This window comes from Paenibacillus thermotolerans (assembly GCF_028745515.1).
Classification (GTDB): Bacteria; Bacillota; Bacilli; order Paenibacillales; family YIM-B00363; genus Paenibacillus_AE; species Paenibacillus_AE thermotolerans.
Genome location: NZ_JAQZSG010000002.1, coordinates 57672 through 173014, shown reverse-complemented (window position 1 = coordinate 173014; position 115343 = coordinate 57672). Strand labels below are relative to the sequence as shown.

At 52.7% G+C, this 115343-nt stretch carries 116 protein-coding genes, 1 pseudogene and 4 riboswitches (1 of these 121 only partly in view); of the genes and pseudogenes, 34 read left to right on the top strand and 83 right to left on the bottom strand.

The features are described 5' to 3' along the window. Together PT964_RS02750 and PT964_RS02745 are read right to left on the bottom strand one after the other, a co-directional pair. Positions 1-357 carry the 5' portion of an MFS transporter gene (locus tag PT964_RS02750; RefSeq protein ID WP_274361784.1) on the bottom strand. The gene continues 909 nt to the left of window position 1, outside the view, so only the first 357 of its 1266 coding nucleotides appear in the window; the start codon lies at positions 355-357; the stop codon falls past the left edge of the window. Positions 358-428: 71 nt separating this feature from the next. Beyond that, a complete protein-coding gene (locus PT964_RS02745) occupies positions 429-1565 on the bottom strand; it encodes a winged helix-turn-helix domain-containing protein (RefSeq protein WP_274361783.1) in 1137 nt (378 codons plus the stop codon). A gap of 86 nt (positions 1566-1651) precedes the next feature. Then, positions 1652-1761, top strand: a riboswitch (TPP riboswitch). 121 nt (positions 1762-1882) lie between these two features. Here PT964_RS02745 and PT964_RS02740 point away from each other — a divergent pair. The 3 genes from PT964_RS02740 to PT964_RS02730 all read left to right on the top strand — a co-directional run bounded on the left by PT964_RS02740 (position 1883) and on the right by PT964_RS02730 (position 4708). After that, a complete protein-coding gene (locus PT964_RS02740; protein ID WP_274361782.1) occupies positions 1883-2479 on the top strand; it encodes an ECF transporter S component in 597 nt (198 codons plus the stop codon). A gap of 67 nt (positions 2480-2546) precedes the next feature. After that, entirely contained in the window at positions 2547-3923 is a 1377-nt protein-coding gene (locus tag PT964_RS02735) for an ABC transporter ATP-binding protein (protein ID WP_337995003.1), read from the top strand. Then, the gene (locus tag PT964_RS02730; protein ID WP_274361780.1) at positions 3914-4708 is read left to right on the top strand and encodes an energy-coupling factor transporter transmembrane component T family protein; all 795 of its coding nucleotides are present in this window, start codon (positions 3914-3916) and stop codon (positions 4706-4708) included. Before PT964_RS02735 ends, PT964_RS02730 begins: the two co-directional genes overlap by 10 nt. 42 nt (positions 4709-4750) lie before the next feature. On the opposite strand, the gene thiE is transcribed toward PT964_RS02730, so the two are convergent. The 3 genes from thiE to thiM are packed head-to-tail and all read right to left on the bottom strand — an operon-like array spanning position 4751 to position 7046. Beyond that, complete coding sequence (thiE, locus tag PT964_RS02725) at positions 4751-5404, bottom strand: thiamine phosphate synthase (RefSeq protein WP_425262665.1); 654 nt, start codon at positions 5402-5404, stop codon at positions 4751-4753. Between the two features lie 5 nt (positions 5405-5409). Then, a complete protein-coding gene (gene thiD, locus PT964_RS02720; RefSeq protein ID WP_274361778.1) occupies positions 5410-6234 on the bottom strand; it encodes a bifunctional hydroxymethylpyrimidine kinase/phosphomethylpyrimidine kinase in 825 nt (274 codons plus the stop codon). Continuing rightward, positions 6231-7046: a hydroxyethylthiazole kinase gene (gene thiM / locus PT964_RS02715; protein WP_274361777.1), complete on the bottom strand. Its 816-nt coding sequence runs from the start codon at positions 7044-7046 to the stop codon at positions 6231-6233. Before thiM ends, thiD begins: the two co-directional genes overlap by 4 nt. 101 nt (positions 7047-7147) lie before the next feature. After that, positions 7148-7248: riboswitch (TPP riboswitch) on the bottom strand. Positions 7249-7367: 119 nt separating this feature from the next. On the opposite strand from thiM, the gene PT964_RS02710 reads away from it, so the two are divergent. Further along, the gene (locus tag PT964_RS02710) at positions 7368-7991 is read left to right on the top strand and encodes a nitroreductase family protein (protein ID WP_274361776.1); all 624 of its coding nucleotides are present in this window, start codon (positions 7368-7370) and stop codon (positions 7989-7991) included. On the opposite strand, the gene PT964_RS02705 is transcribed toward PT964_RS02710, so the two are convergent. The 12 genes from PT964_RS02705 to proV form a co-directional block, all read right to left on the bottom strand. After that, the gene (locus tag PT964_RS02705; RefSeq protein ID WP_274361775.1) at positions 7982-8563 is read right to left on the bottom strand and encodes a nitroreductase family protein; all 582 of its coding nucleotides are present in this window, start codon (positions 8561-8563) and stop codon (positions 7982-7984) included. The genes PT964_RS02710 and PT964_RS02705 overlap by 10 nt on opposite strands. A gap of 26 nt (positions 8564-8589) precedes the next feature. After that, complete coding sequence (locus PT964_RS02700; protein WP_274361774.1) at positions 8590-9030, bottom strand: Dps family protein; 441 nt, start codon at positions 9028-9030, stop codon at positions 8590-8592. Between the two features lie 85 nt (positions 9031-9115). Beyond that, a complete protein-coding gene (locus PT964_RS02695; protein ID WP_274361773.1) occupies positions 9116-9508 on the bottom strand; it encodes a Fur family transcriptional regulator in 393 nt (130 codons plus the stop codon). A gap of 110 nt (positions 9509-9618) precedes the next feature. Continuing rightward, the gene (locus tag PT964_RS02690) at positions 9619-10527 is read right to left on the bottom strand and encodes an aminoglycoside phosphotransferase family protein (protein ID WP_274361772.1); all 909 of its coding nucleotides are present in this window, start codon (positions 10525-10527) and stop codon (positions 9619-9621) included. Further along, the gene (locus PT964_RS02685) at positions 10527-11552 is read right to left on the bottom strand and encodes a phosphotransferase (RefSeq protein ID WP_274361771.1); all 1026 of its coding nucleotides are present in this window, start codon (positions 11550-11552) and stop codon (positions 10527-10529) included. The genes PT964_RS02690 and PT964_RS02685 overlap by 1 nt, the downstream gene beginning before the upstream one ends. A 112-nt stretch (positions 11553-11664) precedes the next feature. After that, positions 11665-12342, bottom strand: coding sequence for an ABC transporter ATP-binding protein (locus tag PT964_RS02680; protein ID WP_274361770.1), 678 nt, complete (start codon positions 12340-12342; stop codon positions 11665-11667). Further along, positions 12339-13991, bottom strand: coding sequence for an ABC transporter permease (locus PT964_RS02675; protein ID WP_274361769.1), 1653 nt, complete (start codon positions 13989-13991; stop codon positions 12339-12341). Before PT964_RS02675 ends, PT964_RS02680 begins: the two co-directional genes overlap by 4 nt. Positions 13992-13995: 4 nt before the next feature. After that, complete coding sequence (locus PT964_RS02670) at positions 13996-15033, bottom strand: Fe(3+) ABC transporter substrate-binding protein (protein WP_274361946.1); 1038 nt, start codon at positions 15031-15033, stop codon at positions 13996-13998. 283 nt (positions 15034-15316) lie between these two features. Next, the gene (gene cspD, locus PT964_RS02665; RefSeq protein WP_110044167.1) at positions 15317-15517 is read right to left on the bottom strand and encodes a cold-shock protein CspD; all 201 of its coding nucleotides are present in this window, start codon (positions 15515-15517) and stop codon (positions 15317-15319) included. Positions 15518-15818: 301 nt separating this feature from the next. Then, entirely contained in the window at positions 15819-16703 is an 885-nt protein-coding gene (locus PT964_RS02660; protein WP_274361768.1) for a glycine betaine ABC transporter substrate-binding protein, read from the bottom strand. Beyond that, positions 16696-17541, bottom strand: a complete 846-nt coding sequence (locus tag PT964_RS02655) for an ABC transporter permease (protein WP_274361767.1) — start codon at positions 17539-17541, stop codon at positions 16696-16698. Before PT964_RS02655 ends, PT964_RS02660 begins: the two co-directional genes overlap by 8 nt. After that, positions 17513-18736 carry a glycine betaine/L-proline ABC transporter ATP-binding protein ProV gene (gene proV / locus PT964_RS02650; protein ID WP_274361766.1) on the bottom strand — a complete coding sequence of 408 codons (1224 nt, stop codon included), beginning with the start codon at positions 18734-18736 and terminating at the stop codon, positions 17513-17515. The genes PT964_RS02655 and proV overlap by 29 nt, the downstream gene beginning before the upstream one ends. Positions 18737-18994: 258 nt before the next feature. On the opposite strand from proV, the gene PT964_RS02645 reads away from it, so the two are divergent. Then, on the top strand, positions 18995-19558 hold the full coding sequence (locus PT964_RS02645) for a GbsR/MarR family transcriptional regulator (protein ID WP_274361765.1): 564 nt from the start codon (positions 18995-18997) through the stop codon (positions 19556-19558). 50 nt (positions 19559-19608) lie between these two features. Here the strand turns inward: PT964_RS02645 and PT964_RS02640 are convergent, their stop codons facing one another. The 3 genes from PT964_RS02640 to PT964_RS02630 form a co-directional block, all read right to left on the bottom strand. Then, the gene (locus PT964_RS02640) at positions 19609-21162 is read right to left on the bottom strand and encodes a glycine betaine uptake BCCT transporter (RefSeq protein ID WP_274361764.1); all 1554 of its coding nucleotides are present in this window, start codon (positions 21160-21162) and stop codon (positions 19609-19611) included. A 61-nt stretch (positions 21163-21223) separates the two neighbouring features. Further along, the gene (locus PT964_RS02635) at positions 21224-22387 is read right to left on the bottom strand and encodes a KamA family radical SAM protein (RefSeq protein ID WP_274361763.1); all 1164 of its coding nucleotides are present in this window, start codon (positions 22385-22387) and stop codon (positions 21224-21226) included. A gap of 140 nt (positions 22388-22527) precedes the next feature. Continuing rightward, positions 22528-22672: riboswitch (cyclic di-AMP (ydaO/yuaA leader) on the bottom strand. Then, complete coding sequence (locus tag PT964_RS02630) at positions 22671-23243, bottom strand: GNAT family N-acetyltransferase (RefSeq protein WP_274361762.1); 573 nt, start codon at positions 23241-23243, stop codon at positions 22671-22673. Its footprint overlaps the riboswitch before it by 2 nt. A 177-nt stretch (positions 23244-23420) precedes the next feature. Between PT964_RS02630 and PT964_RS02625 the strand changes: the two genes are divergently transcribed. Continuing rightward, the gene (locus PT964_RS02625; RefSeq protein ID WP_274361761.1) at positions 23421-23705 is read left to right on the top strand and encodes a ferritin family protein; all 285 of its coding nucleotides are present in this window, start codon (positions 23421-23423) and stop codon (positions 23703-23705) included. Between the two features lie 26 nt (positions 23706-23731). Beyond that, entirely contained in the window at positions 23732-24115 is a 384-nt protein-coding gene (locus tag PT964_RS02620) for a spore coat protein (RefSeq protein WP_425262664.1), read from the top strand. Positions 24116-24176: 61 nt separating this feature from the next. Here PT964_RS02620 and PT964_RS02615 read toward each other — a convergent pair whose 3' ends face one another. The 3 genes from PT964_RS02615 to PT964_RS02605 all read right to left on the bottom strand — a co-directional run bounded on the left by PT964_RS02615 (position 24177) and on the right by PT964_RS02605 (position 25089). Next, a complete protein-coding gene (locus PT964_RS02615; protein WP_274361759.1) occupies positions 24177-24458 on the bottom strand; it encodes a hypothetical protein in 282 nt (93 codons plus the stop codon). A 74-nt stretch (positions 24459-24532) separates the two neighbouring features. Next, positions 24533-24724, bottom strand: a complete 192-nt coding sequence (locus tag PT964_RS02610; RefSeq protein ID WP_274361758.1) for a DUF5957 family protein — start codon at positions 24722-24724, stop codon at positions 24533-24535. Then, a complete protein-coding gene (locus PT964_RS02605; RefSeq protein ID WP_274361757.1) occupies positions 24721-25089 on the bottom strand; it encodes a DUF6220 domain-containing protein in 369 nt (122 codons plus the stop codon). Before PT964_RS02605 ends, PT964_RS02610 begins: the two co-directional genes overlap by 4 nt. A gap of 319 nt (positions 25090-25408) precedes the next feature. Here PT964_RS02605 and PT964_RS02600 point away from each other — a divergent pair, with 319 nt between their 5' ends. Together PT964_RS02600 and PT964_RS02595 are read left to right on the top strand one after the other, a co-directional pair. Beyond that, positions 25409-26104, top strand: coding sequence for a response regulator transcription factor (locus PT964_RS02600; protein WP_274361945.1), 696 nt, complete (start codon positions 25409-25411; stop codon positions 26102-26104). Next, on the top strand, positions 26101-27474 hold the full coding sequence (locus PT964_RS02595; RefSeq protein ID WP_274361756.1) for a sensor histidine kinase: 1374 nt from the start codon (positions 26101-26103) through the stop codon (positions 27472-27474). The genes PT964_RS02600 and PT964_RS02595 overlap by 4 nt, the downstream gene beginning before the upstream one ends. Here the strand turns inward: PT964_RS02595 and PT964_RS02590 are convergent. The 4 genes from PT964_RS02590 to PT964_RS02575 form a co-directional block, all read right to left on the bottom strand. After that, positions 27471-28691 (bottom strand): MFS transporter, encoded by a 1221-nt coding sequence (locus PT964_RS02590; protein ID WP_274361755.1) that lies wholly within the window; start codon positions 28689-28691, stop codon positions 27471-27473. The genes PT964_RS02595 and PT964_RS02590 overlap by 4 nt on opposite strands. A 34-nt stretch (positions 28692-28725) precedes the next feature. Continuing rightward, positions 28726-29190 carry a MarR family winged helix-turn-helix transcriptional regulator gene (locus PT964_RS02585; RefSeq protein ID WP_274361754.1) on the bottom strand — a complete coding sequence of 155 codons (465 nt, stop codon included), beginning with the start codon at positions 29188-29190 and terminating at the stop codon, positions 28726-28728. 126 nt (positions 29191-29316) lie between these two features. Next, complete coding sequence (locus PT964_RS02580; RefSeq protein ID WP_274361753.1) at positions 29317-29817, bottom strand: hypothetical protein; 501 nt, start codon at positions 29815-29817, stop codon at positions 29317-29319. Continuing rightward, on the bottom strand, positions 29814-30317 hold the full coding sequence (locus PT964_RS02575; RefSeq protein WP_274361752.1) for a hypothetical protein: 504 nt from the start codon (positions 30315-30317) through the stop codon (positions 29814-29816). The genes PT964_RS02580 and PT964_RS02575 overlap by 4 nt, the downstream gene beginning before the upstream one ends. Positions 30318-30670: 353 nt before the next feature. Here PT964_RS02575 and PT964_RS02570 point away from each other — a divergent pair, with 353 nt between their 5' ends. Continuing rightward, the gene (locus PT964_RS02570; RefSeq protein WP_274361751.1) at positions 30671-30937 is read left to right on the top strand and encodes a CD3324 family protein; all 267 of its coding nucleotides are present in this window, start codon (positions 30671-30673) and stop codon (positions 30935-30937) included. Positions 30938-30996: 59 nt separating this feature from the next. On the opposite strand, the gene PT964_RS02565 is transcribed toward PT964_RS02570, so the two are convergent. The 4 genes from PT964_RS02565 to PT964_RS02550 form a co-directional block, all read right to left on the bottom strand. Then, on the bottom strand, positions 30997-32175 hold the full coding sequence (locus tag PT964_RS02565) for an NAD(P)/FAD-dependent oxidoreductase (RefSeq protein ID WP_274361750.1): 1179 nt from the start codon (positions 32173-32175) through the stop codon (positions 30997-30999). 44 nt (positions 32176-32219) lie between these two features. Next, complete coding sequence (locus PT964_RS02560; protein WP_274361749.1) at positions 32220-32642, bottom strand: DUF1641 domain-containing protein; 423 nt, start codon at positions 32640-32642, stop codon at positions 32220-32222. A gap of 342 nt (positions 32643-32984) precedes the next feature. Beyond that, the gene (locus tag PT964_RS02555) at positions 32985-33656 is read right to left on the bottom strand and encodes a PspA/IM30 family protein (RefSeq protein WP_274361748.1); all 672 of its coding nucleotides are present in this window, start codon (positions 33654-33656) and stop codon (positions 32985-32987) included. Positions 33657-33690: 34 nt separating this feature from the next. Next, the gene (locus tag PT964_RS02550; RefSeq protein WP_274361747.1) at positions 33691-33894 is read right to left on the bottom strand and encodes a PspC domain-containing protein; all 204 of its coding nucleotides are present in this window, start codon (positions 33892-33894) and stop codon (positions 33691-33693) included. A gap of 232 nt (positions 33895-34126) precedes the next feature. On the opposite strand from PT964_RS02550, the gene PT964_RS02545 reads away from it, so the two are divergent. Beyond that, positions 34127-34699 (top strand): TetR/AcrR family transcriptional regulator, encoded by a 573-nt coding sequence (locus tag PT964_RS02545; protein ID WP_274361746.1) that lies wholly within the window; start codon positions 34127-34129, stop codon positions 34697-34699. Between the two features lie 75 nt (positions 34700-34774). Further along, entirely contained in the window at positions 34775-37003 is a 2229-nt protein-coding gene (locus PT964_RS02540; protein ID WP_274361745.1) for a YhgE/Pip domain-containing protein, read from the top strand. Between the two features lie 343 nt (positions 37004-37346). Here the strand turns inward: PT964_RS02540 and PT964_RS02535 are convergent, their stop codons facing one another. The 5 genes from PT964_RS02535 to PT964_RS02515 all read right to left on the bottom strand — a co-directional run bounded on the left by PT964_RS02535 (position 37347) and on the right by PT964_RS02515 (position 41764). Next, positions 37347-38345, bottom strand: coding sequence for an inorganic phosphate transporter (locus PT964_RS02535; protein ID WP_274361744.1), 999 nt, complete (start codon positions 38343-38345; stop codon positions 37347-37349). A gap of 78 nt (positions 38346-38423) precedes the next feature. Then, positions 38424-39047 carry a DUF47 domain-containing protein gene (locus tag PT964_RS02530; protein ID WP_274361743.1) on the bottom strand — a complete coding sequence of 208 codons (624 nt, stop codon included), beginning with the start codon at positions 39045-39047 and terminating at the stop codon, positions 38424-38426. Positions 39048-39168: 121 nt separating this feature from the next. Then, on the bottom strand, positions 39169-39801 hold the full coding sequence (gene udk / locus PT964_RS02525) for a uridine kinase (protein WP_274361944.1): 633 nt from the start codon (positions 39799-39801) through the stop codon (positions 39169-39171). Between the two features lie 186 nt (positions 39802-39987). Then, positions 39988-40746, bottom strand: coding sequence for a YheC/YheD family protein (locus PT964_RS02520; RefSeq protein ID WP_274361742.1), 759 nt, complete (start codon positions 40744-40746; stop codon positions 39988-39990). A 409-nt stretch (positions 40747-41155) separates the two neighbouring features. Beyond that, positions 41156-41764: a sigma-70 family RNA polymerase sigma factor gene (locus PT964_RS02515; protein WP_274361741.1), complete on the bottom strand. Its 609-nt coding sequence runs from the start codon at positions 41762-41764 to the stop codon at positions 41156-41158. 86 nt (positions 41765-41850) lie between these two features. Then, a riboswitch (cyclic di-GMP riboswitch) is annotated at positions 41851-41943 on the bottom strand. Between the two features lie 307 nt (positions 41944-42250). Between PT964_RS02515 and PT964_RS02510 the strand changes: the two genes are divergently transcribed. Next, positions 42251-42409, top strand: a complete 159-nt coding sequence (locus PT964_RS02510; RefSeq protein ID WP_274361740.1) for a hypothetical protein — start codon at positions 42251-42253, stop codon at positions 42407-42409. Between the two features lie 243 nt (positions 42410-42652). On the opposite strand, the gene PT964_RS02505 is transcribed toward PT964_RS02510, so the two are convergent. The 4 genes from PT964_RS02505 to PT964_RS02490 are packed head-to-tail and all read right to left on the bottom strand — an operon-like array spanning position 42653 to position 46005. Next, on the bottom strand, positions 42653-43624 hold the full coding sequence (locus PT964_RS02505) for an SPFH domain-containing protein (RefSeq protein ID WP_274361739.1): 972 nt from the start codon (positions 43622-43624) through the stop codon (positions 42653-42655). 24 nt (positions 43625-43648) lie between these two features. Beyond that, a complete protein-coding gene (locus PT964_RS02500; RefSeq protein WP_274361738.1) occupies positions 43649-44449 on the bottom strand; it encodes a TPM domain-containing protein in 801 nt (266 codons plus the stop codon). Further along, positions 44446-45477, bottom strand: coding sequence for a TFIIB-type zinc ribbon-containing protein (locus PT964_RS02495; RefSeq protein WP_274361737.1), 1032 nt, complete (start codon positions 45475-45477; stop codon positions 44446-44448). Before PT964_RS02495 ends, PT964_RS02500 begins: the two co-directional genes overlap by 4 nt. Before the next feature lie 6 nt (positions 45478-45483). After that, on the bottom strand, positions 45484-46005 hold the full coding sequence (locus PT964_RS02490) for a PspA/IM30 family protein (protein WP_274361736.1): 522 nt from the start codon (positions 46003-46005) through the stop codon (positions 45484-45486). A 186-nt stretch (positions 46006-46191) separates the two neighbouring features. On the opposite strand from PT964_RS02490, the gene PT964_RS02485 reads away from it, so the two are divergent. Continuing rightward, positions 46192-46857 carry a hypothetical protein gene (locus PT964_RS02485; protein ID WP_274361735.1) on the top strand — a complete coding sequence of 222 codons (666 nt, stop codon included), beginning with the start codon at positions 46192-46194 and terminating at the stop codon, positions 46855-46857. A gap of 14 nt (positions 46858-46871) precedes the next feature. Here PT964_RS02485 and PT964_RS02480 read toward each other — a convergent pair whose 3' ends face one another. Beyond that, entirely contained in the window at positions 46872-48092 is a 1221-nt protein-coding gene (locus tag PT964_RS02480) for an MFS transporter (RefSeq protein ID WP_274361734.1), read from the bottom strand. A 6-nt stretch (positions 48093-48098) separates the two neighbouring features. Continuing rightward, positions 48099-48527 (bottom strand): MerR family transcriptional regulator, encoded by a 429-nt coding sequence (locus tag PT964_RS02475; protein WP_274361733.1) that lies wholly within the window; start codon positions 48525-48527, stop codon positions 48099-48101. Between the two features lie 325 nt (positions 48528-48852). On the opposite strand from PT964_RS02475, the gene PT964_RS02470 reads away from it, so the two are divergent. Both PT964_RS02470 and PT964_RS02465 read left to right on the top strand, forming a co-directional pair. Then, on the top strand, positions 48853-49128 hold the full coding sequence (locus PT964_RS02470; protein ID WP_274361732.1) for a zinc ribbon domain-containing protein: 276 nt from the start codon (positions 48853-48855) through the stop codon (positions 49126-49128). Positions 49129-49233: 105 nt separating this feature from the next. Continuing rightward, on the top strand, positions 49234-50244 hold the full coding sequence (locus tag PT964_RS02465; RefSeq protein ID WP_274361731.1) for a YeiH family protein: 1011 nt from the start codon (positions 49234-49236) through the stop codon (positions 50242-50244). A 491-nt stretch (positions 50245-50735) separates the two neighbouring features. Here the strand turns inward: PT964_RS02465 and PT964_RS02460 are convergent, their stop codons facing one another. Both PT964_RS02460 and PT964_RS02455 read right to left on the bottom strand, forming a co-directional pair. Further along, positions 50736-51683 carry a sulfite oxidase gene (locus PT964_RS02460; protein ID WP_274361730.1) on the bottom strand — a complete coding sequence of 316 codons (948 nt, stop codon included), beginning with the start codon at positions 51681-51683 and terminating at the stop codon, positions 50736-50738. Between the two features lie 522 nt (positions 51684-52205). Beyond that, positions 52206-52763 (bottom strand): GbsR/MarR family transcriptional regulator, encoded by a 558-nt coding sequence (locus PT964_RS02455; protein ID WP_274361729.1) that lies wholly within the window; start codon positions 52761-52763, stop codon positions 52206-52208. A gap of 236 nt (positions 52764-52999) precedes the next feature. Here PT964_RS02455 and PT964_RS02450 point away from each other — a divergent pair, with 236 nt between their 5' ends. The 6 genes from PT964_RS02450 to PT964_RS02425 all read left to right on the top strand — a co-directional run bounded on the left by PT964_RS02450 (position 53000) and on the right by PT964_RS02425 (position 58896). Beyond that, the gene (locus tag PT964_RS02450; protein ID WP_274361728.1) at positions 53000-53884 is read left to right on the top strand and encodes a carbohydrate ABC transporter permease; all 885 of its coding nucleotides are present in this window, start codon (positions 53000-53002) and stop codon (positions 53882-53884) included. 16 nt (positions 53885-53900) lie between these two features. Beyond that, positions 53901-54743 carry a carbohydrate ABC transporter permease gene (locus PT964_RS02445; RefSeq protein WP_274361727.1) on the top strand — a complete coding sequence of 281 codons (843 nt, stop codon included), beginning with the start codon at positions 53901-53903 and terminating at the stop codon, positions 54741-54743. Between the two features lie 75 nt (positions 54744-54818). After that, on the top strand, positions 54819-56204 hold the full coding sequence (locus PT964_RS02440; protein WP_274361726.1) for an ABC transporter substrate-binding protein: 1386 nt from the start codon (positions 54819-54821) through the stop codon (positions 56202-56204). Between the two features lies 1 nt (position 56205). Then, entirely contained in the window at positions 56206-57765 is a 1560-nt protein-coding gene (locus tag PT964_RS02435; RefSeq protein ID WP_274361725.1) for a CehA/McbA family metallohydrolase, read from the top strand. Then, positions 57758-58525 carry an HAD family hydrolase gene (locus PT964_RS02430; RefSeq protein WP_274361724.1) on the top strand — a complete coding sequence of 256 codons (768 nt, stop codon included), beginning with the start codon at positions 57758-57760 and terminating at the stop codon, positions 58523-58525. Before PT964_RS02435 ends, PT964_RS02430 begins: the two co-directional genes overlap by 8 nt. Positions 58526-58566: 41 nt before the next feature. Next, positions 58567-58896, top strand: coding sequence for a DMT family transporter (locus PT964_RS02425; RefSeq protein WP_274361723.1), 330 nt, complete (start codon positions 58567-58569; stop codon positions 58894-58896). A 50-nt stretch (positions 58897-58946) separates the two neighbouring features. Here the strand turns inward: PT964_RS02425 and PT964_RS26480 are convergent. The 11 genes and pseudogenes from PT964_RS26480 to PT964_RS02370 all read right to left on the bottom strand — a co-directional run. Beyond that, positions 58947-59054, bottom strand: a pseudogene (locus tag PT964_RS26480) (alpha-amylase family glycosyl hydrolase); the annotation flags it as partial. 6 nt (positions 59055-59060) lie between these two features. Next, on the bottom strand, positions 59061-61160 hold the full coding sequence (locus PT964_RS02415) for an amylo-alpha-1,6-glucosidase (RefSeq protein ID WP_274361943.1): 2100 nt from the start codon (positions 61158-61160) through the stop codon (positions 59061-59063). Positions 61161-61196: 36 nt separating this feature from the next. After that, entirely contained in the window at positions 61197-62033 is an 837-nt protein-coding gene (locus PT964_RS02410) for a carbohydrate ABC transporter permease (protein WP_274361722.1), read from the bottom strand. Continuing rightward, positions 62033-62908: a carbohydrate ABC transporter permease gene (locus tag PT964_RS02405; RefSeq protein WP_274361721.1), complete on the bottom strand. Its 876-nt coding sequence runs from the start codon at positions 62906-62908 to the stop codon at positions 62033-62035. The genes PT964_RS02410 and PT964_RS02405 overlap by 1 nt, the downstream gene beginning before the upstream one ends. Positions 62909-63018: 110 nt before the next feature. After that, a complete protein-coding gene (locus PT964_RS02400) occupies positions 63019-64281 on the bottom strand; it encodes a sugar ABC transporter substrate-binding protein (protein ID WP_274361720.1) in 1263 nt (420 codons plus the stop codon). A 223-nt stretch (positions 64282-64504) separates the two neighbouring features. After that, positions 64505-65896 carry an MATE family efflux transporter gene (locus PT964_RS02395; RefSeq protein ID WP_274361719.1) on the bottom strand — a complete coding sequence of 464 codons (1392 nt, stop codon included), beginning with the start codon at positions 65894-65896 and terminating at the stop codon, positions 64505-64507. Positions 65897-66084: 188 nt separating this feature from the next. Further along, complete coding sequence (locus PT964_RS02390; protein WP_274361718.1) at positions 66085-66237, bottom strand: hypothetical protein; 153 nt, start codon at positions 66235-66237, stop codon at positions 66085-66087. A gap of 602 nt (positions 66238-66839) precedes the next feature. Further along, on the bottom strand, positions 66840-68474 hold the full coding sequence (locus PT964_RS02385; protein WP_274361717.1) for an alpha-glucosidase: 1635 nt from the start codon (positions 68472-68474) through the stop codon (positions 66840-66842). 50 nt (positions 68475-68524) lie between these two features. After that, positions 68525-69361, bottom strand: a complete 837-nt coding sequence (locus PT964_RS02380) for a carbohydrate ABC transporter permease (RefSeq protein WP_274361716.1) — start codon at positions 69359-69361, stop codon at positions 68525-68527. Then, positions 69361-70236, bottom strand: a complete 876-nt coding sequence (locus PT964_RS02375) for a carbohydrate ABC transporter permease (protein ID WP_274361715.1) — start codon at positions 70234-70236, stop codon at positions 69361-69363. The genes PT964_RS02380 and PT964_RS02375 overlap by 1 nt, the downstream gene beginning before the upstream one ends. 120 nt (positions 70237-70356) lie before the next feature. Continuing rightward, positions 70357-71625 carry a sugar ABC transporter substrate-binding protein gene (locus PT964_RS02370; protein ID WP_274361714.1) on the bottom strand — a complete coding sequence of 423 codons (1269 nt, stop codon included), beginning with the start codon at positions 71623-71625 and terminating at the stop codon, positions 70357-70359. Between the two features lie 216 nt (positions 71626-71841). On the opposite strand from PT964_RS02370, the gene PT964_RS02365 reads away from it, so the two are divergent. Next, complete coding sequence (locus PT964_RS02365) at positions 71842-72807, top strand: LacI family DNA-binding transcriptional regulator (protein ID WP_274361713.1); 966 nt, start codon at positions 71842-71844, stop codon at positions 72805-72807. Positions 72808-72907: 100 nt separating this feature from the next. Here the strand turns inward: PT964_RS02365 and PT964_RS02360 are convergent, their stop codons facing one another. The 4 genes from PT964_RS02360 to PT964_RS02345 all read right to left on the bottom strand — a co-directional run bounded on the left by PT964_RS02360 (position 72908) and on the right by PT964_RS02345 (position 75323). Beyond that, positions 72908-73342, bottom strand: a complete 435-nt coding sequence (locus tag PT964_RS02360) for an exosporium protein C (RefSeq protein ID WP_274361942.1) — start codon at positions 73340-73342, stop codon at positions 72908-72910. A 249-nt stretch (positions 73343-73591) separates the two neighbouring features. After that, on the bottom strand, positions 73592-74104 hold the full coding sequence (locus PT964_RS02355; RefSeq protein ID WP_274361941.1) for an acyl-CoA thioesterase: 513 nt from the start codon (positions 74102-74104) through the stop codon (positions 73592-73594). Positions 74105-74218: 114 nt separating this feature from the next. Beyond that, positions 74219-74893 carry a TerC family protein gene (locus tag PT964_RS02350; protein ID WP_425262658.1) on the bottom strand — a complete coding sequence of 225 codons (675 nt, stop codon included), beginning with the start codon at positions 74891-74893 and terminating at the stop codon, positions 74219-74221. Between the two features lie 67 nt (positions 74894-74960). Further along, complete coding sequence (locus tag PT964_RS02345) at positions 74961-75323, bottom strand: MerR family transcriptional regulator (RefSeq protein ID WP_274361940.1); 363 nt, start codon at positions 75321-75323, stop codon at positions 74961-74963. A 121-nt stretch (positions 75324-75444) separates the two neighbouring features. Here PT964_RS02345 and PT964_RS02340 point away from each other — a divergent pair, with 121 nt between their 5' ends. After that, complete coding sequence (locus PT964_RS02340) at positions 75445-75825, top strand: carboxymuconolactone decarboxylase family protein (protein WP_274361711.1); 381 nt, start codon at positions 75445-75447, stop codon at positions 75823-75825. Positions 75826-75888: 63 nt separating this feature from the next. Here PT964_RS02340 and PT964_RS02335 read toward each other — a convergent pair whose 3' ends face one another. The 21 genes from PT964_RS02335 to PT964_RS02235 all read right to left on the bottom strand — a co-directional run bounded on the left by PT964_RS02335 (position 75889) and on the right by PT964_RS02235 (position 103779). Further along, the gene (locus PT964_RS02335) at positions 75889-77391 is read right to left on the bottom strand and encodes a DHA2 family efflux MFS transporter permease subunit (protein ID WP_274361710.1); all 1503 of its coding nucleotides are present in this window, start codon (positions 77389-77391) and stop codon (positions 75889-75891) included. A 1-nt stretch (position 77392) separates the two neighbouring features. Next, the gene (locus PT964_RS02330) at positions 77393-77797 is read right to left on the bottom strand and encodes a MarR family winged helix-turn-helix transcriptional regulator (protein ID WP_274361709.1); all 405 of its coding nucleotides are present in this window, start codon (positions 77795-77797) and stop codon (positions 77393-77395) included. Between the two features lie 216 nt (positions 77798-78013). Next, positions 78014-78763, bottom strand: coding sequence for an amino acid ABC transporter ATP-binding protein (locus tag PT964_RS02325; protein ID WP_274361708.1), 750 nt, complete (start codon positions 78761-78763; stop codon positions 78014-78016). Positions 78764-78802: 39 nt separating this feature from the next. Then, the gene (locus tag PT964_RS02320) at positions 78803-79483 is read right to left on the bottom strand and encodes an amino acid ABC transporter permease (protein ID WP_274361707.1); all 681 of its coding nucleotides are present in this window, start codon (positions 79481-79483) and stop codon (positions 78803-78805) included. Positions 79484-79498: 15 nt separating this feature from the next. Then, positions 79499-80290 (bottom strand): amino acid ABC transporter substrate-binding protein, encoded by a 792-nt coding sequence (locus PT964_RS02315; protein ID WP_274361706.1) that lies wholly within the window; start codon positions 80288-80290, stop codon positions 79499-79501. Between the two features lie 61 nt (positions 80291-80351). After that, positions 80352-80966, bottom strand: coding sequence for an NAD(P)H:quinone oxidoreductase type IV (gene wrbA / locus PT964_RS02310; RefSeq protein ID WP_274361705.1), 615 nt, complete (start codon positions 80964-80966; stop codon positions 80352-80354). 410 nt (positions 80967-81376) lie between these two features. After that, a complete protein-coding gene (locus tag PT964_RS02305; RefSeq protein WP_425262663.1) occupies positions 81377-82252 on the bottom strand; it encodes a CPBP family glutamic-type intramembrane protease in 876 nt (291 codons plus the stop codon). A gap of 10 nt (positions 82253-82262) precedes the next feature. Next, a complete protein-coding gene (locus PT964_RS02300; RefSeq protein WP_274361703.1) occupies positions 82263-82835 on the bottom strand; it encodes a TetR/AcrR family transcriptional regulator in 573 nt (190 codons plus the stop codon). A 240-nt stretch (positions 82836-83075) separates the two neighbouring features. After that, positions 83076-85280, bottom strand: coding sequence for a beta-glucosidase BglX (gene bglX / locus PT964_RS02295; RefSeq protein WP_274361702.1), 2205 nt, complete (start codon positions 85278-85280; stop codon positions 83076-83078). Between the two features lie 13 nt (positions 85281-85293). Next, positions 85294-87708, bottom strand: coding sequence for a beta-galactosidase (locus PT964_RS02290; RefSeq protein ID WP_274361701.1), 2415 nt, complete (start codon positions 87706-87708; stop codon positions 85294-85296). A gap of 104 nt (positions 87709-87812) precedes the next feature. Then, positions 87813-89084, bottom strand: coding sequence for a hypothetical protein (locus PT964_RS02285; RefSeq protein WP_274361700.1), 1272 nt, complete (start codon positions 89082-89084; stop codon positions 87813-87815). Between the two features lie 31 nt (positions 89085-89115). Beyond that, positions 89116-90378 (bottom strand): glucoamylase family protein, encoded by a 1263-nt coding sequence (locus tag PT964_RS02280; RefSeq protein ID WP_274361699.1) that lies wholly within the window; start codon positions 90376-90378, stop codon positions 89116-89118. A gap of 16 nt (positions 90379-90394) precedes the next feature. Then, a complete protein-coding gene (locus tag PT964_RS02275) occupies positions 90395-91333 on the bottom strand; it encodes a carbohydrate ABC transporter permease (RefSeq protein ID WP_274361698.1) in 939 nt (312 codons plus the stop codon). Between the two features lie 13 nt (positions 91334-91346). Then, on the bottom strand, positions 91347-92204 hold the full coding sequence (locus tag PT964_RS02270; protein WP_274361697.1) for a carbohydrate ABC transporter permease: 858 nt from the start codon (positions 92202-92204) through the stop codon (positions 91347-91349). Continuing rightward, entirely contained in the window at positions 92201-94408 is a 2208-nt protein-coding gene (locus PT964_RS02265) for a DUF5696 domain-containing protein (RefSeq protein WP_274361696.1), read from the bottom strand. The genes PT964_RS02270 and PT964_RS02265 overlap by 4 nt, the downstream gene beginning before the upstream one ends. Further along, a complete protein-coding gene (locus tag PT964_RS02260) occupies positions 94401-96434 on the bottom strand; it encodes a YIP1 family protein (RefSeq protein ID WP_274361939.1) in 2034 nt (677 codons plus the stop codon). The genes PT964_RS02265 and PT964_RS02260 overlap by 8 nt, the downstream gene beginning before the upstream one ends. Before the next feature lie 11 nt (positions 96435-96445). Next, positions 96446-97318: a carbohydrate ABC transporter permease gene (locus PT964_RS02255; RefSeq protein WP_274361695.1), complete on the bottom strand. Its 873-nt coding sequence runs from the start codon at positions 97316-97318 to the stop codon at positions 96446-96448. A gap of 12 nt (positions 97319-97330) precedes the next feature. Next, complete coding sequence (locus tag PT964_RS02250; protein WP_274361694.1) at positions 97331-98290, bottom strand: carbohydrate ABC transporter permease; 960 nt, start codon at positions 98288-98290, stop codon at positions 97331-97333. Further along, positions 98280-101228, bottom strand: coding sequence for an extracellular solute-binding protein (locus tag PT964_RS02245; RefSeq protein WP_274361693.1), 2949 nt, complete (start codon positions 101226-101228; stop codon positions 98280-98282). The genes PT964_RS02250 and PT964_RS02245 overlap by 11 nt, the downstream gene beginning before the upstream one ends. Before the next feature lie 32 nt (positions 101229-101260). Further along, positions 101261-102685, bottom strand: a complete 1425-nt coding sequence (locus PT964_RS02240) for an ABC transporter substrate-binding protein (RefSeq protein WP_274361692.1) — start codon at positions 102683-102685, stop codon at positions 101261-101263. A gap of 101 nt (positions 102686-102786) precedes the next feature. Then, a complete protein-coding gene (locus PT964_RS02235) occupies positions 102787-103779 on the bottom strand; it encodes a LacI family DNA-binding transcriptional regulator (RefSeq protein WP_274361691.1) in 993 nt (330 codons plus the stop codon). A gap of 355 nt (positions 103780-104134) precedes the next feature. Here PT964_RS02235 and PT964_RS02230 point away from each other — a divergent pair, with 355 nt between their 5' ends. Together PT964_RS02230 and PT964_RS02225 are read left to right on the top strand one after the other, a co-directional pair. Beyond that, positions 104135-105544: an MBOAT family O-acyltransferase gene (locus tag PT964_RS02230; protein ID WP_274361690.1), complete on the top strand. Its 1410-nt coding sequence runs from the start codon at positions 104135-104137 to the stop codon at positions 105542-105544. Between the two features lie 22 nt (positions 105545-105566). Beyond that, positions 105567-106931 carry a DHHW family protein gene (locus tag PT964_RS02225; protein WP_274361689.1) on the top strand — a complete coding sequence of 455 codons (1365 nt, stop codon included), beginning with the start codon at positions 105567-105569 and terminating at the stop codon, positions 106929-106931. Between the two features lie 388 nt (positions 106932-107319). Here the strand turns inward: PT964_RS02225 and PT964_RS02220 are convergent, their stop codons facing one another. After that, positions 107320-107685 carry an SRPBCC family protein gene (locus PT964_RS02220; protein WP_274361688.1) on the bottom strand — a complete coding sequence of 122 codons (366 nt, stop codon included), beginning with the start codon at positions 107683-107685 and terminating at the stop codon, positions 107320-107322. A 45-nt stretch (positions 107686-107730) separates the two neighbouring features. Continuing rightward, the gene (locus PT964_RS02215; RefSeq protein WP_274361687.1) at positions 107731-108099 is read right to left on the bottom strand and encodes a TfoX/Sxy family protein; all 369 of its coding nucleotides are present in this window, start codon (positions 108097-108099) and stop codon (positions 107731-107733) included. A gap of 118 nt (positions 108100-108217) precedes the next feature. On the opposite strand from PT964_RS02215, the gene PT964_RS02210 reads away from it, so the two are divergent. From PT964_RS02210 to PT964_RS02200, 3 genes are read left to right on the top strand one after another with little or no spacing between them, the layout of a single operon-like run. Then, entirely contained in the window at positions 108218-108547 is a 330-nt protein-coding gene (locus PT964_RS02210) for an ArsR/SmtB family transcription factor (RefSeq protein ID WP_274361686.1), read from the top strand. Then, positions 108525-108983, top strand: a complete 459-nt coding sequence (locus PT964_RS02205; protein WP_274361685.1) for an SRPBCC family protein — start codon at positions 108525-108527, stop codon at positions 108981-108983. The genes PT964_RS02210 and PT964_RS02205 overlap by 23 nt, the downstream gene beginning before the upstream one ends. A gap of 34 nt (positions 108984-109017) precedes the next feature. Next, entirely contained in the window at positions 109018-109191 is a 174-nt protein-coding gene (locus PT964_RS02200; RefSeq protein ID WP_274361684.1) for a hypothetical protein, read from the top strand. A gap of 93 nt (positions 109192-109284) precedes the next feature. Here the strand turns inward: PT964_RS02200 and PT964_RS02195 are convergent, their stop codons facing one another. After that, on the bottom strand, positions 109285-110421 hold the full coding sequence (locus PT964_RS02195) for a cyclic nucleotide-binding domain-containing protein (RefSeq protein ID WP_274361683.1): 1137 nt from the start codon (positions 110419-110421) through the stop codon (positions 109285-109287). A 201-nt stretch (positions 110422-110622) separates the two neighbouring features. Here PT964_RS02195 and PT964_RS02190 point away from each other — a divergent pair, with 201 nt between their 5' ends. From PT964_RS02190 to PT964_RS02170, 5 genes are all read left to right on the top strand, one after another. After that, positions 110623-111801, top strand: coding sequence for a lysophospholipid acyltransferase family protein (locus tag PT964_RS02190; RefSeq protein ID WP_274361682.1), 1179 nt, complete (start codon positions 110623-110625; stop codon positions 111799-111801). Between the two features lie 79 nt (positions 111802-111880). Then, positions 111881-112909: an ABC transporter ATP-binding protein gene (locus tag PT964_RS02185; RefSeq protein WP_274361681.1), complete on the top strand. Its 1029-nt coding sequence runs from the start codon at positions 111881-111883 to the stop codon at positions 112907-112909. Further along, positions 112906-113559 carry an ABC transporter permease gene (locus tag PT964_RS02180; RefSeq protein WP_274361680.1) on the top strand — a complete coding sequence of 218 codons (654 nt, stop codon included), beginning with the start codon at positions 112906-112908 and terminating at the stop codon, positions 113557-113559. Before PT964_RS02185 ends, PT964_RS02180 begins: the two co-directional genes overlap by 4 nt. Beyond that, positions 113556-114161, top strand: a complete 606-nt coding sequence (locus PT964_RS02175; protein ID WP_274361679.1) for an ABC transporter permease — start codon at positions 113556-113558, stop codon at positions 114159-114161. Before PT964_RS02180 ends, PT964_RS02175 begins: the two co-directional genes overlap by 4 nt. Positions 114162-114184: 23 nt before the next feature. Beyond that, positions 114185-115096 carry an ABC transporter substrate-binding protein gene (locus PT964_RS02170; protein ID WP_274361678.1) on the top strand — a complete coding sequence of 304 codons (912 nt, stop codon included), beginning with the start codon at positions 114185-114187 and terminating at the stop codon, positions 115094-115096. The last annotated feature ends 247 nt before the right edge of the window (positions 115097-115343 follow it).

The following is a 115343-nucleotide window of genomic DNA, read 5'->3' as shown; positions in this document are numbered from 1 at the left end:
ACTGACGCACATTTTCAGAAACACAAGGATCAGTAAGAGCGTTAAAGAGCTCGCCCAAATAAACGAAAAAACGATAGCGGCGCGAAGCAGGTCGCATACGATCAGCACGGTTCGGCCCGGAAGCCTTCCGATTCGGGCGCCGGCCAGCGGACCGATGACAACCCACGGAAGCCCGATCGCAATCGATAAGGCGGATAACGCCCATGCTCCGTAGCCGAATGCATATACGACGATGGAGGAGAGTGCCAAAAAATCGAGCCAGTTCGCAAAATCGGACAGCACCTGGCCGGCGAACAGCTTTCGATAATGAACATCCTTGAGCGGCGAAAAAACGGCGTTTTGTTTACGAGCTTGCATAGGAAATAAACCTCCCGACTTGTTCTCTGCTGTCAGCTTAACCCGCTTTTATCAGAGAAATATCAGAAGGTTCATCCTAAATTGATTTGCAGTTGGTATTCTATTTCAGGAAGCAGCTCAAGCAGCCCTGTTTCGGCTAACTTGCGCTCCCACTCGGGAGCATATCTCTCCTTCAAAGGCTTCCACGGCTCCGATTCGGAAAACCGGAATATCGCATACAGTCCGTCCAGCAGGTGCGGAATGAAGCGCGAGTCTCTCAGCACGGAAAGCCCTTGTTCGATGCGCTCGATGCCTTCTTTCGGGCTGCTGCGGTACCGGGCGATCCCCTTGAAAATATAATAACCGCCTTGCTCCCGTTGATACGGATACTCGGACAACCGCGCCTCAATGCGTTCCATTGTCCGTTCGGCCATCTCCCATACGCCCGTCCGCATCCAATATTCCAGCTCCCGGATCAGCAAATACGGGACGATGCCTTCCATGCCGGGTTCCTCTAAGGCTTGCTTCATTGCCGCATCCAGCTTTTCCTTCGCACGGCCGAACTCGCCCCAATCCATGCACATGAAGATCATATTCCACTGCTCCAGCTCCCGATGCCAATGCTCCGGCATGATTCGGCGGCGGAGCGCTTCTTCCACGAACCGGCGGCTCTTGTCCGGCTTGAAGCGGTGATAGAAGTGAAGCAAGTACAGCGCTTTTTGCCCGAAGGGCACATCAAGCTGAAGCAAGGCGCGAGTGTCCCCTCCCATAAACAGAGCGTACAAACGAAAAAACGCATCGGACTCCAGTCCGAACACGTCCCGCTGATTTGAAAGTGCCTGCAGCGCGTCGCCTCTGCCGTAGCGGATATACGTTTGGACGAGCGTATTCATATGCTCCGCATAGTCCGGAAGCAGGGCCAGCGGATTCGGTTTGGCATCCCGCGCTTTGTCGGCGAGGCGGTATCCGACGCCGCGTACGGTTTCCAGCTCGAACGCCCCGTCCCAATCGCTCAGCTTCTTCCGCAGCCGGTACACGTGGTCGTCCACCGTACGGTCCGTCGGCGTTTCGAGCGGCCACACCGCATCCAGCAGCTGCTCGCGCGACAACGTTTGCCCGATATGCCGATATAAGTGCTCCAGAAGCATAAATTCCTTCGGCAGGAGCTCGATGCTTCGCCCCTTATACGACGCCGTGCGGGCGCTGCGGTCAAACGCCACGTATCCCACGTTCATTCCCTCCTCTTTATTTGTAACTAATCATATAATTTTTTGATTGCCAATGGAATGCGCTTGGTATACAGTAGAGTCAGTTGAATAGCATGTGCGGGGGCTTGATGAAGTCAGGCTGAGATAGCGGCCGTATGCCGCTGACCGTGAATCTGATCTGGGTAATGCCAGCGTAGAGAACACAAGGTGCAGCTTTTTTTTGCGCACTTTCTTTACCCGCCGCTTCCCGGCGGGTTTTTCTGTTCGCGGATCCGGAGCGTATTGCATGCTATGCAAACGACCTAATAAACCTTCATAAAGAAAGGGAGTATGCAGCAATGGCGGCAACGCAGCATCAATCGAAAGGTCTGAAGCTCACGGACATTCTCGTGACGATCGTCATCTCGGTCGTATTCGGGATCGTCTACAAAATTTGGGGGCCGATGTACGATGTGTTTAAACCGCTCGGCTTCGGGATGGAGCAATTAAGCTACGGCATGTGGTTTATCGCCGCAACGGTCGCATTCCTCATAATCCGCAAACCGGGCGTGGCTATTCTCGCGGAAGTCGCGGCTTCCAGCGTGGAGACGTTCTTCGGCGGAGAATGGGGCGCTTCGACGCTCATTTACGGATTTCTGCAAGGTTTTGGCGCGGAAATATTTTTCGCGGCGTTCCGTTACCGTGTCGCGAACGTATGGGTAACCTCCTTGGCGGCCATCGGCTCCGCTGTCGCGTCTTTATTCGTCGATTCCTACTACGGCTATATCGAGTCGCTCTCCTTCTGGAACTATTGCTTGTATATCGGGCTTAGGCTGCTCGGAAGCATTGTCATTGCGGGCATTTTCGCTTATTTCATCGCGAAGGCGCTCGAGAAAACAGGCGTCCTAAATCTGCTCCGGCCGGTGTCCAAACAAGATTACGAAGCGCTGGGCTGAGCCGATGGGTACAGGTACGGCTGCTTCCGTCACCAATCTAAAATTGAAGTACCCGGGAGAAGGCCCCTTGATATTCAAGGGGTTGTCTCTTTCTTTCCGCCGCGGCGAAAAGACGCTGCTGCTCGGGCCGAGCGGCTGCGGAAAATCGACCCTGCTTCAAGTGCTGAGCGGCATCGTCCCGCATACGGTCGAGCTTCCGATGAAGGCGGACGATCTCGTCGCGCCCGAGAAATTCGGATACGTATTTCAAGACCCGGACGCGCAATTTTGCATGCCTTACGTCGATGAAGAGCTCGCGTTCGTGCTTGAAAATTTGCAGGTTACCCGAGAACGCATGCCGGAGCTGATCCGCCGATACATCGAGCTTGTCGGCTTGCAGCTTAAAGATATTCATACGCCGATTCGGCAGCTGTCGCAGGGAATGAAGCAGCGGCTTGCCGTGGCGTGCATCCTGGCGCTCGAACCGGACGTTATTTTTCTGGACGAACCGACGGCGCTGCTCGATCCCGAAGGCACCGAGCAGGTGTGGGAGACGATCCGAAATATCGCGGAAGACAAAACGTTGATCGTCGTGGAGCACAAAATCGACGGCATCATCGGCTTCGTCGACCGCGTTGTCGTCTTCACACCCGACGGAGATGTTTTGGCCGACGGGCAGCCGGACGAAGTATTCCGCCGGTACCGCAAGGAGCTTACCGAATACGGCATATGGCATCCCGGCGTCTGGGACGATGCCGGTCCGCCGCTGCGAACGAAGCCGGCGCCTTCCGAGCGGACGGCGCCCGAGCCGGATGCGGATCGGCCGGTGCTGTCGCTGCGCGATTTCCGCGGCTTTCGCGGCGGCCGTCCCGCCGTTGCCGTGAGCCGCGCCGACGTGCAAGCCGGCGATTGGATCGCCGTCGTCGGCCCGAACGGCGCCGGGAAGAGCTCCTTGCTGCTGGCGATCATGCGGCTGATCCGCTCGGAAGGAAGCTGCCTCCTTCAAGGGACCGTCTGCCGCAAGCCGGAGCAGGCGGCGCTAGAGGCCGCGTTCGTGTTTCAAAACCCGGAGCTCCAATTCGTGACCGACTCGGTGGAGGCCGAGCTTGCCTTTTCGCTCGATCCGTCCGACCCCGCGGTTATCGAATCGGCGCTTGCAGCTTACGGCCTGCTGCCGCTTCGCGAGCGCCACCCGTATCAGCTGTCGATGGGGCAAAAGCGCAGGCTGAGCGTGGCAAGCGCTTTGATCCGAGGACAGCGGCTGCTGCTGCTCGATGAACCGACGTTCGGACTCGATGCGCGCAGCACCTTCCGGCTGCTCGTGCAGCTGGAGCGGCTGCGCGCCGAAGGAACGGCCATCCTTATGGTTACGCACGATCCGCACATCGTGCGCCGCTGCTGCAACCGAATATGGCGCGTTTCCGAAGGCAAGCTTACGGAAAGCGAGGCGATCGTATGGAGCTGACGTTCCCCCATCGGGAAACATGGCTGCACCGGGTGAACCCGGGGGTCAAGCTAATTGTCGCCGTCGGTATGTTCGTTGCGGTCGTTTTAATTCATAACATCAATATTATGATCAACCTGTGCATCGCTTCCTTGGCGTTATTGCTCGCATGCTCCGGTCATCCGTGGAAACGCATGCTGCTTTACCTTACCCCGTTCTTATTTCTCTTCGTCTCTTCCTCGACAGGGATGATGATGTTCGGTCAAGGGACGACGACCTGGTTCCGGTACGGGCTTGTTCATATTACGGAGGAAAGCTTCTATCGCGGGCTTCATCTCGGATTTCGCGCGCTGAATGTCGCTTCGGCGGGTTTGCTGTTCGGACTGACCACGAAGCCGGCCGCCTTGTTTTATGCGCTGATGCAGCAGTGGAAGCTTCCGCCGAAGTACGCGTACAGCTTCCTTGCCGCCCTCCGCATGGTGCCGACGATGCTCGACGAGTTCCAGGCGCTCCGGCACGCGCTGAAAATACGGGGCAAACGGAGACGCCGCGGCGCTGCCGGCTTCTACGACACGCTTCGCATGTATTCGATCCCGCTCTTGGCGCAAAGCATCCGCCGCGCGCACCGGACGGCGGTGGCGATGGAGGCGAAGCGGTTTACCGGAAGCGGCCGGCGCACCTACTATTATCAGGTGTCCTACTCAAGCTGGGACGCCGTTTATCTCGTTTGCACCGCGCTGCTTCTCGGCGCTTCGATATACGCCGGCACCGAGTGGCCCTACGTCGGAATAACGGATGTTCGGTAAACGCAAAGCCGCAGCGGATATACTTCTCCGCTGCGGCTTTCTTCAATTGCCGTAAACCGCTGCCTTTAAAGCGGCGGCGCTTGCCCTGATATCCGGCGCCGCGCTGATCGCGGTAATGACCGCGACGCCGTCCGCACCGGCGCGGATCACCTCGCCCGCGTTCGCCGCGGTAATCCCCCCAATCCCGACGATCGGCGTATCGCAGCCCTTTTCGCGCAGCGCGCGAATCAATGCCGTTCCCGATGCGGCCTTGGCGTCTTCCTTCGTCGTTGTCGGGAAAATCGGACCGATCCCGAAATAATCCGCTCCCTGCTCAAGCGCTGCCGCCGCCTCCTCCGGAGTATGAACGGATACGCCCAATATTTTGTCGCGGCCGAATTTGCTTCGGACCGATTGCGCCGTCTCATCCTCTTGCCCTACATGCACGCCGTCCGCATCGACGGCAAGCGCCAGCTCGATATCGTCGTTCACGAGGAACGGAATGCCTCTCTCGCGGCATAACCGCCTCATATCCGCCGCAAGCCGCAGCTTCGCTTCCCCCGTAAGCGCGCCCGCCCCTTTTTCGCGGAACTGAAACATCGTGATGCCTCCCGCAATGGCATCCTGCAATACATCAAGGGGCGGCTTCGAACTGTTGACGCTCCCCATCACAAAGTAAACCTTTAATTGGCCGCGAAGCGGCTCGTCCCGGTTCATCGCGCTCATTCGATACCTCCCCCTGTGCGCATTGCGGTCCTATTGCGATACGCCCAGTGGTTCGTCGGCCCGTGCCCGTTTCCGATCTCAATCCCGTTCTCGATCGCGGCCTGAATGAAAGCTTTGGCGGTCTTCACGGCCTCAGCCACCGGTCTGCCTTTGGCAAGCTCCGCGGCGATCGCCGCCGCGAACGTGCATCCGGTGCCGTGCGTACGTTTCGTCGCAACCTTCCTGCCCTCAAAATAGTGAAACTGCTTTCCGTCATACAGCAAATCGACGGCGCCCCCTTCTTCTCCGTGCCCGCCTTTAATCACGACATGCCTTGCGCCCAGCTCCGCCAAGCAGCGTGCGGCCAGCTTCCGGTCGTCCATCGTTCGAATGGCGATGCCGGTCAGCGCCTCGGCCTCCGGGATATTCGGCGTAATCGCTTCGGCCAGGGGGATCAGCTTCGTTCTTAAGGCGTCGACCGCATCCTCCCGCAATAACGGCGCGCCGCCTTTGGCAATCATGACCGGGTCGATGACCAGCTTGCTCCATCCGAACCGGGCGATTTGCTCGGCTACGGCGGCGATGATTTCGCCGCTGAACAGCATGCCCGTTTTCACCGCGTCGGCGCCGATATCCTCGCCGACGGACCGGATTTGGCTTACGACCGCTTCCACCGGCAACGGGTAGACGCCTTGGACGCCGAGCGTATTTTGTGCGGTTACGGCGGTAATCGCCGACATCCCGAATGCGCGCAGCTCTTGGAACGTCTTCAAATCCGCCTGGATTCCCGCCCCGCCGCCGCTGTCGGAACCGGCGATCGTTAAAACCCGGCAAGTTTTCATGACAGCACCGGCTCCTCGACGGCTCCCCGCTCGATGATGTGCTCTGCCGTCACCTTCGCAAGCTGGTTCAGCAGCTGCATTTGGAAGCTTCCGGGACCTTCTTCGCCGGCTATTTCCGCGGCGCGTTCCGCAGCCACCCCGTAGTAGACAAGCGCAGCCGCAGCCGCAGCGGGCAAAGCCTTCTCAACGGCGGCGAACGCGCCGATGACCGAGGTCAGCAAACAACCGGCTCCCGTCACTTTCGTCAGCATCGGATGACCGTTTCGTACGATATACGTCGTATTTCCGTCCGTGACGACGTCTTCCTTTCCCGTGATCACTACGGTCGTTTGGAGCTGCGCGGCTGCCGAGCGGGCAAGCTCGAGTACGCTGCCGTTCCCTTCCCCCGCATCGACCCCTTTGATCGTCCATTGCTGTCCGATTACATTCGCCACCTCGGCGCTGTTTCCGCGCAGTATGGAAACGCGCGCCCCGCTCATGATTATTCTTGCCGTTTCCGTGCGGTAAGGCGTCGCGCCGGCGCCGACCGGGTCGAAAATGACGGGTACGCCCGCTTCATTCGCCGCGCGTGCCGCGATCAGCATCGCCTCGACCTCGTCCTCGCTAAGCGTCCCTATATTGAGTACCAAAGCGCCTGCGATTTTCGCCATATCGGCGACTTCTTCTTTTGCATAAGCCATGACGGGCGAAGCGCCGAGCGCCAGCAATCCGTTCGCCGTAAAATTCGTTACGACGACGTTCGTAATGTTGTGCACGAGCGGGTTTTCTTCCCGCACCTTTTGGAGTAGTGCGGAAGCGTGCTGAAGGAACATGAATGATATCATCCTTTCGCGAAGTATTGGAAGTGCGGCCGAACAACAAAAAAAGCCGCTTTTCCGTAGAAAAGTGGCTTCATTCCGCAAAATGATATGTAAGCGAAACTGCTTCACTTCCCTACGCCGGTACAAACCGGATCAGGTTCGGAGGGTTCGGAAGCGATTCCGTCTCAGCCTTGCGGCACCCCTAGTGAATGAACATGATTTATTCCTTTATAGCACGTTTCTATGTATGTTTCAATCCGTCCCGGGATGGATTCCCGCCGGCCGAGCCATGCTAAATCCGTGCACCCATTTTATCGACAGGAGCGTAAACATATGACGGCAACCATCGATTTTACGAGCGTTCTTCTCGAAAGGCACTCCATCAAGCAGTACGACCCTAACGTCAAAATGTCCAAAAAAGAGATCAAATCGCTGGTCGAACTCGCCCAAAGGGCTCCCTCCGCTTGGAACCTGCAGCCTTGGAAGTTTTTGATCGTCGAATCGGACGAGCATAAACAAAGGCTGCTCCCCATTGCCAACGGGCAGCAGCAGGTTGTCCAAGCGTCGATCGTCGTTGCCGTGCTGGGCGATTTACAAGGCGACGAGAATGCCGAGCCCGTCTATCAACAAGCTGTAACCGCCGGATTTATTACGGAGGATATTAAGAACAGGCTCGTCGGGCAAATCCGCGATGCGTATAAAAATCCGAGCGTGGCTCACGACCAGGCCGTATTGAATGCTTCGCTCGCCGCGATGCAGCTCATGCTGGCCGCGAAGGAGCTCGGTTACGATTCCTGCCCGATGGGCGGCTTCGATCCGGACGGACTCGTCAAGGAGTTCCGCATTCCGGATCGGTACATCCCCTTATTGCTCATCTCTGTCGGCAAAGCGGCGAAGCCGCCGTACCCGAGCTCGCGCTTTCCCGCGGAGGACGTAATCGTCTGGAATCAATTTTGAACGCGGCCGAATTCGCCGAAATATAGCGATTCCTTCAGCTCCCGGCGGCCGTTCGGCTGCTCCCGGTCGCGGAGATTTTCGGGCAGGTCGTCTATTCCGCCCTGATAACCGATGGCTACGACGATGTGGAGCTGGTACTCCGGCGGAATGTTCAGCACGCTGCGCGCCTTCTCGCGGTCAAAGCCTCCCATCGGGTGCGTAACGAGGCCCTTGTTTACGGCTTCCAGCGCGAGGTACCCCCAGGCCGCCCCCGTGTCGAAGGCGTGCGTGCGCAGCGGCTTGTCTTCGTGATTGGTCGTTTTCGAAATAACTAAAGTTAATGCCGGCGCTTTTTCGCACCATACAAGGTTACTGGGGTTAATAAACGAATGAAACCGCTCAAGAGACTCCTTCGTATTGGCGATGACGAACCTCCACGGCTGATGGTTGTTCCCCGACGGAGCCCAGCGTGCCGCCTCGAACAAGCTTAACAGCACTTCCTCGGGGATTGTTTTGTCCGAAAACGATCTTGGGGACCAACGGTCGATAAAGACCCGATCGATCTCGTAGGTCGGTTTGCGCGGTTGACTCATAACTTCCACCCTTTCATGTTGTTTGCTTATTTACCCAAGAACGAATTCAGCATCCACACGTGCTTCTCAAGACCGGAATAGATGCCTAGCAACAAGTCGCCCGTCGTCTCGTCGCCTGCCGCATCGGCAAGCTCCATACCAAGCTTTAGCTCGCCCAGCAGCATGCGGAAATCGTCCGCCACCGCGCTCACCATCCCTTCGGCACTCTCTTCTCCGGACGCCTCTTGCACCGAAGCGAGCTTCAAGCTGCCCGCCATCGTCGCCACCGGCTTGCCGCCCAGCGCAAGCAACCGCTCCGCGAGCTCATCGATGTGCAGCGCCGCTTCGTTATACAGCTCCTCGAACTTCGCATGCAGCGTAAAAAATTGCTGCCCTTTCACATACCAGTGATAGCTATGGAGCTTTGTATAAAGTACGGTCCAATTGGCGATTTGTTTGTTTAATACGGCAAATAATTGGTCTCTCATGTTCATTCTCCTCCGTTATTATATAATATTTATAATTAGACTTAATCTAATTATCTGGGATAAGAAAACCGCAGGCGGCCCTGCTCTAATGAGCTTGGGCTCTGCATGCGGAGCAAACGCCTCTAAACACAATCTCGGAATGGTCGACCAAATAACCGGTCTCCGCTTCCACCGAACGAATCCAATCCGAGGGCGCTTCGGCCTGCACCTCGTCCAATCTTCCGCATCTTTGGCACACGATATGATGGTGATCGTCCAGCCGGGCGTCGTAACGGCTCGCCGCCTCGTCGAGCTTCAACTCGCGGATCACGCCCATTTCCGTCAAATAGCGCAGCGAATTGTAAATGGTGCCGTATGCGAAATTATGGCCCTTGCTTCTCAGCCGTTCGATAATTTCCGAGGCAGTCGGATGATCGTCGGATTGCCGAAGGAGCTCAAGTACGGCTTTTCGTTGGGTCGTCAAGTTCAGCTTGTTCATCGTCACCATTCCTGCCGTTGGATTTAGATTAAGTATAAATATAAATTAACAAAAAGTCAATTCCTCCTTACCTCCAATGATTCCACCGCTTCGTTTCCGTAATTTCTTCTCTACACCAGCTCCCTCAAACCTCTTCTATAGCTGCGGATTTGCTCCCTGGACGGCATAATCCTTTCAGCGGCGCGCACTGACTTGAAGATCCGCAGGTTCCGAACGACCGGATAAGGAACGAGCAGCAGCGCACGCAGCAAGCTTCTATCTTCGGCGCTTAGCGGCCTTTTCCGGTCGTAATACTCGATCCACTGCAGCATCCTATCGCTCTGCCATGGGAAATTGCGGTACAAAATATGGGCGAAATCTTGCATTCTCGAGCTGAGCGACGTATTTTCAAAATCGATCAGATGAATTTTTCCCGCTCCGTCCAACACTAGGTTCGGATAATTAAAATCGCCATGCGTAAACGCTCCGGCCGCCCGCTCCTGCTCGATGGCCTTCAAAACCGGCTCGGCCTTCAAACGCGCCGCCGCTTCATCGCAAAGCTCCGTAAGCCGGCCGAATCGGGAATGGCGCTTTAGCGTGTCTCGGTAAGAAGCAATGTTGTCCGGTATGCCGCCGTATCGGATTCTCGATTCCGGAGCCTCCGAGGAAGGATAGCCTTGAGCCGCCTTGTGAAACGAAGCAAGCCGCCGAATCGCTTTCTTATATTCGGACGATGCGCTGCCGCTAAAATCCGGCTGCCTTCCCCTCACCCAATTGGTGAGCATGTAGTGTACTTCCCGTCTGGTCACCCATTCCGTATTCCGGCGCGTCCGCAGCACCTTCGGCCCGTAATCGAAGCCCTGCTCCTCCAGATGAGCGAACGCTCGGGCTATAAACCGGACTTCCGCCTCGGGAATCGGATACGGCTTCAAGCAAAGATGACCGTGCTTCTTCGTTACGATCCGGTACACATCGCGAACCTTCATCGGCTTTACAATCGAGATCCCGTACTCCCGCTCCAGCTCGGTCCAAATCGTCATTACGCATCTCCTCCCGCATATCCGGTTGACCGTGCCCAATCGTCAAGCCAACGGACCGCTTCCATACGCTGCTCCCAAGAATCGGACACGATCCGAAACAGCGAATCCCCTTGCCCTTGCAGCTTCTTCTTGGCGCTGTACCACGCTTCGCGGGGCAAGCGAAACAATGCGCTGATCAGCAGCCGTTCCGCAGGCTTCAGCGGCTTCTCGCTTTCGTATCCCCTAAGCAACGCAGCCATAAATGCAGGCATACAGTGCGTCACGTTTGATAACGCTTTAGATATATCGTAATATGCCGAGTCCACGCGAAGCGTGTCCCAATCGATCAGAACCAGGCGCTCGTCATCGATCAGGACGTTAGGGATCGTCACGTCGCCGTGAATTAACGAAGGCCGGCTTGCTTCGTGCTCGATGATTTCCCGTACCTCCGGCCGCTTTACAATGTCCCACGCCTGTTTCGCCAGCTCCTTGCACCGCTCGCCGTTTTCTTTAAACCATCGGCCCGACGATGTTTTTTGTTTGCGGATTTTGGCCAGCACGGCAAGGAACTGTTTTTCCTGCCCCTGCAGCTTTTCGATTTGCCGGCGCGTATATCTCGATTTTTCCGATAATCGCCGCCTGCAAATCGAATGCAGCCTCCCAAGCGCCCTTCCGAGCTTCTCGTAATCGCCTTCATCGTCTGCCAAAGGTCTGCCCTTGATCCATTCCGTCATATAAAATATCGTTCCGCCATAGTCGACCCAGAGCTTCCCCGAACGGGTACGAAGCCAATCCGGCATATTCGGGTAGCCCTTTCTTTGCAGCTTCTTAATATGCGAGGCGATCCTGCGGATTTCCGAAGCGGCGGTGCGTTCGGATAAGGAGCTTTTGTGATACGGCTTTACAAGGAACCTCCCCTTATCGGTAGACACCCGGAAGGCGGCATCATGCCTGTAGATGGAGTCGTACGCTTTGATGCGCTCCGCTCTAAGCCCATACTTTTTGACAATATCTCGGATGCTCTCTTGACGGATCGGTTTGTTCAATGGGATGACCTCCGCGCCGCGCGCTTTTTCCGATAGTTTATTCCGCATTCCCCCATGCCGTTACGGACGACCGCCCTGCCGGCGCATAAAAAAAGGAGCCGTTCGGCTCCCGCTATCGGATATCGATAATACCTTCATCGTGCGCTTGCTTCCCGATCTTGACGGTCCGGTCGCAGATCGCGTCCACGTCCTGCTGATCGTGGGTGACGAACAGGCAGGTCATCTCCGCCCGCTTCAATATATCGCGCAGCTCGCTGCGGATCGCAGCCTTCAGCCCGGCGTCGAGGTTGCTGAACGGCTCGTCCATAAGGAGCAGTGCCGGCTTAGGCGCCAGCGCGCGCGCCAAGGCGACGCGCTGCTGCTGTCCGCCGCTCAGCTCGTGCGGATACCGCCGTTCGAAGCCGGTCAGCTGGACCAGCTCCAGCATCTCCTTCAGACGCTTGGCCCTTTCGGCTTTGCTCATCCGGTGCAGTCCGAATTCAATATTTTTCGCCACGTTCAGGTGCGGGAACAGCGCGTAATCTTGAAACACCATCCCTACGCCCCGATCCTCGGGAGGGATAAACTCCGTTTCATCCACCACCGTGCGGTCCGCTATGCCGATCCTGCCCCCGGCAGGCGCTTCCAAGCCGGCAATCAAGCGAAGCAGCGTGCTCTTGCCGCTGCCGCTCTCGCCGATAATCCCGACAATCTCTCCCCGATCCATCGCGAAGGAGAACCGGTCGATGACTGCGGCTTTGGACTTCGTATAAGTGAACGAAAGCTTGTGAACCTCTACGAAGCGGCTCATTGTTCCTCTCTCCTTCCGAGCTGATGAAATACAATTATGGAAATAAAGCTTACGCCGATAATGAATAAGGAAGGAACGGCCGCGGCGAAAATGCGCTCATCCCCTGCATACTGGTATGCCTTCGTCGCGAGCGTGTCGAAATTGAACGGCCGCAGCAGCAGCGCCAGCGGCAGCTCCTTGACGATTTCCACGAACGTTAAGATGACCCCGCTCAGCAGCGCCCCTTTCAGCAAGGGCAGATCGACCTTAAAGAACGTTCTTGTAATTCCCGCCCCCAGCATGCGGGCCGCCTCGAAATATTTCGGTCCCGTTCGTTCGAAGCCCGCCTCGACGGCGTTGTAGCCGGTCGCCATAAAGCGGACGACATATGCGGCTGCAAGCATGACCAACGATAAGCTCAGCACCAGCGGGTTTTCCCCTAAGCCCATTCGGAAGTATAACGGCGCGAGCAATCGGTCCAGCCAAATAAAGACCGCCAGCATGCCGATCGCGATAATGGCCCCGGGGACCGAATAGCCTGCGGTAATCGACTTGCCCAGCACGGCGACGAACCCGTTGTTCAGCATGCGGCTCGTATTGGCCACCAGCACGGCAATAACCATGATCAAGGCGGTTGACGTCACGGCGACGGTAATTGTATTGCGCGTCAGCTCCCAGAAATCCGAGGTAAGCAGCACGTCGGCATACGTCCAATGCGCCCACTGAAGCAGCTGCAGCACCGGAATGACGAAGGATACGCAGAAGATGGCGAGACATAGCGCCGTCGCTCCCCATGCTGCGGCGCCCTTCAGCTTGATCGGTACGAGCGGACTGCCGCGGCCCGTCGTCGAGCTGAATCTTTGACCGCCGCGCAGCACGCGCTCGAGCACAATGACGAACAAAATACCGATCATAAACCATGCCGCCAGCCGCGTTGCCGACTCAATGTCGTACATGCCGAACCAAGTTTGAAATATGGCGGTGGTGAACGTCTGAACGCCGTAATAATTGACTACCCCGTAATCGCTGAGCACCTCGAAGGCGACAAGCACGACGCCGCCGACAATCGCCGGCCTCGATATCGGGAGCGCGACGCGAAGGAAGATCGACAGCGGTTTCCTCCCAAGCAGCCTCGCATTCTCGATATAAGAGCCGCTCTGCCTCTCCAGGAACGACCGGGTAATCATGAACACGTACGGATAAAGGAACATGGTGAAAATAAAAATCGCGCCTCGGATCGACATCATATCAAACCATCCGGGCTGCACGGCAACCCCCAGTTCGCGCAGCGTCTTCTGGACATTCCCGGTATAGCTCAGCATGTTGCTGTACGTATAAGCGGCTATATAAGGAGGAACGGCCAGCGGCAAAATAAGCGCCCAGCGGAAAAAAGCTTTAAGCGGGAAATCGTAGACCGCAATCAGCCAGGCAAGCAACGTACCGATCACTACGGTAAAAAAGCCCGTAAACACGACAAGCCAAACGGATTGGAGCGCATAATCCAGCAGCATAAATTGCCGGATATGCGCCCAATTTTCGTTCGGCGGTCCGAATACGGAGACGAGAACAGCAGCAATCGGCAGCAATAGGATTGCTGCCGACGGAAGACTGATACATAGCCAGCCGTTTATATGCTTTTTCATGCTGCGCTGGATTGTACCGGTTTGCATACTGTTATTTCCAACCTACTTTGTTCATAATTTCAACTGCTGTTTTGTTATATTCGCCAAGCTTCCCAAAATCAATGTCCTGCGCTTTAAATTCGCCCCACGATGCGAGCAGCTCGGGAACTTTAGCCTGCTTATTCACCGGATATTCGAAGTTTTCAGCCGATACGGTCTCTTGCGCTTCCACTCCGGTCAAAAATTCAATTAATATGATCGCATTTTCCTTGTTTTTGCTGTTTTTGATCAAGCCGGCGCCGCTGATGTTCTGATGCGTGCCGGTCGTTTGCTGATTCGGGAAGAAGACGCCCACTTGCTCGGCTACTTTCACTTCCTCCGGATCTTCGGAATGGTACAATTGGCCGACGTAGTACGTATTCATAATCGCTACGTCGCCGATGCCCGCAACGACCGCCTTCGCCTGGTCGCGGTCGCCGCCTTCGGGATCGCGGGCCATGTTCGCCGCGATGCCTCTCGCCCACTCCTCCGCCTTCTGCTCGCCGTCGATGGCGATGAAGGAAGCCAGAAGCGATTGGTTGTACAAATTAGTCGAAGACCGAACCAGAATTTTGCCCTTCCATTTATCCGTCGCTAAATCTTCATAGGTGGACAGTTGATCCGGCGTAACCCGGTCCTTCGAATAGACGATGACGCGGGCGCGGGTGGACAAACCGATCCATTCGTTGTCGGTATCGCGAAGGTTCTTCGGCACCTGCTCGTCGATAACGGCGGATTCCACAGGCTGAAGAATGCCGTTCTGCTTCGCATTGTTCAGTATGCCGCCGTCCACGGTAATGAACAAATCGGCGGGCGTGCTTGCGCCTTCGCGCTTAATGCGCTCAATCAGCTCTTCCGCTTTGCCGTCCACGACATTGACCTTGATGCCGGTCTCTTGCGTAAAACGTTCGTATAGTTTCGCGTCGACGTCGTAATGCCGTGCCGAATAAACGTTAACCTCTTTGCTGCCCTCTGTGCCGGTGTCTTTATTCTCTTGAGCGCCAGAGTTTTGCGTGCCGGAAGCGCAGCCGGTAATCAACGCGGCGGTCATAACGGCGGTAAGCAATAATGTCCCTGCTCTATGTAATTTCACAAGGAAACTCCCCTTTTTTCATGTTGGTAATGAAAATCATTATCAATTGACATGTTGAATGATAACATCGGTTTTTTGATCCTGTCAACACATTAAAAGCGAACGGGAATTTTTGGCAATAACGCGAAACAAAAACGGGGCGGAAGATGAGCCTCCACCCCCGAAAATTTATACACTTTGGCGTTAAACAAAAAACTGCCTCCGGCACTATAGCCGAGGGCAGTTTCTTCATTGGTTTAAATTACAGCTTAACGACGTTCTCGGCTTGCGGGCCGCGGTTGCCTTGAACGACGTTGAACTCAACGCGTTGGCCTTCGTCCAAAGATTTGTAGCCGTCGCCGACGATTGCGCTGAAATGAACGAATACGTCGTTGCCGCCTTCTACCTCGATAAAGCCGAAGCCTTTCTCCGCGTTAAACCATTTTACTGTACCTGTTTGCATGGATCTTCCTCCAGAACATAAATTTTACACCTTTTCCAATAAAAAAATTCACATATTGCAAAAGGCGCCATCGTCAAAATGATAACCTCTTACAATGTGTGAATTGCGAGTTTAGGTCTCAAATACGATATAAACAATATAACACACCCCGCTTCAATTCACAAATGAATTATTTTTTCAGTACAAAAAATCGCGAAAAAAAACCGTGTTAGCGGAAAACGCCTTCCGTTAAATCGCCGAATTGCACCGGCGCTGTGCGCCAAAAAAAGCCGCCGATCCATAAAGATCAGCGGCCCATCCGTTATTCGATGCCTTCCACCCATGCGTCGACTTTGTCCTTATTCGCCTCAACCCATTCCTTGGCCGCATCCTCAGGGGACGCTCCGTCCTGGATTTTCACCATGACCGCAGCCATATCGTCCGGGGTCCAGTTGAACCGGTCAAGCATCTTGTACGCGTTCGGCTGATCTTCTTCCAGCCCTTTGCGCGCGATCGTATGAATTTGCTCGTCTCCGCCGTATACGCCTTGCGGATCCTCAAGATATTTCAAATCCATCTTGCCGAACTTCCAGTGCGGCGTCCAGCCCGTGACGATAATCGGCGCTTGCTTGTCGTATGCGGACATCAGCTCTGTCGCCATCGTCGCGGACGAGCTTTCAAGCAGCGTCCAGCCTTCGAGACCGTACGTCTCGATCGCTTTTTCCGTCGCCATCATCAACCCGGCGCCCGGCTCGATTCCGATAATGGTGTTTTTCACCGAATCGGCAACCTCTTTCTTCTTCAAATCTTCAATAGAGTTGATGTCCATATAAGCAGGCACGACAAGTCCGATTTTGGTGCCGTCAAGGTTCGGGCCCAAGTCTACGAACTTTCCTTCATTCTCCTTATAGTAGCTCTCGTGCGTGGAAGGAAGCCATGCCGCCACCATTGCGTCGGCGCTTCCGTCCGAGACGCCGGCCCACATCGGGCCCGCATCGACCTGAAGCAGCTCTACGTCATATCCGAGCCGGTTCTCCAGCACGTATTCCACGACATGTGTACTTGCAATCTCCGAATCCCAAGCTACATACGCCAGCTTAAGCTTCTTATCCTTCGCTCCGCCTGCGGAGCAGCCGGCTATGGCGAATACCGCGACAACGGCCGCCAGAAGCAGCAGCAAGCTTCTTCCCCTTGTTCCGTTAAGCATTTGTACCTCTCCCCTTTTTAATGAAATTATGAGTAAAACGGTCCAGCACAATCGCCAAAATGACGACCGCCAAACCGGCCTCAAACCCGACACCGGTTTTTACCTGTGTAATCGCCTGATACACTTTGGAGCCTACGCCCTGCGCGCCGATCATGGACGCGATGACGACCATCGAAAGCGACAGCATGATCGTTTGATTGACGCCGGCCATAATTGTCGGCACCGCAAGCGGCAGCTGCAGCTTAAACAGCTTTTGCGACGAAGTGGAGCCGAAGGCGTCCGCCGCCTCCGCCAAGTCTTTCGGAACCTGGCGGATGCCGAGGTTCGTCAGGCGGATCGTCGGCGGAATCGCAAAGATCACCGAGGCGATGACGCCGGGCACGACCCCGAGCGAGAAGAACGACACCGCCGGAATGAGATATACGAAGGCGGGCATCGTCTGCATAAAATCGAGCACCGGGGTCACAACGCTCTGCACCGCATTGCTTTGTGCGCACCAAATGCCGACGGGCACGCCGATCATGATCGAAATGAGTGCGGAGGTAAGCACCAGCGAAAGCGTTTGCATCGTCGGATCCCACAACTGCAGGTTCCAAATCAGTAAAAATCCGACCAGCGTAAATAAAGCAAGCTTCCAGCGGCCGAGCAAGTAAGCGACAATCGTAAACATAATAATCAGCACCGGCGCCGGAACGACGTCAAATACAAATTCAAAAGTCCCTACGATCGAGCCGATGATCGTTCGAATCACATCAAACAACGGTTGAAAATGATTCTCCAGCCACGACTCCAGCGACTCGATCCAATCCTTAAGCGGAAGTCTCGGAATACCCGCCATTCGACCACCGTCCTTCCACATTCTGATTCCCTGCCAGCGCGGCGAGCACCGCGCCTTTAATGATGATCCCGAGCAGCCGGTCGTTATTGTCGATTACGGCGACCGGAACGCGTGCCTCCCCGACCGGTTGAAACAAGTCGTTCAGCAGCGTGTCGGGCGATACTCTCGGCACGTCCGTTATGATAATGTCCTGAAGCGTCTTGCCTTCCTTGACCGCAGCCGACGCGTCCTCGGCGGTAATCGCCCCGAGCAGCGTACGGTTCGCATTGACGACGTACAGATTCGATATCCCTTGGTCCTTCATGAGCTGCAGCGCAACCCGCGGTCCGCGATCCGGGGTAATCGTCTCCGGTCTGCGCATGACGTGCGAGGCGGTCAACACCTTGGACAGGTCGACATCCTCCACGAATCTCTCCACATAGTCGTTCGCAGGGCTTGTCAAGATTTGCTCCGGCGTGCCGATTTGGACGACGGCGCCGTCCTTCATGAGCGCGATGCGGTCGCCGATGCGAAGCGCTTCGTTCAAATCGTGCGTAATGAACACGATCGTCTTCTTCATCTTCGTTTGCAGCTGCAGCAGCTCATCCTGCATATCCTTGCGGATGAGCGGGTCGAGCGCGCTGAACGCTTCGTCCATGAGCAGCACGTCCGGATCGTTCGCCAGCGCGCGGGCAAGTCCGACACGCTGCTGCATTCCCCCGCTGAGCTGATCAGGGCGCTTGCTCTCCCAGCCTGCGAGCCCGACGAGTTCAAGCGCTTGCAGCGACTTTTCGCGTCTAAGCTTCTTAGGGACGCCTTGCACCTCGAGCCCGTACTCCACGTTCTCCAGTACCGTACGGTGAGGGAACAGGGCGAATTTTTGAAACACCATGCTGATTTGCTTCCGCCGGATGGAGCGCAGCTCCTCCGCGTCAGCCTTTACGATGTCCTTGCCGCCTATGAGCACCTGCCCGTCCGTCGGCTCGATCAACCGGTTCAGCAGCCGCACCAGCGTCGACTTGCCGCTGCCCGACAAACCCATAATGACGAAAATTTCGCCGGGCTCGATCGCGAAGCTGACACGGTTGACCCCTACCGTCTGGTGCGTTTCCTTCAGGATTCGATCCTTCGTCCATCCTTGCTGCAATAACGGAATCGCTCGTTTCGGGTCGCTGCCGAATATTTTTGTAACTTGCTTAACCTCTATAATCGGCATACTTCCCCCCCTTTCTAAAAGTGGCGTTTTTTCCCGTGGCGTGTTGTTTTAAGTCTATAGAAATACGTTCCGATGGGTCAAAACGGGTATGGGGCCGTATAGTTTGTAAAGTAAAAACTTTACGTACAATACATACTGTATACTCCGTCATACTCCCGATTCCTTCCTTTTCACAGCTTTACACGGACGACTCCATTCCCTACAATATTCGTATTACTGTCACGCTACCGTGCAGTCTCCCGCAGGAGGAGGAACGCAATGAACGAATTTAAGGGAATATCGGAAGAGCATGCAAAGAGAATTCAAGCGGTAAGGCAGCGTGTCATTGAAACAATCGGAAACAATATGGACTTGTACGGCATTACAATGTCCATTGGCCATATGTACGGGCATATGTACTTCAGCAACGAGCCGGTCACCTTGGATGACATGGGCGATGTGATGGGCATGAGCAAAACGAGCATGAGCACGGGTATGCGCACATTGACCGATTTGAAGATGGTGCACAAGGTATGGGGGAAGGGATCGCGTAAAGACCTGTTCGACGTGGAGAGGGATTGGCATCAGACGTTCGTCGATTATTTCTCTATTCGCTGGCGGAAATCCGTCGAAATGAACGTTCAAGTCATCAACAAGGCGCTAGTGGAGCTCGGAAAACTGAGGCAATCGGCCCAGGATGCCGAGGATACGGCGCTGCTGGCGCTGATCGACCGGGATGAGCAGAAGATGCAGGAAGCGCTGAAGTATTATGTGTGGGTCGAGCGGTTGATCGATTCCTTCGAAACGGGCGAAATATACAAGCTTGTACCGAAAGAGACGTAAAGCCGTAAAAAGGCAGTCCTCCGTTTTAAAGGAAGGCTGCCTTTTTGTTTTTACCGGGCTTTCTTGCGTAAGTTTGGAGCGGACGACTCAGCCGCTTCCGTCTCTCCCCCCGGGCCTGACCGCCGCGGCGGCCGCGACTCCCGGCTGAACGCCTTCAGCATCGATACCGCCATCATAATGAGCACGAACGCCAGCGGGAAGGCGCTAACGATAATCGCCGTCTGCATCGCTTCGAGTCCTCCGGACAGCATTAGAATGACCGCCGAAGCCGAAAGCAGCAAGCCCCAGACGATTTTCACGATGTTAGGCGGGTTCAAGCTTCCTCCCGTCGTCTGCATGCCTAAGACGAAGACTGCCGAATCGGCCGATGTCACGAAGAAGGAGGCGATCAGCAGCAGCGTCACGACGATCAGCCCCAACGTGAGCGGCATGTGCTCGTACACGAAAAACAACGCCGTCTCCAAGCTTTTATCCGAAATGACAACGCCGCGGTTATACTCCATGTTAATGGCGGTTCCTCCGAACACAGCGAACCAAAACGCGCAGACGAACGTCGGAATGAGGGTTACCGCAATGACGAATTCCCTGACGGTTCTCCCCTTCGAAACCCTTGCAATGAACGTGCCGACAAACGGCGCCCACGCGATCCACCAAGCCCAGTAAAAAATTGTCCAGTTTTGCAGCCAAGCCGCTCTTTCCGGATTGAACGGCGCAAGGCGAAGACCCATGCTCGGCAAATTTTGCGCGTATTCTCCTAACGTCGTGATAAACAAATTCAGCAAAAACACGGTCGGTCCGATAAATAGAACGAAGAATAAGAGAATGACCGCCAAAACCATATTGGCGTTGCTGAGATATTTGATTCCTCGATCCAATCCGGTTCCTGCGGAAAGCAGAAACAGCACCGTCACTACCGCAATGATGATCAGCTGAACGATAAAATTGTTGGGAATAGCCGACACGTAGCTTAGACCCCCGTTGATTTGGGCCGCACCGAGCCCCAGGGAAGCCGCTACGCCGAATAACGTGGCGAACACGGCGATCGTATCGATCACGGTGCCCGCCGTTCGGTTCATCCTTTGTTCTCCGAACAGCGGATACAGCGCAGCGCTCATCAGACCGGGATAGCCCTTGCGAAACTTAAAATAAGCGAGCGCTAACGCGATGGTCGCGTAAATCGCCCATGCGTGCAGTCCCCAATGAAGGTACGTATACCTTAAGGCCAGCTTGGCGGATTCATCCGTATGCCCGGTTCCGAGAGGGGGGGCCGCGAAATGCGAAATCGGCTCGGACACGCCGAAAAAGACAAGCCCGATCCCCATGCCGGCGCTGAACAGCATCGCAAACCATGTCGGCCGGTTAAATTCCGGCCGGTCCTCCTCCTTGCCCAGTTTGATTTTCCCGTACTTGCTAAACACGAGAAACAGGGCAAACACAAGGAAAAAAGTCGCACACAGCTGATAAAACCAACCGAACTTCACGAGAAAAAACGCCTGGAGGTAGGTCATGGTTTCGGATAAGTTATCGGGGAACACCGCGCCCCAAAGCACGAATAGCAAGGTCAAAACGATGGAAATCCAAAATACTTTCGTAACGCGTTTCATTCGCCGCTCACACTCCTTACCTTATAGTGTCAGCGGCGCCAATTTTCCATACATCAAATAATTAAGAACGAGACGCCGGCACATCCGGAAGCTCGTTGACGGAGACGACCGCGTTCGTCTTCTTCTTCGGCTTCACCCAATATTTCTCGTTCCCCGGCAAATCGTCGAACCATGCGGCGTCCTCCGGACAATCGAGCACCATAAATTGGCCGTAATGCCCGTCCCTCGATTGATGATATTTCAAATAAGCCTTGCCGTTCTCGATCGCCAAAATCTCGATTTTTCCCGACGTGTGGCTCATCGAGAGGCGAACTCTTTTGCCGAGGCCCGACGTTCTCGCTTTCGCCTCTTCCACGATTCGGTAGGCGCGCTCAAGCGGCAGCACGAAATCTTTATTGCCCGCAACAGGACGGTTAATGAAGAAATAATACGGGGTTACGCCGGCCCATGACAGCTTGTCGAGCAGTTCCCCAAGCACGGCCGGATCGTCGTTGATGCCTCGGAGCACCGGCGTCTGATTGACGACGATCGCTCCCGCATCATGAAGCGCTTGAAAGCCTTTCTTCGCTTCGGGCGTAATTTCCCGCGGATGATTGATATGGGCCATCACATAAATTCGTTGGTCGACGGAGGAAAATTCGCGGATCGTATTTAGCAGCTCTTCGTCTTCGTAGATACGCATGGGGTTGAAAACGGGCATTTTGGAACCGAGGCGGATAATTTTCACGTGATCCATCTTACGAAGCTGCTCCAGTATCGAGCGAAGCCTTCTCGTTGCCAGAATGAGGCTGTCTCCTCCGGTCAGCAGCACATTGTTGATTTCCGGATGCTTGGCAATATAAGTAAGTCCCGGCTCCACATCGTACAGCGCTTCCTTCACGTCGTTGCGGAACAGACGCTTCCGGAAGCAATACCGGCAATACGAGCCGCACACCTCCGAGACGATCAGCAAAGCCGTCGATTCATATTTGTGCTGGCACCCCGGCACGACGTAATTGGTGTCTTCGTCGGAGGCGTCCCACCTTCCGTATTCCAGCAGCTCTCCCTCGTTCGGGATGACGAGCTTGCGGATCGGATCGTTCGGATCGCTCCAATCTATCAGCTTCAAGTAATAATCGTTAACTCGAAAGACGAATTTCTCGGTGATTTGCTTGAGCCGTTTCCTCTCGATTTCCGGTATCCACTCCAGCTTCTCAATATCGGTGATGTACTTCGGCTGCGGCATTTGCATACCTCCCATTATGAATATTGTAGGCCATAAAAAAAGGCCCCGAATAAGCGGTGCGATTCGTCGCGCCGCTAAAACAGGGCCAAAAAAAGAAAGACCCGAATAAGGGTCTCTGGCTTCCGCAAACGGAAAAATAAATTTGACCCATCTACCGCTGACGAGGTTAGCTGTCGGGCTCGGGAAAGATGGTTCCCTACGTCTCATGAATCCGATCGATTCGCCCCTAAGTTTGGTTCCCCCGCTTTCCGATTGCGTAAATCGGAAATTAAGCGTACGTTCATTATAAATGAAACTTATTTTTCCAGTCAATGTATTTCGGTTCATTGCTAACCTCTTTTTCAAATATGAAGATAATATTTGCAGCGTCGTATGTAAGGCGAAGCTTCTCACGCAGCATCTTGCCCGCTTCGTAATCGCCGACGGGCGTGCGCTCGTATTGCTCATGGTTCGGTCCGAACGCCGCCAGCTCAATCGGCCGAAACCCGTTTTTCAAATAAAAATGCTCCACCTTTATATCATCCGCCGATCCGAGACTGATTTTGGAATATCCTCTTGCCGCCGAAGCTTTCTCGAACGCTCGCACCAGCGACGAACCGATGCCTCTTCTTGCGGCATTCTTGCTCGGATCGAGCGATACTGCGATTCCTTGCAACGTTGCTTCGGCGCCGGTCCTCGGCTGCCCGTAGCAAACGCCGAGCAGCTCGCCATCCCGAAAAGCCGCAGCATACAAGTCGGGATACGCTCTTACCCGCTCAGCAAATTGCGCCTCGGTCTCATGGTCCAAATATTCGCACTGAAACGCGCGCGCCGCTTCGAATTCCGTCTCTCTAAGCTGCCGAATTTCAATCGTCATGACCCGATCAGCTCCTTCGGTTTCGGTTGATGACATGAACAGTATATGTACGACAATAGCGAAAAAAGGCTCGAATTGCCATAGAGAAACAGCGGGATGGATATTTTTTCAACCGCAAGGCATGTTAATGAATGTTACTACGACGCAAGCGAATACACCGAAAGGCAGGGACCGCGCATGCAGCAGCAAAATGCAAGCCAACAACAGCAGCAGCCTGTAATCGGACAGCCGCCTCAGGTTGTCACGACGAAGGACAGCATGTATTTGAAGGATCAGTTGTCATGGGAGTTACTCGCGATGAAAAAATGCCGGCACTTTGCCGAGGAGTGCTCCGACCCCGACATTAAACAAGCGATCGACCGGGCCGGCCGAATGCATCAGCGCCACTACGAGCTGCTGCTGAAGCATCTGCAAACCGACAATAACGCGGGGATGGAGAGCATCCGGCAGCTGCAACAGTAAAGGAGGAACGATAGGACATGAACCAAATGCAAACGCAAAACCAAAGTCAAAGTCAAAGTCAAAACCAAAGCTCGAACGTCATTAAAAACCCGAAGCCTCCCTACGAGCCTAAGGTAAAAGGGCCGGAGCTGAACGACCGCGACCGCGTCAACGATATACTCGCCTTGGAAAAATATTTGACCGACAGCTTCAACGTATCCGCGCGGGAAGCAAGCCACCGGAGCCTTCATCAGGACATTATGACCGTGCTGAACGAGACCCATCAATGCCAGTACGAAATGTTCGAATTAATGTTCCGCAAAGGCCACTATAAGCTGGAGGCGGAACAGCAGCAGAAGCTGGACCAAGCATACGGGCAATTCAGCGGCTATTCGTCCCAATTCCCATACCCGGACTCCATGACGCAATAATGCCGTTATTTTAAAAGACGCCGGCCCCTTAATAGGCCGGCGTCTTGCTTGGCCGCATTCGCTACACCGGCGTTCCGCCGGCTTGGCGTATAATTTTATCCGCAAAGCTTTTCACCATGTCGCAGCTGATCAATAACGGCTTCCTGGTGCACTGCAGCTGCAGCATACCGCCGCCTTTGTTCCATGAATACTTGAACGGAATGCTCATGCCGGCGGCTTGAATGACAAACTCTCCGGCAGGAGCATTCGGTATTTTGTACCCTTCCTTTGAAGCTTGCGATCTCAATGCTTTGAACACGTTCTCGGTAACGCTTCTGTAATTCCATACGCCGCACCCCGCCATAGTCGTTCCTCCCGCACCGTTTTAATACAGTGTATTGAGGGAGTCTTCCATGGGTGAGCGATCGCATCGATATTTCAGCAGCTGGGACGCCGCCTGAGAATCGGTACGATAACAGCGGATAGAACGGCCGTGTATACCGGCAAATATTTAATTCCTACAGCGCGGTCAAACATCAGCTTGCCGACGACGGCGATGAGCTCCGACAGTACGACTCCGACAATAAAGCCGCCGATCAGCGCAAGCACGACAATAAGCAGTTTATTCATCGCGCTTCACCTCCCTTCAAAGCCCGCCATGCGCCTGCGCCGGTATGAAGCGAAAGCCCGAACAGCAGCAGGGCGATCACCGGATGCACCGCTCCCGCCGCCGGAAAGTTCGCCGTAAAATACTGAACGAAGATGAGGACGAACAAGCCGGCGCTCTCCCCTATCAATCTTTTCGGCAGACGCCCGGTAAAGGCCAGTATCAGCATCACGATCGGCACGAATTCGAAGAGATGCACGAACGAAATATGCTGCCTCCATTTGAGCGGATCGGAAAAGACGGCCATTCCCGCGAGCAGCGTTTGAACCACAATGCATGCCAGCAATATCCAAGCCAGCGTAAAAAATGCGTATCTAGAAAACTTCATGAAAACGTTCCCCCCGAAAGATCGTCGATTACTAACTTCAACATTACTAACTCCGCCGATCACCCGCGTACTTACCGACTTAGTACCAAACTTTGTTACTAACGACACCAATCGACCTCGCACGTACCGGCTTAGCACCAAATTTTATAACCTAACCTCTCCTCTCCTCTTCCCCTCGCACCTTTGCCCCTATCGTACCAGCACAATGTTGCGAACTTATGACGGACTTGTTCGCTTCCGATGAAATTTATCGCATGCAGCTAGGGACCCTGTATAATGAATGAAAGCAATCCGGTTTATTAACGGGAAGGTGAACATGTTGACGCATACATTGCTGCTCGTGGACGACGAAGAACAAGTGCTGTCGTTTATGGAGACTTTTTTGAGGCAGGAAGGCTTTACCGTCGTCACAGCCAAAACCGGCAGAGAGGCGGTGAAGAAGGCGCGGGCGATTCGGCCGGCGCTCGTTGTGCTGGATTGGATGCTGCCGGAGATGAGCGGACTCGAGGTATGCCGGGAGCTGCGGAAGACGAGCCCGATGGGCATCATTATGGTTACCGCCAGAGCCGAGGAAGCCGATAAAATCATCGGGCTGGAGGTCGGCGCGGACGACTATATGACGAAGCCCTTTTCTTTGCGGGAGCTGTCGGCACGCATCCGATCGGTCCTGCGGCGGTTGGAGGGGCAGCATGGGCAGCAGCCGGAGGAACGGACGCTCGAACGCGGAGAGCTTTCGATTTCGGAGTCGCAATGCCGTGTCTGGAAGCGCGGCGAAGAGGTTTCGCTTACGCCGACGGAATTCAAGCTCCTGCTAACGCTTGCGGCCAAGCCCGGCATCGTATACAGCCGCTTGCAGCTGCTTCAGTCGGCGCTCGAAGACGATATTCTGAACGACGAACGTACCGTGGATGCGCATATTAGCCGGATCCGCAGAAAAATCGAGGACGATCCCTCCTCTCCGCGCTACATCCATACGGTGTACGGCTTCGGCTACCGATTCGGAGACCGGCTATGAGCGTCAGACGCAAGCTGTTTTTGGCCATGGCCTCCTTTATCGCCGCGATGGGCGTATTGTTCGTGCTTTTGACGATTTTTGTCGTTCAAGGGGTAATCCGGGAATGGATCGATGTGGACCGGAGCCGGGAAATCGAGGCGCTGCTCGGAAGATTTGAAGCTTATTACGAGGAACATAACGGCTCTTGGGAAGGCGTAAACCGTCTCGATACGGCGCCGGACCGCATCGACCGTCCCGATCTCGGAATTATGTTGACCTCGGCGTCGAATGAAGTGCTGTACTCATACGGCGATGAAGATAAGGAGATCGTTACAAGGTTGGGAATTCGAAGCGTCGTAAGGTTCGGTGAGGATACCGCCGGTTTTTTATATTATTACGACCGGGAGGTCGGCAACATCTCGAAGGTAAAGCTTGGAGTCAGCAGCTCGGTAACGTTCCTGCTGCTTGCCGGAAGCCTGCTCTTCATTGCCGTTTCCCTACTAGTCGCATACCGGCTGTCGAATCGGGTGACGGCGCCGCTAAGGGAGCTGGTACCTGTGATTGAACGATTAGGAAGCGGACAGCTCGGCGTCCAAGCCCCTGTCGTCAGCGCCGATGAGTACGGCAAAGTGGCGCTGGCGTTCAACGCGATGTCCGCGCAAATTCTCAAGGCGGAGGAAGCCCGCAGAACGTTGGTTGCGGACGTCGCGCATGAGCTGCGGACGCCGATCACCATCATCCGGGGAAAGCTCGAGCTTATACAGCAAAGCGGAGAATCCGTCGAGCCGGAGCGGCTGCTTCCGCTGCAGGACGAGCTCATCCGGCTGTCGCGTCTCGTTGACGACCTGCACGTCCTGTCGCTTGCCGAGGCGAGAAAGCTTCCGCTCGAACGGAAGCCCGTCAAAGTATCGGAGCTGCTGCAACGAGTGATCGGGCATATCGCCGCCGATAGCGGGAATAAAGGAATTGCCGTTACACTGCACCGACCGAATAACGAGCCTCTCGTTCTTGCGGACGCAAATCGCATCATTCAAGTGTTTCTTAATCTGCTCGTCAATGCCGTCCGCTACACTCCCACCGGAGGCGCCGTGACGGTCAAGCTAGAAGAACAAGCGGTACACGCCGGACAGCCGGACGCGGTTCGCGTCACGATCGAGGATACCGGAACCGGCATTGCGCCGGAGCATCTGCCCTTCCTGTTCGACCGGTTTTACCGGACGGACGAGGCGCGGGCCCGCAACAGCGGGGGCGCCGGTCTCGGTCTGGCGATCGCTAAGGAGCTTGTGCTTGCGCACGACGGCGCCATCGATGTGCAGAGCAGCCCCGGGCGCGGGACGGCCTTTACCGTTACGCTCCCTGCTATGCGCCCTGCGGCGGCGAAATCGGATTAAGCGGATTCCGACCCGGCCCGAACGACGGCTCTCTTGGCTTTCGCCGGCTGCCGCAGCAAGCCGTATACGAGTAAAAACAACGCCATAAAGCCGGCGGCATACCGGTACATCGCCGCGTAGCTGGAGGCGGAGGCGATCGCTCCAAGCATCATGGTGCCGACGGCGACCCCGAAATCCAGCGCATTATAATACAAGCTGTTTGCCGCTCCGTGCTGTTCCGGCGGGGAGGCTTGAAGCATCCAAGCCTGCAGCGTCGGCTGAATCGCCCCGAAGCCGAGTCCGTAAAGCAGCGCGGAAACGATCAGCATCGGCAAGGCTGTAGTGAACGATAGCGCGATCAAGCCGGCCATGACAAGCAGCGCAGCGGGAATCAGCACGGCCGCATGCCCTTTCTTGTCGAACAAGCGCCCCGAGAGCGGACGAACGATCAATACGGTAAACACGTTAAACAGAAAAAACAGCCCGATCTGCTCCAAACCGGCCTCTTTGCCGAACAGCGCCAGGAAGCCGAGCAGTCCGCCGTAAGTGACGGACAATAGCGCATTAAGCAATGCCGGGAGCAGCAGTTTTTTGTTAAACGGACGACGCTCCTTCTCCTGCGGCTGCGATGAAGCATGATGCTTCCGCGGCGGCTGAGGCGGAATCGTCCGGGAGCCGTACAGCAGCGGAATAATCGCCAGCGCCGCCGCCGCGCCTAGGAGCGATAGCGGCTGGAAGCCATGATTGCCGAGCACCGACAAGCCGATTAACGGCCCGAAGGACATCGCCAGGCTCGTCGACAAGCTGAAATAGCCGATCCCTTCTCCGATTCGGTTCGCGGGAATGATTTGGGAAACAAGGGTAGGCATAACCGTGCTCCCCATCCCGAAGCCGATTCCGAACGCCACGCGCAAAAGCAGGAGCGCCGTTACGGAGTCCGCCCATGAATATGCGGCGGTTGCGCCCCCCGCTATGAGCAGGCCGACAAACAGCAGCACGTTGCGGTGCACTTTCTTCATTAGTGCGGCCGTGGCAAAGCGCGCCGCGATGGCCGACAACGCAAACAAGCTTGTCACCAGGCTCACGGTGACGTCATTCGGCGCGAACCGTTCCTTCACATAGCTCGGCAGCGGGGAAAGCAGCATTTGCAAGCAAATAAACAATAAAAAATAACATAACGTAATGACGATGAACGGCTTCGTCCACAACTTACCGTTTCGATCGCTTTCATTCAGCATGGTGTCTCTCTCCGTTGTCATAATTTTCTAATCTCTACTCCTTGTTTAATTGATCTATATTGTTACCGATCCGATTCAGAAGCTTAATGAGCAGTATATATTCCTCTCCGGTTATTCCCGCAGTCGCCTCTCTGACGGTTTGCCGCTCGATTTGCTCCGTTTCCCGGATTAACGCTTTGCCGCTGTCGGTGGCGTAGACGAGAAACGACCTCCTGTCGCTGTCCCCCGCCTTCTTCACGATCCAGCCTTTCTCGTGAAGCACATCCAGAATTCGCGTCGTCGTGGGACGGTCCTTGCCGGACCTCTCGGCAATATCCTTCTGCATCATGCCGTCTCTCTCGCAAATGCAGTACAAAACAAGCCACTGCTCGGATGTGATTCCGTAATCCTTCAGCCGCTGCATAAATAAATTGGATATTTTCCTGTAAGTAACCCCCATCAAAAACCCCACGGATTCGTCCAAAATTCCGTAGAACTTCCCGTCCTGCACCTGCATCATCCGATCATCCTTCTTGCGAAAATTAGTTGTCTTAACAATTATATTTACAGCAATCAATAATGTCAATGACCTCTTACAGAAAAAAAAAGAGGCGCCTCGTTTGCGCCTCTTCGTTCCATTGAAGGTTCACATTCGCGTGACCCGCACGTTGCTGCTCTTGACGTATTCGTAAAATAACGCCGACACGGTTTGAACGGCTAAAAATACGGCGAAATTGTACTCGAGCCGATATCCGTGCTGATAATGCGTAATTCCCATCCACTCGGATACTTTCTGAACCGCTACCCCGACGACCGCCCAGCCGATTACATAATAAACAAAATTGCGCTTATTAATCTTCAACAGCTCGTAAACGTATATAAAAATGTATCCGAACGGCGCAAACACGAAATACGTTAACAGATCCGTCAGCTCGTACCGGTCGGAGTCATTCACGCGATAATAATCGAGAAGCCCCCCGCCGATCGTAAAATCGAATAAGGTGGAGCTGGCGAATCCCCAAACGAGGCTTAAAATCATCCAGCTTCTCGGAAGCCTTCTCGGCAAAAAAAAGACCAATGCATACGAAATGACGAGCATAATCAGAACAAACCACTCGTTCTTATCGAAATGCTCCCACAACATCATAGGGCATCCTCCCCCCGCATCGATCTTCGATACAGCTTATGCAAACCGTACGCAGCGCCCAGCATGGCGGCGGCATACACAATATCGTACAGCAGATTCCATCGAACGTACTTCATAATGCCTAAGAGCAAACCGAGAACGTTAACCCCGGCTATGAGCACGACGGCCGCTAGAGCGGCAAGCCACGCCCCTCCGTTTTTTTTCGCAAGATATATCGCATTCAGGGCAATAACGAGCAGCATCGGAATCAGGATGCTTCTGCTTATTAGAAGCGCCGTATAGTCTATACCTCGCCGGGACTCTTCCACCCGGTGAAGCTCTTCGATTACAATCCATGAAAAGTTAATGCTTAATATAAGAACCGTCAAAAATATGAACGCATTCTCAATGATCGTCAAGCTTTTGCGCATCGAGTAAAAACCGAACACCGCCAGCCATGCCGCAAGGAAAATGACAACGGAATCCCACTGGAGCTCACCACCTGCCTCGGATTGCTCCATATTTTCTGTATATCCGCGACCTAATATGCATTTCATCGGTAAAGTTTGCTTATAATCGTTTTTTCGCTTTTAAAGTTCCAGACTTTGGCTGTACAATAAAGTTGTCGGGCCGACGAATTGCGAGGAAAGGAGATGGTCAAGTTGATCAACAATCCTGAGGTGGTCTCCGTTTAATCGGAGACGCCGTAGGCGGGAGGCCTTCGGGCCTCCTTATATATCTTTTTTAAACCGCCGGATGTTGCGGTTTTTTTGGCTTATATCCATAAACCGAGAGGAGGCAGGAACAATGATTTTGACAATTGCCGATCAAGCATGCTGCGCAATGACAAACCTGTTCCAGGAGGATTTTATAGGTGAATTACAAAAACGGGAGAGATATTCTTCCCCCTAGCCTGCTCTCAGAGCTGCAAAAATATATTCAAGGCGAGCTCATTTACATTCCCAAGCCGGCTCAGCGGCGTGCGGGCTGGGGGGAACTGAGCGGGGCGCGGAAGCAGCTGGAGGAACGGAATGAGGAAATCATCCGGTTTTATTCCAGCGGCTGGTCCGTCGCCGACTTGGAACGAAAATACCATCTATCGGGCGAAAGCATCCGCAAAATCATCGTGAAAACACGGTAAAATAAAGCCGGTTCGAGCATGTTTCCATGCTTGAACCGGCTTTTTCGGCGGGCGAAATATTAATAAGTTAACGCGAACAATCCGTCAATATGAGACAAGTAACGCGCGTTGCTCGCCTTCTTCATAAGAGAAGCAGGTGCGCCCTTCAGCTCGATGCCGCTCGCGCCGATCGTGCCGATGGCGTCCTTGCGGCCCAAGCTTGCCAGCGTTCCGGAAAATACCGGGCTGAAGGTTTTCATATTGTTGCCTCTGAAGTAAGCGGCGATGTTGCCCCCTACCAGCTCGCCCATCTGCCATGCCAATTGGGCTGTCGGCGGGTACGGGCGTCCTTCCGGACCGAACACGACCGCGCAGTCGCCTGCCAAAAACACATCAGGATGCGATACGGATTGAAGGAATTCGTTGACTGTTGCACGGCCGCGGTTGACTTCTACGCCGCAGTTTGCAACCAAGGAATTGCCTTGAACGCCGCCGGTCCATACGAGCGTGTTCGTTTCGATCGTTCTTCCGTCCTTTAAAGTAACGATGGAGCCGTTCACCTCGGTGATCGGGAGGCTCGTCAAAAACTGCACGCCGCGGCTTTCCAGGCTTGTTACCGCACGCTGAACGAGCTCGGCCGGAAGCATCGGGAGAATGGTCGGCATCGCTTCAACCAAGTAAAGCGAAAGGTCCGCAAAATCGACACCGTAGCTTCTGCAAATACCCGGAAGCTCATCCACAAGCTCTCCTACGAGCTCGACGCCGGTAAGACCGCCGCCGCCGATGACGAACGTTGCGTCCGCTTTGTTTTTCGTTTGGCTGTACACGCGCACTCGTTCTTTCACGTGAGCGAAAATTTTGTTCGCATCCGCGGCGGATTTCAAGATCAAGCTGTTTTCCTGAAGTCCCGGAATCCCGAAGTAGTTCGTTTCGCTGCCGAGCGCAAGCACAAGCGCGTCGTAGCCGTAGGAAGAACCGTCTTCAAGCGATACTTTGCGTCCCGCGACGTCGATTCCGCTGACGGTACCGACCTTCACGTCGATGTTTTTACCCTTGAACAGCTTGCTGAGCGGAAGCGCGACAGCCTTCTCCGACACATTGCCTGCCGCGAGCCGGTGCAATTCGGTAATAATTTGATGATTGTCCACTTTATTGATAACGGTAATCTTTGCATCCTCCGCCGACAAATGCTCGCGTGCGGAAAGCGCACTCAACAGGCCGCCGTAGCCTGCGCCAAGGATTACGATCTGTTTACTCATGTTCATCCTCCATTCTTATCTATACATTGGAAAAGTGCCGCTGTTTAACCGTTTCTTTTTCTTTCGCCGAGGATATCCAAGTACGCTTGCCCGAAGCGAAGCATCTTCTGGAGCTCCGGATCTTTCAGCAGCTTCAGCATGCCGAACAATCCGATCGTCTCTTCTTTCTGCTCTGCGCGGTCGCTCGCTTCAATAGCGGCGGATGCGTAATATTTCGCCTTCTCCGCGATCGGCTCCATAACTTCCTTAATTCCGCCGACCGTATCGTTAATAAGCACCGGATCGTTGGCAGCCTTTTGGATCAAATCGTAAGTCTTCGACATGAATGTCATCATTTCCGCAAGCTTCGGCAGGTTGTCCACCAATGTCGTTAAAGCTTCCTGAACTTCCGGCTTCAGCAGTTGCTCCAATACGTCCGGCTTTCCTTGTGCTGCCGGAGCTCCTTCTTGAACGTTCGTTTCCAACATAGCACTTTCCTCCTTCATTCATGTTTGCTGCTTAGGGCGAGCGGCGGCAGCTGTTGTGAAATTTATCACATATTTTAAAAGCGTGTCACCCTACGCCAATCAATTCTCTTATTATAGTTCATTGACAATGATTTATGCACAATTTTTGTGAAACAAATCACATTAATATTTTTAATAAGATCGATTAACATTTTGTATATCACACTCGACAAAAAGCCGTAATCCGGATCGTTCGGGCGCCTCGGAGGATCACTATTTGTGCGTCCTCTCTCAATCATCCTCGTTTCAAAACAGAACGAAGCCCCGACCGGAACGATCGAAGCCTCGTATCCTACTTTTCGTTTAACCTTCCAAATGCTCCTGGCGTTGAGTTTCGCCGCGCAGCTTCGCCAGCTGCTCTTCGATGCGCGCTTCGCGGGCGGCGTCCGCTGCGGCTTTAGCCGAATTCGCCATCTCCAGCTTCATTTCTTCCTGCATAATCGATTCTTCGATTCTTCTAAAGCCTAATGCCGCAGAGCCGCCTGCGCCCGCAACATCTTTCGTATAGCCGGAGCCGGTTTGATGCGGGTTGGAAGCGAGCTTTTCCGCCCGTTTGGCCAACTCTTCCTTCTTCGCCTTCATAGCCGCAAATTCGCTCTTCGCACGCTCGAGCCGTTCGGCAATCTCTGCAGCTCTGCGCTGTGCGGCTTCGTACGCCTGCTTCCGCTCCTCCGCACGATCGCTGCTGGCCAGCTTCGCCTCAATCGCCTGGCGGGCTTCCGCCATGCGCTCATCCGCCATCGCCTCTCCCGCTTTGCGCTCATGCTCTTCGGCCATGCGGCCATAATAAGCGATTTCTTTCTCGAGCCGCTTCAGCTCCGCTTCCTCCCTGGCTGCGGCTTGCTCCAAGGCATACAGCTCTTCTTGCATGTTGCGGACATAATAATTCAACATCATATCGGGCTGCTCCAGCTTGTCCAGCGCCTCATTAATAGCGGCCTTCGATACGTCCAACAATCTCGATAAAACTCCCATGGTTAAACCCTCCAATAATTAGTTATGTTATCGATTAACGGTAATAAAGATACGGATCTTGCTTCGGTATTACGATACTGGCGATAAAGTACACAAGCAATGTCGTTCCGAAGCTGCACAAAGCGGAAACGACCGTTACGAACCGAACGAATGTGGCGCTGATTCCAAGGTACTCCGCGAGTCCGCCGCAAACTCCGCTGATTCTGCTGTTCGTTGCCGAGCGATAAAGTTTTCTCATATTTCATTTCTCCTTTTGTTTTGCTTATGGCTTTATTGTAAACATTCGAGCACGACGACAAATCGGTCGGGCGGCGGTTTTTGCACCTAGCCTTTAGGCGGAGAGCGACTGTGACCTAAGCGAATGTTCCGCTTATTGCAAATGAAGCCGAAGAGTGATATATTTAACGGCATTGAAAAATGACCGAATGTCTATTTCGGTCAGTCGGTTTTGTCAAAAGGAGGGATAACACATGGCGACGGACCGCCGCCAATTAATTATCGAAGCAGCGTCGAAGTCGTTTGCCTTGTTCGGATATAAAGCCACGACGATGGAGCAGATCGCCAAAATCGCCAACGTCGGCAAAGGCACGATCTATACGTTCTTTACGAATAAAGAAGAACTGTTCCAAGAAATCATGAACCGTCTGATTCAAGAAATGAAGATGGTTGCCGAACAAATCGTGGACCCGAACCGGAACTTCTTCGACAACTTATACTTGGCGCTCGACCGGCTGCTTGATTTCCGCGACAAGCACGAGCTGGCCATCAAGCTTTCCCAAGAGGTGAGCGACCTCAACACGCAGATGGCCTTCGAAGGGACGCGGCAGATTGAAGCCGCAATCGTCGGCTACATTCGGCAGCAGGTGAGTATCGCCCTTGCCAAAGGAGAAATCAAGCCTTGCGATCCGGAGGTTACGGCTTATATCATTCTAAAGCTGTACATCGCATTGACGGCCGATTGGAAGAAGCACCACCCCCCGCTGGAGAAAGCGAAAGTAGCGGAGCTAATGAAGCTTTATATACAAGACGGCTTGAATCCCTAGGCGTATTACGCCCTTTTTTTTCAACAATTATGACCGAACGACGATTTCGGTCAATTCGTATTGGAGGTAACGCACGTGTTAAAAGGCATAAAACAATACGGCAAAGAACTGCTTGCTATCGCGGGAAGCTACAAGCTTCTCATTCCCGTCATCGCGATCGCCATCGTGCCCGTTCTGTACAGCGCGATGTTTCTCGGCGCGTTCTGGGATCCGTACGGCCATCTGGAGCGGCTGCCGGTAGCCGTCGTCAATTCGGATCAAGGCGCCGAATTCAACGGCAAGACGTTGAACATCGGGGACGATTTCATTGACAATCTTAAATACAATTCCGAATTCAAGTGGAGCTTCGTTACGAAGGAAGAAGCCGTATCCGGTATGAAGGACAACAAGTATTACATGACGATTGAAATTCCGGAGGACTTCTCCGAGAACACAGCTACGCTTACGTCCGACCGTCCGACTGCGGCAACGATGAGATTTATGCCGAACCAAAGCTTTAATTTCCTGGCATCGCAAATCGGGAACTCGGCCGTCGAGAAGCTGAAAGGGTCCCTGAACAAAGAAATTACGGAGGTATATGCCGAAACGGTATTCGACCAATTGGAGCAGCTTGCCGGCGGAATCGGGCAGGCCGGCGAAGGGGCCAGCAAGCTCGCCGACGGCTCCGCTCAAGTGAAAGACGGTGCGCTTCGGATTAAAGACAATCTCCGCAAGCTGGTAAGCGGCTCCCAGTCGCTGCAAGAAGGCGTCTCCAAGCTGAACGCCGGCAGCGCGACGCTGGAACAAGGCGGTAAAGAGCTGAATACGGGCGCGGCCGCCCTTGCAGGCGGGCTCGCTCAGCTCGTTGAAGCGCAGCAAAAGCTTGCAGCCGGCGCAACGGCTGCGAGCGACGGAGCCGCTTCGCTGGCTTCGAACGCCCGGACGCTCAGCGGCGGATTGTCGCAGCTTTCCGAAGGGAGCGCGACGCTGGCCGGGAACGCCGGGAAAGCCGAGCAAGCTGCCGGGCAGCTGGCAACGGGGCTTCAGCAGTCCGAAGCCGGGGCTGCGAAGCTTGCGGACAGCGCGCAGCAGTTGTCGGACGGTCTTGCGGCGTTGGCGCAGCAAAACCCGCAGCTGGCGCAGGACGCAACCTTCCAGCAGCTCCTCGCGGGAAGCAAGCGGCTGGCCGCAGGCATTGCGAGCTCCGAGGACGCTCAGCATCAGCTGAATGAAGGCGCGGCTCAATTGCACGAAGGGCTTGGTCAGCTGAACGCGGGCTTGGCCGCGTTCGTGGGCAAGCTTAACGAAGCGTCTGCAGGGTCCGCTCAGCTTGCGGACGGCAGCGCTCAGCTGGCCGAAGGCGCGAAGCAGCTGACGGACGGGATGTCCCTGTTCGGCGGCAAGCTTGCGGAAGCCAGGGACGGCGGAGCGGCTTTGGCTTCCGGAGCGGCCACGCTGACGGACGGCGCAGCAGCCTTGCATTCCGGCCTCGCGCAGCTTGAGAGCAAAACCGTTCCGTTCGTGGAGGGCTCCTCCCAACTCGAGAACGGTGCGGCGCAGCTATCGAACGGATTGCTTCAGCTGGACGAAGGCGCGCACGAATTGTCCGGAAAATTGGGGGATGCGGCTGCGCAAACTTCGAGCTTGAAAGGATCCGACTCGATGTACGACATGTTTGCAGAGCCTGTCCGGTTAGACGTTCAGAAGCTGAAGGAAGTGCCGAATTACGGAACGGGCTTAGCCCCTTATTTCTTGTCGCTCGGCTTGTACGTCGGCGCCATGCTGCTGACGATCGTTTACCCGGTTCGCGAGCCGGCGGGACGTCCGTCGAGCGGATGGCAGTGGTTCTGGGGCAAAGCGTTGACGATGGTCACCGTAGGCACGGTTCAGGCGTTGATCGCCGATGCGGCGCTTCTCTATATATTGAAGCTGAAGGTTACCGACATCCCGCTGTTCTTATTATTCTCGGTTTTGGTAAGCGTGACGTTCATGATGATTATTCAGCTCCTTGTGACAACCATGCAAAATCCGGGCCGGTTCATTGCCATATTGATTCTGATCTTCCAATTGACGAGCTCGGCCGGAACGTTCCCGCTTGAATTGATTCCCGGCTGGCTGCAGAACGTTACGCCATGGCTGCCGATGACCTATTCGGTAGCGGGCATGAAGGCGGTCATTTCCAGCGGCGATTACGGCGCTTTGCAGCACAATGCCGTCGTTCTCGGCGGATTCGCCGTCTTGTTTGCGGCCGCCACGCTCGCGTACCTGATCGTTTCGCACCGCAAATCGAGCCGTCAGCACCCGGAAGCGGCGCAAACCGCATAACCTGTGCCGATCGGGCAATGAGTCCGGATATATATTCCGCTGGCTGACAGATCGCTCCAACGTAACGGACATGGATGCAGTTATTCGGCGTTATGAAGGGAGTTTGCAGTTGTAACGGACACCGCTGCAGTTATTGCCTCGACAAAGCAGGCATAACCGCCAAAAATCGGGGTTTAGCGTCTGTGGTGTCCGTTAACGATTTGGCGACGGTCAAATCGGCGATATAAAGGCTGTGGTGTCCGTTAGCGCCACTGGGGCACGAGGGGCAGCGAGAGGCAGCAGAAAACAGCGAGAAACCAAAAAACCCGGCCGTATGCGACATACGGCCGGGTTTTTCATATATCTACAAGAAGAGAATCTCAATGACTTTAAATATGAGCCCCGCCAAGACAGCGGTAATCGGGATCGTAATAAACCAGGTAACGACGATCTTACCCGCCACCTCCCATTTGACGTCCCAAAACCGTTTCGAAGCGCCGACGCCCAATATCGCCGAAGTAACGACGTGCGTCGTGCTGACCGGAAAACCGGTCATCGTTGCGGTCAAGATTACGGAGGAGGAAGTCAAGTCGGCCGCAAATCCGTTGGCCGGCTCGATCTTGAATATTTTGGAACCCATCGTCTGGATAATTTTCCAGCCGCCGATCGACGTTCCGAGGCCCATCGCCGTCGCCGCGGCGATCTTAACCCAAAGCGGCACCTCAAGGTCGGTCTGCAGTCCGCCGGCGACCAATGCGAAGGTGATGACCCCCATCGCCTTCTGGGCGTCGTTCGTGCCGTGCGTGAAGCTTTGGAAGCAAGCCGTTATAATCTGCATGAAGCGGAAGCCTTTATTGATCCGATGCGGACTGAAGTTTGCGAATATTTTGTAGATGATCCACATGACGATATAGCCCACAACGAACGCTATGATCGGGGAAAAAATCAGCCCTTTGATGATGCTCGTAAAGCCGGATGCGTTAATCCCTTGCAAGCCTGCTGAGCTTATAACGGCCCCAGCCATAGCCCCGATTAAAGCGTGCGAAGAGGAGGACGGAATTCCGAACCACCATGTAACCAAGTTCCAAATGATAGCTGCAATTAACGCGGCTATAATAATTTCCATCCCGTGATCCAGCTTGCTCGGATCGGCTACCTTGCCTCCGATCGATTTGGCGACGCCGGTGAACGTTAACGCTCCGACAAAGTTCAAGCTCGCTGCAAGAAGAATCGCAGTCCTCGGGCTTAGCGCCCGGGTCGATACGGATGTAGCGATGGCGTTGGCCGTGTCGTGAAAACCGTTAATAAAATCAAAGGACAACGCTAAAAACACAACGATTCCGATTATTAAAAGTGATTCCATTGAGTTTTCGCCCGAATGAGTATTCAGACAGGCGCCGCTTACCCCCTACGTTGTAGATACTTTGGCCTGAGCGGCCTTTTATGAATAACGCAACAGCACACTGTCCAATATGTCGGCGACATCCTCGCAAGAATCGGTGGTCGTCTCTAATCGTTCGTATATTTCCTTCAGCTTGAAATCGTGATACGGATCCTTCGGGTGGGTGAAAATTTCGCGAATGCCTTCCCGCATCAGCCGGTCGCCTTCGTTTTCCAGACTGTTGATTTGAACCGTATGCTCCCGAATTTGCTTGTACTTCTTCTGAGCAAGCAGCTTGAAGGCGGACAGCATATGCTCACAGGACGATACGAGCACTTCCGCGAAATCCTTCATGATTTGGTCGGTGAAGGTGACGTTCAAATAGTCGAAGCGCGCGATCGTCGCCTCAATCCCGTCCATAACGTCGTCGACTTTGGAAGCCAGCGTAATAATGTCTTCCCGGTCGAGCGGAGTGACGAAAACCTGATTCAATCCTTTATAAATCAGGTGAGTAATGCTGTCGCCCTTATTCTCGAGCTCCCTTAGGCTCGGCACGTAAGACGCCGGAGGCTTGTCGCCATTCATCGCGTCGCGGAACACTTCCGCCCCCCTCAGTGTGTTTTCCGCGCCTTCTATCAGCAATTTAAAGAAATCCGTGTCGCTTTTTTTCTTAAAAATGGTCAACAGAACATGCTCCTTTCAGGAGATTAGTCATTCTTATGTTCACGTACGGCTCGGAAGCCTCTTCCCGCCATACATTTCATAACATAAATCGACACCGTACGGCAACCGAAAATATCATGATTCAAACGAACTTCCCAACGCCGCCGACGATGTATTTTTCCGTCAAAATGGAAAGCAGCTGCACCCCCACCTCATTATGTCCGCCTTCGGGGATGATCAGATCCGCGTACTTTTTGGAAGGCTCAATGAACGCCTCGTGCATCGGTTTGACCGTATTCAAATATTGATCGTGAATCGATTGGATCGTTCTGCCCCTTTCCTCGATATCCCGGAGCACCCTCCGAAGAATGCGCACATCCGGGTCCGTGTCGACGAACACCTTGATGTCCAGCAGCTTGCGGAGATTTTCGTCCGATAACACATGCAGCCCTTCGATGATCGCGATATGGTTCGGCTTCAGCTCCACCGTCTCGGAAGCGGAACGGGCATGTGTCGTAAAATCGTACACCGGCGCGTGCACCGTTTGGCGCTCCTTTAACCGGTTCAAGTGGGACACAAGCAGCTCATTGTCGAAAGCAAACGGATGATCATAGTTGATCTTGGCGCGTTCCTCGAAGCTAAGATGCGAATGATCCTTGTAATAGTTATCTTGGGATATGAACGTGACCTTGCCCGGACCCAGACGGTCGATCACCGAACGGGCGACCGTTGTTTTGCCGGAACCCGTGCCGCCGGCAATACCGATTATGAGCATGAGATCCAAGTAAACCTCCCGATTGAAAAATATGTCGAATCAATTTCTGTATTGTAGCACAGCCGAAACATATTTTCACACTCATCCAAGCAGGAGGCGAAGAACGGGGTTGTCCGTTTCCAAGGATCGGAAGAAGGCGGCGCAAAACCCGATGCTTCCGAGCTTTGCGCTGCCGGTTTCGTTTCTTTATTTCCTTCTCGGCTTTCTTAATCTAACCTTTGAATATGAAATGATTCTTCTGTACATAGTTTTATCCTTCAGACGCAAAAACAGCGACTTGGCCGGGGCGAAATTCGTCTCGATAATCCACACCTTTCCCCTATGATCGACGCCGATATCCATTCCGACGGTACGCAAGAAAGGATAGCGCTGCCGAAGCCGTTTCGCGGACGCGACGGAAACCCGGTCGATCTTCGCTTGAATGGATCGGATTCGCGGAGCCGTAAAGCCGGCGCTTCGAAGCGCCGCGGTTACGGGCGCCACTCTCCCCCGGCTTCGGGCGGTGTTCGTGATCATAAATCCCGCTCCCGCAATTTTGGCGAGCTTTCCGGTGATTGCCCAAGATCCGCCGCCTCCGCGCTGGACCATGACTCTAAGGTCGAACGGTCTTCCCCCCACTCTCGCAAGCGGTATTTTTTGCTGAACGATAAAAATTCCTTTCCGGGTCAAGGCGCATACGAACGAATATACCGCCGCTTTTGAGGCGAACCGTCTTCGCATCCTCCCGTAATGAACCTCGTATTTTCCCCCTCCCAGAGAGGCCACTTGTATGACGCGCACGCCGCCCTCACCGTTCGAAGGCTTCACGATGACGGTTCCGTACCTCGCCAAGAACGACCAGAACGTCCGGCCGCTCATCGGCGCCGTATTCGGAAGTGCGGAGACAACCGCCCCGGACCCTCTGAGCACCTTATACTTCGCCCATTTCAACAGACTCGTTCCCACTTCTGCCGCCTCCTACGGGAAATGGACTACAATCATTTCCCCCTTAATTGCGTTCTTCTATATTTATGCATTGTCTAAAGGGTCGCTATGGACAGATAACTATTACTGGAAGTCTCGTGTTTCTATTGAAATCAGAGTGCGGCAGAAAAAAAACACGCCTCTCTCCAACTCGTTCGAACGATTGGAAATAAGCGTGCTTTGGAAAAATGCATGTACTTACGGTTCTTCATGGGAGAGCTTCCACAAATAAATGAAAGCGGCCGTACAGCTTCAGCATGCCGCGGCGGATGCCGAGGGGTCGCCCCAGCCGACCACGTCGCGCCGCTCCGAGGAGTGAATCAGCAGCATTTCAGCCGTCCAGATCCCGACGCCTTCCAATGAAGTCAGCTTTCCGGTTGCGCAAGACGGTTCAAGCGGATAGAGAGGTTAAGATCTCGAACAGCTCTTTATTTTTCCCAAGCTTCATCTTCAGCCGCTTCAGAGCGTTACCGACCGATTTGCCGCTGGCGAGCTTTAATTTGTCCTGTATGTCGGTATATCTGTACCCTTCGTAGTAGAAATAGACTAGACACCGGTATTCCATGTCGCTTAAGGAACGCGTCAATAGTCGCCGAAGCTGCATGTGCAATTCCTTCTTTTCCAGCGTTCTCGGTACATCCGACGGAGACGGGATCAAGCTTTCCAGCATCGGGCTGTCTTCCCCGCCGATCTGTGCTTGCAATCGTAAGGCGGCTCGGCTCAGCATATGCTTGGGGCCGAATTGCCGGTGCAAGTAGCCTTTCATATGATTGAGCACGGTCCACTTGCAATAGCTGACGAACGGCATTTTCCCCGGCTGATAGGAAAGCACCGCCTTCCACACTTCGATTCTCGCCATTTGCAGCAGATCGTCATACTCCATGACCGATGAGTAGTAATACGCCATTTTGCGGCAATAACCGTCCATTTCTTGCAACAGCCTTTCAAACGCTCTGCTGTCGCACTTCGCCTCCAATGCCAGCGTGTCCAAATCGCTCATTGTTCCTACTCCTGCCTTGTCGTTCATTCATTTTACATCCGAAAAAGGGACCCTCCCGTACCGAAACAGGAGAGTCCCCTACTTTTTTCGGTAACCGGCTGGCATAACGCATCATTTCGAAGCGTCTTAGCCCCTTGGCTTTGCGGCCCTATTTTTCAACAGGTGTGCCTTTTTCGTTTACTCGTTTAATAATTTACCACAAAAATCGTACGATCGTCATCTAGGGTAAAAATTTGGTTGGGCGAATATTCGTTTCCGTGCACTCAATGCTCCAAAAACACAGCCTAGGAGAACAGAAAAGAAGCTATATAAAAAAACACTGACGCGTTGTCAGTGTCTTCCTTGTCTTACTAACTCTGCTCTTTTCCCGCCGCAGGACCGACTTAGTACCAACATTTCCTTTCCCGCCGCAAGACCGACTTGGCACCAAAAAAAACCATGTCCAAGCGGACACCACCAGGTATGAAAATGTAGGATCTATCTGCGATGATGGTAATGGCAGGTCAAAGGTCGGACCGATCATTGGCTGTACTGCCGGCGCTGCAGGTACTGCTAATATTGCCGATGCTGCCGTATCGCCGGTTGCCACTGCTTCCGGAACTGACGCTAGTCGCTTTGGCGCTAACGGAACCGGATGTCCGCTAATTTTGTCGAAACCGGATAAAAGGGCTCATTAGCGGAACCGAATGTCCGTTAATTCGCTTAAATCGCCGCTAATTGGCGGTTTTCGGGCGATTAGCGGACAACTTAATTCGCAGCTTTTAGGGTTGAGGCGGTTTTTAGCGGACATTTCGCTCCGTTAACTCCGGCGACGCAAATGGGATAACGGGGACGCTCCGGCGTTAGAACCAATAATTCTACTCTTTCCCGTCGTACGAGCGCCACCAGTTACAGCTTCTGGCCGCAATTCGGGCAAAAATTGGCTCCTTCGTTTTTCGTGCCGCAGTTCGGACAGAAGTTCGGCTTTTGGCCCGAACCGGAGCCGGAGCCCGAACTGGAGCCGGAACCCGAACCGGAGGCGTTCATATCCTTCATCATTTCTTTCGCCACGTTCATTCCCATCATCATCCCGGCCATATCCGCAGCGGCGCCGCCGCCTTTCGCCTTGCCCGACGCAATGCCGTCGATCATAGACACCTGCTGGTATTTTTGCAGATTGCCGATCATCTCGTGGGACGCCGTCTTCGTAATCATGTCTTGAATTTCCTGCGGGTAATTGAAGCTCATGACATGAAAGCCCGTAATCGTCATGCCCAAGTCCATCAGCTGCATATCCAAATCTTCCCGAATGCCCTTGGCGATGTCGAAGGCGTTCGCCTGCAAGTTAAACATGTCCTTCCCTTCCTTGCTGATCCACTTCATCAGAAGCTGATCCAGAACGGAAATAATGCGGATCCTTACATCCTCCACTAGATAGCTGTCTCTCATCCCCGCAACTTTGTCGATGAGCGCGACGTATTCGTTCACTTTGAAGGTAAGCGTGCCGTTGGCGCGAATCGGAATGCCGCCGGGAAGCTGCGTAGACGGGATCAAAATCGGATTTTGCGTTCCCCATTTGACGGTAAACTCCTTCGTATTGACAAACAAGACCTCGACCCGCATGCCGCTGTTAAAGCCGAATTTGAACCCCTTCAGCGTAGACAAGAACGGAATGATTTCCGAATCGATGCTGTACTCGCCTTCATTCTGGAAAATCCCTTCAATCTTGCCGCCGTTCACGAAAATTGCGTCTTGGCCGGGACGGATGATCAGCTTGCTTCCTTTTTTAATTTCCCGGTTGCCCCACTTCCAAAAGATCATATCATCGCGAAACTCTTCCCATTCCACTACATTCGCAAATTGATTTCTGAAAAAAGACATCGGTTACCCCATCCCTTCGAAAAATTAAAACGACCCTCTGCTGCCGCTGTGCGAATGGCCGCCCCCGGTTCTTCCGCCGCCGCCTCCGCCGGATCCGCCGCTGCTCTTGACTATTTTGCGCTTCGTTGTCGTCGTGTGCGTGTACTCGTCTCTTCTGGCGACAATCCCCGAACGTGCCGCATCCTCATACGTCCCGCGATGCACCGTGACGCGGCCTCCCGAATGATAAGCCATCATCCCGACGACGATCGCCCCAATCCCGGCCGCGACGATGAGCTGAAACCAAAGGTTGAACAATATGTTGTCCGGATCGACTCCGGGGCGAACTCCCATATAGTCGTATGCGGTTCGGATATACTTCTCGAATGCGAGCGCATAGTCGCCGTTCGTTAAATACGGCGTAATTTTGTCGCGAATGTTATCGAGCCGGCTGTCGTCCAAGTAAAGCTCCGCTTTGTAAAATCCGGCTAAGTACAGCTCCCGGTTGTTCATGTCCAGCGTCAGGATGACGGCATTGCCGTGAGGCTTATCGTATCCGGGGGCTTGCCTGTCGTAAAAATCCTGCGTCAGCTTCATAACGTCGATGCCGCCCGGGTTGCTCGAAGTAAATATAATAATGTCCGTTTCTCTTTCGGCCCCGTATTTCTTCGCCATCGCTTCCAGCCGGTCATGCTCTTCCCGTGTCAGCAAACCCGCATCGTCGTAAACGACATGTTTCGTATTGGCCGCAACCGACTCTGCCATAGCCGCTTGCAGCGGTATCGCTGAAAGAAGGATCGTTGCGACAACCAAAACCATAGCTGCAATCCACCGGTTCCTGCTCACCAAAACCCGCCTCCCATCGCCCAAGAGATGAGCTTCAGCGAAATGAACGAAGCGCAAAATATGCCGCCGAACCACGCGCTCACCTTCGCCATGCTGATCGGCGGCTTGCCGACGACCTTCCCCGTCTGGCCGTTCATCGCAAACGTATGCTCCGTTTTGTCATAGTCATAGCGCACCATCCATACCGGAAGCAGCACATAGTCTGCGCGTTCCGCCGTCGTATCGATCCGCTTGCTTGTATAATTCACGGTAGTGTAGCCTGAAGTCGCGGACCGGATATAAGCGTCGATGAATTCTTTAATTTTTTCTTTAGCCCGCGGAATGAGCTCATCGCCCGTATAATTGTATCGTTCGGCGACGTAGCCTGCGAGATACGGAGTTTTAAAGCTTTTGAGCTTGTCGTACGGGAACGGCTCCAGCTTATCCATCAGCTCGTCGCTCATCTTCGTGGAAGCGTCAACCGGCACCTTCACATAATCCAGCACGATCTCGCGGTAAATATTGTAATGCTGGGTTTCGGTATATACGTACTCTCCTCTTGTATAGGTTCTTACTTTCGTTCCGTGCGCAGTAACCTCGATCGCGTTATGCAAATCATAAAGCCAGAAGGGTACATAGATTCCCGTGATGCTCTTGATTCGGTCCGCCGTCATAAACCCGCTCGGCGTCAAGCGGCCGTTTCGGCACCATTTGCGGAAAGCTTCCATCGCTTCTTCTTTACTGATCGAGAAAGGGATAATCTTCACCGGAGCCAGCTTGCCGGCAAGCCGGTCGCCGAGAACAACGCCAGACCCGCAGAAGCTGCAATGCGTCGCCGTCGTCTCGGGCTCGGTCATTATGACGGCTCCGCAGCTGGTGCAATGATATTCTTCCACTTCCCCCTCCGTAAAAGCATGCCTTACCAAAGGATCGGGAATATTCTCGATATTGTCTTGTCTTCCGCAGCTATGACAGGACAATGTTCCCGTCCCGCTGTCAAACACCATGCCGCTGCCGCAGTTCGGGCATTTATATTCGATTACCGGCAATCCGCTTCACCTCTTCCCCGAAGCGTTAAGGCCGTTCTTCGCTTCCGCCCTTAATTCGAAAAGCGCCATCGCTTCTTCGTAGACTCTGTCGATTTCATCCTTCGCCTCGTTCAGAGAGGAATCGAGGGAATGTAACGTTTCCCGCGCTTTGGCGGCCGCCAGCTTCCCTTTCATCGCGGCGCGCCGCGCTTCCAACCGATCCGCGTCCGTCGAAAGCCGATCCCGGATTTGTCTCATTCGCTCTGCGTTTGCAGCGGCTGCGCCATAGGCAGCTTGCAATTGCGACTCTTTTTCGTTTAGCGCCGCCTTTTTCTCCAGAAACGTTCTTGCGTTCTCTTCGCAGCCGTCCGCCGCCGCCTTCTCGGCATATAGCCGGAGCTTTCGGATCTCGGCGCGGCATTCGTCCAATGCTGTTCTCGCCCTGCGCTCATCCGCCTCGAACGCAGCCGTTTCCGCCCGCACTTTGCCTACATTTTCTTGCAGGCGCCGTATGAAGTCGTCGATCTCTTTCACCGGATCTTTTGCCATGATGAGCCCCCGTTCCGTAAAAGATTCCTTAACCTAATGATACCGCAGATCGGTAAGGAAGGTTTCATTTCTAAAAAATTTCGCGCACAAACGGTATTTATTTCTTGATTACGATTTGGTAATGTTCTATCAAATACAATGTTTTCCAAAAAGGTGCTCCGAGCATTTTGAGAGGGGGAATGACGGTTGAGGCGGAAACCGAGGATCCTGTTTATCGCCATATTATCGTACGTTGCTTTGAGCTTCTATGAGCCTTTTTGGAGGCTGCTCGTTCGAGGTCTGATGGAGCCGAATTTTATGTGGAGCTACGCAGGTCTTAACGGAACGGGGTTGTCCGGAGACTACTGGGTCATCTTTTTAATCGCTTTATTCGGCACGTGCATGCTGTTTTGGGGTTGGAGAGGCGGACACCGTATTGTAGATTGGGGCATTTTTATTTGGGTAGCCTTGCTGTTTTGCTCTTCGCTCGCCATCATCCTTTCCGAGCCGGAAACGAAAATTACCGCCGAGACGCTTCACATGGAGTTGCCGTATATATGGGTCGTGTTCCCGGTTGATGCCCTGTTCTTTGTATTGACCGCAATCTGGATGATCTTTTTTAGAAAAAGGACCGGCGAAACGCGGGCCGCAGAGTGGAACCGCCTGAACGGCGTGCTGCTCGGGATTGCCGCCGGCATGCTGCCCGTGGAATACTTTTTATTCAATAGCGGCGAACAGCACGGTTTATTCGATCGGTTAGGCGTATTTGCAACGCTGGTTCAATGGGTAATTTTGAATACCGCCTTCCTTCCGTCGAAAAGCGCGAAAAAAAGGAGCTTCCCGCAAAACTTCTACGGTCAAGCTCCCGAATGAGGATGATTACTGATTTAGTGCCCCGCTGCAGCTTTATCTACGTGCTTCACATGCTTATTGTTGGTCAACACGAAAACAACGGATACCAGTACAAATGCGGCGCCCACGATGAACGGAACATGGGAGTTGTAAATTTCGGCCAGCTTGCCCGCCAAATAAGGCGCGACGGCGGCGCCGAGAAATCTTAGGAAGCTATATGCCGCAGAAGCTGTGGACCGCTCGATCGGGGCCGCATTCATAACGGCGGTAGTAATCAAAGTGTTGTTATTTCCAAGCAGCGCGCCGGCCGCAATGACCGCCGCAATGATGACCCATTGCGTATTCGTCCAGATGCCCATGGCAAGCAGCACGAGGCCGAACAATGCCAGCATGACGGACATGGACTTTACCGTTCCGAATCGTTCCTGCAGCTTGGGAGCCATGAATACGGAGGTGATGGCCAGCAGCACGCCCCAACCGAGGAATACGTACCCGAGACCGTGCTCATCGAGGCCCATGACGAAAGGCGCGTATGCCATCAGCGTAAAAAAGCCGAAATTGTAAAGGCAGGCCGTCAATCCCAATACAACCAGCGAACGGTGATTTTTCAGCGCCAGAAACGGATCCTTCAAGGACGTTCTGACTTTAGGCGCCTTACTTTCCTTTTCCTTGGGCATCATAATGGAAAGCGCGATAAAGGCTACTAGCATTAAGCCGGCTACTCCGAGGAAAGGGCCCCTCCAGGATATAGCGCCCAGCTCCCCGCCGATCAACGGGCCGACCGAAATGCCGAGTCCGATGGCCGCCTCATATAAGATAATGGCCTTCGTTACGCCGCTGCTGGACAGCATTACGATGGCGGACAACGCCGTGGCGACGAACAGCGAATTGCCGAGGCCCCAGCCGCCGCGCAGTCCGATCAGCGTCCAAATATTGTTCGACAGGCCGCCTAGCGCCGAAAACACGGCAATAATGACGATCCCGGAAAGCAGCGTCGCCTTAATCCCGAGCCGCGAAGAAATGAGCCCGGTAATCAGCATCGCCACCGCCATAACCGCGTTATAGCTAGTAAACAGCAAGCTCACTTCGCTCGGCGTCGCATTCATCTTTTCGGCGATGGCCGGCAAAATGGGATCCACCAAGCCGATGCCCATGAACGCGATGATACATGCGAAAAACACGGCCCAGACGGCCCGCGATTGGCTCAAAATACTTGTCTTTTCCTGCATAATTGCGGATTGCGAAACATTGTCCATCTCTGCTCACTCCTGATTATATTTAGCTTTGGCTTCTTGAATTTTGTCGTAGAGCCCGCCGATTTGTTTACGGATTTCGTTTAATTTATCAAGCTTCTGATCGACGGCTTGCAGCTGTTTCACAACCGTTTGCTCAAGCTCCCCGATTATTTTCAGCTTTTCCTGCCGATCATCGATCTGACTGACGGCTTTGCGCTGGTTTGCGAATTGCTCGCTGATCGAAATAAATTCCTGGAGCTCCTGCAGCGAAACGCCGAGCACATCGCGCGCATTAATGATTTGATTGAGACGCTCTATATGCTTATCCGAATATAAACGGAACCCGCCCTCGCTCCTGTCGGGAGAGAACAGCAGCCCGATTTCCTCATAGTATCGAATCGTCCGCTTCGTCAAACCGCATTTTTTGGCCACTTCCTCGATCTTATACGTGTTCATCCCCCTCGCTCCTCCGTCAAAAAAACTATAGGAACAAAAATAACACATATTAAACCTTTACGTAAACGTTAATTTTGATGCAAAAAAGCCGAATAATCCGAATCTCGATGGAATAGGCTTGGGATTTCCGCAATTTACTGCCATTATGGGGGCGGAATTGGCGCTCCGGGATGTACGGAATTGAAGTCCACTACATAAAATAAAACCGCGCTCACTTTATTTCCTCGTATGCGTCTCCCTTATTACATACCGGATTGACACATATACTATTATTCCGATAAAATTACTTGTAATAACAGTTGCGTAGAGGTCAGGTGATTGATTTATGGATCGGGCGTGCCCGCATTGCAAGCATGTTTCTCCGAAGGACAGCTACATTTGCGGCCGCTGCGGAGCGGACCTCATGGAAGGCGGCCAGCTCATCAGCGCATTGTCTCACGGTGACCATTCCTCATCCGCCTCCGTCCTCCATAAGCTTATTCCGGTAGCCGTCATCGCCTCTTCCGGATGGCTTGCCAAAGCCGCAGGAAGCTATTGGATATTAGGGATCGGCATTGCCGCCGCTCTTGGCTACGCCTCAATCCGTTCTATTTATAAATAATAATGATAGACATCATGACTATTTTCAATTTGAGTTATCCCCCTTCATATCTTACGATAAAACCTGAGTCATCATCGTAGGAATAACAGGCAGGGGGTAATCGAAATGGCGCTAATCGTAAAATACGGACCGGGTCTCGCTCTTGTTCTGATCGTTTCCCTTCTGTCCGCTTGGCTCGGCTCTATGGCGCCGATCGTCGGAGCCCCGCTGTTCGGCCTTCTTCTCGGCATTCTGATAAACAATACCGTCGGCAAGCCGAAAGCATCCGTTCACGGCGTTCAATTCAGCTCCAAAAAAGTATTGCAATGGGCCATTATCGCGGTCGGCTGCGGATTAAGCTTGTCCACTGTGTGGGAAACCGGCAGAGAATCGTTAGCCGTACTGCTTTCCAGCCTGCTTGCTTCATTGCTCGCGGCTTTTGGATTCGGCAGGCTGCTGAACATCCCGGCGCGCCTGCAAGTATTAATCGGCGTAGGCACCGGCATTTGCGGCGGATCGGCCATCGCGGCCACGTCGCCGGTCATAGAAGCGAAAGAAGAAGAGATTGCGTATGCGGTTTCGACCATCTTTTTGTTCAATGTGGCTGCGGTCGTTCTATTTCCTTACCTGGGCCGTCAACTCGGCCTGTCCGATACGGGCTTCGGCCTTTGGGCCGGATCGGCGATCAACGATACGTCTTCCGTCGTTGCCGCGGGCTATTTATATAGTCCGGCCGCCGGCGATTATGCAACAATTGTTAAGCTTGTCCGCACCACCTTTATTATTCCGATTACACTGTTTCTTGCGCTTTACGTCGTAAGAATGAAGCGCAACAAGCCCGAAAACGGCGGCCCCTCCGATTCTTACAGCTTGGCCAAAGTGTTTCCATGGTTCATCCTTTGGTTTTTGTGCGCTTCCTTGCTCAATACGCTCGGTTTGTTCGGGGACCGGTTCGTCGCCTTGGCCGGAACGGCGGGCAAGTTCATGATCGTTATGGCGTTGACTGGAATCGGATTAAGCGCGGACTTCAGGAAGATGCTGAAGACAGGGGTTCGCCCGATCTTGTTCGGGTTATTCGTATGGTTTGCGGTCGCCGCCGTCAGCTTGTTCGTGCAGTCGCTAAACGGGCAATGGTAGAGGATGCGGAAAAGGGCTGTCTCAAAATTTCGGGCATCGGACCCTATCGAATTATGATGGCTGGCAGTTCTTTCTAACGTAACGGACAGAGATGCAGTTATTCGGCGTTTTGAACGGCTTTTACAGTTGTAACGGACACCACCGCAGTTATTCCCCCGAAAAAGCGAGTTTCGGCGCCAAAAATCGGGGATTAGCGTCCGCGGTGTCCGTTAGCGTTTGACGGTGGGCAAAAACGGCGAAATAACGTCTGTGGCGTCCGTTAGTGCCGCAGGGTTAGCGAGGAGTAGTACTTCAAGGACGTGAAAAAAGGGTTGCCCCTAAAAGTCAACTGCGATGACTTTGGGGACAGCCTTTTTTTGTGCCGTTATGCTATGGCGATTGCCACTTGAAATACGGGGTGCCGACGCCTTGATCGATGGACCAAACGGTTAGAATTATAGCTTAATATGATCAAGAGTTGTGCATTGGGGACCCAAATTTTCCCTAATATTCTACTCAATCTTAACGGTAACCCGATCGGCTGCATTGTATCCGTACCCTTTCCGGTTCCAGAACGCCTCCATCGGCTGGACTCTGCCATGCGTATCCTCGGATCGCGACAAAATCGTAACCTCTCCCGCCCGGTCCGCTACCCACTCGAACTCCCAATGCACCCACGAGTTCGGCTCGTAAGCGGTTCTGCTTAACTTGGCATCCGCCCATGTGACGCCATGATCAAAGCTAACCTCAACCCGTTTGATCTCTCCTATCCCCGTCCATGCGAATCCTTGAATCCGATATCTCCCTTTTTTTAAGACGGCTCGGTCCAAAGGCTTTTGAATCGAAGAGTTTACGCCCTGCACGGTCACCGGGAATTTATCGATATCGTTCTCTTTATGAGGATAATATTGATAATCGACGCTCTGAAACGGGCCTTGGAAGCTGCTTTCGAGCAAAACGATTCTCCTTACCCACTTCACCGAAGCCATCCCGTACCAGTGAGGAACGATCAGCCGAAACGGAAACCCATGCTTCCATGTCAAAGGCTGTCCGTTGTACTCATAAGCGATGATCGTGTCGGGGTGCATCGCTTTTTCAAGCGGTATGCTTCGCGCAAACGGAAATACGCCCGGCATGTCGGTACGCACGCCCGCATCCCAGCCCTCTGCCGCCACCTCTCGGACTGAGGGTTTGACCCCCGCCGTTTGCAGCAAATAAGCTAAAGGAACTCCTCTCCATACCCCCTGCACGATCGCCCCGCTTTCCCATTGATCGCCGTACGTTTTCGGTTCGAAGAAGGATCGTTTATTGCCCGCGCACTCGAGCACGAAGGGAACATCTCTGGAAGGCATGGACCGGATCATGCCGTAATCCAATGCAAACGGCCGATCCGCCTTCCCTTGGATATGCAATGCAAACATTTCTTTCCTGGGGATCGGATAAGGAAAATGGTTTCTCAAGTAAAAAAGCTCCTCCGGAATACGCGACATATCCATAAAATGAACGGGAGCTTCTTGATTTTCCGGAATCAACTCTCGGGTTGTCCTATAAGGCCTTACCGGCTCGTTAAACAAACGTCCCACCAGCCTCTCCGAAATATTAGTCTAAATGTATGCCCATAAGCGAAAAAAAACACCGGAAGTCGCTCCGGCGTCTTACTTGCTGCGGCTATATTGTACCTCGTACTACGGTATAATCCCTTGCGCGATATTTTTCACATAGTCCTCGTTGCTCATGCCGTATTAAAACGATTTGAACCTTTCCAGCTCGGAACCCGTAGATCAACGTATTTTACGGATCAAAGGCATTTATCCCGTTGGTCCGATAATTCGCTCTATCTTTATGGCCCCAACGTAATTGTTATCTTTCCTTCCGTTTGCGACCTGGACCTGCGTCGAAGGCGATTGTTGCCAAATCAGACGCAGCCCATTTACCAAGAGCTTCAAACGGCTACGTTCAGACCTTTTTGCTTTGTACGGATGTTAGTCCGTTTGATCGACCCATGCGTCTTTTGCAAACACCTTCCCTTCCTTAATTCGGTCGACAAAGGTTTGCAGCCATTGGTAATACTGCTCCGCATGCACAAGCTTATGCAAATCCTTCAACGCTTTTCGGCGGACGTCCTCAGGCGTGTCCACGTGGAGGATCAATTCTTTCAAATCGGGAGCCGTCTCGGCGATGGCACTCGTCATCACATTGATTTCCCGCTGAAGCTTGGCGGCGAAAAAATTTTGAAAAGCGGTAAAAAAGTTGACTTCCGCCTGATACTGGTCTTTTCGTTCCCGCTTTTCCTCCAGCTTGTAAACCATATTCGTATCGAGCAGCGCTCTCACCGCATAGCTCATATTGCTTTTGCTCATGCCCATGACTTCCTTCATATCCTCGAGAGTCATAGGCGTATCCTCAAAAAATAATATGCCGTACAATTTCCCCGCCGAATTGGTTACTCCATATAAGTCCATCGTTTCGGCTATTGCATCGATTAATTTCTCCCTAAGCGCAAGCTGATTGCGTGAGAGGGACTCTTCCTTCTCCGGCATGGGCGATCCTTCTTTCAAAAATAGATTCATTCAAAAAAAATTTAACGTTTATTACATTATATAAGCCGCAAGCCGAATTCATCAAATTTACGAAATATTTGCATCTATTTAATATTCGCATGACGTTTGAAGTAAATAATTTAGGTACAATATTTTTTGAACGAACACTGAAAAGTCAAATAAAATTCGTATTTTTTTCTTATTGTACAATAATTTTTGAACAAAGGAGCAATAAAATGAAACTGTGGAAAAAGCTAGGCGAACCGCAAGCGTATCTGTTCGTCATTCCCGCCCTACTGCCTCTCACGGTTTTCTGGTTCATACCGATGGTGTATGTTGTCTATCTTAGCTTCATGGAATGGGATTTCATGAGTCCGGACAAGCTGTTCGTCGGATTAGACAATTTCACGACGCTTCTGGAAAGCTCCGATTTTTATCGTTCGCTCCGCGTGACCTTCACTTTTGCCATTGGGACGATCATACCGACAATGATCGGCGGCCTGCTTCTGGCGCTGCTGCTTCACGGCAAGTTGGCCGGCTCCCCCGTTTACCGCGCCATTCTTTTCTCTCCGTGGGTTACGCCGACCGTCGCCGTTTCGATCGTCTGGTCGTGGATTTTCGAACCGCGTGTCGGGCTCGCCAACAGCTTGATCTCGGGAATCGTGCCGGGCGGCTTGCCTTGGCTGCAAAGCCCGTTTTGGGCGATGGTGGCGGTTATCATCGTAACTTTCTGGAAGGGCATCGGATGGACCATGGTTTTCTACCTGGTGGCTCTCCAATCCGTTCCGATAGAATTGCAAGAAGCTTCCCATCTGGACGGCTCCAATCGCTTTCAGACCTTCTATCATGTAACGCTGCCGCTCATTTCGCCGATCACTTTATTCCTTGCGGTCATTCTTACCATCGATTCGATGCAGGCATACGACCAAATCAGCATTTTGACGCAAGGCGGACCTTCCGGCTCAACCCGCACGCTGCTCTATCATTTCTATCAAGCGGCTTTCGAAAGGTTTCAAGTAGGCGAAGCTTCGGCCGTGACCGTCATACTGGTCCTTCTTTGCGCAGCGTTCTCGCTATTATCGGTTTGGATATCCCGCAAAAACGTTCACTACTTAGGATAGCAAGGAGGCTTCCCTCATGAGATCGAGCTTCAACGTTACAGTCGCGTTACGCCATACGTTGCTTATTGCCTTGAGCCTTATCGTTGCTTTCCCGTTCTTCTGGATGTTGACAAGCTCTTTAAAAACGAATGAAGAAATTTGGCGGTTCCCTCCCTTGCTTTGGCCGGATAACCCGATGTGGGGAAATTTCGCGGAAGCTTGGAACGCCGCTCCGTTCGCCCTATATTTGTTCAATAGCGTATTCGTCGCCTTGGTGATTATGATCATTCAAATCGTCAATTCCTCGATGATGGCCTATGCGCTCACCCATATGAAATTTTTGTTCCGAAACTCGCTTATGGTCGCCATCCTAGTTACGTATATGCTGCCGGCGGCGGCGACTTATTTGCCGGGCTATATCATTTTGTCCGAGTTGCAGCTGCTCGACACGTACGCCGGCTTGATCATATCCAACAGCGTCAGCGTGTTTTCAATCTTTCTTACCAGACAAGCGTTCATGCAGCTTCCTAAGGAGATGGTCGAAGCGGCAAAAATCGACGGCGCCTCCCACTGGCGCATTCTCACGGGAATATTGATTCCGCTGTCCAAATCCACGTTTGTCGTCATGTCGATCCTTACGTTTATTTCTCAATACAATAATTACTTCTGGCCGATGCTGATCACCAAGAGCCCGGAGCTCAGCCTCATTTCCGTAGGCTTGCGTTCGTTCTTCATCGAAGGCGGCGCCTACGGGCTGAAATGGCCGCTCATCATGGCCAGCAGTTCCTTCACGATCGTTCCGTTGATCGTACTCTTCATCATCGCACAGAAGTGGATTATAGGGGGGGTGAACAACGCGTTTGGTGTAAACAAAGGTTGAAGAAGGGGAACGGAACACCTGCTTGGCAATGTCTTACTTATGAAACAGAAAGAACACAATGGGAGGAATGGAGAAATGGAAACTTTACAGAACAAATCGGCAGCCAAATTTTCACTTCTAATAATGTTGTTAAGCTTTGTCTTGGTATTCGTCAGCGCTTGCGGCGGTTCGAACGGTTCCAACGAGACCGGCGGCGAAAATGAGGAAAATACTCAAAGCGGCGCACAAAGCGGCGAGCAAGCGGCGGAAACGAACAAGGAGCCGGTCGAGATCGAATTTTGGTATGGACTTGGCGGAAAACTGGGCGACAATATGAAAACGCTGATCGACAAGTTCAATCAGTCGCAAAACGAGGTTATCGTCAAGCCGATCGTGCAGGGCAACTATTCGGAAACGGCGCAGAAGCTGCAAGCTGCGATTGCGGCCAAGAAAGTGCCGGCCGTTGTTGCGGACTTCAACGAAGACTGGGCCAGGAAAGGGTATTACGCTCAGCTTGACGAACTGATTGCCGGTGAGCCCACCATGCAGCCGGAGGACTACGTCCCGGCCTTCTGGAACGCCGGCAAGGTGGACGGCAAGCAGTACGCGATCCCGATTTACGGTTCCGTGCAAGTCCTGTACTACCATAAGGAGATGTTTGAACAAGCAGGAATCAGTCCGGATGAACTAAATACCTGGGAAGGGCTTGCCGAAGTTGCCAGAAAGCTCACGGTGCGGGAAGGCGGCCAGGTGAAGGTGTACGGCTGGGAACCTATGTGGGGTTCGGGCAATATGATAGATGCCGTCTACAGCCGCGGAGGGACGATTTTAAGTGAAGACGGCACACAGGTGCTGATTGACAATCCGGAATGGGTGGATACGTGGGAATCGTTCCGCAAATGGATTCATGAGGAGCAAATCATGCGCATCCATCACGGCGGCCAGGGCTGGGAATATTGGTACAAAACGATTGACGACGTGATGCAGGACCGCGCCGCCGGATATACCGGATCGAGCGGAGACCAGGGAGACCTGGATTTCAGCAAAATCGGCGCCCATCCGCAGCCGGCTTGGGAAGGATTTGAATCTAAGCCTTCGGCGGGAGCGCGCGGAACCGTCATCCTCGCCGACGCTCCGCCGGAACAGCAAAAAGCGGCGATGAAATGGCTGGCTTTCTTAACCAGTCCGGAAAACTCCGCATGGTGGTCGATGAATACCGGTTACATCGCCGTTCGCAATTCTTCGCTTGATGATCCGGCGTTCAAAGCGTACAGCGAGAAAAATCCGCACAGCAAAGTACCGCTTGAATCGGCGAAGACGGCTTCCCCGTCCTTCGTTGACCCGACCGGCGGGAAAATCTTCGACGCGCTGTCCATCGCGGCGGATAAAGTACAGATCGAGAACGTGCCTGCGGCGGAAGCTTTGAAAGAAGCCAAAGAAACAGCACAGAAGGCGCTGGACAAAGCGCTGGGCGGCAAATAACATGCGGGAGACGATTCGTTATACAGCGCCGGAAGGCGAAAGTAAGCCGGTATGCAAACACACCTTTCTGCTGGAAGAAGCGGCCGATTGGCTTGCGCTGCGTGTGAAGCCGGATGCCAAGTGGGGATACGTGTACTTGTACGACCCGCTCGGCCGGATACGCATCCAGCACTTGACCAAAGGCGGCGAAATGACGCTGACGCTCGGCTTCGCCGCCGCCGATTCCAGCTGCGGTTCGGTTCCGGGGGATATTCCCCCCGGTTCCTGGACCTTGTTATATGTGGGAACCTGGAAGCAGACCCCGTCCTATGAGATGGAAGTGATTGCGGGAAATGGCCCCGTCAGTCTCGAGAGCAGCGTCTACCGCATCGGCGAAAATGTTTGGACCGACATAAACGCATCGGACGACGGAAACATAGTGTTGAACTTGTCAAAGTACGACTGGAACAAAGTGCACCAAGAAGGTATGCGCTGGTATAAGGGCGATTTTCATATGCATACCCAGCTGTCGGACGGCAAGCAAACGGCTCGGGAGTTGAACGATCTGGCTCTGTCGCGGGGCCTCGATTTCATCACTGTGACCGAACACAATTTGATAACGACCGGGTGGCCCGAATCGCCGCTGTTGGTCATTCCCGGAATTGAAATTACTTCCACCAAAGGCCACTACAACGTGCTCGGCATACGTCGCTGGGTGGACTTTGCGGGAGACGGAAGCGGACGGCCGGACAGTACGGTTGATCAACCGTTGGCGCTCGAGACCGAAGACGGCATGGAGCGAATATTGTCCGACTCCCGTCGGCAAGGCGCCGTCTGCAGCATGAACCATCCGCTGCTGCCTCCATGGGATTGGTTATACGGCGGCACAAGACTTGAACGGTTCGACGTGATCGAGCTGTGGAACGACCCGACCTACCCGGGAAAGGAACCTTATCCGGGGAACGAGGTAGCGACGGAACGGGCGCTGAAGATGTGGGACTTGCTCTGGAAGCACGGACATATGCTGTGGGGCATCGGCGGGAGCGATACGCACAGCCTGCCGCACGAGAGCTATATGGAGGGCGGTCCGCCATCCATTGTCGGCGATCCGCTCACCTGCGTGCTTGCGCCGAATTGCTCGGCCAACGCCATTCTCGAAGGAATCCGTAACGGGCGAAGTTACGTGACGCGCGGACCGCTGCTCGAACCGAAGGTCGTTTGCGGGGAGCGCACGTATGTCCCCGGCGAGCAAGTGGACTTGGCGGATGTTCATGCGGCCCCCGGAGCCTCCGTTCATCTTCGATATGAGCTGGAGATACAGGACGCTCCCGAAGGAAGCTGCATCCATTGGATCGAAAACGGCGATACCGTAATCGTACGGCCTTGCGGCGAAAGCGGCTCGCAAAAGCATGAGATGGTTTGGAAGCCGGGCGAGTTTCAATGGATTCGTGTTGAAATTCGGGATGCGGACAAGCGGCTGCTCGCTTTCGTAAACCCTGTATTTGCCGGCAGCGCCGTTCCTTCCGTGACGTATTGGTCGGAATTGATGGAGCTATTGAAGGGAGCAGAAACGGTTGATTAAGCTTCAAGCGCAAGGGAAAGAAATCCGCATCCGCGGAATTTTGTTCGATAAGGACGGGACGTTGCTGGACTTCATGCATTTATGGGGGAAATGGGCGCAGGTTTTGTTTGCAGGGATGGACGAAGAGTTGTCCAAATACGGCCGGAAGCTCGCACCCGGCTTCCTGGGCGCCTTCCGGGATTCTCGGGGAGCCGTTATCGGCTGCGACCCGAAGGGCCCGCTTACCATGGCTTCCATGGACGATTGTTTAGCGATCGCGGCCGCAAATCTGTATGATGCCGGCATTCCTTGGAACGACTCGATTCGATTGGTCCATCGGTTCCGCGAGCAAGCCGACGCCTGGCTCGACCGTGAGCGGCCGGCCGCGGCGATGCCGGGAATTGAGCCGTTTTTGCGGCAGTGCAGCGCATATAAGCTTGATATGGCCGTAGTGACGTCGGACTCGACCGCTTCCGCTCTCAAGCATTTGCAGTGGCTTGGATTCCAGGAGTATTTCCGCGAAGTGATCGGGCATGAACAAGTGAAATACGGAAAACCGCATCCTGCGATGATAGAAGAGGCGTGCGCAAGAATGAGTCTCACCCCCGCGGAAATCGCAATCGTCGGCGATTCCAACGGGGATATGCAGATGGGAAAGCAAGCGGGCGTTGCGCTTGCCATTGGGATCTATACAAGCGAAGAAGGCAAAGAGGCGCTTGCCGATGCCGATGTGCGAATTGTTTCCTACGATGAGCTCCAACTGCAGGCGCCGGCTATATAAGCCTCTGAAAATAAAGGTTTTACCGGATAGGAGCAAGAAGGATGGGCTGGTTTTATTTATTTTTAGCGATTGTGTTTGAACTGGCCGGGACGACGACGATGAAATTTTCGGAAAGCTTTACGCGTCTTTATCCTTCCATCATGATGTTCGTTTTCTACGGCTGCAGCTTGACGTCGTTAACGCACGCGGTAAAAACCATCGACATCGGCATCGCTTACGCGATTTGGTCCGGATTGGGGACAGCGCTGATCGCCTTGATCGGGTTTTATATATTTAACGAAAAAGTAACGATGCTGAAAATCGTTTCCATCTCTATCATCATCATTGGCGTGATCGGCCTCAATATAGGCGATTATGCACAGAAGCATTAAAAAAAGACACCGGCTCCGCAATTGCCGGTGTCTTTTACGATTATTTCACGGTCGTATCCGTTATCGACATCGGGAGAGCCGTAGCACGGATTGAGCCAAATGACGTCGACACCCAAATCGCGGATGTAGTCGAGCTTGCGGATAACCTCTTCAAGATCTTTTTTTCATTGCTGTCTCTCCCCTTGCGCCGTTATCAATTCGCACCCGGTCGTGTTGCCGAGCACGGTTACTTTCACTTCATTGCCGGGCAGCGCAGCGTCTCTCGCCAGCTCTACGGACAGAACGCCTTGCCCGATGCGTATATTTGTCGCGGTTAAGCGGTTTAAGCCTTCCGGCAGCACCGGGTCGAGCGCGACCTTTCGTGCCGGCACATCCGGCTTCAGACCGAGCATCGCCTGCAGCATGACGATCGCGGTGGCCGCAGCCCATGCTTGCGGCGAGCACGTCGTCGGATACGGCACCGGCTCCCCGGTCTTCGAACCGTAGCCGCAGAACAGCTCCGGCAGCCGGCGGTATTCGAACGCGCCCGATGCGTCTAGCAGCCCTTGAATAAGCCGGGAAATTTCCCGCTTCCGTCCGAGCCGAACGAGGCCCAGCAGGATCATGCCGTTGTCGTGCGGCCAGACGCTTCCGTTGTGGTAGCTCATCGGATAATATCCGGCCGCCTCCGTGCTCATCGTCCGGATGCCGAAGCCGCTGAACATGTCCTCCGACAGCAGCCGCTCCGCCACGGCCGCGGCGCGCTCTTCGGCCGGCAAGCCGCTCATCAGCAGATGGCCGGGGTTCGACGTCACCGAACGAACCTGCCGTCCGTCCTTATCGAGCGCGATCGCGTAAAACCGCTCCTCCTCCATCCAGAACGCCTTCTCGAAGGCGGATTTGAGCGCCTCCGCCTCCCATTCCAGCTTCTCCGCGAACGATTGATCGCCCAGCATCGCGAACAACGAGGCCAGTCCCTTCTTCGCCTGATACACGTAGCCCTGCACCTCGGACAGCGCGATGGGCGAGCGGGCGTACTCGCCCGATTCGTGAACGATGGAATTGGCCGAATCTTTCCAGCCTTGATTCGGAAACCCTTTCTCCGCTTCCTGATGGTAAGCGACGAAGCCGAACCGGTGCATATTTCGGTCGATCCAGCCGAGCGCCCGCTCGATATTCGGACGCAGCTCGGTGACGAGCTCCGAATCGCCGGTCCACCGGACATACTCCACTATCAGCAATAGAAACAACGGGGTGGAGTCCGCCGATCCGTAGTACGGGCCGAACGGGGACTGCCCGGTGGTCACCAGCTCTCCGAACCGGATTTCGTGCATAATTTTGCCCGGCTGCTCGTCCCGCCAAGGATCGTCCTTCTTGCCTTGGTACGCGGCGAGCGTCCGCAGCGTGCCTCCGGCATTATCCGGACGAAACGGGAGCATGAACAACGCCGTGATGAGGCTGTCCCGGCCGAACGGCACCGCGAACCAAGGCAATCCGGCCACCGTCGTCGGTCCGTGTCCGATATCGGCCAGCAGCATTCGCAAATCCCGCGCGCCCCGCCGGAACAGTACGTTAAACCGCTCCGAATCGGATGCCGCCTGCGTCGTATTCGCCAGCCAATCCTCGAACGATGCGGACGCCGAGCGCAGCGCCTCTTCGTACGGCAGCACGGACGGAGCAGCCGTCCCGCTCCCGGAAGGCGCGATCGTGAATACGATCCGGGTTGTCTCCTTGGGCGCCAGTGTCAGCCGGAACCGGATCAGCCCCGCATCATCGTCCGTCTCGGCGCCCTGACGGTCCCAGCCGATGTCGATTCGGCGCTCGATCCCGTCCTTCCCTTCATACCGGACGGACAGCCGCTGCGCGCCGGACTCCCGGCCGGAAATCGCGCCGACTTCGCCCGTCCGGTACTTGCGGACCAGAAACATATCCTGAAAGTCGGCGTCAAACCTTGCGGTGCATTCGAGCGCCGCCTCGGCGGGAAAGTAGTTCGTCAGCGATACCCGCTCGTATAATACGCCCGCATGAATGAACCGCTCGCGAAGCACCTCGATGGCGCCTTCATCCTTCCGCTCTCTCATCATGCGGATCGCCGCGAAATATCCTTTATCCGCCTCGGAAGCAAGCATGGACGGCTTCTCTCCGTCGACGCGAAGCTCCATCTTGCTTAGAAACCGGGTATCCTCCATATACAGTCCGTGCCCTTCGTCGCTGTCCGGACGAATGTCGCCGTCCGGATCCGTCAAGAGAAACAAATTCCCTTCTTTAATAACGAGATAGTCCATCGATGACACGCCCTTCCCCCGGCTTATGTAACGTGGTCACTTCACCGCGCCGGCCGCGATTCCTTTCACGATATACTTCTGCGCAAACATGTAGAAGATGACGATCGGAATGACCGTCAGCGTCAGGCCGGCCATCGCCAAGTTCCATACGATCGTAAATTCGCCGAAGAAGTAGAACGTAGAAAGCGGAATCGTGCGCAGGCCTTTATCGGATAACGACAGCGAAGGCAGCAAATAGTCGTTCCAGGTTGCGATGACGTCCAAAATCACAACGGTGATCGTTATCGTCTTCAGCATCGGAAACACAACGCGCCAAAATACGCCGAATTTCGATGCTCCGTCCAGCGTCGCGGCTTCCTCCAGGGCGACGGGAACGGATTTGATAAAGCCGTGGTAAAGAAACACCGCCATGCTGGAATGAAAGCCGATGTTCATATAGATCAAGCCTTCGTGGGTGTTGAGCATGGGCAGGTACAAATTATCGCGAATCCAGTCCATCACCTGCATCAGCGGCATCATCAGCGTCTGGAACGGGATGAGCATCGTCGAAACAAACAACATGAAAATAATTCTGCTGAGCGGATTGTCGGCCCGCACCAGCATCCAAGCCGTCATCGAGGACAGCAGCACGACGAATATGGCGGTCACGATCGTGACATACAGCGAGTTGCCGAGCGCCGTAAAAAATCCCATCTTATCGATCGCCTTGGCATAAAATTCGAAGCTGAGTGTCGAAGGCAGCGCAAGCGCGTTCTCGTATAGCTCCGCCCTCGTTTTGAAGGAGTTGACCAGCATAATGTAAATCGGAGAAAGGAACGCAAGCGCCACAACAAATATGAGCACTTCAGCCGCAAGCTTGCCTGCCCTGACCATTACATTTGCACCTCCCGCTTCTTGGTGATCGTCACTTGCGTCAGCGTAATGACGGCGACGATCAGGAAGAACACGATCGCTTTGGCCTGACCGTATCCGTAATTGCTGTAACCGAAAATTTCATTAAAAATGTTCATGGCGAACATTTCGGTCGCGTTATTCGGACCGCCTTTGGTCAAGGACAAGTTGACGTCGAATATTTTGAAAGCGCCCGAGAGCGTCAGGAACAAGCAAATCGTGAACGACGGCATCAGCAGCGGGAAGATGATTCTTATAAGCCTTTGCCACAGATTCGCCCCGTCCACCTTGGCCGCTTCCATCATATCGTCGGGAATGCCTTGAATCCCCGCGATATAAATAACCATCGTATAGCCGGCCATCTGCCAGGCGAAGACGATGACCATCGCATACAAGGCGTAGGTCGGGTTGAGCAGCCAGTTGAAAAACAGGTTCACCATCCCCGTCTTCTCGCCGATATACTTGAGCGCGTCCGTAAAAATAAATTGCCAAATATAGCCGAGGATCAGTCCCCCGATCAGGTTCGGCATAAAGAGCATCGTCCGCGCCGCGTTGCTTACCCGAAGCCCGGTCGTGACCAGCAGCGCGAACAACACGCCGAGCACATTGACGAGAATGAGCGCCAGCACCGTAAACTGTATCGTATGCACGGCGGACGTCAGAAACCGGTCGTCCTGAAACAGCAGCGTGTAGTTGTCCAAGCCGACGAATTCCTTGGGGTTCCCCGGAATGCCGTCCCAGTTTATGAACGAATAGTAAATGCCGATAACAAACGGAATGATTACAACCGTCGTAAAAATAAATACGAGCGGGAAAACGAATAACGCATACCATGCTTTATCTTTTCTTCTGTTCATATCGCTACCTCTTCCCGGGGTCAATGTAGGTTGCGGCCGATGCAAGATGAAACGAAAGCCTAACAAAAGCGTTAGGCTTTCGTCATCATTCGCGCGCAGGCGACAGCTATTTATTTGGCACCTTTCGCCCATGCAGCGTCAAGATTTTTCAGGAATTGCTCGCCGGTCATGCTTTTGTCCAAGAAAAACTGCTGCGTGGCGGGGGCCAAATCGTTGATGATAATGCCTTGCGGGAAATAGTTGAGCGCCCACGGGATCGTATTCCCGTCCCTCGTGGCTTCGAACACGACCTGCGACAGAGGATCGAGACCGCTCGCCTCAATATTCGTCATGGCCGGAATAAACTTAAATTCGTTCACGATCGCATTTTTGCCGGTATCGCTAGTGACCAGCCAATTCAAGAACGCATTCGCCGCCTTAATTTCATCCGCATCCTTCTTGCCGTTAATGACCCAGTTGGATGCCACTCCAACCGCGATTTTGTCGTTTCCGGCCAGCGGCAGCGCCATCATGCCGACGTCGAAGCCCAAATCGCCGAAATCCGCCAGCATGCCCCAGCTCCAGTTGCCCTGATGAACCATAGCGGTCTTGCCCGTTGCAAAGTCGCCCATCTGGGTATCGTATTTGACTTCCATCGGATTGTTCGTGTTCGCCTTGATCGCTTCCATAAACTTGGCGAACTCTTGGAATTCCTTCGTATCCGCCATCTTGACTTCGCCTTTGTTCAGCTTGCCGATGAAGCCGACCGGGTCCGGCTGCAGCGCGAACGGCGTATTGATGATGTGGCCGATCAGGAAGTAAGCTTCCTGGGACAAGCTCAGCCCGTTCTTGCCTTGCGCCTTCAAGTCCTGCAGCGTCTTGGTGAACGAGGCGAGATCCGTGACGTTCTTCGGGTCGACAAGGCTTTTATTGTAAACAAGACCGAACCCTTCCACGCCGTACGGGATGCCCACGACTTTCCCGTCGACGGTCGGAGCCATATTGGGAGCGATATTTTTCACGTAATCTTCATTGCTCATGTCGTAGTAATACGATTTAAATTTCTCCACCTCGGAGCCGGATGCTACCGAAAATATCGACGGCCCTTCGCCCGCAGCCAGCTTCGCTTGCAGCTGCGTCATATAGGCGTCGCCGGCGGAGCCCCATACCTCGACCGGATTGCCGGTTTCCTGCGTATACTGGCCGGCTAAAGCTTCAAGCTGCTCCGCAATTTCTACCTTCGACTGGAATATTGAAATTTTTTTAAGCTTTGCGGTTCCGGCTTGGTTGTTCGGCGCCGCTTGGTTATTGTTTTTGCCGCCTGCGCAGCCCGCCACCGCCGCAACCAGTGCAGCAACCATTAGTAAACAGAGTAATTTTTTAACCTTATTCATAATGATCCCCCTTAAGTATTGTGCTTGTGAGTGCAACCTTTTCCGCCGGACCCTTTATGTTCGTTGAATGCCGTTTACTAGGATAACCATATTTCCTTTCTTTATGACAAGAAGAAACGGCTGTGCCGTCCTATACCTTCTTATATTATGAAAAAAAGAAGACGCCCCTCCGGACGCCTCCTCTTCCTTCTATATAAGTTTATAACCGCCAAAGCCTTCTTTACTAAATCAGCCGGTGCTCATACCACTTTTTGCCGCGGAAGCGCCATAGGAACACCGCGCCTCGAATGCCCCATTCGCAGTTCATCGCCAGCCATACGCCGATGATCCCCATCCCCAACGTAACGCCGAGCACATATCCGAGCACTACCCGGAACAGCCACATGGTCAGCATCGACGTGACGGAGGTGAAGCGAGAATCCCCGGCCGCCCGCAGTCCGGAGGGCAAAATAAAGCTGATTGCCCACAAGGGGATTTGGGCTATGGCGTTGATCACCATAAGCCACAAGAGATCGTCGACGATTTCGGCCGGCGGATGAAACACGCTGACCAGCGGGTGAAACAGAGGCAACAGGATCGCCGTCATCAATACGAACGACCACGACGCCAGCCATAGGAACGATTTGATGAACTTGCGGGCATCGTCAATATTGCGCGCCCCGATACATTGGCCGACAACCGTCACGATCGTGAGAGACAATGCCTGCGCGGGAATTTGATACAGCAGGGCCATCGTGCCGCCGATCGCGTTGGTTGCAATGGCGTACGTTCCCATGCCGACGATGAATACTTGCGTCAACATTTTTCCCCCGTTAAAAAACATCTGCTCGGCGGCAAACGGAAGACCGATGTACATAATTTTTTTAAGCATCGAGAGCGAAACATGAAAAAGCTGGCGCAAACGCAAATGAAGCGTAACATCCATTCGCACCAGATAAATCACAGCGCACAATGCGCCGGCATACCGCGCGATATTGATAGCTAGCGTCATGCCCAAAACGCCCATATCCAGAATCGTAATAAAAAGAATGTTCATCAGTACGTACAGGAGATTCATGATAAGCGACAGCGCCAGCGCCACCCGGCTTTTCCCGATTCCCCGCATCACGCCGCAGACCGCCTGCTCGATCCCGATGCCCAAATACGATATGCCGCTGCCGATCAAGTATATCTTCGCATTGGCGAGTACATCGGGCGACGCGCTGCCGAACAGAAGACTCAGCACCGGATTATGCAGCAGCACGACCAAGAGACCGATGCCGAGCGCAAGCAGGGAAACCGAAGCGACACTGCCGCCTGCCGCTTTGGACAGCATCGCGTCGTTGCGGCTCCCTTTGTATTGCGCGACGACGACCGTCCCCCCGGTCGCCACGGCGATAAATACGTTGAGAAGAAACACATTCAGCGAATCGATAATGCTTACCGCGCTGACCGCCGCCACTCCAGACGAGCTGATCATGGCTGTGTTTGCGACATTAAATCCGATAATAAACGCCTGATCTATCAAAATAGGAATAAACAAGGCGATGACTTGCCGGTAATCCATCGTCGCTCCGGATAAATATTTATCCAATAAACGGTGCGTTCGCGCTTTTACCGCATGCAGCTGACTCAAAGTATCACATTCTTTTCTATCATAATAGCGAAAACCCACAACCTGTTACGGTTATGGATTATCCCGAGAAAATAAAAACAAGACCGGCCAGGCGGCTCCTGGTCAGAACCACAACAGCAGTCTTGGTTTTAATAATACCTTATTGTCCGAAGTTCATACAATTCAATTGATCGCCCAAATTGTGGGGATTAACGGGCTGCATGCCCGCTTTGCTCTCTCGTTCTCCATAAGTGGACGCCAATGAAAATAAACCACGCAGGAATGACGGTTAGCCCGCCGATGCCGATTCCGGCGACGACGAACGGCCGAAACCCGATGGAATTGCCTATGACCGTAACCACCAGGCAAATGCCCGATAATATTCCCAAATAGCTTGTCAAGGTCTTTGCGGATACGGGCGGTGGGGATATGGGCAGTGCGAAAAGGGTTGGTGCGAAAAAGGTCGGTGCGGAAAAGTTGGTGCGGAGTAGGTCGGTGCAAAAAGGTTGGTGCGGAAGAGGTTGGTGCGGATATGGATTGTCACGAGAAGTCATGCTTAGGCGGGCTTTCCCAAGGCAACCCTTCCCCGGCAGCCTTCTTGCTGTTAACGGAACGAGTTGTCCGCTAATTGTGGGAATTCCGCCAAAAAGGGCTAATTAGCGGAACCTGATGTCCGCTAATTGGCCAAAATCGGCGAAATTGGCCGATTTTTAGCCGATTAGCGGTCATTTCGTTCCGTTAAAATGCAGTTTTTGCAGTAATGTTAGGTTTTAGCGGACATTTTCTTCCGTTAACGTCGTTCGATGTCACCCGCTTCCACCACCGTACCCCCGAGCAAGCCGCACATACCACCGTTCACCCAAGCAACCCGCACATCCTCCGCCGTACCCCGAGCAAGCCCCGTATCCATCAAGTGGCTAAATGAAAACCGCCGGACCTTATTCGATCCGGCGGTACGATTTCGTTACGGATATACACGATAGACGGCAGCCTCATAAGGTCGCAGAACGGATCCTCTCCCGCCCTCTTTCGCCTGTCCGCGCTCCGGATAATTGGCGATGATCGTCTCGCCCAAGCTCTCGATCACGGACGGCGGAAGCTCGTTCGGAATCGTCAGCTCCGACACGTTCAGCACAACAAGCCATTTCTCGTCGCCAAGCATCCGATAATATGCATAAATATATGGGTGGTCGTCGAGCTCCGCGATCGGCTCATAGTCTCCGTACACCATGACGCCGCTGCCTTTACGCAGCCGAATCAGCTCACGGTAGTAAAAGAACACCGAGTCCGAATCGGTCAGAGCCTGTTCAACGTTGATTTCCCGATAGTTCGGATTCACTTTCATCCAAGGCGTGCCCGACGTAAAGCCGGCCTGATCGTCCGCATTCCACTGCATCGGAGTGCGGGAGTTGTCTCTCGCGAGGTGAAGCAGACTCTCGAAAACCTCCCGAGGATCCCCGCCGTTGCCGACCAGCTCCCGGTATTTGTTCTTCATCGCGATATCGTTGTAATCGTCGATCGACTCGAACCGGACGCCGGTCATGCCGATCTCTTCGCCTTGATAAATATACGGCATGCCGGGGAGCGTATGCAGCATCGTGGCGAAGCATTTGGCGCACTCCACCCGATACTCCTTGTCATTGCCGAAGCGTGTCACAAGGCGCGTATGGTCGTGGTTATTCAGGAACTGAGAGTTCCAGCCCTTGCCCCACATGCCGTCGTACCAGCGGCGCTGAATATCCCGAAACCGCCGCAAGTCCCAATGCGCCATATAATCGCATACTTCGAAATGGAACAGCGTGTTCAGCTCGCCGCGGTCTTCGCCGACATACAGCACGCCGTCCTCCGGCGTCACGAACGGAATTTCGCCTACCGTGAAGATGTCGTAATGCTTAAGCACCTTCTCATGCATTTCGTGCAAATACTCATGGATGCCCGGATTGTTGCCGAGGTACGAAATATGGTCCGGGTCCGCGGAATCGGGGAAGCCTTCCTGCTTCGCCAGCAAATTGATAACGTCCATCCGGAATCCGTCGATCCCTTTGTCGAGCCAAAACCGCATCATGTCGTATATTTCTTCGCGCACGGCCGGATTCGCCCAGTTCAGGTCCGGCTGCTCCACGGCGAAGGAGTGAAAGTAATATTCGTCCGTCGCCTCGTCATATTCCCATACGGAAGGCGTAAAATACGAACGCCAGTTGTTCGTTTCCTTACGCCAAATATAATAGTCCCGTTTCGGGCTGTTCTTTGACGAACGGGATTCGAGAAACCACGGATGCCGATCCGATGTATGGTTGACGACCAAATCCATAATCAGCTTCATGCCGCGGGCGTGAACCTCCCGAAGCAGACGCTCGAACGTATCCATCGTACCCGCCTTCGGCATGATCGAACGGTAATCGGATATGTCGTAGCCGTTATCCACGTCCGGCGAACCGTAGCACGGATTCAGCCAAACGACGTCCGCGCCGAGCTCGCGGATATAATCAAGCTTGCGGATCACTCCCTCCAAATCTCCGTACCCGTCACCGTCCGTGTCCAGAAAGCTCCTCCAATAGACCTGATAGACAACGGCCTCTTTCCACCATGTTTTGTTCATTGCAGTCCATTCTCCTTGCGCCGTTATCGATAAGCATATTTGCGAAAATGTTATTTTACAGCCCCTGCCGCGATTCCTTTAACGATGTATTTCTGTGCAAACATATAGAATATTACGACCGGAACGATCGTCAGCGTCAATCCGGCCATCGCCAAATTCCACACGATCGTAAATTCCCCGAAGAAGTAGAACGTCGACAGCGGAATAGTGCGAAGCCCTTTATCCGACAAGGTAAGCGACGGAAGCAAGTAATCGTTCCACATCGCAATGACGTCCAAAATCGCAATAGTAATCGTAATGGTCTTTAACATCGGAAACACGATTCGCCAGAAGACGCCGAACTTCGTACAGCCGTCCAGCGTCGCCGCTTCCTCCAAGGCGACCGGCACCGATTTGATAAAGCCGTGGTACAAAAATACCGCCATGCTGGCGTGAAAGCCTATATTCATATAAATCAAGCCCTCGTGCGTGTTCAGCATCGGAATGTGCAGATTGTCCCGAATCCAGTCCATCACCTGCATTAGCGGCATCATCAGCGTCTGGAACGGGATCAGCATCGTCGACACGAACGTCAAAAAGATGATCCGGCTCAGCCGGTTATCCGTTCTTACCAGCATCCATGCCGTCATGGACGACAACATGACGACAATAACGACCGAAACGATCGTTACATAAAGCGAGTTGCCCAGCGCGGTAAAGAAATTCATTTTCTGGGCGGCCTGAACATAGTAATCAAAGCTGAACGAAGAAGGTAACGCCAGCGCGTTCTCGTACAGCTCCGCCCGATTTTTGAACGAATTGACCAGCATCAGGTAAATCGGAGAGAGGAATGCGAGCGCAACAACGAACAGCAGCACTTCGGCCGCAAGCTTGCCTGCCTTACGCATTACATCTGCACCTCCCTCTTCTTGGTGATAACGACCTGCGTCAACGTAATCGCGGCTACGATCAAGAAGAACACGATCGCTTTCGCCTGACCGACACCGTAATTGCTATAGCCGAAAATCTCGTTGAAAATATTCATCGCGAACATTTCGGTCGTATTATTTGGACCGCCCTTCGTCAAGGACAGATTGACGTCGAAAATTTTGAACGCCCCGGAAAGCGTAAGAAACAAACATATGGTAAACGACGGCATCAGCAGCGGGAAAATGATTTTCGTCAGCCTTTGCCATACATTGGCGCCGTCCACCTTGGCGGCTTCCATCATTTCGTCCGGAATGCTCTGAATGCCGGCTATGTAAATAACCATCGTATAACCGGCCATTTGCCAAGCGAACACAATAACCAGAGCATATAAAGCGAATTGCGGATGGATCAGCCAGTTGAAGAAAATGCTCTCCATTCCCGTCTTCTCGCCGATAAACTTAAGCGCATCCGTAAAGATGAACTGCCAAATATAACCGAGAATCAAGCCGCCGATCAGGTTCGGCATAAACAGCATCGTTCGCGCCGCGTTGCTCGCTCGAAGCCCGTTCGTCACGAGCAGCGAAAACAGAAGTCCCATCACATTGACGGCCACGAGAGCCATCACAGTAAACTGAATCGTATGCCATGCGGATTGGAGAAACCGCCCGTCTTGGAACAGCTTCACGTAATTGTCGAACCCTACAAATACTTTAGGGTTCGCCGGGATGCCGTCCCAGCTGATGAACGAGTAGTAAATGCCGATCATAAACGGGATGATTACGACAGTGGTAAAAATAAATACCAGCGGAACCGTGAATAAGGCATACCAGGCTATATCTTTCCTTTTGCTCATATCGCTCCCTCTCCCCGGGTCTATTAATTTACATACTGCAAGATAAAACGAAAGCCTAACAATCGCGTTAGGCTTTCGTTTTCGGTTCGCGACGCACGGGATTATAGAGTTAATTCCGCATTACTTGGCGCCGTTCGCCCATGCAGCGTCAAGCTTTTGCAAGAACTGCTCGCCGGTCATATTTTTGTTCAAGAAAAATTCTTGCGTAGCGGGAGCCAAATCGTTCACAATGATGCCTTGCGGGAAATAATTGAGCGCCCACGGAATCGTCTCTCCGTTCTTCGTAGCTTCGAAGACGGCTTGCGACAACGGATCCAAGCCGTTCGGCTCAATATTCGTCATGGCCGGAATAAATTTGAATTCGTTCACGATCGTGTTTTTGCCTGTCTCGCTTGTCAGCATCCAGTTCAGAAACGCATTAGCGGCTTTGATTTCGTCGGCGTTCTTCTTGCCGTTGATCACCCAGTTGCTTGCTACGCCGACCGCGATCTTATCGTTGCCTGCGAGCGGAAGCGGCATCATGCCGACTTCGAAGCCGAGATCGCCGAAGTCCTTCAGCATGCCGTAGCTCCAGTTGCCTTGATGAACCATAGCCGTCTTGCCCGTTGCGAAGTCGCCCATCTGCGTGTCGTACTTCACTTCCATCGGGTTGGTCGTATTCGCCTTGATCGCTTCCATGAACTTGGCGAATTCTTGGAACTCTTTCGTGTCCGCCATCTTCACTTCGCCTTTGTTCAGCTTGTCGATGAAGGCCACCGGATCAGGCTGGAGCGCGAACGGCGTATTCAGGATGTGACCGATCAAGAAGTAAGCTTCCTGGGACAGGCTCAAGCCGTTCTTGCCTTGCCCCTTCAGATCCTCGAGCGTCTTGGTGAAGGATGCGAGATCCGTCACATTCTTCGGTTCGACCATGCTCTTGTTGTATACAAGGCCGAACCCTTCCACGCCGTACGGAACGCCGACGACTTTACCGTCGACCGTTGCCGCCATATCCGGCGCGATGTTCTTCACATATTCCTCATTGCTCATGTCGTAATAGTACGATGCAAACTTCTCCACCTCGGAGCCGGATGCAACGCTGAAAATCGACGGGCCTTCGCCTGCGGCGAGTTTAGCCTGCAGCTGCGTCATGTACGCGTCGCCCGCGGAGCCCCATACCTCGACCTCGTTGCCGGTTTCCTCGGTATACTTTTTGGCGAGCGCTTCCAACGGCTCTGCAATTTCAACCTTCGATTGGAAAATCGATATTTTCGCCAGCTTTTCCGAGCCCTTCGAAGCGTCCGACCCCGAAGCTCCGGTATTGCCGCCGTTCGAAGACCCGCACCCTGCGATGGCTGCAACCAATGCAGCAGCGGTTAGTAAACTAATTAACTTTTTACCTTTTCCCATGCTTCAATCCCCCTAAAATAGTGGTTTTCTATAAAATAATTACTAACTAACACCTCGAATTATAATTGAAAGCGTATTAACAGGTCAAATATTTTTACTAAATAGGTAAAATATCGTATGTATTTTACTAAAATATTTACTAATTCCATCGTTGTCCGCTCAATCACAAAAAACCGTGCTATAATACACCCATAAGCACTCAGGGGAGGACTCGCCATGATTGGCTTGAAGGATATTGCAAAGCATACGGGCGTCTCCGTTTCTACCGTGTCCAATGTTCTTAACGGACGCAAGAATGTAGGGAAAGAAACCAGGGAACGGATTCTGCAATTTTGTGCCGAGCACGGCTATGCTCCGCCATCGCCGAAGAAGCCTAAAGCTGGCGCTTCTAATACGGTTGTCTTTATTTTCAGCGATTTCGACCGGGATTTTTATTTAAAAATCATCGAAGGAATCAGCGACTGCTTAAACGAAAACGGCTACAATTTAATTATTTGCACGAACAAATCGAGCGCAAACTTTATGAACAGCGGCTTCGCCCGCGGTACGATCTGCCTTGACGGAAGCATGGCGGACGATGACCTGATTTCGGTCGCCCAACCGGACTTTCCGGTCGTCGTAATGGATCGGATCATTGCCGACCCGCTCGTCAATACCAAGAGCGTCATCGTCGACAATTACCCGGTCATGTACGAGATGGTGCAGGCGCTTGTCAATAAGGGCTTCAAGCAGTTCGGATATCTCGGCGGCATCGTTACGACGCTCGACAACAAGGAGCGGTTTGCCGGATTTACCGACGCCTTGTCGGCCAACGGAATTGACTTCGACCACCGGAACTACTTTCACGGCAATTACCGCGAGAGCAGCGGATACCAAGCGGGCAAGCTGATGATTTTGGGCAACGCCTTGCCCGAGGTGCTGGTGTGCGCCAACGACAATATGGCGATCGGGGCGATCAAGGCGTTCGAGGAGCACGGCATCAAAGTGCCCGACGACATTTCGGTCACGGGCTTCGACGATTCCGACTCGGCGGCGTTGGCCGGCCTGACCACCTTATCCATTCCGCGATACGAAAGCGGGTATTTGGCGGCCAAGGAGCTGCTCGAAATGATCAAGGGCAAGGCGGCCAAACATCCGATCAAGCTAAGCGCCACGATTAAATGGAGACGCTCGGTGAAATGACGTTAACAAAAGAAGCGCCGGCTTACAAAAAAATTGTAAGCTCGGCGCTTTTGCATTTCGTATAGCGGAGGAGTTTCTGCCGGAAAGATGATACCGGGAATTACACGTTTGCCCGTCTAACCCGAACGGCCAAACCGCTGAAAGAAACCGGGCCGACCACAGCAGCTCTCGTGCCGCGGGTAACGTTCTCGGCTGTTACCATATAGCGATGGGTTCCTGCTGCAACGTTTCTATCAATTGCTTGGAACGTAACTACATAGTTTCTTTCCGAGCCTGAAGATTCGATTCCTTGTTGGGCAGTATAAATATGCCGTCCGTTCCGCCAAATTTTAAAGCGGATTTGTGCGATACCCGTAACTCCGCGTACGCCGACGGTAGCAACTAACTCAACCCGATTCGGTTGGGAGTTCATGGGGATCTTTATTTGAATAGAGGCAAGGTTAAGCTTGCTCGGCGAGTGAGGAATTCTGACAGCCCTGGACAAGTTGAATCTGCGGCGAGGTTGCGTTGCTTTTTTATCAAGAATGCGCACCATCATAACGATCACCTCCTTTTCTGATATACCTCAAAATATGCTAGAGAAAAGGAGCGTTCTTGTGCCATTCTTCCGGTAGAAAAGAACAAAAAAGGAGGGTATTCCAAGAGAGAGAGTTTGAGGTGGAAGATTGATAGAACTATTATCGCTTTCAACAACGAAATGCCCGGCCGGTATTTGTCGGACCAGTTACCGATGCCGGCCGGGCGGTTCTCGAAAGACATTCGTTGCTGCGGGCTGTTGCAATGCTTATTCCCAAGGGTACTTCGTCAATAAGAAATCGGCAAACTTCTTGCTTTCTTCGCGTCTTGCTTTCCTCATTTCCTTCCGCTGCGCGGCCGTTTCATTCAATACCTTCTCCTCTTCCGTTTCCGGCATAACCTGCGGGACAGGGATCGTTTTGTTGTTCTCGTCCAAGGCGACGAAGGTCAGGAATGAGGTTGCGGCGATTTTCCTCTCCCCGCTTTTCAAATCCTCCTTGATTACCTTCACGAACACTTCCATGGAGCTTCTGCCTGTCCAAGTAACGAACGATTCTAAGGATACCGAATCGGTCGGACGGATCGGCTCAAGGAAGTCGACCGAATCCGTGGAGGCGGTAACGGCCGTCACTCTGCATAATTTAGTAGCTGAAATAGAAGCGATATCATCTATATACGACATTAACTTTCCGCCGAACAAAGTTTCGTGGTTGTTAACGTCCGGAGGAAATACCCGCAAGATTTTAAAGCAGCGCGTTTCTTTAACATATTTGTTCTCCAGGTTGTTCACGTTCTTTCCGTAATGTTTTTTCCATTGAAACATTGTGCCCCGGATGCCGTTACAATATTCGCATTACGGACGACGAACGGCTGCGCCTGTGCGCAGCCGTTCGCGTTAATGATTTAACTTCATTTGCCTGTGGCCTAGTTTTCCAATAATAATTACGGCAATCGCCAAAATAATCGGCAGAACGAAGTGGCCTTTTGCGAAATATTCCTCGACCAAATGCGCTACGCCCTTGTCGCTTAAAATCATCTCGCCCGCAGTATAACCGAGCAGGCCCGCTCCGAGAACGACGAGAATCGGGAACCGGTTCATTAACGCCATTAATGCGCGGCTGCTCCAAATGATGAGCGGAATGCTTACGGCTAGTCCGATCGCAATCAGCACAAGGTTCCCTTTAGCGGCCCCCGCCACCGCCACGACATTATCCAAACTCATGACCAGATCGGCGATAATAATGGTTCTTATGGCTTCGGCCATATTGGATCCGCTTTTCAAGCGCTCGCTCTCGTCTTCGCCCTTGAGCAGCTTTACGGCGATCCAGAGCAATAACAGCCCCCCGACGATTTGAAAGAAGGGGATGCGCAAAAGCCATACGGCAACGAAAGTAAGTACGACCCGCAGTGCGATGGCGCCGAAGCTGCCCCAGAAAACCGCCTTCGCCCGTTGCTCCGCCGGAAGCCTTCTGCACGCCAACGCAATGACAACCGCATTGTCGCCGCTTAGTATGATGTTGATGAAAATAATTTCTACAAGGCCCATCAAAAATGCTTCCACCACATACATCCCCTTGAAAGATATCCAGTTATGTAAAGCAAGAAATCATTATAGAATAACAGGCTTATACAAGCAATTATTCCTTCCCTTTGTAATATTCAATCTTTTCATCAATTCGATTCAAATGGTTTTTCAGGCTTTCGATTTGCTTCAACAAACTATTCCGGTGAACCTCCAGCAATAATCGCCTTGTCCCAATTGTAGTTTCACCTTGGTACCGCAAATCGGAAAACCGCTTCATATCGCTGATTTTCATTCCAGTCTCCTTGAGCCTATTTAAGAAATGAATCCAGTCGATATCGGACTCCGTGTACTCGCGGTAACCGTTACAATCGCGACGGACTGCCTGCAACAATCCGATTTTCTCATAATAGCGCAAAGTGTGCGAGGAAAGGCCTGTATGCTTTGAGATTTGTTGAATCGTAAAGGTATTTTCCATGCGAACCATTATAAAGAGCGGAACGTTTAGTTGCAATTCCGGAACTTTAAAAAAGTTGTTGCCTTAGAGCGCGCTCAAACGTGTAGCATGATACCATTCAAACGAATTGGAGGAATCATAGATGTCTGAGGAACGGTATCGCACAGGCTGGGAAAAGCTGATGCAAATCGATGGAGAAGCCGGAGAGCGCGTTATTGAATCGCTGGAAAAAATAGCACCCGATCTCGGAAGGTATATCGTTGAATTTGGATTTGGAGATATTTACTCTAGACCAGGGATTTCGCTTCAGCAAAGGCAATTGGTCACCATTGCTTCCTTAACTACGCAAGGCGGCTGCGAGCCGCAGCTAAACGTACATATCAACGCCGCTCTCAATGTGGGGCTTTCCGCAACGGAAATCGTCGAGGCGATCATGCATTGCGTCCCATACACCGGTTTTCCGAAAGTATTGAATGCAATGTTTGTCACCAAAAAGGTGTTCGAGGAACGGTCGATCATATAATAAGAGACGCCTCGTCACTTTATCTGAAAAAAGAACCCCGACCTTCGCGGTCGGGGCTTAACTTTAAGAGCTTGCCAATTCCTTGGCAGGCTCCTGCTTGACGGTGACCTTCTCCTGATGCGGCTTCACCCTGCGAATGAAGAAAGCCAGCACGAGGGCGGCAACCGTCATCCACATCGCCACTTCGAATGCGTGGTTGATGCCGTAAACGGTCGCTTGCTGCGTAATTTCCAGCATCTTGGCTTGATTCGCGGCATCGGCCGGGTTGATTTGGGCGTCAATGACCATTCTTTTACCTTCCGATTGAGCGGCGTTGGTGAACAGCGTCACCAGGAAGGCGGTGCCCAGCGCGCCGGCCACGTTCCGCAGCGTCTGAGACATAGCGGAGCCGTGCGCATTCAAAGTCTGCGGCAGCTGGTTCATGCCCGCCGTCTGAATCGGCATCATCAGCATCGACATGCCGAACATGCGAACCGTGTATATCAAGAGCATGTGATTGTACGTCGTGTCTACGGTCAGATGGCTCAATTCGTACGTTGTCACGGTTGTAATGATGAGCCCGACAACAGCCAGCCAACGAGCGCCTACTTTATCGAAGATCATGCCGGTAACCGGCGACATAAGACCCATCAAGAGCGCGCCCGGCAGCAGCAGCAAACCGGATTTCATCGGCGAAAAACCGAGAATCGTCTGCAGGAAGATCGGGAGCAAAATCATGCCCGAAAACATCGCCATCGTAATGATGACGTTGATGACGGTGGTCAAAGAGAACATGTCGTACTTGAATACGCGGAATTCCAAAATCGGCTTATCCGTCCGAAGCTCGCGGATAACGAACAAAATCAAAAATAAAGTGCCCGCCGCCAAGCTAACGATCACGCGGGTGCTGTCCCAGCCGTCATTCGCCGCATCGCTGAACCCGTACAACAGACCGCCGAAGCCGAGCGTCGAGTAAATGACGCCTGCCATATCGAATTTCGGCTTCGAGGTTTGGGTCACATTTTTCATGGAAAGCGCGCCGAATATGAGTCCAAGCAAGGTCAGCGGAAGAACGACATAGAATAGAACGCGCCAGGAGTAGTTTTGCACGATCCAACCCGAGAGCGTAGGTCCGACGGCCGGGGCGAAAATCATCGCGAGACCCATCATACCCATCGCTTTCCCGCGCTGCTCGATCGGGAAAATCGTCAGGAACACGATCGACATGAGCGGCATTAGAATACCCGCGCCTGCCGCTTGAATCAAGCGGCCCGTCAGCAGCACCTCAAAGCCTGGCGCCAACGCGCATATCACGGTTCCGGCGGTGAACAAGCCGGTTGCCCACAGGAACAATTGTCTTGTCGTGAAACGACCGATCAAATACGCGCTGATCGGGACCAGAATGCCGTTTACCAGCATATAACCGGTAATGAGCCACTGGATCGTATTTTCGCCGATGCCCAGGTCTTCCATCATGCTCGGAAGAGCGACGTTCAGAAGAGTCTGGCTCAAAATCGCGACGAACGCCGCGATAATCAAGGAGGCGACGATCGGCCCCCTCTTCAGTTGGTTTTGTATAGCTTCCATATCACGATTCCTCTCTCAATTGCTGTAAAATAGAAATAATTTTCCCTTGAATCCTAATTAACTCTTCCACCTCTTCTTCAGGCAGCTGCAGAAGAGGAGATAACCGTTTCATAAGAGCTTCGTCCGTGCGCCCGAGCACTTCCTCGCCTTCGGCGCTCAGCTTGAGCAGAACGGACCTGCGGTCGTTCGACGGCGTCTCGCGGACGATCAACCCCGAATGAACGAGCCGGTCTACAACGGCGCTGGCCGTGCTCGCGTTCGTGCGAAGCTGCTCGGCAAGCTCGCTCAGCCGCATCATCGGATGCAATTTCAGCTTGCGCAGCGTGAGATATTGTATCCGAGTCGTGCCGTGTTCCTCGGCAACCTTATGCGTCACGTGATAGAACGCTTGATTCAATTCTCTCATTGAATCTCCAAATCTTATGATGGGCTTAAACTCATCCACAGCCCTCACCTTTCGTTTACGAATATTTCGCACACGAAACACTTTACTGATTTCTCATTTCAAGGTCAATGCCGAAATATCCCCGAATGCGTTCTATCGGAACCGATGTTGGCGGTTACATCGTAGGTTATTGTCATTTTGCTTCCTTTTACGCCGCAGCTTTCGTAGGGGAAATTCCTAACGTTCCCGAACCATTTTCAAAAATTGCACGGTTCTCTCGTTCTCCGGCTTGTCGAATATGACGCTTGGCGCCCCCTTCTCCACGATCACGCCTTGATCCATAAAGACGACTTGATCCGCGGCCTCCCGCGCGAACGCCATCTCGTGCGTCACGATGACCATCGTCATGCCTTCGGCAGCCAGCCCTTTGATTACCCTCAGCACTTCCCCTACTAATTCGGGGTCCAGCGCGGATGTCGGCTCATCGAATAACAGCACTTGAGGATCCATTGCCATCGCCCGGGCAATCCCGACCCGCTGCTGTTGTCCGCCTGAAAGCTGATGCGGATACATATGAGATTTGCCGCTTAACCCGACCTTTTCCAGGAGAGTCAGCGCCTTTTGCTTCGCTTCTTCCTTTGAACGTTTAAGGACTGTCACTTGCCCTTCGATGACATTTTCCAATGCGGTGAGATGAGGAAACAAATTGTAGCTCTGAAACACCATTCCGGTTTGCTTGCGGATCGACATCACTTTTGCATTGCTTATTTTTTGACTGCTGCCGGTGAACTCGATCGAGGCGCTTCCTATCGATACGGTTCCTTGATCCGGTATTTCAAGCAAATTGATGCACCGCAAAAAAGTGCTTTTACCGGAACCTGACGGACCGATAATGACGGAGGTATTTCCGCGTTCGGCCGCGAAATCAATCCCCCGGAGCACCTCCGTCCCGTTGAAATGCTTATGTAAATCGTCGATGCGAATCAAGAACGATCAGCCCTTTCCTTCCGGACAAGCCGTTTCACTTTACCTGGCTGCGCTGCGCTCGAACCTCCATTCCAGCCTGTTCTGGAAATGGGAAAGCACAGTACTGAACGCCAAATAGATGACGGCCACCTCGATGTAAAGCCACAAAGGCTCGTATGTAACGGACGCGATTTGCTGCCCTTTCTGAAACATCTCCGTTACGGTGATGGTCGCCGCCAGCGATGTATCCTTTACAAGACTAATAAACGTGTTTCCCAGCGGCGGGGTCGATACGCGCGCCGCTTGCGGGAGAATGATGCGCCGCATCGCCTGCCATTTGCTCATGCCTATGGAATAAGCCGCTTCCTTTTGCCCCTTAGGGATGGAGAGGATAGCGGCGCGAATAATTTCCGAGCTATATGCGCCTACATTCAGCGTAAAGCCGAGAACGGCCGCCGGGAACGGGTCCAGCGTAATTCCCAAGCTCGGAAAACCGTAAAAGAGAATAAAAAGCTGAACAAGCAGCGGAGTCCCTCGGAATATCCAAACGTAAAACTTTGCGATCGCGACCAGCGCCCTCACATCCGATATGCGGGCGAGAGCCGTCAAGAAGGCCAATAACAGACCTAGCACGAATGTAATCAGCGTCAGCGGAATTGTAAAATACAACCCAGCCTTGAGAATAGGAAAAAAGGAATCGCTTAGGATTCCAATAATTCGTTCCGCACGGTCGGTTGTCATATCGGTACAAATCCTTTACTTTAAGACGTCGGTGTTAAACCATTTTTTCGATATTTCCAGGTAAGTCCCGTCATCCTTCATGCTTGCAAGAGCTTGATTCACTTTCTGAACGAGGTCGGCGCTCCCTTTCCGGAACAAAAAGCCGTTGCTTGTCGCGTTAGGCTCCTCATAAACGGTTTTAATCGGCAAATCGGGCCGCTGCTTCTTCAAATCCAAGTAGGAAAGACTGTCGTTAATCGTTGCGTCGATCCGCCTCGAAACAAGTAAATCGATAGCCTGGTTAAATCCTTCTACAACCGTATTTGTCGCTCCGTGCTCTTCCGCGATCTTCCGGTAGTTGCTCTCGAGGGACTGCCCCACTTTTTTCCCCTTCAAGTCGTCCAGCGTTTTCACTTCATGATTGTCTTCGCGGACGATCAGCACGGCCCGAGAAACAATATACGGATCGGACATATCGTATTTTTCCAGCCGATCGGGACGAATCGCCACTTCGTTGGCCACCATGTCGTACCGTTTCGCATCCAAGCCCGCAATCATGCCGTCCCACTTCGCCTCAATAAATTTCGGAGCAAATCCGGCGCGCCTGCATACCTCTTCCGCGATTTCAATATCGAAGCCCGTCAGCTTCCCGCTGTTGTCGTGAAACGTAAAAGGCGCATACGTGCCTTCCGTTCCGATCGTTAATTGCTGCAATGCAGGCTCCCCGTTGCCGTCTTGACCCGCTCCCCTTCGCCCGTTATCGGTATTGCAGCCGACAGCAACCGATAACAGCAGCGCAATAAGCGCTGCCGCCGCTATTTTTTTCACGTTCGAATCCCTCCAATCTGCAAAAAAAGGAGACAGCATTTGTCCCCTTTTCCTGTTCAACTTACGCCTTCGAGCCTTCTTTAACCCATTTTGCCACTGTGATGACACGTTTCGTTTGTTGCGCCACCGCGCCTTTAACGTCTTCCTTCATGTTCCCGTCTTGGTCCACCGATACGCTGGTACCGTAAGGGTTGCCGCCCGCGACATAAATCGATTGGTCCGTGTACCCCGGCGTCACGACAATGGCGCCCCAGTGATACATCGATGTGTACAAAGACAAGATCGTCGCCTCTTGTCCCCCATGGGAGTTTTGAGCGGAAGTCATGGCGCTGACGACTTTGTTTACCGTTTTCCCTTGGAACCAGATGCCTCCGGTCGTGTCTAAAAACTGCTTCATTTGCGATGCGACATTGCCGAAGCGGGTCGGCGTGCTGAATATAATCGCATCCGCCCAAACGATATCGTCCGCAGTGACGACCGGGACGTCTTTGGTCGCTTCAACATGGGCTTTCCATGCGGGATTGGATTCGATGACCGATGCCGGCGCCAGCTCTTGAACCTTCAATACCTTCACTTCCGCGCCTTCGGATTTTGCCGCATCCGCTGCGAATTGGGCCAATTTATAATTGGTCCCTGTAGAGCTGTAGTAAACGATCGCTAACTTCACATTCGTCATATATGCTTCTCCTTCAAAGGGTCTGGGTATGAGTACTTTACGCGATTACACCGTTAGAATAACCAATGGGAACCGCGTTATTCGCTTCGGTCGCCGACCTATCAATTTCAAGATGGCCGGCGATCGCTTTAACGGACAGGAGTGCAGTTATTCGGCGTTTTGAATGGAGTGTTCAGTTTTAACGGACACCCCTGCAGTTATTACCTCGAAAAAGCACGGATAAGCGCCAAAAATCGACGTTTAGCGTCTGTGGTGTCCGCTAGCGGTATTCCAGTGGCAAAAAAGGCGATATAACATCTATGGTGTCCGTTAGCGCCGCAGGGGTTAGCGAGGAGCGGCGAGAAATATATTTTATAAATTGTATAATGTCAAAAAGCCCCCTCATTGGGAGCTTTTTTCGGTGTTTTCCTCTACATTGTCACAGCATTGCTATCGTTCAAAACCCCGGCATTCCCTTTCTGCTCCTTCTTCAATCTTATCGACCTGAGCCGCAATCCGAATCCGACGAACAGGATCGTCGTAATGATGCCGCTGGTCGGGCTGAGCCAAAGTTCGCCTGCTTTCGTTAATGTAATTACCCCGGCTACCGACAATAGCAAGGTAGGCACTCCATCTTCCAAAGCATGCATCAACACGCACGGCCATACGGATTTCGTAAGCCGATACATTTCAACGTACATAACCGACCATGCTACCATTAACACACAGCCTATTAAGAGAAAGCCCATTCTCGAGGTCGTCTCGAAATAAGAGTCCGGCAGGAACACCATATAATACGCAGCATGCCAAAGCGCCCACACAAGTCCGGATACGAGGTAGAGCATCCAGTCATTAAGCTTCAGCTCAATCAGTTTCGGAGTCAAATATCCGCGCCAAGCAAATTCTTCAAAGATGTTCTTAATAAAGTTACCTGCGATCGAAACACCCATAAGCGATAGGATTGAATGCAGTTCGACGTCGGAAATACTGGCGCTATTAAACAGCAATGCAAGGCCGACAATGATAACCGTCATAACCGGATAGATCGCAATCGCTGCGCCATACCACTTCATATTCCCTTTCAAATTCGGCAGAACGCCAAAATCCTTCCAATCGCGATTCGCAAGCCGCAGAACGAGCATTGCGATAATCGGCAATATAAGCCACAATCCCATTCCTAATGAATTTTCCGCAGGCTGCTCCGGAAGCTTCGAATCTACCAACACGCCGATCCAACCGCTCGCTAACACCGCCGCAATGAACAATATAAGACTAAACTTTCTTCTTGCCGCTGACACGGTAAACATCTCCTCTTGATTATTGTTGTTCCGCACGACGCTTCGCTGCTCCGATTACATCTTCGGCCGCGCTGCTCATCAGCCGAATCATCTGTTCTTCCGTGAAATCTGCCGGCAGCAATTCATTGGCCGCCATCACGCTCATCCCGACCTGAAACATTTTCATCTTTAGCAAAATTGCCAGCAATTCATCATCAGACAATCCGTTAAGATCGGGGTCCATTCTCATCATCTTTATGAAGCCTTGCGTCTCTTCCTCATTGTGCTTCGCTTGATCGTTCTTCTTCATCACAAGATCGCGAAACAAAACCGGATACTTCCTTGCAAACCGGATGCTGGCCGCCCCGATATCGTGGAACGGATGGCCCGAGTTTTGCTCCATCAAAATTTGCCTGCTGACCTCAAAGGTCTTCTTGTACACCTCTTCGATCAGCTCGCCAGCCTCTTTGAAATTCACATAAATCGGGGCAATCGAGCTCCCCAGCTTCTCCGCTACCTTGCGGATTGTAATTGAATCGACTCCCTCCGTCCTCGCAATTTCGAACGCCGCATCAACGATCTGTTCTTTCGTAAACTTCGTTTTGGGTGCCATTTGCTCTCTCTCCTAATCGAACATTGGTTACATATCATTTGTTCTATATTGATCATTATATATCATACGATATGTATATCAATACCTTTTTATAAAATGTTTCGCTAATACGATATGGCATGGTGATTTTAGGCTTTCCATGCGACCGATTTCGCAATCAGGATGTAAGAAAACCTCTTCAGGCCAACTAAAAAAAAAAACGGCCCGCCTTCCTTTCGGAAGACAAGCCGTCTTGTAGGTTTATACGCTATAGGTAAACGTTCCGCACTCGATCAAATCGCTTGCGTTCTTGCCGACGAACACCTTGAAATCGCCCGGCTCCGCCTCGTATTCCTTCTTAGCGGTGAAATACTTGAGCATTCCCGGCTCGATTTCAAATTCGACCGTCTCCTGCTCGCCCGGAGCCAGATGAATTTTCTTGAAGCCCTTCAGCTCAAGCAGCGGTCTCGACGTGCTTCCCCACAAATCGCGAACATACATTTGAACGATTTCTTCTCCTGCATAATTTCCGGTATTTTGCACCGTTACTTTCGCCTTCACGGAGCCGCCCGGCGTCAACGTATCGCCGACCAAAGCCGCATCCGAGTACGTATATTCCGTGTAGCTGAGTCCGTAACCGAACGGGTAGAACGGCGCATTCGGAACGTCGAGATATTTGGAGAGGAAGCGGAAGTCGTTGTCCTCATGCCCTTTCGGTCTGCCGGTGTTCAAGCAGTTGTAGTAAACCGGCACTTGCCCTACGGTATACGGGAAGCTCATCGTCAGCTTCGCCGAAGGGTTCACGTCGCCGAACAGCAGGTCGGCAACCGCGTTTCCTCCTTCCGTTCCCGGGAACCAAGCTTCCAAAATTGCGGGAACGTTGTCGTGATACCACTTGAGCTCCAGCGGACGTCCGTTAAACAGAACAAGCACGGTAGGCTTGCCGAGCTTCAGCACTTCCTCGACCAGCTTCGGTTGAACGCCCGGCAAGGTCAAATACGCGCGGCTGCCTGCTTCGCCGCTCATATGGTCCTCTTCGCCCATGGCGAGAATGACGACCTCTGCCGAAGCGGCCGCCTCGAGCGCCGCCTGGAAGCCGGAAACGTCATTCGAGCTGTAGTCGCAGCCGGCTACGGCTTTAATTTCCACATCATTGCCTAACTTATTAATAAGTCCTTGCTTTACGGTAACAGCCTCTTCCGGCTTCCCGAGTCCGCTCCAGGCGCCCAAAATCCGGCCGTTGTCGGCGAACGGGCCGACGACCGCTACCGATTTGACGTTCTTCTTCAGCGGCAAGGTTCCGTCGTTCTTCAGCAATACCATCGACTTCTGAGCGGCCTCTCTCGCCAATTGACGATATTCCGGCTTCAGGTGCGCCGCTCTTTCGCGCTCGATATTAATGTAACGGTACGGATCGTCGAACAGACCGAGCTTGAACTTCAACGTCAGGATGCGTCTGACCGCTTCATCGATCAGCGCGGCGTCTACTTCGCCCTTCTCTACCAATCGCTCAAGATGGCTAATATATTCCGTCGAAATCATCTCGATGTCGAGTCCGGCTTCAATCCCCTGCTTCGCTGCGTCTTCGCCGTCTTTGGAGCTCATGTGGAACATCGTTTCCCAAAGCGAAGTGTAGTCGGAAATGACCACGCCCTCAAAGCCCCACTCTTCTCTGAGCACTTTGCGCAACAAGAAGGAGTTGGTGGTCGCCGGAATGCCGTCGTATACGTTAAACGACGTCATAATCATCTCGGCGCCCGCATCGATTCCCGCCTTATAAGCAGGCAAATAATAATTGCGAAGCGCCGCTTCCGACATATCGACCGTATTGTAATCCCGTCCGCCCTCTGCAGCGCCGTATGCCGCAAAGTGCTTCACGCAAGCTGCAACCGTATCCAGCGCCTTAAGGTCATCCCCTTGAAAGCCTCGTACGATTGCCGCAGCCATCAGGCCGTTCAAATACGGGTCTTCCCCCGGGCTTTCCATGACTCTTCCCCATCTCGGATCGCGGACAAGGTCGGCCATCGGCGCGAACGTCACCTTAATGCCCGAGGCGGCGCCCTCTGCGGCGGCTACTCTGGAAGTATCCTCTGCGAGCTTCGGTTCCCAGCTGGATGCCAAAGCGAGCGGCATCGGGAATACGGTGCGGAAGCCGTGGATAATATCGAACATAAAGAGCAGCGGAATTTGCAGCCTGTTATGTTCAAGGAATACTTTCTGCACTTGGTATGCCGTCTCCGCGTCGGTCGCGCTCAAGATGGAGCCCAAATTCGAAATCAGCTCCTTGCTGAGCGTACGTTCGGATACGGGGCCGGTTACCGGAGTCGATACTTCGACATTCGAGTTATAGGAACGAAGAACGGTTCCCGGGTCGGTTTGGTACATTTGCCCGATTTTTTCGGCAAGAGTCATTTGCGATAAAAGCTCTTCCACTTTCGTTTGAATCGTTGGATCGGTGCGGTTCATGATGTAGCTCCTCCTATGACACGAATTGTAGCGTTAAGCGGTCGTTTACCTTGGCATGCTGTCTCGAGACGATTACCGTTCGTCCGCCTTCCTTGCGGACCGTAAAGCTTTCGCTCGGAATCACTTCGCGATCCGTCTCGAGCACGATAATATCTTCAGGCTGAGTCAGCCGGAATTCGAATCCGTCATTGTTCACTTTGGCAATTTCCGCGGTCGAATACACGATCTTCACATCGCCGAAGGCTACATTCAGCGGCAGCATTACTCCGTCTTTGCTTTGCAGCAGCAGCTTGCGCCCGTCAAACAAAGCTTTGCCGTCCTCCAGGATGCGAATCTCTTTATCAAATCCGTCCAAATTGAGCGCATGAACGAACCTTTCCCCGTCCTTCGCCGCCGTCGAAGTCATAAAGATGCCGTGGTATTTGCAGTCGTGCGTGAGTCCCGCTTTCGCCCCAAGCAGCTCCAAGGCCGTTCGGAACAAATCGATGTCGCAACGGTATGCGTGGCCGAATACGATCGCGCGGCCTTCTCCGACCTTTGCGTCGAATGCGCAAACCTCATTGCTGCCGTACACGCGCATAATCGGCGTTTGGCTGCCGGCGTCGAACGTCTGGGCGACGTACGAACGCATTTCCGGACGCGGCGCAGCCCAGCCTTCCGAAACGATCGACAGGTGGTAATGACCCGAATCGCGGAGCAGTCCGGTCGGCTTCACGCCTAATGCGTCCGTCAGGATCGAGCATGGCTTGCCTTCCATGTCGAAGCTCGGCAGCTCGCCGTATACGAGCAGCTTGCCTCCCGCATGCAAATAGTCGGCCAGCTTTTGCTGGATATGGCCGTGCATATAACGGGCGGACGGCATTGCGAGCACCGGTGTGACCGAAGCATCCAGCGGTTTGTTTTGAATGTCGGTCGAGCCGAAACGATAGCCTGCAAGCAGCATCGCGCGGCCCATGATCTCCCAAGCGCCGTGCGCCCGGTTCGCCTCGATATTTTCAAGGATCGCCTTCATGCTTTCGCTGCCCGGATAACGATATTCCGTCATGTAATAATCCGGAATGAACGCGAAGCTGACGTCGTCGCGCTCCTCGTTCATATGCGCGAGCTTATCGGCTGCAGCCAGGATCGTCTTGTTCGCGCGCGCCATTCTCGGGAACGTATAATTCAGCTCGCCCTCCGGATTGATCGGCGCCGCGAAGCCGTGACGTTCGCCGGTAAAGGCGATGCGGTCGTTCCCGTCGCCCACCGGCGTATCCATCCGGTAGTTGTAGCCGCCGGTCAACAAATAATAATTGATTAGGCGATTCCCCTGCGCGACGCACATCCGAACTTTGAAATCGGCTGCCGAAGGGTCGTTGCGCCCGCCGTACGTTTCGCCGAAATTGCTGTCGCCGCAATTAAATTCGACGGAGGTAAGCGGCTGATCCGGATTGTGAACGGCATCCATAAACCCGTTGATGATGTACAAGTCTTGGAACGTAGTTATGTCCAAGTCCCCGAAATAAATATCGGAGCCCGACAAATAGCCTGGGGCTTGCGTATACGATTCGTACAGCTGGCTGATGCCGATCGGATAAGTGAAGCCGCGTCCGCCGCTCGTACCGTGGATGTTAATGACGAACGGCACGTCCTTCACGCCGAACTCCTCGGCATAGGAGCGAAGAACGGCCACATAGCGGGCAATCCGGTATCGCATGTAATAGCCTAAATCGTGCATAAGCTCCGGCGCGTACGCTTCCTTCGGAGAGCGAATACCCGCCTTGCGCGCTTCTGCGTCATCCAGCGAGAACGGATAGCGCTCCGAAAGCTGCTCCTCGGAATACCGCTCCTTCAGCCAAGCGGAGAAATCGCTCAGCACGGTTTCCGTGAGATCCGGGCAATTGCTTACCCAAGAGAGCATGCCGATTTCATTGTCCAGCTGAACCGCGATAATATTGCCGCCGTTCGTGTAAAGACGGGGCGCTACGACAGCCATCACCGCGCGGTACCAATTTTTGCTCGCTTCAAGAAATCCGGGAGCGAGGTAATCGACCGTTTTCGTCGTCGCCGGATTGCCGTCCCAGCCGACCGGCACGATTTCCGGGTGCTTCTCATACACCCAATACGGCAATCCTTCGTTCTTCATCTCCGCCATAATGAACGGGCCCGGTCTGACGAAAAACCATAAGCCGTTGTCCCGGCAAAGATCGATAAAGCGTATGAGGTTCAGCTCCGGATGCGTATGCCCGTCAAAATCGAACTCGCCCTCGACAGGCTCGTGGCATAGCCACGGCACATAGCTGGCCACCGCGTTGCAGCCCGCATCCTTCAGCTTGTCGATGCGGTCCTGCCAATCCTCCGGCTTCAACCGATAATAATGAATTTCTCCGCACAGAACGATTTGCGGCTTGCCGTCGATGAGAATCCGCTTCTCCTTGATTTCGATCATCGCTTCAAACCCTGCCTTTTTCCCGAATTTGTTTTGCGTCCAATTCGATTAGTGAAACGTTTCGACCGTCGCTAAAAAAAATAAGTTTGATATCAGAGCTTTTCTTATCTCAACCGATCCGTGAAGAAGGACATTCCCCGCTTGAACGCCGTCAAGCCGTACAGCATGGAGCTCCAATCGATGACGGTCACCTTCTCCGGGTACCAGCGGTCTTTGCCTTCCAGGTGCCACCAGGAATAACGATGCAAGCCGTATTTGTAAGCGGCGCGAAATTTCGCTTCATCCTCCGGATCTTGCGGATTCGAATATACGTCATACGGAATGTGCAACTGATACATCGCATACAAATCGTGAATGCCCGCAGGGTATACAGGCAGGAATCCGGCTACGATATAGGCGGAAGCGACGTTGCCCGGCGAATCCTCGATTTTATCCGCATGATAGGTGTTGTACAAGCCGTCGTTGGCGCCGGCGCCATAGCCCCATACATAGGATGGAACGTCGGCAAGCTCTTTCCACTTCAAGCGGTCGGCCGTGCATGCATTCTCATAGTACTTGTTGTAGATCTCGCTCTTCGCATAATCCGGCACCAAGTAATAAGGGAATTGATGAACGAACGAAGACAAAAACTTCAAATCGCTCGGATCGTTTGTATTCGTATCCGTAATTACCGGAATGTCCCGGTAATTTTTCATAGGGAATTTCTCGATCTTGTCTTCCGCAAACGTATTGTCCCACAGCTCGCGAATATCCGGGTGATCCGGCTGGGCGATTTTCGCCAAATGAGCTACGAGCACATACTCGTTGTAGGCCGGAAGCGGAGCGATCCCTTTGCCGTCTTTTACGATCATGTTGATTACGCCTTTCGCCTTATCGGCGACAACGACGCTCCAGTCCATCTGCTTCAACAATTCGTGAGCCATCTCATCGATTTCAGGCGCTTTGTCTTTAAAATGCTTCCCTGCGAACAACGCACCCGCTACCAACAACGAAGTATCGATCGTCGAAATTTCAGATCCTAAATTTTCGCCCGTCTCCATATCGATGAAGTGTGCGAAAAAGCCCGAGTCCCTAGCCGGCTTGCAGCCTTCTACATTGCCGAGAGCGGCGTTCAGCGTAAGCTTCGCCTTCTCGGCCGCTTGGTCGTCCCAGCCCTCGTAATCGGCAACAACCAAGCTGATCAAGCCGACCCCGGTCGCAGCGACCGAGCAGCGATCCTCCGGATTTTTCGCAAAGCTGAAATACGCGTCGCCGTAAAGACCCGTGCGCGGGTTGCGGCAAGCGTCGATCAACCGGTAGGAATCCTCATATTGCCGGTCGACAAACGCCTTTACCTTATCCGAAAGCTGCTCGTATACATTCGTCGTTTGTTTCATGGTAACTCTCTCCAGTCGCTGATGTGTATTCTCATTTCTTTTTGAATTGCAGAGCTTCAAGCCCTTTCTTCACATAAGGAACCTCCATAAAGATGTTCCAAACTGCATCGTCCCGGTAATTGGCGGCCATCAGCAGCGTAATGCCTTTATCGATTCCGATATAGTCGGGACCGACCCAATCCGCATTCTCGTTGAACGCGTCCTTGAGTCCGTATTCGCCGCTCAATTTCGGAACGGTGAGGTAATATTTCAACGCTGCGACGGATTCGTCCGGCGTAAATACGACCGAGCCCAGCGCCCCGGCCGGCGGAACCGTGCCGTCTACTTGATGCGCGGCATTGTCATAGCCGGAAGGCGGCGAACCGAGCAACCCGTTATAACCGGCCGGCGAATCGGACGCGGTAAATCCCCAGGAGCTTTCGCCAACCCCTTTAAACTTCCCGCTCTGGTCGATGGCGAATTGCCGGCTCGCTTGGGACGCAACGACCGAGTTGTGAAACCAATCGACTCCATCCCGGTCCAGCATGTTGCGAAAATCGATCCAAGCGTGAGAAAACTGATAGGTGAATATGGAGCCGAACCAGGAATGGATGAACGGTTCGGAATCCTTGTACGATGCTTTATGGCGTTTGAAGCCGTCGTATGCGTCAATCGGATGCGTCGGGGAACCGGCGGCCAGTACGTAGAGCATCAACTGCTCTGCGTAGAAATCCCAGTGCCCTTGGAACCCTTTCTCCGGGTAATAAGCCATATAAAATTGATTCCTGCCCTGATCGACGAACCACGGCCACTCGACGCGCTCGTACAGCTGCTCGCTCTTCTTTAGAACGTCGCCGCCGAAATATTGACCCGCCGTCAGCACCCCGTTCATCAGCAATCCGGTGTCGACGCTCGAAATTTCGCTGTTCCACTCCCGTTTGCCGTTACTCACGTTCACGAAGTGGTAAAAAAATCCGTGCTCGTGTTCCATTCGAAGAAGCGTATCGAGCGTTCGATTCGCTCGCTCGTAACCGTCCTCGCGGCTGATCCAGCCGTTCTCCACCCCGATCGGAAGCGCCGTGAGCGCAAATCCGGTCGCCGCCGTACTCGCGATCGTCGGATTGCCCGGATATCTGTCCCTCGTCAAGCCGTAGCCTTCCGAGCCTTCTTCATGATTCGACTGCTCCCACAAATAATCGAAGGACGCTTTAGCCTCAAGATCCAGCTCATCCGGCTGTTTCTTCGAGCAACCGGCGGCCGCCGTCAAGAGCACTGCCGCTCCAACCAAACAAGCAACCCATTTCCTGTACCGCAAAACAGCGCACTCTCCTTTATTCCCCGGTGATGCCGGAACGCTCGATGCTTTCCACGAACCAGCGCTGCGTGAAGAAGTAAACGATCAATAACGGGATAATATTCAAAAACGTCCCGGCCATATTAATCGCTTCATTCAAGCTTCTTCCGGTCTGCGCATTCGGATCGACAGGGAACATCTTCTGATACGTTGCTGCGAAGTTTTGCAGCTCGAGCGGAAGCGTGGTCAGCTTATCGCCCAAGTACAGCGCCGCAAGCAGCGTTTCGTTCCAATACCATACCATCGAGAACAAGAAGGAAATGATAAAAGCCGGTACGGCCATCGGCACGCAAATGACCGCGAAAATTTTGTAAGCGCCGGCTCCGTCGATTTGCGCGGCTTCCTCGAGCGCCTTCGGAATCGATCTGAAAAACTGGAAGAAAATCAGGATAAACAGTCCGCTTTTTAACCCCTGCCCCATTGCCGCCGGAATAATATAAGAGAATATGCTGCCGATGAGTCCGAGATCTTTAAACATTAAGAACTGCGGAATCATCGTAATTTGCGGCGGGATAATGAACGTTATCAGCACGAGCGCAAACAAGATCGATTTGCCGGGGATGCGGAAACGGGCAAACCCGTACCCGATCACCGCCGCCGAAATCGTTTGGACGATGGCAGGGACGAAGGAAGCAAGAATGTTCTGCCATAGCGTATTCAGGAAATCCATGACCTCAGCCGCACGGGAGAAATTGTCCATAAAAAATCCGGACGGAAGATAGGTGATTAACGGGTTTATAAGGTCTTCCGTACTCATAAAGCTGTAGGTGATCATATAAAACAGCGGGTACAAATATACGAAACCGATAAGAGACAGTAAGAAATATACGGCTATTTTGTAGAGAATGCCTTCACCGGTAAAGCCCCATAACATTCGTTTGGTCTTATCGATCGTTCTGCGGTTGATCGCTTTCATACTCTCTCACCTCCTATCGGTTACTCTTCCGCTGTCTTGTTACCAGCACTAATATGCCTAAGAGCACCAGCATGACAAGGAAATAAATCCATGCCATCGCCGCGGAATAGCCCATACCGTATTTCGGATCGTACATCGCGCTTTGAATCATATTGATGACCGGATTCAAGGAAAATACCGATTGCATAATAACGGTATACACCATGTTCACGATGATCATCGGGTTCAGCGCCGGCAGCGTCAGCTTCCAGAACGATTCCCAACGGGACGCCCCGTCGATGCTCGCCGCCTCATACATGGAAGAATCAAGCTTTTGCAAGCCGGCCAGGAAGATCAGCATCTGCACGCCGGAGAACCAAAGAATCGTAATAAACGACGTTAACAGGAAAATAAGCAAGTCGGCGAGCAATCCCGGCATGCTCTTCTCGAGATTGCTCATCTCGATAATCGCCTGAATCCCCGGCAGCGTAGTGGCGCCTTGATCCATCAGCTGCTTGATTACAGGGCCGCTCGTAATAATGACCGGGAGGAAGTAAATCGTCCGGAATATGCCTTTGCCGCGAATCTTTACGTTCAGCAAAAGGGAGACGATTAAAGCGAATACGACGATAACCGGCACAATGACAAGCGTTTCGACGAAATAGCTCACAACGGTATCCCCGAACTGGACATCCATAAAGAGCGCATTTCTGTAATTTTGCCAACCGATAAAGGTCGTCTTAATTCCATCAGCCGTAATCTTTACTTGGCTAAAGCTGAACAGCAGCGTTCGGATCAACGGATAGCAGGTGAAAATCAAAAACCCTACGATCCAAATCCATATGAATGATAAGCCGACAAGCGCCTCTCTAAGCCGGTAACTGATTTTCATGACCGGCCTCCTTCCAGAACCAAGAAGCCTTGCGCCGGAATCGTGTTCCCGTCCGCCGTAACTTCGTTAATGTTGTAATTGACATAGATGACGGTGCCGTTCGAATAACGGTTTCTAAATACGCCTTCTTGCACTTTTTCGCGTTTTTCAAAGGTCGCGCCTGCAACAGGCTCCAAGGCGTCTACGATCGTCCGGTATTCTTTCACGACCTGGTCCTTCCAAACCGTATACTGCGACGTGAACAGCGACCAAGACGACTCCGTATTCGCCAGCTTAATCGGATCCTCATCGGTCAGAATGAAGGACGGATAGCTGCCGTAATCGATCATCCTCAGCTGTTCCTTCTGCGGGTTCGCGTTGAAGTTGGAAGCCTGGGCGTAATAATCGATATAGCCCTTGAGCACAAGCTGCAAGAACGGCACTTCTTCGCTCTCAAGCAAGAAGCTGGAGGTGCCTGTCGGCAAATCCATAATGCGGTCGGCAAACTTCCACAAATAATAGTTAGGTCTGTAAAGCGCCAAGCTGCCGATTTCATCGTGCGAAAGCATCGACTCATACGTTTCGATCGATCCGCTTCGCGTGGCAGCGTGCTTCACATAAGTGGAGAACAGGTTGCCGCCGATCGAATCCATCGCGATATTGTTTATTCCGTACTTGTTGAATGACGATATTTCATTCTCAAACAGCTTCACGGATACGGCCGGCTGCAAGTAATACGACCTGCCGAAGAACGAGATCAGCTGCTTGGAAATCGATCGGGCGATGTCGCCCTTTCCGTATCCGTCCGCAGATGGAGCGACCGTCACATAGTCGGTATAGAAGTAAACCGGAATGCCTAATTCCTTATACTTCTCTACGAACGCTTTCCAATCGGCCCCGCTGCCTACCTTTCCTTCAAAAGGCAAGTGGGTAGGCGATGCTCCGGTTGCGCCGCCTTCCGTGTAGCCGCGGACGACGACCATCATGCGCTCCACATGATTTGCCCGCAAATCGTCCAGCATACTGTCCATCTGCTTGACCGTGGTCATCGGAATGACTTCGTGTCCGATCATTTTCTTTTGGTTATCCGCCGCAAACAGTTCAATCCGAAGCGGGAGCGAATTTGCGCCGTCCTGCTTCTTGGCCGGCAGCTCTCCCCGCTGAACCATTTCGCTCTGCACCCGGCCGGCCATCCCGGAGTAGTCGGCCTTCTCGCCGGATAACAGCATGATTTTCATCGAAGCGTCGAATTTGTTTTTCTCTTCTTGATTTAAGGTAATGCCTTTGCCCTTCTTATCGACAGGCTGGAAGTAATTTTCCCTGTAAATCCACTTGGCCGTAGTCCAATTGTAAGCCGTGGTCACGCCGCTCGGATAAGACCGGATTTCCGCATAAGGCGCACCGCCCGTAATCATGGAGGCAAAAGCGTTCTTACCTTCGCTCCGGGCGATGCCGAACACCGGAAGATACACTTGCTCCACAGGAGTCGCCGGGCTATCCGAAAATTTCGGACTGCCCTTCATCCCGAGATCGTCGCCGTACACTCTCCCGATATACGGCTGCGTGGCCACCGTCTGCTCGTTCAAGCTGATGAGCGCCCCGGACCCGTCGGGGATGAGCATGTAGCCTTGATCCGGCTGCACTCCTTTGGTTGCGCCGAAGAACGGGTACATGTATAGCGATTGCAGCCGATTATCCTGGTTGGTCTCTTGAATCGACGCCTCCGGAACCTTGAACTCCACCGCGTCGTCCGTCAGTCTCACTTCCATCTTTAGCGAAATTCCAAGCTTGTCATAATCAACGTTCGCCGAGAAGCCGTCCGCAAGGTTCTCAACAGCGATCTTCGCTTGCCCCGCGGTTACGGGAACCGTGCTGACTTTGCGTTTGGAATCCATGTATTCCACGCTCAAGCCGGATTCGAAGAACGATTGCCACGATTTGTTCAGCTTCTCGTCCTTCTCGTCCAGCGCACCGTCCCAAACATAACCGTTCTCTTTATCTTGAACCTTGATGCCCAGCGTTTGCTTGTTGACATAAAGAATCAACCGGTCGTTTTCCGCTGCCTTCCGGTAGGAGGCCAAATTGTCAGCCGATGCGTCCGCGCCGGCGGCGGGAGCTTCCGTGTCGCTCGCTCCTTGTTCCGCCCATGCTACGATAGAGACCAACCCGGCCAACATCAGGAACGTTAACGACAAAGCGGCTATTCGTTTCACTTTGTTAAGCACGGTTTCTCATCTCCTGAACGATCGTTTGCACAAAGTCCACTTCTTGATTAAATAAGAGCACTAAAAGGAAAATAACGAGCGCGGCCATCACAATGCCGAATAGCGTCAAAAACAAATTGCGAACCGTCTGCCCGAACGTATAATCGTGCAGCTCCTTCACCATGATGCATACGAGAAGGATCGACCATCCTTGAATAAACATCATCGAATAATCGTAAACGAATTTTTCGTTGAAAGTGAGCACGTTGCTTAGTAATGCGATCGGAAGCACGAAAATCAAATACGGCGAAAGCGCGTAAATCGTTCCGATATATACTTCCGAAAACTTGCCTTCGCCGTCGCTGATCGTACTCACCATGTAGTTCATGACGACCCAGAACACCAACGGCACGGCCGTGGTCAAAATAATGGGCATTAAGTCCATCTGGTCAGGATCGCCGTTTGCGAACAAGTAGCCTTTGGCATAAACCAATATCACTTGGAGCAGCAGCATCCAGACGTAAAGAATCGTCGCAGAGCGGACAGTCGCCCGTTTGTTTTCCTTGAGCTCCTGGACGGCATCGATCGGATGCTTCAGGAAGTGAAACATAAACAACAGTTCTTTCACCAGCTTGATGTCCGTAACGCGATTTTTTATCCGTATGAACGGCTGCAGAATGCGGTAACGCCGGTGAAGCGCTCGGATCACGTACCCTAGAACAATGAGTCCAAATCCGATATACACAACGATATTAATATTTTGCTGAAGCCAATCGTTGCGGATTTTCCAGAATGCGTCGGAATAACCGCCTTTGTCTTCCGCCATTTTGAAGCTTTCCAGAGCCTTACCGTTCAAGTCTTGCTTGAAATAAGATTCGGCCAAAGATTTGTAAGATAAAATAAAGTAGCTGTTCATCTTGAGGATATCTTTCCAGATGCCCTCGCTCTGCACGTATAATCCTTGCTTGTAAAGATCGACGCCTTCGTACACCTTCGTTGCAAACGGAGTAATCTGATAGCGGTTAATGACATTCCGCTCTTTGTCGGCGACATACAGCGTATGTCCGGAATCGACGACGTCGATGGCGGAAGCGCTCTTGAACAAGCCTTTGCGCTCGTATGTGTCATCCCATCCGCCGAGCATGAACAACAGATTGCCGAAGCTGTCGTAAACGCATATGAGTCCGTTGGCGTCTACGGTGTACATATTTCCGCCCGCATCCACGTCGATATCAACCATCGCGCCGCTGGTCCACGAATGAGAAGTCAAAATGTTATTGCCGATAATATTCAGCTTTTTGAGGCCTTCTCCTTCGCTAAGTCCTGTCGTGACCGTATATAAGAGCCCTTGACGGTCCAGCACAATGCTGGTCGGGGACGGAGGCGTCGTTTTAAACAATTGGCCTTTCTGGTCTTCCGTAAAGATCAACCGTTGAATGAGCATCTTCATCGACATGCTCGTTCGATTTGCGCCGACGTATCCCAAGAAATTCCCGTTATTGTTCAACTGCACGACGCCGTTGATGGAGCCTTCGCTGATGACATATATGTTGCCGCGTTTATCCACCGCAACCTTCTTCGGCTTGAAATCATTCTTCTTTCCGTAAATCGGTTCTTCCGGCCGGCCGAACTGCTTTAGGAGCTTTCCTTGTGCGTCAAAAACGACAATTTGCTTGAGCCCGTAGTCCGCTACATAAATGTGCCGGTCGGCGGTCACATATACCCCCGACGGATTCGATAACACGCCTTCGCCGATCGGCTGCGGAGGGTTCTTTCCGTCGTACGCCAAAATTCGCGCATTCCCGGAATCCGCAACGTACAGGATCCCGGTTTGTTCTTCATAAAAAATATCCGCCGGCTGATTTACGTCGAGCCGAATCATTCCGTCCGGTTCATATGCGGTTTGAGTCCCGACAATCATCCCGCCCGGGCCTTCGGTGCCCGTTCCGTACGGCGTACCCGCCATCGCCGGCGCTGCGCCTTGTATAAGGAGAAAGCAACCAATAACGACGAGCAATACCCAACTGCCAACCGTCTTCTTTTTCATCTGCGTCACCACTATTTCAGCCCGGAATGAGCCATCGTATTCATGACTCGGCTTTGCATAAAGATAAAGATCAATAAGTTCGGGATAAACATAATAAGCGCGGCTGCCGCGGAAATTCCTTGGCCCGCCACCTCGTTGTTCGTTGCCGTAAAGGTTGACATGTAATAGGCGAAGTTTTTCAGGTTTTCATCATTGATGTACAGCGTGGCCGAGTCCGTGCTGTTCCAGGCAAGCTGAAACGCCAATATCGCAATCGTAGCGACCGCCGGCATCGTCATCGGAATGATGATTTTCCGGAAAATCGTAAAGTCGCTCGCCCCGTCCATCTGCGCGGCTTCAATAAGCTCGTTCGGAATTTGATCGATAAACTGCTTGATCAGAAACAGACCGACCGGCATCGCCAAGAGCGGAAGAATGTTGACCGAGAAGTCGTTAATTAATCCGAGCTTGACGACGAGGAAGTACCTCGGAATCGCGACTGCGACAGGAACGAACATGAGCGCGAGCGTATTGATCGAAAACAAAGCGTTTTTCAATTTGAAGTTTTTCTTAGAAAAGGCATAGCCCGCCGCCGCGCTGATGAAAATCGTGGCGAGCACCGTCACAGCCGTAATCACGATGCTATTGAAAATATAACGGCTGACCGGAATGCCTGATGTTGTAAAGGTCGAAAGCAAGAAACGAAAGTTGTCCATCGTCGGATTCTGCACGAAAAACCTCGGCGGAAATGCGAACAATTCGTCCATCGGCTTAAGAGAATGAGAAAAAATAAATACAATCGGCATAACCATGAAAACCGAGAGAGGAGCCAGAATCAGGTAGAACTTCAACTGACTGATATGAAATCGGCTCGGATTCATCTTTGTGCCTTGAAATGAAGCCATACTTGTTCCCTCCTACTCTTTCTCGGCGAACATTCTCCAAACAAATTTCGAGCAAACCCAAATAATTAACAGCAATACGACGGAAATTGCCGAAGCATAACCCATCTCATACCGGATGAAACCGAAATCCTCAATGTGGTTGACGATGAGCTGTCCGGAATAAGACGGCGTCGGGTTCGATCCCGACAGCTGCACCCCGATGAGACCCGCCTGAAAGGTGGAGACGACGGACATAACGGCGCCGAACAGCATTTGCGGCTTCATGGACGGAATCGTAATATGAATAATTTCTTGGAAACGGTTCGAGATTCCGTCAATATAGCCTGCTTCGTACATCTCCGAGTTGATATTGAGCACGCCGGCGAGCATGGCCAAAAACCCGATCCCCATGCTGCTCCAAATCGTGACCACCATCATAATAGGCATTAAATATTCGGGCGATTGCAGCCATTGAATCGGCTGGGTAATGAAGCCGTTGCGCAATAGCAAGCTGTTAATGTAGCCCGTAGGATCGCCGCTGAAAATCGTCTTCCATACGACGGCCATCGCAACCCCTGCAGTCAGGGACGGCGAATAGATCAGCAAGGCAAGCACGGTCCTCGGCCCCTTCTGAACTTGCGCAAGTATCCAAGCAAGCACAAAAGATAAAATGTACGAGACCGGCCCGACGATAAGCGAAAACTTCAACGTATTGGGCAATACGTACTGCATAAATACGCTATCGCTCATAAACAAATCGATATAATTTTTGAGTCCCGTAAATTTAGGCAGCTGTATGGCGTTAAAGCTCGTAAAGGAGAGCCCGATCGCGATCACAACGGGAAGCACGATAAAGACAAAGAAAAGCACGAGATAAGGAGCCAGGAAAAGGTAGGCGGAGCCTTCCTTTTCCCTCCATTCCTTAAACTTGCTGCGGGGCTTTGAGTTCCCGTCCGTTCTCGGCAGCGTCGTCATATTGGACTTAGTTTCCATCTCTTCCTTTCACCCAACCTTCTACATCCTCGATTGTTGGAACATGATAAGGAACGACTACTTTGCCCTGTTTCATGTACCCGAATTCTTCCATTTTTCTAGAGGTTTCTTTGTTGATCTCAATCACTGCATCCTCTACCGTAGATCGGATATTTTCCCCGTCGAACACAACCTTGGTCCAAATATTGCTTAATTCGCGTTCGATAATATAGGCGCTCGGCGACTTAGGCACCTCTCTCATCCATTTCCATTGCTCCAGAACGACTTGTTTGTCTTCATCCGGCCAATAGAGCTGACTGAAAGCTTCGTTGTTTGCGCTGTTCCACAAATACTCCTTGCCGTACAACGTTTGCAGCTGATTTGCGAAATGAACCTGCGTCTCCGTCGAAAGCCACCATTTCATGAATTCCCATGCCTCGTCAGGATGCCGGGTATTCTTGAAAATCATCGATACTTGCGCGGAACCCGGCTCCCAGCGTTCCGTCACACCGTTGCGCTTGATCCCCGGCGCAGGAGCGATTTTCCACAAGCCTTTCAGTTCGGGAGCCGCTACTTGCATTTGGATATAAGTCTGGAAGTTGCTGACGCCTAGCGGCATTTTCCCTGTGCGCAGGTGCTCGTAGAAGGTAGGAACTTGCATCTGCAAGCCGTACAGCTTGAACAAATTCGTCATGAGCTCAATGCCTTGAAGAGATTCCTTGCTGTCGAGCCCGGTTTCGAAAGCATCCTTGCCGTAAATGTCGCCGCCCGCTTGATAAATGAAAGGAGCGGTAGCCATGAACGGTTTCGTCCCTGTTGCGCCGGCCATCGGCGAATAAAAATTCATACCGTATCTTTGAAGCTCCGGCATAATTTCGATAACGTCGTCCCAAGTATCCGGCACAGGAATGTTCAGATTGTCCAAAATATCTTTTCGATAGAACAGAACCCAAAAATCTTGCGTTTCAGGCAATCCGTATACTTTACCGTTCTCAACGAGAGGCAAGATCGCTCCCGGCGAGATCGGCTGAATGACTTCGCCGAAATCGTCGAATTGCCTCAAATCAAGTGCGGCGCCGCGGAAGCCTAAATCGAACGGCACGTTGTTGCTGACCCCGAGCGCCAAGTCCGGTGCAATGCCGGATGCTGCTGCCAGCGTAAGCCTCTGCTCGTTGGGTAATGTCGAGAAATTAACCTTGATGCCCGTTTCCGGCGTAAACTGTTCGTCCACCATTCGCTGCAGCAGTTCCATGTAGTTTCTTGGGCGGTTAAGCCAAACGTTCAATGTCGGGCCTTCTTTGCTTTGCTGATTGCCGGAAACCCAGAACGTATGGAAAAACTGCTTTGTGCCTTCGTAAACGGAGCTGATCCAGGTAGCTTTATGCTCCGGATACGAAGCTCCCTTATTCGAAATGTACAATTGATCTATCGTTAACGGCTGATTTTCGAAATCTGTGATTGCGTTCGAAAGGTTTTGCGTTACGGAGCCTGCCCCGCCGTTAAGCTCATTCAGCTTGCGCGGAATAAGGTTCGGCTCGGCCGCCAGCTTCTCCAGGCTGTTGACAGCCATCTTGATGCCGGTTAACCCTTTGGAGCTGTCTTTGCCGCCGTTCAGCGCCACTACTTTCTGAAGCTCTTCGTTCAGCGCCTTTGATATCCCCAGCAAATCTTCCTGAATGGTCGGGAAATATTCCGTTAATTCCCAATCGCGATTTTGGTCCACATCGTTGCCCACTAATTTTCGAATTTCCAGCGTCAGATCATTCGCTTGCTTGATGGAATTTCGCAATAATTGAATGGTTTCGTAATAGGGGCTCGCATCCGCCATAATGCCGATTCGGTGCTTCCCTTTGCTTAGATAAAAGAGGTACGGCCCTTCATTGCCTTGCAGCACTTCCGTTTTCCAAGAGGTTGAGTAGTCGAAAGAATAGTTTTTCGCTTCTGCAAAAGGAACTTGGCCGTCGATGGTAAAGGTTCGGAATACACGGGAGTTCGGTTTTTCGGATTGCTGGTATTTGACACCGATTTGATAAAGCCCGTCTTGTTCCGCATCGATATCGTAGTAAACGGTTTGGCCCGATATATCCCACGTTTTTCCGCCAATCGTATTTAGCAGCTGAAGGTTTGTTTCGTAAGGGGAAACTCCCAAATCCCGGCTTGGCATCGGGTTGATCGTCGTATCGTTCTTGACGTCGGGTTTTTCCGCTTCCTTAATAATCATAGCCTGCTTGATTTCAGGCTTGTCTGCGTGCTGCCCGGCATATTGCGCATACGAAGGCAATGCGCTCGGCGGCGCCACGGTCAGACTGCCGCTCAGCAGTTCCCCGTTCATCAGAGTAACTTTGATGATGTTTTTCCCTTTGTTTAGCTTGAGCTTGAACGGCTCCGGATTCATCCGGTTCGGGTCCGCAAACTGAATCGTCTGCCATTCGTCCGCGCGCAGCTGGGTCGGCATCACTTCGTTGCCGTAGCGGTCCTTCGGAAACGTATCCGTGTTGCTTTTCCAAAGCGGCGGCAGCACGAATCGGTTCGCCTCCAGGTTCGGGTACTCCCCGTTTACCTGAATGCTATATTCCGTGGATTGCAACCCTTCGGCAAGGACAAAATAATCGAAAGAGAGAGTATACTCCCCTTCCTCCTTAACATCGAGTTCAGCTTCAAAAGAATCGCCTTTATTTAAATGGATCGCGCCGTCTTCATAACCGTAAGCAGCCTCTCTGGCAATAATCGGTAAGTTGGACATAAAACGGGACGGGGAGATCCTGTAGGATCCCCCGTCACCCGTATTCGTTCCTTCTTTCTCCCTTTGATCCGGAGAGGCAGAATTGCGGTTATTGACTATATTGGAATTGGCATCGTCATTCCCTCTGGTTATAAAGCCGTAGATGCCTGCTGAGATGACGATGAGTCCAATCAAGATCAAGCTGAGTGTGATCTTGGCTCCCCTACGTCTTAACATGGATTCTACCTCCTCTGGCCGCCGGTCATTCCTTAATTCGTCAATGCGGAGATAGCGTCAGCCGCTGCCTTGTACTCGTCGTTAGCAAGCTTGTTGATTTGCTCCGCGTAGTCTTCAATCTTCGTATCGCCATGCACGCTGTTGTAGATCAGATCGCCGAGGTTTGCGTTGTCTTTGTCGCCGATTTTCACGCCGGTCGGCGCTTCCCATCTGGACTTCACATAACCCGGAACGATTTTCACGCCTTCCAGAATCGCATTGTCGATGTTGTCGAACGCTTCTTTCAAACCGTCATAAGCGCCGTTCGCAAAATATTGGTCAAGGATCGCCGAGTCAGTCGTAAGCGGCAAGGACGTGTAGGAACCGTCCGTGTTCAATTCCATACGCTTCAAGATTCCGTCTTTACCGAAGCTCATGTACTTAGCGAACTCATAAGCTTCCTTCGGATGCTTGCTGCTCTTGGAAATGCCCATGAAGTCGCCTACCAATCCGAATCTGCCGCCAGGCATACCGACAAATTTGGACTTGAAGTTCAGGTTGCTGAAATCTTTCGTTGCCCATGTGCCTTCCCAACGAATTGCGACTTTTCCTTGATTCCATACTTCGCCGTGCCAGCCTGCATTGTATTTCGCTTTTTCTTCGTCTGTCAGGCTGTCGAAAGTGTATTTACCTTGCAGGATTTGCTTCGCTTGGTTTACGCCTTCAACAAACGCCGGGTCGTTCAAGTGATATTGCTGGCCGTCCCATGTGAACCAGCCCAAATCCGGGTTCTTGGAAGCTGCGTACCAATCCGGAATTTGAATGGCTTCGGACAGTCCAAGAATGTCTTCCGAAGGGTTGTTCAACGTTTTTACGGCATTCAAGAAATCGCCCCAAGCCGGGTTGAAGGAAAGCTCCGGCAAGTTCGCTTGCTCGAACAAATCTTGGTTGATGAAATATCCCATGAAGAACATTCCTGCAGGAACGGCATAAATTCCGTTACCGTAATGAGTCGCTTCCTCCATTGCCTTCGGCAAGTTCGCCCACTCGGCATCGTCCGCAGTGAAGTCGTTCAAGTCCAGCAGCCATTCGTTGGACAAGCCGAACGGAATGTTCGGAAGCATCATGACGTCAGGCAATTTGCCCGCTGCAGCAGCAGCAGCCAAGGAATCGCCGTATTTCGAGTAGTCGAACGATTCGTCCAACTGGATGTCGATGTTCGGATGAGCCTCTTCGAATGCTGCGATCATTTTTCTTTCAATGTTGTTATCCGCCTCAGTGCCAAGGTTCCAGTTTACATAATTGATAACAACCTGCTCGCCCGAACCTGCATTTGCATCATCGCCGGGTTTTTGAGTTTGCTCCTGGTTCGGTTCGGTAGCGTTGTCGCTGCTGCCGCTCTTATTGGACGAGCAACCGCTGAACAATGCAACCAGCAACGTAAGAATAAGAGCGAATACGACTGTCTTTTTCTTCATGCTTGATCCCTCTCTTTTGAATATTGTTATTTATTTTGTAACGCCCTCCGCCGAAGCGGAACAAGCGCTCAAACCGTAATGAAGATGTTACCGCTTTCTTCTCATTCACGAAGCTTGCAGGATTTTCGCACGACCAATTCCGTCGGCAGCATGTATTCATGCTCGAGATCCCGGCCGTCCAGCAGCTGCAGGATCAGGTGGGCGGCAAGCGAGCCGATCTCGTATTTAGGCTGCCGAATCGTCGTTAACGGCGGGTTCATGTATTCGGCGAGGAAAATATCGTCGAAGCCGACGATCGAAACGTCCTCGGGAACCCGGATTCCGGCCTCTTTGAACGCTTTAATCCCGCCTGCCGCCATCTCGTCGTTCGCGTAAAATATCGCATCCGGGAGCTGACGCTGGGCGATCAGCAGCTTCGTGGCCATATAGCCGCCGTCGATCGTAAATCTTCCGTTGATGTTCAAATTGGATGTGCATTCGAGATTGTAATCGCTTAAAGCTTGCATATACCCTTTGTAACGAAGCTTGTGATCGTAAGAGTTGCTTGAACTGCTGATGTACGCGATTTGCTTGAAGCCGTTCTTGATCAGCAGCTCCGTCGCCATATAGCCGCCCTTCTCGTTATCGACAAGAACATTGTAAATATAATCGCCCTTGAGATACCGGTCGAGCACGACGATCGGAAAGCCTTTGCGGGCGGATTGCAAAATCGCTTCGTCATGAAGATTGTGTTCCGAAATAATAACGCCGTCTACGCGCTTTTCCCTTAGAAATTTGATCGCGGTCGATTCGTTCCCGCCGAACGAGCTGCAGGCAATGAGGTCGTAACCGTTCTCCAGCGCGACTTCCTGCACTCCTCTGATCAACTCCGTATAATACGGACCGGACATATCGCTTAAAATCAGCGCAATCGTCTTCGTGCTGTTTCGCTTCAGGTCGGTCGCCAAACCGTTCTTTTGATAATTCAACTGCTTGGCTGCTTCCAATACCCTTGCTCTTGTCGCTTCGCTGATTTTCGTATTGCCGTTGATCGCGTAAGATGCAGTCGACAAGGATACTCCCGCCGCTTTGGCTACATCCTTAATGGTTGCCATTCCTGTAACTCCTTCTTCTTACAAGCATTGATGAACCAATCGAAACGTTTCACTCATCGCTATCATAATGGAGGAAATATAACATCGTCAAGCTTTTTTTGTAACCGTTTCAATGCAGTTCTTTTCTGGCTCCCTGATTTGTAGAAATGCTTGTACATCACGGATTATTTTGGAATTTTCATGAAAACCCCCAATGTTTTTTCATCGCGGTGAACATCAAGTGAAATTGTAGTGAAACGATTCGTTATTCGTAGCCGTTCCGATCGCCGCGGGGCTGTTCGCCGGTCCGCGAATGAATTATTGCAAACTGTTTATAATAGGAGTTGTTTCCAGTAGGGTATCGAGGTGAGGACAAGTGGTCTTTTCCAGCTTTATTTTTTTGTTTGAGTTTCTCCCTCTGGCGCTTTTGTGTTATTTTGCGGCACCGGAAAAGCTGAAGAACGGGATATTGCTCATTTTCTCCCTGGTGTTTTACGCGTGGGGCGAACCGGTTTGGATCGGCATTTTGCTATTTAACGTGCTTCTTGGATGGATCGGGGGGTTACTGCTGGAACGAAGCCGAAGTGCGGCCTTCTCCCGGTTCGTTCTCGCGGCTTCGATCGCCGGACAAATCGCTTTCCTGTTTTACTTCAAGTATTTGGGGCTTTTCGTTCACACGTTCGCTTCGTTGACGTCGATCCCGCTGAAATATGATAATCCCGGTCTTCCGATCGGCATCTCCTTTTTTACATTTCATTTGATTTCCTATTTGGTCGACGTTTACCGCAAAGTCGCTCCCGCCATGACGTCCTACCCTAAGCTGCTGCTTTATATTTCGATGTTCCCGCAGCTCGTGGCCGGACCGATTATTCGCTATGCCGACGTCCAGCATCAGCTGGACCGACGCACCGTCACGATTCCGGAATTTAGCTACGGTGTAGGCCGCTTCGCAATCGGACTCGGAAAGAAGGTCATTCTCGCAAACTCGCTTTCCGAAATATCTCCGGTGTTTCTTGACGGGGATTTGCAACGGTTATCGATGCTCGGTGCGTGGTTCGGCATCCTCTTGTTCGCCTTGCAAATTTATTTCGATTTCTCCGGCTATTCGGATATGGCGATCGGCTTGGGCAAGATGTTCGGATTCCGCTTCAAGGAAAATTTCGACTACCCTTACGCATCCGCGAGCGCTACGGAGTTTTGGCGCCGTTGGAATATGTCGGTCGGCGGTTTTTTTAGAGATTACGTATACATCCCGTTAGGCGGCAACCGCCGCAGGCCGTGGTTCAATCTGTTCGCCGTTTGGTTTTTGACCGGATTATGGCACGGGGCCAGCTGGAATTTCGTGGTATGGGGACTTTATTTCGGCGTGTTGATCGGAGTCGAGAAGGCGTTTCTGTTAAAGGCTTTGTCTCGAATGCCGCGCGTCATTTCCCGCCTTTATTTCGGAATGATCGTACTTGTGGGCTGGGTATTTTTTTATTTCGAATCGATGCGGCGCGGGGGCACGTATCTTCAAGCGATGTTCGGATGCAACGGCGCTCCGTTGCTCGACACGGAAGCGGCGATCGTTATCCAGAACCATGTATGGCTGCTTCTGATTGCGCTGATTGCGTCGGCGCCTCTTTCCGCACGCTTGCACCGAATCGTCGCCGATCGGGCGCAACGGACGATGAAAGCCGTGTACATGAACACTTTGGTTCCTCTCGGCTCTTTAGCGTTGCTCTCGGTTTCGGCCATCCTGTTGGTTGGAAAGTCGTATACGCCGTTTTTCTACTTCCGTTTCTAATGCGAAGCGAGGTCAAAAGTCCATGCGAATCGGAAACATGCTGCAAATATTGTTTTTTGCCGGATTTCTTGTTACGGGGACGGCTCTGACGCTTTTCGCGCACGTAACGTCCAGCGACTCGGAGACGGAAAACCGGAGGCTCGCCTCGTTTCCCGTCTTTTCCGTACGGAATGTCCTGTCGGGCGGTTTTTTTCGCGAGCTTGAAAATTACACCGCGGATCACATCGCGTTTCGCGATTCTTTCATCCGAACGAGCAAATGGATTGCATCCTTTCAAGGCAAATCGGGAACGGAATCGGCGCTTATCGTCCCCTCCGCAGCCAACAACTCCGCTGAAGCCCAGGCGGCTCCTTCTGCGGAAGAGTCGGCCGGCGCGGGACAACCCGGGCAATCGGCGGGGGCGGCGGCGGAAGCTTCTGCGAAATCGGCGGAATCGGCGCCTCGCGCTAAGACCCGCCAAGCGGTTTCGCCCCTTTCGTCGGCCTCCGCTGAAGAAGAGGGAAAGAGGCAAGGCAGAGTACTGATTATCGGGGACCGGGCGATGAACCTGTATTCCTTCGATGCCGCTTCCGGACAAGCTTATGCCGATGCCGTCAACCGGATTCATGAGCGTCTGGAGCAGGCGTTCCCGAACGGCATCCGCACATCGGTGCTTATCGCCCCCACGGCGGCTGAATTTATCCGATCGCCTAAGCTGAAGTCGCTCTCGGATTCGCAGCGGAAAGCCATCGACGAAATATACGGCAAATTAAAGCCCGAAATCGCAAAGGTGGACGCATTATCGCCGATGCTTCTTCATGCCGGGGAGCCGCTTTTCTTTCGGACGGATCACCATTGGACCGCCGTCGGGGCTTATTATGCTTATTCGGCCTTCATCGAAGCGAACGGCATGAATCCGGTGCCCGTTACAGCGTACGAAAAGGGCGAAGTGCCGCAGTTTCTCGGCTCGTTATATGCCTCGACCATGAACCGCAGGCTCGCCGCCCGTCCGGATACGATCGTGTATTTCAAACCGTATGTGAAGCACCGGTATACCGTCCACTACACCGGTTCCTTGGACATGCCGCTCATCGATATGAGGCATGCGAAGAAGAAAAACAAATACCGCATATTTTTGAGCGGGGATCGCCCCTGGGGCCATATCGCCGCGGAAGCGGACAGCAAACGAAGGCTGCTGGTCATCAAGGATTCATACGGCAACGCGCTGGTTCCTTTTCTCCTTCCGCATTACAGCGACATCTTTGTCGTGGATCCGCGTCAATTCGATCAGCCGCTGATCCCGTTTATCCGAGAGCATCGCATCGAGGAAATCGTTTATGTCAATAACATAGGAGTTACGTCCGGGCCGGGCTTCGCGGGGCTGCTTCGCAAGCTGGTTGCGGAGTAGCGAGGCAAAAAAATTAGCGGAACACAATGTCCGCTAATTCCCAGCAAACGGCGGAATCCCGCGAAATAACGGAACAAGATGTCCGCTAATTTGTTGTAAAGTCAAAAAATCGTGAAAAAAAACCGTGTTAGCGGACAACGTTTTCCGTTAAATCGCCGAATTATGTAAACTAGCCTATTTTAGCGGACATTCGTTTCCGTTAGTATGGGCAACTGCCGGGCGAAGAGGTCGATCGAGTCGCGGTGTCCGGCCGACCTCTTCATTCGATCTGCCTCCCCTAATGTGCCACGATGACAAATCGCTTAGCTCCTATACTAATTTCGGTTTTCGAGTATTTCCTTGATCTTCTTCAAATCCTTCATGTTCGCCCTGCGCATCATGATCGACATCAACGGTGCAAATACAATCGAAAATCCTTTCGGGTTCCTCTGTTCCGCAGCGTCATCCGGGTCGAGTTTTCGTCGATGCTTTCCCAAATATAAGCGGTCTCCATGGGAAAAGGCCCATCCGCCGTTCTCATAACAAGCAGCGCTCCCGGATTATATTTCATGACTTGATATACATATGCAAGCTCTTTCCCTAGAAAGCGAGCTTTAAATGCAACTTTAGAGCCCACTGCCAGCGGCTTCGGAGTTTGCCATTCCGCCGATTGAATATTGACATACCATTTCGGAGCATTATCCGGGTCCGCTGCGTATTCCGCCGCTTTTTCGCGCGGGCAGTCAATGACGATTTCCGTTGAAACGTCTACCATTCCTTAGCTTCCCGCCTTTTCGACCAAACGACGACTTTCATCGCGTTATTTTTTTGCCTTGCTCTTTGCAGGCAGCTTCTCAGGCAAGGTCTCTGCCCATGAAAGCGAAATTGCGATCCATTCCCTTATCTTCTCGGGCTCCCCCCGCCACTGTTCGGGGACTGTCACATACTCCTTCATCGGTCTGCCCGGCATCGGCGAGAACTCGGCCGCTCCTTCTTGCTCAAGCAGTTGTATTCTTTGCACTTCCGGCAAGCGGACAAAAATATGTCGTCCTACCAAGCCGGTAAACATATTTCCGTGAATAAAGCCTGCCAAAGCGCCGAACATCGGCTTAATCGTTATTCTCGGATCCGGAGGAACCACGGAAGTAAATAATGCTTTGGACTCATCATCCATTCGCGGCATGGACATCAAATACCCTCATTTCTAACATAGATAGCGTTTCTCTGTGTCAGAATAAATCATGTTTCCCTTTTGCGCAATAACTATTTTAGTTGACATTTAATTTAGTCGGTGCTAAATTAAGTACATGATCGATAAAGCCATTCATGCATTAGCGGAACCAAGGCGCAGAGATATTTTACATCTCGTCCGTGATGAGGAACTGACCTCAAGCGCCATTGCGGCCCATTTCGACATTACGGCGCCGGCGATCTCGCAGCATCTTAAAGTTCTCGAAGAGGCCGGGCTCGTCGTTGTTCGTCGAGCCGGCACCAAACGAATCTACGGCATTAGGAGGGATGGATTCGCCGAGTTGAAACAATACATCGAGAGCTTCTGGGACGACAGCTTGTCGCGCCTCAAGGAAGCTGCCGAAGAGGAAGAAAGGAGAAACCATGAATCAAATCAGCAGCAGTAATACGGTCACGAAAGAAATCTTTATTGAATGCCGCCCGGAGACGTTATTTTCGTTCTTTACCAACCCGGACAAGCTGGTTCGCTGGATGGGACGCCACGTTCTGCTCGAGCCGAGGATCGGCGGCATATACCGCATCGATGTCAACGGAAGCGATATCGCCATTGGCGAGTATAAGGAGATTGTACCGAACGAGAAAATCGTTATGACCTGGGGCTGGGAGAAATCGCAGCTAGTGCCTCCGGGGTCGAGCACCGTAGAGTTCAAGTTGACTCCTAAAGATAACGGTACCCTCCTGGTCTTAACCCATTACGATCTTCCGGCTTCGGAAATTCCGTCCCATCAGCAAGGCTGGAGCCATTATATGCCTCGCCTGCAAACAGTGGCGCAAGGCCAAGATCCCGGCGTCGATCCGTGGTCCGTTAAAGCTATGCATTAAATTATGCAACCAATTTATAGGAGATATACAACCCATGAAGACACTTTCTTGCAATTGCGGATTTTCCGTAACCGACGATAATAAATATAAAGTGGAAGCCGAAATGTGGCATCATGCTATCCACGATCACGCGGATATGTTGAAGGCCATGTCGATCGAGATGCTTGAGCAATGGTTGAAGAGCAAAGACGAGCAGCTAAGCGCTTAAATCTATAGCAAACAAAGAAGCGGCCTTCGGAAGGCTGCTTCCTTGTCGTTCAAGTAACCCCTTTGGATATTCTTCAGCCAAGGACGGACAATTTTACAATATCGTCCAAAACCCCAACAGCCCCGAATAATTTCCAATAATGAAATGACATATGCTCACACCGATCAAATTGGGGTATTTCGAGTACATCCATCCCCACAAAATGCCCATGACCAGCGATGCGATTCCAAGATTCACGGAAACGTGCAGATGAAGCGCCCCGAACAGCAAAGACGAAACGACAATCGCACATAGGGTCGCATACCGGCCGTCCAGCAATCGCCGGATCGAGCCTTGCAATACCCCGCGTCCGATAAATTCCTGAAGCGGCACTTCGACCAGGTACGTTATATAGCGCCAATTAAACTGAGACATGTCTACAACGGTTTCATGCGGCAGGAATGGCCACTCAAAGATGACCGCCAAATACTTGATGAACGTCAAAACGATGACCGCGATCGCGGAAATGACCAGAGATTGCTTTATGGCAGGCTTCCACTGCTTCAACGTTAATCCGAAGGACGATAAAGGCAGCGAGCTGCCCACGACGATGCGAATAATAAGAAACAAGGTGAACAGCTCCAGCACCAGGTTTAATACAAATTGGGTGCCGTTCGAAGCGCTCGAGAAGATGGAAGAATTGAACAAGCCCAGTACGAACGTATACAGCCCGATCGCCAGCACGACCCAAGTAAAAATCGAACCGAGCTCCTTCCTCAATTGATTGGAGCGAGTGAGCTCTTTGTTTGCCGTCTCCAGCTCCTCATACGATTCGGTAAGACGGTCGTACAGCTTGCGAAGGAACGTCCCGCTCATATTCGGATACGTCCGGATCAAGGAATGAAAGCGGTCTTTGGTCAACCGATATACGGTTACGTCCTCCTGCGCGACGATGCTGGCGGCCCGCGGCTTGCCGGTAAATAAGGACAGCTCTCCGAAAAAATCCCCTTCATGCAGCTCGCCGATTGTTTTTCCGCCTTCGCTTTCTTTGACTACTTTTACCGTTCCCTTATCCAAAATATACAGCGCTTCGCCTTGATCACCTTCCGAAATGACACGTTCGTTCTTTCCGTACTCCAGCTTGTCGAGACTATGCAGAAATGCCGCTTGCTCCTCTGTCGGCGATGATGTATTCGTATCCGGCAATTCCAGAAACAACCGAAAAGCTTTGCGATCCAACAAATGATCCATCGTACATCACCGCCTACGGTTCTATGAAATGAAAGCGACCTCATTATATTATATGGGGATAAAGGCATACAATTGAAAGTAATGAAAATGTTTCCCATGCACCGCGTGGATGCTATAATCGTAACGTAAATTTGTAATTTTTTGTAGAAAATCGTTATCTAGTAAAATATGGGGTCACATCACATGGGGGAGTTGCTGCATATGCATGAAATGATCCGTCCCATTCGTGAGCAGCTGGCACGAATGACGCATTTATCGCCGGATGAATTCCGCATGAACGACAAGCTGGACGGAGCGCGCGCGGATCGCTTGCCTTTTACGCAATTCCATATCGAGCTGCATTCGGAGAGCTCCGATGAGGCCGGCGCCGGATTTACCATTACGGAAAGCACGGATGAAAGCTTCTACGACATTATTCGGCAGAAGCAGCAGAAAGAAGTGAACGTAACGGATTGGTGTCCCGCGGACATATTGGAAGGGATGCTGCGCACTTTCGTCGGAAGAGTCTATGTACAATCCCCCGACAGCTTGAAGGAGCTTTTGAAAGAGCCGGTCACCTTTTTTGCCAATCATCAGACAGCTGCCGAATCGTTGTTTTTCTACCAAGTGTTATACGCGCTAAGCGAAACGTCCTTAATCGGCATCGCTGCAAATCAGCATCTTTATTCGCTATTGGGACTTTTCCTCAAGCATACACGGGCGTTCCCAGGCAGCAATAGCAACGTATTCCCTCTCATATTTTTTGATCAGAGCCAACCGAGGCTGCTTCGGGGGTTGTTGGAGCAGCTGCTGTCGGTCGCGGAACAAGAACGCCGTTCGATCTTGATTCACGTGGAAGGCACGCGCAGACCTCATTGCAGATTTCCCTTGCAGACGCTTACTACGCCGGTGCTGGATTTGGCGATGACCCGCGGAGTACCGATTATTCCGATTCGGTTCGCCGGCGGATTGCCGTCCGAGGATCCGGGTGAAGTGTACTGCGACTTCCCTTATCGCTATGCCAAGCAAGATATTTATTTCGGCGATCCGATGTACCCCTCCGAGCTCCGGGAGCTGAAGCGAAACGAACAGAAGGAAACGATACTTCGTACGATCGAGGCCGTCGGACCGGACTATATGCTGGAGGAGCCGAATGAGCCCAATTACCTCTTTCAAGCCGAAGTGGATCGGTGGGCTAAGCTGCAGGGCATCGACCCCAATCAGGCGGTAGTATACCAAGCGCTTACATCCGTGCCGGAAGCCAACCTTACCCCCGGCATGAAGCTGCTGCTGCAGAAGGTGGAGGCGGGAGAGCGGCTGGAGGGCCGTACGCCTCTGGAGCAATGGCTCGAATTTTATTGGTACTTGTTTGTCGGGCTGAATCAGCAGCATAGGCGGTGAATATAGATTGATAGTTTCGTTGCGCAATGTAAGCAAACAGTACCCGGGCAGCCCCTCTCCCGCTGTAAGAAACCTGTGCATGGAAATCCCAGCAGGAGAATTGGTTGTCCTGATCGGCCCGAGCGGCTGCGGCAAAACGACGATTCTGCAAATGATCAACCGAATGGCGGAGCCGACGGAAGGCAGCATTGCCTTGGACGGCAAAGATATCCGTTCGTTCGATCCCGTCCGATTGCGCAGAAATATCGGCTATGCCATTCAAGAAACCGGGCTGTTCCCCCATATGACCGTATCCGATAACATCGGGCTCGTTCCCCGATTGCTCGGGTGGGACAAAACCCGGGTGAAAGCGCGAATCCGGGAGCTGCTGGAGATGGTCGGCATGGATGCGGATACGTTCGCCGGCAAGCTGCCGTTCCAGCTTTCGGGCGGACAGCAGCAAAGAGTCGGCGTGCTCAGAGCGTTAGCCGCCGACCCTCCGCTTATTTTAATGGACGAGCCTTTCGCAGCGCTCGATCCGATCGACCGCAGGTCGTTGCAGAACGAATTGAAGAAGCTTCAGAAGTCATACCGGAAGACGATCCTGTTTGTAACGCACGACATGGACGAAGCGTTTCATATCGGCGATCGGATCGGAATTTTCAACGAAGGCGAACTCGTGCAGCTGGATACGCCCGAGCGGCTCCGGCGGCAGCCCGCGAACGAATTTGTCGAGTCATTCGTGGGGGAACAAGCAAGCAGGCGCCGTCCGATGCTTCCTGGCCTTCGCCGCATCATGATTCCCCGAACGGAATTTGCCGTCCGGAGGCAATGGCCGGACCGCCGGCAGCTGCTTCAGCTCGGCGACGAGCCGTGCTGCATACTCATCTCTCTCGAACAGCAGCTGATTGCGGCAGCCGAGCAGCCTCATTCGCTCGAAACGGAGCCTTTCCATTCCGAAGCACTTCCAGTCACTGAAACGTTACAACAGGCGTACGAATGTTTCATCCGATCCGAGAAAAATTTTCTCCCCCTTGTTGATGATGAAACCCGCCATTTCCTCGGGGTCGTAACCCGGCAAGCGGTATTGGATACGATGGCGCATTCGCTCTGGGGAGAGGAACGATGAATACTCCGCAAGTGATATGGCAGCTTTATGCGGATCAGATCGCCGCCGCCCTTTGGGAGCACCTTTTGCTCACATTCAGCGCGCTGCTGGCCGGCTGCGCGGCAGCGATTCCGCTCGGATTGCTGCTGGCGCGAAAGCCCGGATGGGGGGATAAAGTGATACTCGTTGCGTCCGTCACCCAGACGATTCCAAGCTTGGCGCTGTTCGCGCTCGCTTTGCCCCTGATCGGAATCGGGTTTGCGCCCGCCTTTTATGTTCTTTGGCTGTACGCCTTGTTTCCGATATTGAACAACACCTATACGGCAATGAAACATATCGACCCGGCTTTGCTGAAATACGCTGAGGCAATGGGGATGACGGAACGGCAGCGCTACGTCAAGGTGCGGTTCCCTCTCGCTTTGCCCGCCATTGTCGGAGGCGTTCGGCTGTCCGCCGTCTATACCGTCAGCTGGGCGACTGTGGCGGCCTTGATCGGCGCGGGGGGACTCGGCAAACTGATCTTCTCCGGCATCGATAACTATAATCCCGATCTCATCCTGGCCGGCGCTCTTCCGACAGCAATATTGGCCATTATGATCGGCTGGCTGCTAGGGCTGCTGCAGCGGCGGACAACCCCGCGCTACAAAAGACGGGAGGCGTTAAACCGATGAACGCCGAGCTGTGGCTGTCCGCCTTTTACCATCTATTCCTTTCCTTGCTGGGCACTCTACTGGGCGGATCGATCGGTTTACTGCTCGGTTTGGCGGCATATCGCTACAGAAGGACGGCCGCCGCTTTGTTATCCGTTACGGAAGTCATACAGACGATCCCCCACCTTGCGATGCTTGCCTTGCTATTGCTCGTATTCGGCTTGGGCAACGCCACGCTTGTCGCAGCGTTGGCTTTGTACGCCATTCTGCCGATTCTGCAAAATACGCTGCTGGCGTTCCGCCAGATCGATCCCGTATACCTCAACATTGGCCGCGGGATGGGAATGACGCGCTGGCAGCTATTCGCCAAGGTCGAATTCCCCCTCGCATTCACCGCCATACTGACAGGCGTCCGTATAGCGCTTGTCACCTCCATCGGCATCGCCGCGATCGGAGTTTTCGTCGGTGCAGACGGATTAGGGCGAACGATTTACCGGGGGTTGCAGACGATGAACACGGGTTCCGTCCTAATGGGAGCGGCGGCGGTTTGCGGCCTCGTTATCGTGTCCGAAATCGCAATCCGGGGAGCGGCATCCCGCTTCAGGACAAATCAAAAACAATAATGAATAGGACGGGAGAGAACACGATGGTCCGTATAGCCATGCTCAAATTCACAATCATTTTTCTAGTAGGCTCCGTTTGTTTCTTATCCGGTTGCAGCAGCAGTAAAGTAAGCACAGGCAGCGAAACGATCCATATCGGCTCCAAAAGCTTTACGGAAAACATTTTGATCGGTGAAATGATGGCGAAGCTGATCGAGGTGAAGCTGGGTGTGCCGGTCGAGCATAAAGCGAACCTCGGAGGGACGATGATCCCATGGAACGCTTTGACAACGAATGATATCGACATGTACACCGAGTATACAGGGACGGGCTTGGTCGATATACTCAAGCGGCCTTCCAGCACGGACCCGCAATTTACTTATAATACGGTCAAGGAGGAGTATGCCGAGAAGTTCTCCGTCGCTTGGCTGAAGCCTCTTGGGTTCAATAACACTTATGCCATCGCCGTACCGAGAGCTTTTGCCGAGAAACATCGATTGAAGACGATCGAGGATTTGGCCGCCGTGTCCCCCGATCTGATCTTTGGGGCGGAACCGGAATTTTTCAACCGCCCTGACGGATATGACGCGTTCGCCAAAGCGTACGGCTTGTCCTTCAAAAATAAAACGGAGATCAATGTCGGGTTGAAATACGAAGCGCTGGATAAAGGAAATGTTCAAGTGATCAACGTGTTCTCTACGGATGCGAATCTTATCAAATACGATCTGGTCGTGCTTGAGGATTCCAAGCGGTTCTTCCCTACTTATGAAGCGGCCCCGATCGTCCGGCAAGCGGTATTGGATCGGCATCCGGAGCTGGAAGGCGTGCTGAATCAATTGGCCGGCCAAATCGACGACGAGAAGATGCAGCAATTAAACTATGAAGTGGATGTAAAGCACCGCCCGGAGAAAGAGGTTGCCGAACAGTTCCTGAAATCGATCGGCTTAATCCAGTAAATGTAGAGGGGGTGTCACCGGCATCTCAGGTATCGTACCTATCAAATTCGGATGGCCGGTCGGCGGGTCTTCTCTAACGGACAGGGATGCAGCTATTCGGCGTTTTGAACGGAGTTTACAGTTGTAACGGACACCACCGCAGTTATTGCCTCGAAAAAGCAGGGCTTGACGCCAAAAATCGGGGTTTAGCGTCTGTGATGTCCGTTAGCTGTTTGGAGGCGGGCAAAACGGCGATATAACGTCCGTG

Excerpts from the sequence above, each read along its gene's own strand:
- PT964_RS02740 (WP_274361782.1), top strand. The coding sequence starts at position 1,883 with ATGGCGGCAACGCAGCATCAATCGAAAGGTCTGAAGCTCACGGACATT.
- PT964_RS02225 (WP_274361689.1), top strand. The coding sequence starts at position 105,567 with ATGCGAATCGGAAACATGCTGCAAATATTGTTTTTTGCCGGATTTCTT.
- PT964_RS02620 (WP_425262664.1), top strand. The coding sequence starts at position 23,732 with ATGCAAACGCAAAACCAAAGTCAAAGTCAAAGTCAAAACCAAAGCTCG.
- PT964_RS02260 (WP_274361939.1), bottom strand. The coding sequence starts at position 96,434 with ATGAAAAAGAAGACGGTTGGCAGTTGGGTATTGCTCGTCGTTATTGGT.
- PT964_RS02185 (WP_274361681.1), top strand. The coding sequence starts at position 111,881 with ATGGAAATCCCAGCAGGAGAATTGGTTGTCCTGATCGGCCCGAGCGGC.
- PT964_RS02270 (WP_274361697.1), bottom strand. The coding sequence starts at position 92,204 with ATGAAAATCAGTTACCGGCTTAGAGAGGCGCTTGTCGGCTTATCATTC.
- PT964_RS02235 (WP_274361691.1), bottom strand. The coding sequence starts at position 103,779 with ATGGCAACCATTAAGGATGTAGCCAAAGCGGCGGGAGTATCCTTGTCG.
- PT964_RS02320 (WP_274361707.1), bottom strand. The coding sequence starts at position 79,483 with ATGACAACCGACCGTGCGGAACGAATTATTGGAATCCTAAGCGATTCC.
- PT964_RS02730 (WP_274361780.1), top strand. The coding sequence starts at position 3,914 with ATGGAGCTGACGTTCCCCCATCGGGAAACATGGCTGCACCGGGTGAAC.
- PT964_RS02630 (WP_274361762.1), bottom strand. The coding sequence starts at position 23,243 with ATGACGATTGAAATTCGGCAGCTTAGAGAGACGGAATTCGAAGCGGCG.
- PT964_RS02605 (WP_274361757.1), bottom strand. The coding sequence starts at position 25,089 with ATGAAGTTTTCTAGATACGCATTTTTTACGCTGGCTTGGATATTGCTG.
- PT964_RS02670 (WP_274361946.1), bottom strand. The coding sequence starts at position 15,033 with ATGACCGCCGCGTTGATTACCGGCTGCGCTTCCGGCACGCAAAACTCT.
- PT964_RS02690 (WP_274361772.1), bottom strand. The coding sequence starts at position 10,527 with ATGACGATTTGGACCGAGCTGGAGCGGGAGTACGGGATCTCGATTGTA.
- PT964_RS02440 (WP_274361726.1), top strand. The coding sequence starts at position 54,819 with ATGGAAACTTTACAGAACAAATCGGCAGCCAAATTTTCACTTCTAATA.
- PT964_RS02560 (WP_274361749.1), bottom strand. The coding sequence starts at position 32,642 with ATGTTGGAAACGAACGTTCAAGAAGGAGCTCCGGCAGCACAAGGAAAG.
- PT964_RS02470 (WP_274361732.1), top strand. The coding sequence starts at position 48,853 with ATGGATCGGGCGTGCCCGCATTGCAAGCATGTTTCTCCGAAGGACAGC.
- PT964_RS02550 (WP_274361747.1), bottom strand. The coding sequence starts at position 33,894 with ATGAGAAAACTTTATCGCTCGGCAACGAACAGCAGAATCAGCGGAGTT.
- PT964_RS02410 (WP_274361722.1), bottom strand. The coding sequence starts at position 62,033 with ATGGTCAGGGCAGGCAAGCTTGCGGCTGAAGTGCTCATATTTGTTGTG.
- PT964_RS02545 (WP_274361746.1), top strand. The coding sequence starts at position 34,127 with ATGGCGACGGACCGCCGCCAATTAATTATCGAAGCAGCGTCGAAGTCG.
- PT964_RS02575 (WP_274361752.1), bottom strand. The coding sequence starts at position 30,317 with ATGGAGCAATCCGAGGCAGGTGGTGAGCTCCAGTGGGATTCCGTTGTC.
- proV (WP_274361766.1), bottom strand. The coding sequence starts at position 18,736 with ATGCCGATTATAGAGGTTAAGCAAGTTACAAAAATATTCGGCAGCGAC.
- PT964_RS02645 (WP_274361765.1), top strand. The coding sequence starts at position 18,995 with ATGAACGAATTTAAGGGAATATCGGAAGAGCATGCAAAGAGAATTCAA.
- PT964_RS02425 (WP_274361723.1), top strand. The coding sequence starts at position 58,567 with ATGGGCTGGTTTTATTTATTTTTAGCGATTGTGTTTGAACTGGCCGGG.
- PT964_RS02305 (WP_425262663.1), bottom strand. The coding sequence starts at position 82,252 with ATGTTTACCGTGTCAGCGGCAAGAAGAAAGTTTAGTCTTATATTGTTC.
- PT964_RS02300 (WP_274361703.1), bottom strand. The coding sequence starts at position 82,835 with ATGGCACCCAAAACGAAGTTTACGAAAGAACAGATCGTTGATGCGGCG.
- PT964_RS02220 (WP_274361688.1), bottom strand. The coding sequence starts at position 107,685 with ATGGTAGACGTTTCAACGGAAATCGTCATTGACTGCCCGCGCGAAAAA.
- PT964_RS02475 (WP_274361733.1), bottom strand. The coding sequence starts at position 48,527 with ATGAACACGTATAAGATCGAGGAAGTGGCCAAAAAATGCGGTTTGACG.
- PT964_RS02705 (WP_274361775.1), bottom strand. The coding sequence starts at position 8,563 with ATGAGTCAACCGCGCAAACCGACCTACGAGATCGATCGGGTCTTTATC.
- PT964_RS02245 (WP_274361693.1), bottom strand. The coding sequence starts at position 101,228 with ATGTTAAGACGTAGGGGAGCCAAGATCACACTCAGCTTGATCTTGATT.
- PT964_RS02200 (WP_274361684.1), top strand. The coding sequence starts at position 109,018 with ATGAAGACACTTTCTTGCAATTGCGGATTTTCCGTAACCGACGATAAT.
- PT964_RS02445 (WP_274361727.1), top strand. The coding sequence starts at position 53,901 with ATGAGATCGAGCTTCAACGTTACAGTCGCGTTACGCCATACGTTGCTT.
- wrbA (WP_274361705.1), bottom strand. The coding sequence starts at position 80,966 with ATGACGAATGTGAAGTTAGCGATCGTTTACTACAGCTCTACAGGGACC.
- PT964_RS02510 (WP_274361740.1), top strand. The coding sequence starts at position 42,251 with ATGATGGTAATGGCAGGTCAAAGGTCGGACCGATCATTGGCTGTACTG.
- PT964_RS02350 (WP_425262658.1), bottom strand. The coding sequence starts at position 74,893 with ATGTATGTGGTGGAAGCATTTTTGATGGGCCTTGTAGAAATTATTTTC.
- PT964_RS02190 (WP_274361682.1), top strand. The coding sequence starts at position 110,623 with ATGCATGAAATGATCCGTCCCATTCGTGAGCAGCTGGCACGAATGACG.
- PT964_RS02175 (WP_274361679.1), top strand. The coding sequence starts at position 113,556 with ATGAACGCCGAGCTGTGGCTGTCCGCCTTTTACCATCTATTCCTTTCC.
- PT964_RS02360 (WP_274361942.1), bottom strand. The coding sequence starts at position 73,342 with ATGGTGCGCATTCTTGATAAAAAAGCAACGCAACCTCGCCGCAGATTC.
- PT964_RS02505 (WP_274361739.1), bottom strand. The coding sequence starts at position 43,624 with ATGTCTTTTTTCAGAAATCAATTTGCGAATGTAGTGGAATGGGAAGAG.
- PT964_RS02565 (WP_274361750.1), bottom strand. The coding sequence starts at position 32,175 with ATGAGTAAACAGATCGTAATCCTTGGCGCAGGCTACGGCGGCCTGTTG.
- thiD (WP_274361778.1), bottom strand. The coding sequence starts at position 6,234 with ATGAAAACTTGCCGGGTTTTAACGATCGCCGGTTCCGACAGCGGCGGC.
- PT964_RS02250 (WP_274361694.1), bottom strand. The coding sequence starts at position 98,290 with ATGGAAACTAAGTCCAATATGACGACGCTGCCGAGAACGGACGGGAAC.
- PT964_RS02640 (WP_274361764.1), bottom strand. The coding sequence starts at position 21,162 with ATGAAACGCGTTACGAAAGTATTTTGGATTTCCATCGTTTTGACCTTG.
- PT964_RS02655 (WP_274361767.1), bottom strand. The coding sequence starts at position 17,541 with ATGGCGGGTATTCCGAGACTTCCGCTTAAGGATTGGATCGAGTCGCTG.
- bglX (WP_274361702.1), bottom strand. The coding sequence starts at position 85,280 with ATGAACCGCACCGATCCAACGATTCAAACGAAAGTGGAAGAGCTTTTA.
- PT964_RS02695 (WP_274361773.1), bottom strand. The coding sequence starts at position 9,508 with ATGAACAAGCTGAACTTGACGACCCAACGAAAAGCCGTACTTGAGCTC.
- PT964_RS02615 (WP_274361759.1), bottom strand. The coding sequence starts at position 24,458 with ATGGCGGGGTGCGGCGTATGGAATTACAGAAGCGTTACCGAGAACGTG.
- cspD (WP_110044167.1), bottom strand. The coding sequence starts at position 15,517 with ATGCAAACAGGTACAGTAAAATGGTTTAACGCGGAGAAAGGCTTCGGC.
- PT964_RS02195 (WP_274361683.1), bottom strand. The coding sequence starts at position 110,421 with ATGGATCATTTGTTGGATCGCAAAGCTTTTCGGTTGTTTCTGGAATTG.
- PT964_RS02180 (WP_274361680.1), top strand. The coding sequence starts at position 112,906 with ATGAATACTCCGCAAGTGATATGGCAGCTTTATGCGGATCAGATCGCC.
- PT964_RS02710 (WP_274361776.1), top strand. The coding sequence starts at position 7,368 with ATGACGGCAACCATCGATTTTACGAGCGTTCTTCTCGAAAGGCACTCC.
- PT964_RS02370 (WP_274361714.1), bottom strand. The coding sequence starts at position 71,625 with ATGGGAAAAGGTAAAAAGTTAATTAGTTTACTAACCGCTGCTGCATTG.
- thiE (WP_425262665.1), bottom strand. The coding sequence starts at position 5,404 with ATGAACCGGGACGAGCCGCTTCGCGGCCAATTAAAGGTTTACTTTGTG.
- PT964_RS02680 (WP_274361770.1), bottom strand. The coding sequence starts at position 12,342 with ATGAGCCGCTTCGTAGAGGTTCACAAGCTTTCGTTCACTTATACGAAG.
- PT964_RS02610 (WP_274361758.1), bottom strand. The coding sequence starts at position 24,724 with ATGAATAAACTGCTTATTGTCGTGCTTGCGCTGATCGGCGGCTTTATT.
- PT964_RS02240 (WP_274361692.1), bottom strand. The coding sequence starts at position 102,685 with ATGAAGAAAAAGACAGTCGTATTCGCTCTTATTCTTACGTTGCTGGTT.
- PT964_RS02170 (WP_274361678.1), top strand. The coding sequence starts at position 114,185 with ATGGTCCGTATAGCCATGCTCAAATTCACAATCATTTTTCTAGTAGGC.
- PT964_RS02345 (WP_274361940.1), bottom strand. The coding sequence starts at position 75,323 with ATGGAAAATACCTTTACGATTCAACAAATCTCAAAGCATACAGGCCTT.
- thiM (WP_274361777.1), bottom strand. The coding sequence starts at position 7,046 with ATGTTCCTTCAGCACGCTTCCGCACTACTCCAAAAGGTGCGGGAAGAA.
- udk (WP_274361944.1), bottom strand. The coding sequence starts at position 39,801 with ATGCTCATAATCGGTATTGCCGGCGGCACGGGTTCCGGCAAAACAACG.
- PT964_RS02590 (WP_274361755.1), bottom strand. The coding sequence starts at position 28,691 with ATGCTGAATGAAAGCGATCGAAACGGTAAGTTGTGGACGAAGCCGTTC.
- PT964_RS02585 (WP_274361754.1), bottom strand. The coding sequence starts at position 29,190 with ATGATGCAGGTGCAGGACGGGAAGTTCTACGGAATTTTGGACGAATCC.
- PT964_RS02415 (WP_274361943.1), bottom strand. The coding sequence starts at position 61,160 with ATGGACTATCTCGTTATTAAAGAAGGGAATTTGTTTCTCTTGACGGAT.
- PT964_RS02210 (WP_274361686.1), top strand. The coding sequence starts at position 108,218 with ATGATCGATAAAGCCATTCATGCATTAGCGGAACCAAGGCGCAGAGAT.
- PT964_RS02480 (WP_274361734.1), bottom strand. The coding sequence starts at position 48,092 with ATGGACAATGTTTCGCAATCCGCAATTATGCAGGAAAAGACAAGTATT.
- PT964_RS02405 (WP_274361721.1), bottom strand. The coding sequence starts at position 62,908 with ATGAACAGAAGAAAAGATAAAGCATGGTATGCGTTATTCGTTTTCCCG.
- PT964_RS02675 (WP_274361769.1), bottom strand. The coding sequence starts at position 13,991 with ATGCAAACCGGTACAATCCAGCGCAGCATGAAAAAGCATATAAACGGC.
- PT964_RS02515 (WP_274361741.1), bottom strand. The coding sequence starts at position 41,764 with ATGAGCGATTTGGACACGCTGGCATTGGAGGCGAAGTGCGACAGCAGA.
- PT964_RS02535 (WP_274361744.1), bottom strand. The coding sequence starts at position 38,345 with ATGGAATCACTTTTAATAATCGGAATCGTTGTGTTTTTAGCGTTGTCC.
- PT964_RS02625 (WP_274361761.1), top strand. The coding sequence starts at position 23,421 with ATGCAGCAGCAAAATGCAAGCCAACAACAGCAGCAGCCTGTAATCGGA.
- PT964_RS02700 (WP_274361774.1), bottom strand. The coding sequence starts at position 9,030 with ATGAGAGACCAATTATTTGCCGTATTAAACAAACAAATCGCCAATTGG.
- PT964_RS02450 (WP_274361728.1), top strand. The coding sequence starts at position 53,000 with ATGAAACTGTGGAAAAAGCTAGGCGAACCGCAAGCGTATCTGTTCGTC.
- PT964_RS02275 (WP_274361698.1), bottom strand. The coding sequence starts at position 91,333 with ATGAAAGCGATCAACCGCAGAACGATCGATAAGACCAAACGAATGTTA.
- PT964_RS02290 (WP_274361701.1), bottom strand. The coding sequence starts at position 87,708 with ATGATCGAAATCAAGGAGAAGCGGATTCTCATCGACGGCAAGCCGCAA.
- PT964_RS02400 (WP_274361720.1), bottom strand. The coding sequence starts at position 64,281 with ATGAATAAGGTTAAAAAATTACTCTGTTTACTAATGGTTGCTGCACTG.
- PT964_RS02555 (WP_274361748.1), bottom strand. The coding sequence starts at position 33,656 with ATGGGAGTTTTATCGAGATTGTTGGACGTATCGAAGGCCGCTATTAAT.
- PT964_RS02385 (WP_274361717.1), bottom strand. The coding sequence starts at position 68,474 with ATGAACAAAACATGGTGGAAAGAGGCCGTTGTCTATCAGGTCTATTGG.
- PT964_RS02595 (WP_274361756.1), top strand. The coding sequence starts at position 26,101 with ATGAGCGTCAGACGCAAGCTGTTTTTGGCCATGGCCTCCTTTATCGCC.
- PT964_RS02330 (WP_274361709.1), bottom strand. The coding sequence starts at position 77,797 with ATGAGAGAATTGAATCAAGCGTTCTATCACGTGACGCATAAGGTTGCC.
- PT964_RS02255 (WP_274361695.1), bottom strand. The coding sequence starts at position 97,318 with ATGGCTTCATTTCAAGGCACAAAGATGAATCCGAGCCGATTTCATATC.
- PT964_RS02365 (WP_274361713.1), top strand. The coding sequence starts at position 71,842 with ATGATTGGCTTGAAGGATATTGCAAAGCATACGGGCGTCTCCGTTTCT.
- PT964_RS02205 (WP_274361685.1), top strand. The coding sequence starts at position 108,525 with ATGAATCAAATCAGCAGCAGTAATACGGTCACGAAAGAAATCTTTATT.
- PT964_RS02580 (WP_274361753.1), bottom strand. The coding sequence starts at position 29,817 with ATGATGTTGTGGGAGCATTTCGATAAGAACGAGTGGTTTGTTCTGATT.
- PT964_RS02375 (WP_274361715.1), bottom strand. The coding sequence starts at position 70,236 with ATGAGCAAAAGGAAAGATATAGCCTGGTATGCCTTATTCACGGTTCCG.
- PT964_RS02490 (WP_274361736.1), bottom strand. The coding sequence starts at position 46,005 with ATGGCAAAAGATCCGGTGAAAGAGATCGACGACTTCATACGGCGCCTG.
- PT964_RS02635 (WP_274361763.1), bottom strand. The coding sequence starts at position 22,387 with ATGCCGCAGCCGAAGTACATCACCGATATTGAGAAGCTGGAGTGGATA.
- PT964_RS02455 (WP_274361729.1), bottom strand. The coding sequence starts at position 52,763 with ATGCCGGAGAAGGAAGAGTCCCTCTCACGCAATCAGCTTGCGCTTAGG.
- PT964_RS02465 (WP_274361731.1), top strand. The coding sequence starts at position 49,234 with ATGGCGCTAATCGTAAAATACGGACCGGGTCTCGCTCTTGTTCTGATC.
- PT964_RS02660 (WP_274361768.1), bottom strand. The coding sequence starts at position 16,703 with ATGCTTAACGGAACAAGGGGAAGAAGCTTGCTGCTGCTTCTGGCGGCC.
- PT964_RS02380 (WP_274361716.1), bottom strand. The coding sequence starts at position 69,361 with ATGCGTAAGGCAGGCAAGCTTGCGGCCGAAGTGCTGCTGTTCGTTGTT.
- PT964_RS02335 (WP_274361710.1), bottom strand. The coding sequence starts at position 77,391 with ATGGAAGCTATACAAAACCAACTGAAGAGGGGGCCGATCGTCGCCTCC.
- PT964_RS02435 (WP_274361725.1), top strand. The coding sequence starts at position 56,206 with ATGCGGGAGACGATTCGTTATACAGCGCCGGAAGGCGAAAGTAAGCCG.
- PT964_RS02285 (WP_274361700.1), bottom strand. The coding sequence starts at position 89,084 with ATGAAACAAACGACGAATGTATACGAGCAGCTTTCGGATAAGGTAAAG.
- PT964_RS02215 (WP_274361687.1), bottom strand. The coding sequence starts at position 108,099 with ATGTCCATGCCGCGAATGGATGATGAGTCCAAAGCATTATTTACTTCC.
- PT964_RS02340 (WP_274361711.1), top strand. The coding sequence starts at position 75,445 with ATGTCTGAGGAACGGTATCGCACAGGCTGGGAAAAGCTGATGCAAATC.